The sequence below is a fragment of the Mesorhizobium sp. SARCC-RB16n genome, assembly GCF_008520305.1.
Taxonomy (GTDB): Bacteria; Pseudomonadota; Alphaproteobacteria; order Rhizobiales; family Rhizobiaceae; genus Mesorhizobium.
Genome location: NZ_ML703269.1, coordinates 225,847 through 338,791, shown reverse-complemented (window position 1 = coordinate 338,791; position 112,945 = coordinate 225,847). Strand labels below are relative to the sequence as shown.

At 62.4% G+C, this 112,945-nt stretch carries 110 protein-coding genes, 5 tRNA genes, 2 pseudogenes and 1 riboswitch (1 of these 118 cut by a window edge); of the genes and pseudogenes, 40 read left to right on the top strand and 77 right to left on the bottom strand.

All coding sequences use genetic code 11. The features are described 5' to 3' along the window. The 6 genes and pseudogenes from C7I87_RS18335 to C7I87_RS18310 all read left to right on the top strand — a co-directional run. A pseudogene (locus C7I87_RS18335) lies at nt 1–239 on the top strand (S-(hydroxymethyl)glutathione dehydrogenase); the annotation flags it as partial. A gap of 67 nt (nt 240–306) precedes the next feature. Next, the gene (gene gfa, locus C7I87_RS18330; protein WP_149905512.1) at nt 307–876 is read left to right on the top strand and encodes an S-(hydroxymethyl)glutathione synthase; all 570 of its coding nucleotides are present in this window, start codon (nt 307–309) and stop codon (nt 874–876) included. Nucleotides 877–943: 67 nt separating this feature from the next. Next, entirely contained in the window at nt 944–1,411 is a 468-nt protein-coding gene (locus C7I87_RS18325) for a YaiI/YqxD family protein (RefSeq protein WP_149905511.1), read from the top strand. 30 nt (nt 1,412–1,441) lie between these two features. Then, nucleotides 1,442–2,119, top strand: a complete 678-nt coding sequence (locus C7I87_RS18320; protein WP_149905510.1) for a DUF1345 domain-containing protein — start codon at nt 1,442–1,444, stop codon at nt 2,117–2,119. Between the two features lie 96 nt (nt 2,120–2,215). After that, a complete protein-coding gene (locus C7I87_RS18315) occupies nt 2,216–3,097 on the top strand; it encodes a cytochrome b/b6 domain-containing protein (protein WP_149905509.1) in 882 nt (293 codons plus the stop codon). Between the two features lies 1 nt (nt 3,098). Beyond that, nucleotides 3,099–3,890: a molybdopterin-binding protein gene (locus C7I87_RS18310; RefSeq protein ID WP_149905508.1), complete on the top strand. Its 792-nt coding sequence runs from the start codon at nt 3,099–3,101 to the stop codon at nt 3,888–3,890. 173 nt (nt 3,891–4,063) lie between these two features. On the opposite strand, the gene C7I87_RS18300 is transcribed toward C7I87_RS18310, so the two are convergent. Further along, the gene (locus C7I87_RS18300) at nt 4,064–5,065 is read right to left on the bottom strand and encodes a hypothetical protein (RefSeq protein WP_149905507.1); all 1,002 of its coding nucleotides are present in this window, start codon (nt 5,063–5,065) and stop codon (nt 4,064–4,066) included. A 173-nt stretch (nt 5,066–5,238) separates the two neighbouring features. Continuing rightward, a riboswitch (glycine riboswitch) is annotated at nt 5,239–5,325 on the top strand. Nucleotides 5,326–5,474: 149 nt separating this feature from the next. Here C7I87_RS18300 and gcvT point away from each other — a divergent pair. The 3 genes from gcvT to gcvP are packed head-to-tail and all read left to right on the top strand — an operon-like array spanning nt 5,475 to nt 9,775. Then, a complete protein-coding gene (gene gcvT, locus C7I87_RS18295; RefSeq protein WP_149905506.1) occupies nt 5,475–6,572 on the top strand; it encodes a glycine cleavage system aminomethyltransferase GcvT in 1,098 nt (365 codons plus the stop codon). A 5-nt stretch (nt 6,573–6,577) separates the two neighbouring features. Further along, nucleotides 6,578–6,946, top strand: coding sequence for a glycine cleavage system protein GcvH (gcvH, locus tag C7I87_RS18290; RefSeq protein ID WP_149905505.1), 369 nt, complete (start codon nt 6,578–6,580; stop codon nt 6,944–6,946). Nucleotides 6,947–6,964: 18 nt separating this feature from the next. After that, on the top strand, nt 6,965–9,775 hold the full coding sequence (gene gcvP / locus C7I87_RS18285; RefSeq protein WP_149905504.1) for an aminomethyl-transferring glycine dehydrogenase: 2,811 nt from the start codon (nt 6,965–6,967) through the stop codon (nt 9,773–9,775). Here gcvP and C7I87_RS18280 read toward each other — a convergent pair whose 3' ends face one another. The 10 genes from C7I87_RS18280 to cpaB all read right to left on the bottom strand — a co-directional run bounded on the left by C7I87_RS18280 (nt 9,776) and on the right by cpaB (nt 19,947). Further along, nucleotides 9,776–10,888, bottom strand: coding sequence for a GGDEF domain-containing protein (locus C7I87_RS18280; protein WP_246696303.1), 1,113 nt, complete (start codon nt 10,886–10,888; stop codon nt 9,776–9,778). It lies immediately after the preceding gene. Between the two features lie 231 nt (nt 10,889–11,119). Further along, nucleotides 11,120–11,593 carry a hypothetical protein gene (locus tag C7I87_RS18275; protein WP_149905502.1) on the bottom strand — a complete coding sequence of 158 codons (474 nt, stop codon included), beginning with the start codon at nt 11,591–11,593 and terminating at the stop codon, nt 11,120–11,122. Between the two features lie 153 nt (nt 11,594–11,746). Next, nucleotides 11,747–12,580: a PA3715 family protein gene (locus C7I87_RS18270; RefSeq protein WP_149905501.1), complete on the bottom strand. Its 834-nt coding sequence runs from the start codon at nt 12,578–12,580 to the stop codon at nt 11,747–11,749. 94 nt (nt 12,581–12,674) lie between these two features. Next, complete coding sequence (locus C7I87_RS18265) at nt 12,675–13,640, bottom strand: type II secretion system F family protein (RefSeq protein ID WP_149905500.1); 966 nt, start codon at nt 13,638–13,640, stop codon at nt 12,675–12,677. Nucleotide 13,641: 1 nt separating this feature from the next. After that, the gene (locus C7I87_RS18260; protein ID WP_149905499.1) at nt 13,642–14,607 is read right to left on the bottom strand and encodes a type II secretion system F family protein; all 966 of its coding nucleotides are present in this window, start codon (nt 14,605–14,607) and stop codon (nt 13,642–13,644) included. Between the two features lie 5 nt (nt 14,608–14,612). Continuing rightward, nucleotides 14,613–16,034, bottom strand: a complete 1,422-nt coding sequence (locus C7I87_RS18255) for a TadA family conjugal transfer-associated ATPase (RefSeq protein WP_149905498.1) — start codon at nt 16,032–16,034, stop codon at nt 14,613–14,615. Next, the gene (locus C7I87_RS18250) at nt 16,031–17,239 is read right to left on the bottom strand and encodes a CpaE/TadZ family protein (protein ID WP_149905497.1); all 1,209 of its coding nucleotides are present in this window, start codon (nt 17,237–17,239) and stop codon (nt 16,031–16,033) included. The genes C7I87_RS18255 and C7I87_RS18250 overlap by 4 nt, the downstream gene beginning before the upstream one ends. Nucleotides 17,240–17,271: 32 nt before the next feature. Next, a complete protein-coding gene (locus C7I87_RS18245) occupies nt 17,272–17,541 on the bottom strand; it encodes a hypothetical protein (RefSeq protein ID WP_140760588.1) in 270 nt (89 codons plus the stop codon). 4 nt (nt 17,542–17,545) lie between these two features. After that, on the bottom strand, nt 17,546–18,931 hold the full coding sequence (locus tag C7I87_RS18240; protein ID WP_246696305.1) for a type II and III secretion system protein family protein: 1,386 nt from the start codon (nt 18,929–18,931) through the stop codon (nt 17,546–17,548). A gap of 89 nt (nt 18,932–19,020) precedes the next feature. After that, the gene (gene cpaB / locus C7I87_RS18235) at nt 19,021–19,947 is read right to left on the bottom strand and encodes a Flp pilus assembly protein CpaB (RefSeq protein WP_246696302.1); all 927 of its coding nucleotides are present in this window, start codon (nt 19,945–19,947) and stop codon (nt 19,021–19,023) included. A gap of 237 nt (nt 19,948–20,184) precedes the next feature. Between cpaB and parE the strand changes: the two genes are divergently transcribed. Next, a complete protein-coding gene (parE, locus tag C7I87_RS18230) occupies nt 20,185–22,242 on the top strand; it encodes a DNA topoisomerase IV subunit B (protein ID WP_149905495.1) in 2,058 nt (685 codons plus the stop codon). A 44-nt stretch (nt 22,243–22,286) separates the two neighbouring features. Next, complete coding sequence (locus C7I87_RS18225; protein ID WP_149905494.1) at nt 22,287–24,356, top strand: FUSC family protein; 2,070 nt, start codon at nt 22,287–22,289, stop codon at nt 24,354–24,356. A gap of 100 nt (nt 24,357–24,456) precedes the next feature. On the opposite strand, the gene C7I87_RS18220 is transcribed toward C7I87_RS18225, so the two are convergent. Beyond that, nucleotides 24,457–25,581, bottom strand: a complete 1,125-nt coding sequence (locus tag C7I87_RS18220) for a DUF2336 domain-containing protein (RefSeq protein WP_149905493.1) — start codon at nt 25,579–25,581, stop codon at nt 24,457–24,459. Between the two features lie 151 nt (nt 25,582–25,732). Between C7I87_RS18220 and C7I87_RS18215 the strand changes: the two genes are divergently transcribed. Then, complete coding sequence (locus C7I87_RS18215; protein WP_149905492.1) at nt 25,733–26,185, top strand: MaoC family dehydratase; 453 nt, start codon at nt 25,733–25,735, stop codon at nt 26,183–26,185. Further along, the gene (locus tag C7I87_RS18210; protein WP_149905491.1) at nt 26,185–27,066 is read left to right on the top strand and encodes an HpcH/HpaI aldolase/citrate lyase family protein; all 882 of its coding nucleotides are present in this window, start codon (nt 26,185–26,187) and stop codon (nt 27,064–27,066) included. Before C7I87_RS18215 ends, C7I87_RS18210 begins: the two co-directional genes overlap by 1 nt. 3 nt (nt 27,067–27,069) lie before the next feature. On the opposite strand, the gene C7I87_RS18205 is transcribed toward C7I87_RS18210, so the two are convergent. Continuing rightward, complete coding sequence (locus C7I87_RS18205; RefSeq protein WP_149905490.1) at nt 27,070–27,744, bottom strand: methyltransferase family protein; 675 nt, start codon at nt 27,742–27,744, stop codon at nt 27,070–27,072. Between the two features lie 142 nt (nt 27,745–27,886). Here C7I87_RS18205 and C7I87_RS18200 point away from each other — a divergent pair, with 142 nt between their 5' ends. Continuing rightward, nucleotides 27,887–28,603, top strand: a complete 717-nt coding sequence (locus C7I87_RS18200; RefSeq protein ID WP_149905489.1) for a TetR/AcrR family transcriptional regulator — start codon at nt 27,887–27,889, stop codon at nt 28,601–28,603. A gap of 18 nt (nt 28,604–28,621) precedes the next feature. On the opposite strand, the gene C7I87_RS18195 is transcribed toward C7I87_RS18200, so the two are convergent. Further along, the gene (locus tag C7I87_RS18195; protein ID WP_149905488.1) at nt 28,622–29,230 is read right to left on the bottom strand and encodes a flavin reductase family protein; all 609 of its coding nucleotides are present in this window, start codon (nt 29,228–29,230) and stop codon (nt 28,622–28,624) included. Continuing rightward, nucleotides 29,231–29,815: a nitroreductase family protein gene (locus C7I87_RS18190; RefSeq protein ID WP_149905487.1), complete on the bottom strand. Its 585-nt coding sequence runs from the start codon at nt 29,813–29,815 to the stop codon at nt 29,231–29,233. It lies immediately after the preceding gene. A gap of 155 nt (nt 29,816–29,970) precedes the next feature. On the opposite strand from C7I87_RS18190, the gene C7I87_RS18185 reads away from it, so the two are divergent. Continuing rightward, nucleotides 29,971–30,933 carry a hypothetical protein gene (locus tag C7I87_RS18185; RefSeq protein ID WP_149905486.1) on the top strand — a complete coding sequence of 321 codons (963 nt, stop codon included), beginning with the start codon at nt 29,971–29,973 and terminating at the stop codon, nt 30,931–30,933. Nucleotides 30,934–30,936: 3 nt separating this feature from the next. Here C7I87_RS18185 and C7I87_RS18180 read toward each other — a convergent pair whose 3' ends face one another. From C7I87_RS18180 to C7I87_RS35280, 5 genes are all read right to left on the bottom strand, one after another. Continuing rightward, a complete protein-coding gene (locus C7I87_RS18180; protein ID WP_149905485.1) occupies nt 30,937–31,875 on the bottom strand; it encodes a lysophospholipid acyltransferase family protein in 939 nt (312 codons plus the stop codon). Between the two features lie 84 nt (nt 31,876–31,959). After that, nucleotides 31,960–33,936: a threonine--tRNA ligase gene (gene thrS, locus C7I87_RS18175; protein WP_149905484.1), complete on the bottom strand. Its 1,977-nt coding sequence runs from the start codon at nt 33,934–33,936 to the stop codon at nt 31,960–31,962. Nucleotides 33,937–34,080: 144 nt separating this feature from the next. Beyond that, nucleotides 34,081–34,899, bottom strand: coding sequence for a class D beta-lactamase (blaOXA, locus tag C7I87_RS18170; RefSeq protein WP_149905483.1), 819 nt, complete (start codon nt 34,897–34,899; stop codon nt 34,081–34,083). A gap of 147 nt (nt 34,900–35,046) precedes the next feature. Continuing rightward, complete coding sequence (gene yidD, locus C7I87_RS18165; RefSeq protein ID WP_149905530.1) at nt 35,047–35,415, bottom strand: membrane protein insertion efficiency factor YidD; 369 nt, start codon at nt 35,413–35,415, stop codon at nt 35,047–35,049. A gap of 71 nt (nt 35,416–35,486) precedes the next feature. Beyond that, nucleotides 35,487–35,645, bottom strand: a complete 159-nt coding sequence (locus tag C7I87_RS35280; RefSeq protein WP_188393891.1) for a hypothetical protein — start codon at nt 35,643–35,645, stop codon at nt 35,487–35,489. Nucleotides 35,646–35,737: 92 nt separating this feature from the next. On the opposite strand from C7I87_RS35280, the pseudogene C7I87_RS18160 reads away from it, so the two are divergent. Further along, a pseudogene (locus C7I87_RS18160) lies at nt 35,738–36,653 on the top strand (LysR substrate-binding domain-containing protein). Here the strand turns inward: C7I87_RS18160 and C7I87_RS18155 are convergent. After that, entirely contained in the window at nt 36,607–37,095 is a 489-nt protein-coding gene (locus C7I87_RS18155) for an iron-sulfur cluster assembly scaffold protein (RefSeq protein WP_246696301.1), read from the bottom strand. The pseudogene C7I87_RS18160 and the gene C7I87_RS18155 sit on opposite strands and share 47 nt — an antisense overlap. A gap of 239 nt (nt 37,096–37,334) precedes the next feature. Here C7I87_RS18155 and folE point away from each other — a divergent pair, with 239 nt between their 5' ends. The 4 genes from folE (at nt 37,335) to C7I87_RS18135 (ending at nt 40,179) form a co-directional block, all read left to right on the top strand. Next, nucleotides 37,335–37,970 (top strand): GTP cyclohydrolase I FolE, encoded by a 636-nt coding sequence (folE, locus tag C7I87_RS18150; RefSeq protein ID WP_149905482.1) that lies wholly within the window; start codon nt 37,335–37,337, stop codon nt 37,968–37,970. Nucleotides 37,971–38,011: 41 nt separating this feature from the next. Next, on the top strand, nt 38,012–38,473 hold the full coding sequence (hisI, locus tag C7I87_RS18145) for a phosphoribosyl-AMP cyclohydrolase (protein ID WP_149905481.1): 462 nt from the start codon (nt 38,012–38,014) through the stop codon (nt 38,471–38,473). A gap of 81 nt (nt 38,474–38,554) precedes the next feature. Then, on the top strand, nt 38,555–39,529 hold the full coding sequence (locus tag C7I87_RS18140; RefSeq protein ID WP_373424743.1) for a patatin family protein: 975 nt from the start codon (nt 38,555–38,557) through the stop codon (nt 39,527–39,529). Between the two features lie 92 nt (nt 39,530–39,621). Continuing rightward, entirely contained in the window at nt 39,622–40,179 is a 558-nt protein-coding gene (locus C7I87_RS18135; RefSeq protein ID WP_149905479.1) for a dihydrofolate reductase family protein, read from the top strand. Between the two features lie 21 nt (nt 40,180–40,200). Here the strand turns inward: C7I87_RS18135 and recJ are convergent, their stop codons facing one another. The 8 genes from recJ to C7I87_RS18095 form a co-directional block, all read right to left on the bottom strand. Further along, the gene (gene recJ / locus C7I87_RS18130; RefSeq protein ID WP_149905529.1) at nt 40,201–41,982 is read right to left on the bottom strand and encodes a single-stranded-DNA-specific exonuclease RecJ; all 1,782 of its coding nucleotides are present in this window, start codon (nt 41,980–41,982) and stop codon (nt 40,201–40,203) included. 190 nt (nt 41,983–42,172) lie between these two features. Next, nucleotides 42,173–42,397, bottom strand: coding sequence for a DUF6434 domain-containing protein (locus C7I87_RS18125; RefSeq protein WP_149905478.1), 225 nt, complete (start codon nt 42,395–42,397; stop codon nt 42,173–42,175). A 74-nt stretch (nt 42,398–42,471) separates the two neighbouring features. Continuing rightward, nucleotides 42,472–43,455 (bottom strand): class II fructose-bisphosphatase, encoded by a 984-nt coding sequence (gene glpX, locus C7I87_RS18120; protein ID WP_149905477.1) that lies wholly within the window; start codon nt 43,453–43,455, stop codon nt 42,472–42,474. Nucleotides 43,456–43,657: 202 nt separating this feature from the next. Next, nucleotides 43,658–43,825, bottom strand: coding sequence for a Thivi_2564 family membrane protein (locus C7I87_RS18115; RefSeq protein ID WP_081295122.1), 168 nt, complete (start codon nt 43,823–43,825; stop codon nt 43,658–43,660). A 70-nt stretch (nt 43,826–43,895) separates the two neighbouring features. Further along, on the bottom strand, nt 43,896–44,252 hold the full coding sequence (locus tag C7I87_RS18110) for a hypothetical protein (protein WP_149905476.1): 357 nt from the start codon (nt 44,250–44,252) through the stop codon (nt 43,896–43,898). 129 nt (nt 44,253–44,381) lie between these two features. Continuing rightward, entirely contained in the window at nt 44,382–45,695 is a 1,314-nt protein-coding gene (locus C7I87_RS18105) for a homoserine dehydrogenase (protein ID WP_149905475.1), read from the bottom strand. Nucleotides 45,696–45,732: 37 nt separating this feature from the next. After that, nucleotides 45,733–46,950 (bottom strand): LL-diaminopimelate aminotransferase, encoded by a 1,218-nt coding sequence (locus tag C7I87_RS18100; protein ID WP_149905474.1) that lies wholly within the window; start codon nt 46,948–46,950, stop codon nt 45,733–45,735. Between the two features lie 44 nt (nt 46,951–46,994). Then, nucleotides 46,995–47,399: a hypothetical protein gene (locus C7I87_RS18095; RefSeq protein ID WP_149905473.1), complete on the bottom strand. Its 405-nt coding sequence runs from the start codon at nt 47,397–47,399 to the stop codon at nt 46,995–46,997. 97 nt (nt 47,400–47,496) lie between these two features. Between C7I87_RS18095 and phaC the strand changes: the two genes are divergently transcribed. The 4 genes from phaC (at nt 47,497) to C7I87_RS18075 (ending at nt 52,355) form a co-directional block, all read left to right on the top strand. Then, a complete protein-coding gene (phaC, locus tag C7I87_RS18090; protein ID WP_149905472.1) occupies nt 47,497–49,332 on the top strand; it encodes a class I poly(R)-hydroxyalkanoic acid synthase in 1,836 nt (611 codons plus the stop codon). Nucleotides 49,333–49,547: 215 nt separating this feature from the next. Beyond that, on the top strand, nt 49,548–50,798 hold the full coding sequence (locus C7I87_RS18085; RefSeq protein WP_149905471.1) for a YcbK family protein: 1,251 nt from the start codon (nt 49,548–49,550) through the stop codon (nt 50,796–50,798). Nucleotides 50,799–51,008: 210 nt separating this feature from the next. Further along, nucleotides 51,009–51,083 (top strand) — tRNA-Glu (locus tag C7I87_RS18080). A 132-nt stretch (nt 51,084–51,215) separates the two neighbouring features. Next, nucleotides 51,216–52,355, top strand: a complete 1,140-nt coding sequence (locus tag C7I87_RS18075; RefSeq protein ID WP_149905470.1) for a hypothetical protein — start codon at nt 51,216–51,218, stop codon at nt 52,353–52,355. A gap of 97 nt (nt 52,356–52,452) precedes the next feature. Here C7I87_RS18075 and C7I87_RS18070 read toward each other — a convergent pair. From C7I87_RS18070 to C7I87_RS18035, 8 genes are all read right to left on the bottom strand, one after another. Further along, nucleotides 52,453–52,528 (bottom strand) — tRNA-Cys (locus C7I87_RS18070). A gap of 222 nt (nt 52,529–52,750) precedes the next feature. Continuing rightward, nucleotides 52,751–53,218, bottom strand: coding sequence for a TadE/TadG family type IV pilus assembly protein (locus tag C7I87_RS36485; protein WP_281409062.1), 468 nt, complete (start codon nt 53,216–53,218; stop codon nt 52,751–52,753). After that, nucleotides 53,208–53,648, bottom strand: a complete 441-nt coding sequence (locus tag C7I87_RS18060) for a TadE/TadG family type IV pilus assembly protein (RefSeq protein ID WP_149905469.1) — start codon at nt 53,646–53,648, stop codon at nt 53,208–53,210. Before C7I87_RS18060 ends, C7I87_RS36485 begins: the two co-directional genes overlap by 11 nt. A 6-nt stretch (nt 53,649–53,654) precedes the next feature. Continuing rightward, nucleotides 53,655–54,884: a pilus assembly protein TadG-related protein gene (locus C7I87_RS18055; protein WP_188393890.1), complete on the bottom strand. Its 1,230-nt coding sequence runs from the start codon at nt 54,882–54,884 to the stop codon at nt 53,655–53,657. A gap of 634 nt (nt 54,885–55,518) precedes the next feature. Beyond that, a complete protein-coding gene (locus C7I87_RS18050; protein ID WP_149905468.1) occupies nt 55,519–55,782 on the bottom strand; it encodes a DUF6074 family protein in 264 nt (87 codons plus the stop codon). 167 nt (nt 55,783–55,949) lie between these two features. Continuing rightward, nucleotides 55,950–56,246: a DUF982 domain-containing protein gene (locus C7I87_RS18045; protein ID WP_149905467.1), complete on the bottom strand. Its 297-nt coding sequence runs from the start codon at nt 56,244–56,246 to the stop codon at nt 55,950–55,952. Nucleotides 56,247–56,432: 186 nt separating this feature from the next. Next, nucleotides 56,433–56,672, bottom strand: a complete 240-nt coding sequence (locus C7I87_RS18040; protein WP_149905466.1) for a hypothetical protein — start codon at nt 56,670–56,672, stop codon at nt 56,433–56,435. A gap of 111 nt (nt 56,673–56,783) precedes the next feature. Then, the gene (locus C7I87_RS18035; RefSeq protein ID WP_149905465.1) at nt 56,784–57,185 is read right to left on the bottom strand and encodes a hypothetical protein; all 402 of its coding nucleotides are present in this window, start codon (nt 57,183–57,185) and stop codon (nt 56,784–56,786) included. Between the two features lie 221 nt (nt 57,186–57,406). On the opposite strand from C7I87_RS18035, the gene map reads away from it, so the two are divergent. Next, on the top strand, nt 57,407–58,234 hold the full coding sequence (gene map, locus C7I87_RS18030; RefSeq protein WP_149905526.1) for a type I methionyl aminopeptidase: 828 nt from the start codon (nt 57,407–57,409) through the stop codon (nt 58,232–58,234). A 63-nt stretch (nt 58,235–58,297) separates the two neighbouring features. On the opposite strand, the gene C7I87_RS18025 is transcribed toward map, so the two are convergent. Beyond that, nucleotides 58,298–58,675 (bottom strand): hypothetical protein, encoded by a 378-nt coding sequence (locus tag C7I87_RS18025; protein ID WP_149905464.1) that lies wholly within the window; start codon nt 58,673–58,675, stop codon nt 58,298–58,300. A gap of 249 nt (nt 58,676–58,924) precedes the next feature. On the opposite strand from C7I87_RS18025, the gene radC reads away from it, so the two are divergent. Further along, complete coding sequence (gene radC / locus C7I87_RS18020; protein WP_149905463.1) at nt 58,925–59,686, top strand: RadC family protein; 762 nt, start codon at nt 58,925–58,927, stop codon at nt 59,684–59,686. 148 nt (nt 59,687–59,834) lie between these two features. Here the strand turns inward: radC and C7I87_RS18015 are convergent, their stop codons facing one another. Further along, entirely contained in the window at nt 59,835–60,359 is a 525-nt protein-coding gene (locus C7I87_RS18015) for a hypothetical protein (RefSeq protein ID WP_188393889.1), read from the bottom strand. Between the two features lie 152 nt (nt 60,360–60,511). Next, the gene (tig, locus tag C7I87_RS18010) at nt 60,512–61,987 is read right to left on the bottom strand and encodes a trigger factor (RefSeq protein ID WP_149905462.1); all 1,476 of its coding nucleotides are present in this window, start codon (nt 61,985–61,987) and stop codon (nt 60,512–60,514) included. A 358-nt stretch (nt 61,988–62,345) separates the two neighbouring features. Between tig and C7I87_RS18005 the strand changes: the two genes are divergently transcribed. Then, nucleotides 62,346–62,428 (top strand) — tRNA-Leu (locus tag C7I87_RS18005). A gap of 114 nt (nt 62,429–62,542) precedes the next feature. Here the strand turns inward: C7I87_RS18005 and C7I87_RS18000 are convergent. Together C7I87_RS18000 and C7I87_RS17995 are read right to left on the bottom strand one after the other, a co-directional pair. Beyond that, nucleotides 62,543–63,127 carry a GDYXXLXY domain-containing protein gene (locus C7I87_RS18000; protein WP_149905461.1) on the bottom strand — a complete coding sequence of 195 codons (585 nt, stop codon included), beginning with the start codon at nt 63,125–63,127 and terminating at the stop codon, nt 62,543–62,545. After that, a complete protein-coding gene (locus tag C7I87_RS17995) occupies nt 63,124–64,242 on the bottom strand; it encodes a DUF2157 domain-containing protein (RefSeq protein WP_149905460.1) in 1,119 nt (372 codons plus the stop codon). The genes C7I87_RS18000 and C7I87_RS17995 overlap by 4 nt, the downstream gene beginning before the upstream one ends. Nucleotides 64,243–64,476: 234 nt before the next feature. On the opposite strand from C7I87_RS17995, the gene C7I87_RS17990 reads away from it, so the two are divergent. From C7I87_RS17990 to C7I87_RS17970, 5 genes are all read left to right on the top strand, one after another. Continuing rightward, nucleotides 64,477–64,617: a DUF1127 domain-containing protein gene (locus C7I87_RS17990; protein ID WP_013531315.1), complete on the top strand. Its 141-nt coding sequence runs from the start codon at nt 64,477–64,479 to the stop codon at nt 64,615–64,617. Nucleotides 64,618–64,666: 49 nt separating this feature from the next. Beyond that, complete coding sequence (locus C7I87_RS17985; RefSeq protein ID WP_149905459.1) at nt 64,667–64,807, top strand: DUF1127 domain-containing protein; 141 nt, start codon at nt 64,667–64,669, stop codon at nt 64,805–64,807. Nucleotides 64,808–65,367: 560 nt separating this feature from the next. Then, nucleotides 65,368–66,780 (top strand): methylenetetrahydrofolate--tRNA-(uracil(54)-C(5))-methyltransferase (FADH(2)-oxidizing) TrmFO, encoded by a 1,413-nt coding sequence (trmFO, locus tag C7I87_RS17980; RefSeq protein ID WP_149905458.1) that lies wholly within the window; start codon nt 65,368–65,370, stop codon nt 66,778–66,780. A gap of 73 nt (nt 66,781–66,853) precedes the next feature. After that, complete coding sequence (locus tag C7I87_RS17975) at nt 66,854–67,144, top strand: type II toxin-antitoxin system ParD family antitoxin (protein WP_149905457.1); 291 nt, start codon at nt 66,854–66,856, stop codon at nt 67,142–67,144. After that, nucleotides 67,095–67,460 (top strand): type II toxin-antitoxin system RelE/ParE family toxin, encoded by a 366-nt coding sequence (locus C7I87_RS17970; protein ID WP_246696300.1) that lies wholly within the window; start codon nt 67,095–67,097, stop codon nt 67,458–67,460. The genes C7I87_RS17975 and C7I87_RS17970 overlap by 50 nt, the downstream gene beginning before the upstream one ends. Before the next feature lie 5 nt (nt 67,461–67,465). Here the strand turns inward: C7I87_RS17970 and C7I87_RS17965 are convergent, their stop codons facing one another. The 6 genes from C7I87_RS17965 to yajC form a co-directional block, all read right to left on the bottom strand. Continuing rightward, a complete protein-coding gene (locus tag C7I87_RS17965; protein WP_188393888.1) occupies nt 67,466–68,416 on the bottom strand; it encodes a sterol desaturase family protein in 951 nt (316 codons plus the stop codon). Beyond that, nucleotides 68,416–68,850 carry a hypothetical protein gene (locus tag C7I87_RS17960; RefSeq protein ID WP_149905454.1) on the bottom strand — a complete coding sequence of 145 codons (435 nt, stop codon included), beginning with the start codon at nt 68,848–68,850 and terminating at the stop codon, nt 68,416–68,418. The genes C7I87_RS17965 and C7I87_RS17960 overlap by 1 nt, the downstream gene beginning before the upstream one ends. A gap of 82 nt (nt 68,851–68,932) precedes the next feature. Further along, nucleotides 68,933–69,781: a phytoene/squalene synthase family protein gene (locus tag C7I87_RS17955; RefSeq protein ID WP_188393892.1), complete on the bottom strand. Its 849-nt coding sequence runs from the start codon at nt 69,779–69,781 to the stop codon at nt 68,933–68,935. A gap of 1 nt (nt 69,782) precedes the next feature. Further along, nucleotides 69,783–70,178 carry an Mth938-like domain-containing protein gene (locus tag C7I87_RS17950; protein WP_149905453.1) on the bottom strand — a complete coding sequence of 132 codons (396 nt, stop codon included), beginning with the start codon at nt 70,176–70,178 and terminating at the stop codon, nt 69,783–69,785. 19 nt (nt 70,179–70,197) lie between these two features. After that, nucleotides 70,198–72,747 (bottom strand): protein translocase subunit SecDF, encoded by a 2,550-nt coding sequence (gene secDF / locus C7I87_RS17945; protein ID WP_149905452.1) that lies wholly within the window; start codon nt 72,745–72,747, stop codon nt 70,198–70,200. Between the two features lie 51 nt (nt 72,748–72,798). After that, complete coding sequence (gene yajC / locus C7I87_RS17940) at nt 72,799–73,140, bottom strand: preprotein translocase subunit YajC (protein ID WP_010909882.1); 342 nt, start codon at nt 73,138–73,140, stop codon at nt 72,799–72,801. Between the two features lie 288 nt (nt 73,141–73,428). Between yajC and C7I87_RS17935 the strand changes: the two genes are divergently transcribed. Then, nucleotides 73,429–74,304 (top strand): ATP-binding protein, encoded by an 876-nt coding sequence (locus C7I87_RS17935; RefSeq protein ID WP_149905451.1) that lies wholly within the window; start codon nt 73,429–73,431, stop codon nt 74,302–74,304. A gap of 40 nt (nt 74,305–74,344) precedes the next feature. On the opposite strand, the gene C7I87_RS36635 is transcribed toward C7I87_RS17935, so the two are convergent. Then, entirely contained in the window at nt 74,345–74,854 is a 510-nt protein-coding gene (locus C7I87_RS36635; protein ID WP_306440509.1) for a helix-turn-helix domain-containing protein, read from the bottom strand. After that, entirely contained in the window at nt 74,779–75,165 is a 387-nt protein-coding gene (locus C7I87_RS36630) for a hypothetical protein (protein ID WP_306440508.1), read from the bottom strand. Before C7I87_RS36630 ends, C7I87_RS36635 begins: the two co-directional genes overlap by 76 nt. A 113-nt stretch (nt 75,166–75,278) precedes the next feature. On the opposite strand from C7I87_RS36630, the gene C7I87_RS17925 reads away from it, so the two are divergent. Next, on the top strand, nt 75,279–76,169 hold the full coding sequence (locus tag C7I87_RS17925; protein WP_149905450.1) for an NAD-dependent epimerase/dehydratase family protein: 891 nt from the start codon (nt 75,279–75,281) through the stop codon (nt 76,167–76,169). 108 nt (nt 76,170–76,277) lie between these two features. Here the strand turns inward: C7I87_RS17925 and C7I87_RS17920 are convergent, their stop codons facing one another. The 13 genes from C7I87_RS17920 to C7I87_RS17860 form a co-directional block, all read right to left on the bottom strand. Beyond that, the gene (locus C7I87_RS17920; RefSeq protein WP_149905449.1) at nt 76,278–77,804 is read right to left on the bottom strand and encodes a peptidoglycan DD-metalloendopeptidase family protein; all 1,527 of its coding nucleotides are present in this window, start codon (nt 77,802–77,804) and stop codon (nt 76,278–76,280) included. Nucleotides 77,805–77,969: 165 nt separating this feature from the next. Next, a complete protein-coding gene (locus C7I87_RS17915; RefSeq protein ID WP_149905448.1) occupies nt 77,970–78,629 on the bottom strand; it encodes a protein-L-isoaspartate(D-aspartate) O-methyltransferase in 660 nt (219 codons plus the stop codon). Beyond that, nucleotides 78,626–79,384 carry a 5'/3'-nucleotidase SurE gene (surE, locus tag C7I87_RS17910; RefSeq protein ID WP_127281111.1) on the bottom strand — a complete coding sequence of 253 codons (759 nt, stop codon included), beginning with the start codon at nt 79,382–79,384 and terminating at the stop codon, nt 78,626–78,628. Before surE ends, C7I87_RS17915 begins: the two co-directional genes overlap by 4 nt. Continuing rightward, nucleotides 79,384–80,688, bottom strand: coding sequence for a serine--tRNA ligase (serS, locus tag C7I87_RS17905; RefSeq protein WP_149905447.1), 1,305 nt, complete (start codon nt 80,686–80,688; stop codon nt 79,384–79,386). Before serS ends, surE begins: the two co-directional genes overlap by 1 nt. Nucleotides 80,689–80,881: 193 nt before the next feature. Further along, nucleotides 80,882–81,757, bottom strand: coding sequence for a twin-arginine translocase subunit TatC (tatC, locus tag C7I87_RS17900; RefSeq protein WP_149905446.1), 876 nt, complete (start codon nt 81,755–81,757; stop codon nt 80,882–80,884). Beyond that, nucleotides 81,754–82,530: a Sec-independent protein translocase protein TatB gene (gene tatB / locus C7I87_RS17895; RefSeq protein WP_149905445.1), complete on the bottom strand. Its 777-nt coding sequence runs from the start codon at nt 82,528–82,530 to the stop codon at nt 81,754–81,756. The genes tatC and tatB overlap by 4 nt, the downstream gene beginning before the upstream one ends. Nucleotides 82,531–82,559: 29 nt before the next feature. Then, nucleotides 82,560–82,781 carry a twin-arginine translocase TatA/TatE family subunit gene (locus C7I87_RS17890; RefSeq protein ID WP_149905444.1) on the bottom strand — a complete coding sequence of 74 codons (222 nt, stop codon included), beginning with the start codon at nt 82,779–82,781 and terminating at the stop codon, nt 82,560–82,562. A gap of 179 nt (nt 82,782–82,960) precedes the next feature. Next, on the bottom strand, nt 82,961–83,704 hold the full coding sequence (gene scpB, locus C7I87_RS17885) for an SMC-Scp complex subunit ScpB (protein ID WP_149905443.1): 744 nt from the start codon (nt 83,702–83,704) through the stop codon (nt 82,961–82,963). Next, nucleotides 83,701–84,504 carry a segregation and condensation protein A gene (locus tag C7I87_RS17880; RefSeq protein ID WP_149905523.1) on the bottom strand — a complete coding sequence of 268 codons (804 nt, stop codon included), beginning with the start codon at nt 84,502–84,504 and terminating at the stop codon, nt 83,701–83,703. Before C7I87_RS17880 ends, scpB begins: the two co-directional genes overlap by 4 nt. A gap of 61 nt (nt 84,505–84,565) precedes the next feature. Beyond that, nucleotides 84,566–85,585 carry a beta-N-acetylhexosaminidase gene (gene nagZ, locus C7I87_RS17875; RefSeq protein WP_149905442.1) on the bottom strand — a complete coding sequence of 340 codons (1,020 nt, stop codon included), beginning with the start codon at nt 85,583–85,585 and terminating at the stop codon, nt 84,566–84,568. Between the two features lie 165 nt (nt 85,586–85,750). Continuing rightward, nucleotides 85,751–89,161, bottom strand: a complete 3,411-nt coding sequence (locus tag C7I87_RS17870) for an SPOR domain-containing protein (RefSeq protein ID WP_149905441.1) — start codon at nt 89,159–89,161, stop codon at nt 85,751–85,753. 103 nt (nt 89,162–89,264) lie between these two features. Further along, a complete protein-coding gene (gene argS / locus C7I87_RS17865) occupies nt 89,265–91,022 on the bottom strand; it encodes an arginine--tRNA ligase (protein WP_149905440.1) in 1,758 nt (585 codons plus the stop codon). Nucleotides 91,023–91,083: 61 nt separating this feature from the next. Continuing rightward, nucleotides 91,084–92,298, bottom strand: coding sequence for a deoxyguanosinetriphosphate triphosphohydrolase (locus tag C7I87_RS17860; protein ID WP_149905439.1), 1,215 nt, complete (start codon nt 92,296–92,298; stop codon nt 91,084–91,086). Between the two features lie 76 nt (nt 92,299–92,374). On the opposite strand from C7I87_RS17860, the gene erpA reads away from it, so the two are divergent. The 4 genes from erpA (at nt 92,375) to C7I87_RS17840 (ending at nt 94,308) form a co-directional block, all read left to right on the top strand. Beyond that, on the top strand, nt 92,375–92,722 hold the full coding sequence (gene erpA, locus C7I87_RS17855; protein ID WP_149905438.1) for an iron-sulfur cluster insertion protein ErpA: 348 nt from the start codon (nt 92,375–92,377) through the stop codon (nt 92,720–92,722). A 7-nt stretch (nt 92,723–92,729) separates the two neighbouring features. After that, on the top strand, nt 92,730–93,122 hold the full coding sequence (locus C7I87_RS17850; RefSeq protein WP_149905437.1) for a VOC family protein: 393 nt from the start codon (nt 92,730–92,732) through the stop codon (nt 93,120–93,122). 7 nt (nt 93,123–93,129) lie between these two features. Next, nucleotides 93,130–93,924 carry an exodeoxyribonuclease III gene (gene xth / locus C7I87_RS17845; RefSeq protein WP_149905436.1) on the top strand — a complete coding sequence of 265 codons (795 nt, stop codon included), beginning with the start codon at nt 93,130–93,132 and terminating at the stop codon, nt 93,922–93,924. A gap of 66 nt (nt 93,925–93,990) precedes the next feature. Continuing rightward, nucleotides 93,991–94,308 (top strand): hypothetical protein, encoded by a 318-nt coding sequence (locus C7I87_RS17840; RefSeq protein ID WP_188393887.1) that lies wholly within the window; start codon nt 93,991–93,993, stop codon nt 94,306–94,308. A 165-nt stretch (nt 94,309–94,473) separates the two neighbouring features. Here the strand turns inward: C7I87_RS17840 and C7I87_RS17835 are convergent, their stop codons facing one another. From C7I87_RS17835 to C7I87_RS17800, 8 genes are all read right to left on the bottom strand, one after another. Further along, nucleotides 94,474–95,322 carry a tetratricopeptide repeat protein gene (locus C7I87_RS17835; protein WP_149905434.1) on the bottom strand — a complete coding sequence of 283 codons (849 nt, stop codon included), beginning with the start codon at nt 95,320–95,322 and terminating at the stop codon, nt 94,474–94,476. Next, a complete protein-coding gene (gene ilvD / locus C7I87_RS17830) occupies nt 95,309–97,033 on the bottom strand; it encodes a dihydroxy-acid dehydratase (RefSeq protein WP_149905433.1) in 1,725 nt (574 codons plus the stop codon). Before ilvD ends, C7I87_RS17835 begins: the two co-directional genes overlap by 14 nt. A 290-nt stretch (nt 97,034–97,323) precedes the next feature. Continuing rightward, nucleotides 97,324–98,544, bottom strand: coding sequence for an OmpP1/FadL family transporter (locus tag C7I87_RS17825; RefSeq protein ID WP_149905432.1), 1,221 nt, complete (start codon nt 98,542–98,544; stop codon nt 97,324–97,326). Between the two features lie 361 nt (nt 98,545–98,905). After that, on the bottom strand, nt 98,906–101,689 hold the full coding sequence (locus C7I87_RS17820) for a valine--tRNA ligase (RefSeq protein WP_149905431.1): 2,784 nt from the start codon (nt 101,687–101,689) through the stop codon (nt 98,906–98,908). 544 nt (nt 101,690–102,233) lie between these two features. Next, nucleotides 102,234–103,064 (bottom strand): PopZ family protein, encoded by an 831-nt coding sequence (locus C7I87_RS17815; RefSeq protein WP_149905430.1) that lies wholly within the window; start codon nt 103,062–103,064, stop codon nt 102,234–102,236. A gap of 252 nt (nt 103,065–103,316) precedes the next feature. Continuing rightward, nucleotides 103,317–104,702 carry a TolC family outer membrane protein gene (locus tag C7I87_RS17810; RefSeq protein WP_149905429.1) on the bottom strand — a complete coding sequence of 462 codons (1,386 nt, stop codon included), beginning with the start codon at nt 104,700–104,702 and terminating at the stop codon, nt 103,317–103,319. Nucleotides 104,703–104,884: 182 nt separating this feature from the next. After that, on the bottom strand, nt 104,885–105,553 hold the full coding sequence (locus C7I87_RS17805; protein WP_149905428.1) for a protein-L-isoaspartate O-methyltransferase family protein: 669 nt from the start codon (nt 105,551–105,553) through the stop codon (nt 104,885–104,887). Between the two features lie 90 nt (nt 105,554–105,643). Next, nucleotides 105,644–105,717, bottom strand: a tRNA-Cys gene (locus tag C7I87_RS17800). A gap of 216 nt (nt 105,718–105,933) precedes the next feature. Here C7I87_RS17800 and C7I87_RS17795 point away from each other — a divergent pair. Further along, nucleotides 105,934–106,185: a hypothetical protein gene (locus tag C7I87_RS17795; RefSeq protein ID WP_149905427.1), complete on the top strand. Its 252-nt coding sequence runs from the start codon at nt 105,934–105,936 to the stop codon at nt 106,183–106,185. 18 nt (nt 106,186–106,203) lie between these two features. On the opposite strand, the gene C7I87_RS17790 is transcribed toward C7I87_RS17795, so the two are convergent. Continuing rightward, a complete protein-coding gene (locus C7I87_RS17790) occupies nt 106,204–106,464 on the bottom strand; it encodes a hypothetical protein (protein WP_149905426.1) in 261 nt (86 codons plus the stop codon). A gap of 220 nt (nt 106,465–106,684) precedes the next feature. Here C7I87_RS17790 and C7I87_RS17785 point away from each other — a divergent pair. Next, nucleotides 106,685–106,759: transfer RNA gene (locus tag C7I87_RS17785), tRNA-Asn, on the top strand. A gap of 353 nt (nt 106,760–107,112) precedes the next feature. Here C7I87_RS17785 and C7I87_RS17780 read toward each other — a convergent pair. The 5 genes from C7I87_RS17780 to C7I87_RS17760 all read right to left on the bottom strand — a co-directional run. Then, complete coding sequence (locus C7I87_RS17780) at nt 107,113–108,819, bottom strand: acyl-CoA dehydrogenase family protein (protein ID WP_149905425.1); 1,707 nt, start codon at nt 108,817–108,819, stop codon at nt 107,113–107,115. An 8-nt stretch (nt 108,820–108,827) separates the two neighbouring features. Further along, nucleotides 108,828–109,616 (bottom strand): crotonase/enoyl-CoA hydratase family protein, encoded by a 789-nt coding sequence (locus C7I87_RS17775; protein WP_149905424.1) that lies wholly within the window; start codon nt 109,614–109,616, stop codon nt 108,828–108,830. Continuing rightward, nucleotides 109,613–111,229 (bottom strand): AMP-binding protein, encoded by a 1,617-nt coding sequence (locus C7I87_RS17770; protein WP_149905423.1) that lies wholly within the window; start codon nt 111,227–111,229, stop codon nt 109,613–109,615. Before C7I87_RS17770 ends, C7I87_RS17775 begins: the two co-directional genes overlap by 4 nt. Then, on the bottom strand, nt 111,226–112,260 hold the full coding sequence (locus tag C7I87_RS17765; RefSeq protein ID WP_246696304.1) for a glycine cleavage T C-terminal barrel domain-containing protein: 1,035 nt from the start codon (nt 112,258–112,260) through the stop codon (nt 111,226–111,228). Before C7I87_RS17765 ends, C7I87_RS17770 begins: the two co-directional genes overlap by 4 nt. Before the next feature lie 190 nt (nt 112,261–112,450). Next, a protein-coding gene (locus tag C7I87_RS17760) for a quaternary amine ABC transporter ATP-binding protein (RefSeq protein ID WP_149905421.1) crosses the window boundary here: on the bottom strand, nt 112,451–112,945 show its end. 552 nt of this gene lie beyond the right edge of the window; the window shows 495 of its 1,047 coding nt (coding positions 553–1,047); its start codon lies beyond the right edge, outside the window — the gene reads right to left on this strand; it ends in the stop codon at nt 112,451–112,453.

Genomic DNA, 112,945 nt, shown 5'->3' with positions numbered 1-112,945 from the left:
GCGCCGGCCAGGAGATTTCGACCAGGCCGTTCCAACTGGTCACCGGACGCAGCTGGATGGGCACCGCCTTCGGCGGCGCGCGCGGCCGCACCGACGTGCCGAAGATCGTCGACTGGTACATGGACGGCAAAATTCAGATCGACCCGATGATCACCCACACGCTGAAGCTCGAGGACATCAACAAAGGATTCGACCTCATGCATGAGGGCAAGTCGATCCGGAGTGTCGTGGTTTACTAAAAGACAGCCACAAGCCGCCAGCCAACCGGCCAGCGACCCCTGTGGTGAAACATGGGAGGAGAGAAAAATGGCGGAGAAACTGCATCCGAAGATCGACAATGGCCTGCCCAGGGAAAGTGCCAGCTTTGCCGGCGGCACGCTGGTCTGCGCCTGCGCCAGCAAGCCGGTCAAGGTGAAGGTCAAGGGCCAGATCGCCCACAACCACGCCTGCGGCTGCACCAAATGCTGGAAGCCCGAAGGTGCTGTATTCTCGGTGGTGGCGGTTGCCGGCACCGGCGATGTCACCGTCACCGAGAACGGCGACAAGCTGAAGGTGGTCGACCCCTCGGCGCTGATCCAGCGTCATGCCTGCACCCAATGCGGCGTCCACATGCACGGACCGGTCGAGCGCGACCATCCGTTCAAGGGCCTGTCCTTCATCCATCCCGAACGCTTCGAGGAGGACGGCTGGTCGCCGCCGGGCTTCACCGCCTTCGTCTCCTCGATCATCGAATCCGGTGTCGACCCGAGCCGCATGGACGGCATTCGCGGCAGGCTGAAGACAATCGGCCTGGAGCCCTATGACTGCCTCAACCCCGGCCTGATGGACTACATTGCCACCTGGACGGCGAAAAAGTCCGGCGCCTTGCCGGCCTGAGCAGCCGATCAGTTGACTATCCATGGGGCCGGATGAAAACATCCGGCCCTTGATCATTGGAAGGCCCATGCCTGCACCAGCCATACTCGTCGACGCCGATGCCTGCCCTGTCAAGGCCGAGGTAGAAAAGGTCGCCGAGCGCCATGGGGTCGTCGTAACCTACGTCTCCAACGGCGGCCTGCGGCCGTCGCGCGACCCGATGATCCGCAATGTCGTGGTTTCCAAGGGCGCCGATGCCGCTGACGACTGGATCGTCGAGAACGCCAAGCCCAACGACATCGTGGTGACGGCGGACATTCCGCTTGCCGCCCGCACAGTGGCGCTCGGCGCGCATGTGCTGGGACCGACCGGGCGGCCCTTCACAACTGAAACGATCGGCATGGCGGTGGCGATGCGGGACCTCAAGCAGCATCTGCGCGAGACCGGCGAAAGCAAGGGCTACAATGCAAGCTTCGCGCCGCAGGACCGCTCGCGCTTCCTCGGCGAACTCGACCGTATCTTGCGGCGGGCGCTGAAATCCGCCACACCGCTGTAGAACCGAGCGTCATCCAAGGTCGGAACCGCCATGGCTGCCGAAATCCCAGCGCAAAACCCCGTGCAGCGCCACATGCTGTTTGCTGTATCGGCGTGTCTCGGTGCGTTTGCGCTGCTTGTGGCGTTGCTGCTGCACGCCCCCCTCGCTTATTCAATCGGCGCCAACGCATTTTTCGCAGCCTACGTCATTCTTGTCGTCAGCCAGATGCCCAAGTTGACCGGCAAATATCTCAGCAAGAATGCACGCGCCACAGATCAGCCGGTGTTGGTCATCTTCGCGGTGACGCTCGTTGTCGTCGGCGTTGCCGTTGTCTCCCTGTTCCTGCTGATCAATCGGAAGGACGGAGGTCACCCGATCGAACTCGGCTTCGCACTGCTGTCGATTCCGCTCGGCTGGTTCACCATCCATGCCATGGCGGCGCTCCATTATGCTCATGTCTACTGGATGGACGGCGACGCGGTCGACGCCGAGACCAAGAAGAAAATCCCGGTCGGCGGCCTGCTGTTCCCCGGCGACAAACGCCCCGAGGGTTGGGATTTCCTCTATTTCTCGACCGTCATCGGCATGACGGCGCAGACCGCCGACACAAACATTTCGACAACGCATATGCGTCGTGTCGTGCTTGTCCACTCGATCCTGTCGTTCTTCTTCAACACCGTCATCGTCGCCGCGGCCGTCAATCTCGCCGTTAGCCTGGGCGGCCCGTAATAAATCCGTGATCGCATGAAACATCGGTTTGGATCGCGACGTATCAGGAGGACAATGACTGCGCGGGACAAGCCGCACGCCGGGAGATCAGACAAGATGGAATCGGTTGCCAGAGCCCAACCCGAAATTGGACCGGGTGTTCCCGCTTCAAAAGAGAAAACATTGATCTACCGGCAGTCGCGCTGGACGCGGCTGACACACTGGCTCTGGGCGATCTCATTGTTTTTCATGCTGCTGTCCGGCCTGCAGATTTTCAATGCCCGGCCGCAGCTCTACATCGGCAAGCAATCCGGCTTCGGCTATAATAACACCATTTTCCAAATCGGCGCCGAAAACACCAATGCCGGTCCGCGCGGTTACACCGAAATCCTCGGGCACCGCTTCGACACGACAGGCGTCCTCGGCTGGTCAGGTCCGGCTGGTAATGAGACGGCGCGCGGTTTCCCATCCTGGGCGACCATCCCCTCCTACTATGATCTCGGCACCGCCCGCGTCATCCATTTCTTCTTTGCCTGGATATTGACGACGACCTTGCTGGTCTGGCTGGTTGCCGGCCTGATCAACGGCCATATCCGCCGTGATCTGGCGCCGCGCCTGGATGACCTCAAACGCCTGCCGCAGGACATTGCCAACCACGCCAGGCTCAGATTCCACCACACACGCGAATACAACACGCTGCAGAAAATGGCTTATGGCGGCGTGCTGTTCGTGCTCTTGCCGCTGATGATCATCACTGGTCTCGCCATGTCGCCGAGCATGGATTCGGTGCTGCCGTTTCTCAATGACCTGCTCGGCGGCCGACAGACCGCACGCACCATTCATTTCAGCGTCATGGTTCTGCTGGTCGCCTTCTTCGTCATCCACATCCTGATGATCCTTGCCGCAGGCCCGATCAACGAACTGCGCTCGATCATAACGGGCTGGTACCGCACCGATCCTCCCGTGCATGACGACAAAACGCCTGAGAGGAGTGCCTGACATGGCGAAATTTGAGATCAGCCGCCGGAAATTCCTGACCGCCGCCAGCCTGGGCGCTTCCGGCATCATGCTGTCGGGCTGCGATGCCTTCGACAGTCAGCTCAGCATCGGCAGCGGCCTGCGCAGTTTCCTCGAAAACGCCAATGGCCTGACCCACAGGGCACAACGGTTGCTCGGCGGCGGCAATTCGCTGGCGCCGGAATTCACCGAGGCAGATATCCGTCAGCCGCAACGGCCGAACGGCGTAACCGCGCCCGACGACGACACCTACAAGAATCTGCTCGCCAACAACTTCGCCGATTGGCGCCTGGAGGTGTCGGGCCTTGTGGAAAAGCCACTGTCGCTTACCCGCGAGCAGCTCATGAACATGCCGAGCCGCACTCAGATCACGCGCCACGACTGCGTCGAGGGCTGGAGCTGCATCGCCAAATGGACCGGCACGCCGTTGGCGCTGGTGCTCGACCAGGCGGTGGTCAAGCCGCAGGCACGCTATGTCATGTTCCACTGCCTCGACACGATCGACCGCAGCCTGTCGGGCGACATCAAATATTACGGCACCATCGACCTGATCGATGCCCGCCACCCCCAGACCATCCTTGCCTATGGCGTGAACGGCAAACCGCTGCCGGTTGAGAACGGCGCGCCGCTGCGCGTGCGCGTCGAGCGCCAGCTCGGCTACAAGATGCCGAAGTATCTCTCCAAGATCGAACTGGTCGACGGCTTTGCCAATATCGGCGGCGGCCGCGGCGGCTATTGGGAAGACAATGGCTACGACTGGTATGGCGGCATTTGATGCCACCCGCCCCGGATCGCGGCGTCAAGAAGATCTGGGTCTCCAGCCACGACTTCCAGGCACCAGGCCTGTATGAAAAGGCCGGCTTCGAGCGCATGGCCGAACTCGCGGGGATGGCCCGAACGCCACTCCAATATCATTCTTTGTAAAACGCTAGCGGCGGCCGGCGCGGCTTAGGCAACCTTATCGAGCAGCGGCTTCAGGGCCGGATGTATCTCCGGCGAGGCATGCTTGATTAGGGTCAGCAGTGCTCGCTCATTCTCATAAAGAGGCCGGTTCACCCCGATGTGTCCGACCAGCCATTTGGCTTCGCCGGCATCGATCGTCTCGGCGCGGCGGGCCAGCGCCTCGGCCGCCCTGTTCTTGGCTTCCCATTCGGTCTCGATGTCGTCAGGCGAGCGGTAGGCCTCGATGATGCCGGCAAGGCCACCGGAAACCATGCGGCTGAAGAAGCCGCCGATTTCCGGATCCGCATGATCAAGGAAGGTTTCCTGGCGCAGCGCCACCTCGCGGGTGGGTGCCTCGTAGCCGGCCGAGCACATGACGAAATTCGCGATCGCCTTGACGAACAGGTCGTTCCAGGACGGATCGTTGTTGGCCTGGGCTGTCCGCTCGTTGATCCTGAACAGCACCTCGGCCTCGGCGCGGGTGATGGCGATGTTGCCGTCGCCGCCATGGGCGTAGAGGATGCGGCGCAGAAGCTCGACTTCGGCCCTGGCGATCAGTCCCGGCACCAGCGCACCACCGAGCATCAGCGGTCCCTTGCCGTCGACGACCGCATGGGCGACCTGCTCAAGCGCGTAGACGCAAAGCCGGCTCGGCGAGGATTTCGCCTCTTCCAGCACATGGACCAGCAATTCGAGTTCGGTTCGGCTGTCGACCATGCCGTCGCGCGAAATCGTGCGGACCAGCCAGTCGGCATTCTCCTGCGAAATGTAGCCCGAGGGCTTTTCCTGGTGGACGATATAGTCGGTGATCGCCTCGACGAAGAACGGCGCCCAGTCCGCGCACTTTTCGCGCGCCGTCTGGTCGAGCGCGAACAAAGCCTCGGCTTCGCCCCGGGTCACCACGCCGTCGGCAAACACATCGCGGCGCAGCATCGCCACATCCTCCGAAGCAATGCGGTTCTTTGAAGTCAGCCCCGCCACCGGAGTGCTCATGATCAATTCGCCCATCTGTCGTCCCCGTCCGCCCCAACGCGTCACATCGGCCTGCTATATCAGGAGTATCTTGAAAAACCGCCAAATGGCGTGGTTAGCGAAGACTTGTCAGAACAATGTCGCTGGGAGGTGACAAGGTGTCGCCGACGGGCTATGGATGGCGCGTCGAGGACTCAGGCTTCGAGTCCTACCTGTTTGCGGGAGAGAGCAGCGAGAGCTGCCGCCGAAGGGGAAATCGCCCGAAATCTCTCAGGCAAAAGAACCGTAGACGGGAAAGACACTCTGGAAAGTCGGGGCTTGCCCCCGCGCCGAAGGTGTAAGCGCCGCTGACAGAGTTCCGGCTGCGCGAGTCTCTCAGGCTTCAGACAGAGGGGCACGGACTGGTCGCCATTCGCGACCGATTGCGTGCGACTCTGGAGACGACATGACGGGCGACGATAAACACCTTCCCCTCGAAGATATCCACGCTGCAGCCGGTGCGCGCTTCGGCGCCTTTGCCGGCTGGTCGATGCCGCTGACCTATCCGGCCGGCGTCATGAAAGAGCATCTTCACACCCGCGAACATGTGGGGCTGTTCGACATTTCGCATATGAAACTGTTCGAGGTCAGCGGGCCGGAAGCAGTTGCGCTGCTCGACCGCGCCTGCCCGCTGGACGCCGCCACGCTCGAAATCACGCAATCCAAGCTGACCTTCTTCCTCAATGAGGCAGGCGGCATCCTCGACGACCTGATCGTGACCAGGCTCGGCGATACAAGGTTCATGGTGGTTGCCAATGCCGGCAATGCCGTCGCCGACGAAAAGCATTTGCGCGCGCTGGCCGCGAATTTCGATGTCAAGGTCGAACCGCTCGACCGTGTTTTCCTGGCGATCCAGGGCCCGGAAGCCTGGGCGGCACTTTCTCGCGCCGGCCTCGAGACGGGCTCGCTGCTGTTCATGCATGGCATCGAGCCGCGAAAAAACTGGTTCATGAGCCGGTCGGGTTATACCGGCGAGGACGGTTTCGAGATCGGCCTGCCGGAGGCCGATGCGAGAGAACTCGTCGCCTCACTGCTCGGGGACGAGCGCGTACTCTGGATCGGGCTTGCCGCGCGCGACAGCCTGCGGCTGGAAGCCGGGCTCTGCCTGCATGGCCAGGACATTACGCCGGAGATCGACCCGGCCGCGGCGGCGCTGATGTGGGCAATCCCGAAAGAGATCCGTGCCTCCGGCACCTTCATCGGCGCCGACGCCTTGCGCGCCGCCGTGGAGCGGGGCCTGGCGCAAAAGCGCGTCGGCTTAAAACCGGAGGGTCGCCAGCCGGTGCGCGCCGGGGCTGCTCTGTTCGACGCCGACGGCAATCCTGCCGGCCACGTCACGTCGGGTGGCTTCGGCCCGTCCGTCGGCCATCCGGTCGCCATGGGCTATGTCGCCACCCCGCTGGCCAAGCCCGGAACACGGGTTTTCGCCGACGTGCGTGGCACGAAAATCCCCGTCGATATCAGTTCCCTGCCCTTCACCCCTCATCGCTACCGCAAAGGATAGACCCTATGGCAAAGATCTATTTCACCGCCGATCACGAATGGCTCAGCGTCGAGGGCGGCATCGCCACAGTCGGCATCACGGACTATGCGCAGGAGCAACTCGGCGACCTCGTCTTTGTGGAACTGCCGGAAACGGGAAAGAAGCTGGCCAAGGGCGATACCGCCGTCGTAGTCGAATCCGTCAAGGCGGCCTCCGACGTCTACGCGCCGGTCGACGGCGAAATCACCGAGGCCAACGGCACGCTGTCGTCCGACCCATCGCTGGTCAACTCGGCGGCAACCGGCGCCGGTTGGCTGTGGAAGATGAAGCTCGCCGACGAAAGCCAGCTCGCCAGCCTCATGGATGAGGCCGCCTACAAAGCCCATATCGCCTGATATCAGGAACTTATTGACATGACCGCTGCCCCCTACCCCTTCTCGGCCCGCCACATCGGACCCGGCCTTACCGACGTCAGAGCCATGCTTGCCGTCATCGGTGTTCCCTCGGTGGAGACGCTGATCAGCCAGGCCGTGCCGAGATCGATCCGCCTCGACCAGCCGCTGGCGCTGCCCGCGCCAGCCAGCGAAGCCGAAGCGCTTGCCGAATTGTCCGCGACCATGGCGAAGAACACGGTGCTTAAGAGCTTTATCGGTGCCGGTTACCACGGCGTCCACGTGCCGCCGGTCATCCAGCGCAATCTGTTCGAGAATCCGGCCTGGTACACCGCCTACACGCCTTACCAGGCCGAGATCAGCCAGGGCCGGCTGGAAATGCTGTTCAACTTCCAGACGCTGGTCACCGAACTGACCGGCCTGCCGGTGGCATCGGCTTCACTGCTCGACGAGGCGACAGCGGTTGCCGAAGCGGTCGGCATTGCGCTCCGCCACCATCGCGACAAGCGCACCAAGGTAGCACTTGCCGGCACGCCGCACCCGCAGACGCTGGACGTGGTGCGCACCCGCGCCGAGCCGCTCGGCATCGAGATCGACGGCGAGATGATCGACGACAACACCGCCGCCCTGCTCGTCTCCTGGCCGGACACATTTGGCGTCTATGGCGACCACAAGGCGGCGATCGAAAAAGCACGCGCCACCGGCGCCATCGTCGTCTTCATCGCCGACCCGCTTGGCCTGACCCTGACCGACGCGCCGGCGAAACTCGGCGCCGACATTGCCGTCGGCCCGATGCAGCGTTTTGGTGTGCCGATGGGCTTCGGCGGCCCACACGCCGCCTATTGCGCCGTCTCCGACAAGCTGACGCGACTGATGCCCGGCCGCCTGGTTGGTCAATCGACCGACAGCAAGGGCCGCCCCGGCTATCGCCTCGCCTTGCAGACGCGCGAGCAGCATATCCGCCGCGACAAGGCGACGTCCAACATCTGCACCGCGCAGGCGCTGCTTGCCAATATGGCCACCGCCTACGCCATCTGGCATGGCCCGGCCGGCCTGCAGGCGATCGCGGGGCGCATCCATGCGCTTGCCAATCGCCTGGCAAGCGGCCTCGATAAGGCAGGGGTATCAGTGCTCGGCTCCAGCCGTTTCGACACGGTGACCGTGGAGGCCAAGGGCAAGGCCGCCCGGATCGCGGCCGCCGCCGAAAAGACCGGCCGGCTGCTGCGTGTGCTCGACGCCGACCATGTCGGCATCAGTTTCGACGAAACCTCGACCGATGCCGATCTCGAAGCGATCGCGGCCTTGTTCGACGCCAAGGCTGCTTCTTCCACCGACAGCACGGTGCCCGGCAAGCCGCGCGGCAAGGAGTTTTTGACCCAGCCGGTCTTCCACGAGAACAAGTCGGAAACCGAGATGATGCGCTTCCTGCGCCGGCTGGCCGACAAGGACCTGGCGCTCGACCGCGCCATGATCCCGCTGGGCTCCTGCACCATGAAGCTCAACGCCGCGGCGGAAATGATGCCGGTGAGTTGGCCAAGCATCGCCAATTTGCATCCCTTCGCGCCACCAGCGCATTCGGCCGGCTACCGCGCCATGATCGGCGAGCTGGAAGGCTGGCTGTCGGAAATCACCGGCTTCGACGCCGTGACCTTGCAGCCCAATGCCGGCAGCCAGGGCGAATATGCCGGGCTGCTGGCCATCCGTGCCTATCACCGCTCGCGCGGCGAGGGTCATCGCACCGTCTGCCTGATCCCTTCCTCCGCGCATGGCACCAATCCGGCAAGTGCCGCAATGGCCGGCATGAGCGTCGTCGTCGTTCGTTGCCTGGAAGACGGCAACATCGACATGGACGATATGCGCGCCAAGGCCAACGAGCATTCCAGGAACCTCGCGGCGCTGATGTTCACATATCCGTCCACGCATGGCGTCTATGAGGAAGGCGCGCGCCACCTCTGCGCGCTCATCCATGAGCATGGCGGCCAGGTCTATTTCGACGGCGCCAACCTCAACGCCCTGGTCGGCCTCGCCCGCCCGGGCGACATCGGCGCCGACGTCTGCCACATGAACCTGCACAAGACCTTCTGCATCCCGCATGGCGGCGGCGGACCAGGCGTCGGTCCGATCGGCGTCAGGGCGCATCTGAAACCCTATCTGCCCGGCCATGTCACCGAAGGCTCGGCGCATGCCGTGGCCGCTGCCCCCTTCGGCAGCGCTTCCATCCTGCCGATCACCTGGATGTATATCCGCATGATGGGCGCTTCCGGCCTCAAGCAGGCGACCGAGACGGCGATCGTTTCGGCAAACTACGTGGCCACACGGCTCGCGCCGCACTTCCCGCTGCTTTACAAGGGCCGGAGCGATCGCGTTGCCCACGAATGCATCCTCGATACCCGCGTGCTCAAGGAGAGCGCCGGCATCAGTGTCGAGGACATCGCCAAGCGCCTGATCGACTATGGTTTCCACGCGCCGACCATGTCGTTCCCGGTCGCCGGCACGCTGATGGTCGAACCGACCGAGTCCGAGCCCAAGCGCGAGTTGGACCGCTTCTGCGAGGCCATGATCGCCATTGCTGGCGAGGCGGCGAAAGTGGCCAGGGGCGAATGGCCTCTGGCCGACAATCCGCTGGTCAACGCACCGCACACATCAGCCGAGGCGCTGGCCGGTCAATGGACCCACCCTTACTCGCGCCTGGAGGCGGCCTATCCCGCCGGCGACGCCGACACAGCGGCAAAGTACTGGCCGCCGGTTTCGCGCATCGACAATGTCGCCGGCGACCGCAACCTGGTCTGCTCGTGCCCGCCGCTGTCGGACTATCTGGGGGCGGCCGAATAGCTACGCTGAGCGCAAGGCCGGCTGGACTGGGTCGGCGTTGCCCGTCTTTTTGCGGCTGATGACGCAATTTCGCCCCGCGCGCTTGGCTGCATAGAGCGTGGCGTCGGCCCTGGCCAGCACCTCGTCGAGGGTGCTGCCGTCGGCCTCGCCGAAGCCAATCCCGCCGCTGACCGTGCTGCGCAAGGGACCGAGCGGGGTGGGCACGACTTCCGTGCCGAAAGCGACGCCGATCTTGCTGGCAAGATCATAGGCCCGTTCTTCCGTCATCCGCGACATGACGATTGCGAACTCCTCGCCGCCCAGACGAAAGGCGTCGACCCCGGTCCTGGCATATTTCCTGATGACGGCGGCGAAGCGACACAGGACCTTGTCCCCTACCGGGTGTCCATAGATGTCGTTTGTCCGCTTGAAGTGATCGAGATCAAACATGACGATCGCCATGAACGGGCCGAAGGTGCGCTCGCCATAAAGCGACGTCAGACCCCGACGATTCATCAGCCCGGTCAACGGATCGGTCATCGTCTCGGCCTTCAGCTCGATCTGCGCCTGCAAATGGTGGAGGGAGAGCGTCAACGCGCCGAGGCCGGTCATGCAGGCCACCGCCACGACTGAGTTGAGGCGTTCAGCCCAGTTGTCGGGCGCGACACCAAGCATCCACTGCCCTTTGGCCATCAGAACCACGCCGCAAAGGGCAAACGACAGCGCACAGGTGCCGCTCAGGAACGAAACCACCAGCAGGATGCGGCGATCGTGGCTGCCGTTGATCCAGAACATGGCCCCGATCGTCGATAGCAGCGCGGTAACCGTCGCGTAGGTGATCACGAAGCCGACGCCGTCAAGGCCCATGAGGGTCACGGCCGCACAGACAGCCATGGCGGCAAATGTTGGCGCAATCGCACGCCGATGGTCCGGCACACCGAGATACTGCATGGCCGAAATGCAGAGGATCAGAAAACCCAGGCTGAGCAGCGCCAGCGCGATCTGGCAAAGCAGCGGATCGGGCTCCCTGGTATAGCGCCAGAACAGGATCACATGCGCGACGAGTACGAGAATGCCGCATGCCACCGTCAGCACGAACCCGGCCCGCGGCGCGGTGACCCAAATCGCGAACATGGTGGCACTGAGACAGATGCCCGACAAAGCGGCTGCCAGCAGGAGGGAACTGAAATCCAGCATATCGGAAGGGGGCCTCTCGAGCGTCGGCGGTTGCGCTGCATTCTAGGTCAGCGGCAGCCTTCAGATACGGTTTTCAGCCGATCTTTCGACCCAAGCTGCGGTTAGGGTTTACAAAGCGTCGATGCCAGTTGTGCCGAAATCGCACCCTTGGCCGGCGCGAGGACGGCATCAGCCCTTGTTCAGCAAGGCGAGGTTGGCGTCGACGACGGTGGGATCGGCCATGCCGGCCTTCGCCTCCAGCAACAGCGCCCTGGCTTTCTTCTTGTTGCCGCGCAACAATTGGGAATAGCCCATATTATTGACGATCTGGGGTTTGCGGCCGGCGACTTTCAGAAGCTGGCCATAGGCGCGGTCGGCGAAGTCGAAGCGGCCGAGTTCGTCGTAGGAAGCGGCAAGCCCCATCCAGGCCTCCGCATTGTCGGCCTTCAGCTCGACGGCCTTGCGGAAATGCTGTTCGGCAAGACCATAGTTGGCGTCGCGAAATTGCGCCTTGCCTTCCGCCAGATCGGATGTGTCGACATCCTTGGCTGCCGGCTGGATCGCGGTGGTCTTGGTCGTGTCGACGTTGGTGTTCGTCGTGCACCCGGTGATCATCAGGACGGTTGCCATCGTGGCCACCGCCGCAAATTTTATCTGACGCATGCCCTGCCCCGTCGCCCGATTTGCCGGGTCGTTCTTCAGGGAAAGACACTACCGCACAGCGATTAAGCTTCGGTGCCGAAATGCAGCTAACTTCTAAGTTCCAAGATACCGGCCATTAACCACGGGTCGCAACGCTGCAATGTCAGCAGAACCTTATGGCTCTAGCGCCTTGAGCTTGCGCGGAACCGGATAGCGGCTGCCGTCATAGCGCAGCCGGTAGGTTCGGTTCACAGGCTTGCCCGGATGAGACTGGCACTCGCCATTCTTGTCGGGAGACGGCTCGTCGGTATCCGTCCGCTCAACCGCGATGATATCGTGATAGCCGCGATGGACCATCGGGCTTATCGTCAGGCCGACCTGAACGGAATGAAAGGATCCCGCGCAATTGGTATCACCTTCGCCACCATCATTGGCAACGACAAGGCCATCGAGCACCATGCGCAGCGCATCGCCGGCAACGGCATAGAGCCGCAGGTCGGTTTCGCTGAAGGGATTCGGCTGCGAATGATTTGCCATCTCAATACGCAGGCCAAACGCGGTGACACCGGGCGCCAGCCTATAGCGGCCGGTATCGAATTCGATCTTGCGGATAGCGATGGCGTCGTCGGTCAACAGCCCGGGCTGGACCAAGCGTTGGCGCACCTGCAGGCTGTTCCTGTCGACGACCAGAAGCTCGATATCGCCAACATGCCCGTCGTCGCTGGATTGCGCACTGTCGGTCAGCGGCACTGCGACCAGCAGCAGATCGTCATGGGCGGGCCAGATCTTGCAGACTAGGCGGAATGGCGAATCGCTGTCCGCAGGCGACAAGGCGATGCTGGTATGGGGATCGAGCGTGAATGAGGCACCGTCGGCGCTCTTTCGAGCCTTCGGATAGGCCTGCTGCACCAATGCGGCAGCATCGCCGCAATCGCCGGCCGCAGCCTGGGCGGGCGACAAGCTCGCCGCGGCAAGACCCAGCAAGAGGACGGGCAACAGTACTCGCATGGACTTCTCGTTTGTTCGCGGACTTTGCAGGTCCCGATGTATCACTTCGACGGATGCGTGCATGTCGCCCGAATCCGTTTCGACGTGGCGCGAATTAGTGGTGGCCCGTCATTTTGACGATGATGGGAATGACCGCGATCATCAGCACCACTGGCAGGATGCAGACCACGACCGGCACGGACATCTTTGCCGGCAAGGCATGAGCCTTCTCCTCGGCCAATGACATGCGCTTGTGGCGCATTTCATCGGAAAATACCCTGAGCGCGCCCGACAGGCTGGTACCGAGTTCCTTCGACTGCTGCAGGAGCGTGGCGAAGGAACGTACCTCGTCCAGGCTGAGGCGGTCGGCGAGCGCCTTCAGCGCATCATCGAGGCTGCGCCCCGCCCGAAGCTCCAGCGACACGAGCTGCAGATTCTGGCTGAGCGATGGGTAGGTCTTGGCAAGTTCTTTCGAAACGCGCTCGACACCCGCTTCCATGCTCATGCCGGCATCGGAGCAGACGATCATCAGGTCCATGAAATCGGGGAAGCCGTTGCGATATTCGCGCATCTTTTCCCGCACCTTCTGGGTCAGCACGAGGCCCGGCAGGAAATAGCCGGCAGCGCCCGACAGGATGATGAAGGTCCACCGGCTGGTCATGGTAGCGTCCGGGCTGGCCATCCACCGGTTGAGCACGAAAACTGCGAACGCCGTGCCGATCATCGCCGAGAACCGGATGAGGAAGAACATGCCGACGGCGCGCGGCTCCATATAACCGGCCTGGATGAGCTTCAAACGCAGGCGGGCGACATTTTCCGGGTCGCTCTTGGCATAGAACTCCTGCGCCCTCTTCACCGCTTTCTCGCGCACGACGCCGCTGTTCTTCTTCTGCACCGGTTCGGGCTTGGCCACCACCGGTCCGTGGTCGACCTTGAGCCGGCGCTTGACTTCGTTGCGGTCACCCTTCGCCGCCACCATCGGCCACGCGACCGCCGCGGCTCCCACGGCCAGCAACAGGACGGCCACCGGTATCAGCGAGGTCGGCGCGAGGGAGGCGAGGAATTCGATGACGCTTTGCATGTCAGAATTTGAAGTTCGACATCTTGAACATGATCAGATTGCCCAGCATCAGCCAGGTAACCGAGCCGCCGATCATGTACCAGGTTTTCGGCACGCCCCAGACGTCGCTGTAGTATCCCGGCATCATGGCCATGATGGCAGTGAACAGCAGCGCCGGCACGGCGGTCAAAATGTAGGCCGACAGGCGGCCTTCCGTCGAAATGGCGCGCACCTTGCGGCGCAGCTTGCCGCGTTCGCGGATCGTCGTCGACAACCCATCGAGGATTTCGCGCAGATTGCCGCCCGAACTGGTCTGGATCGACACGGCGGTGACGAACAGAGGCAAATCTTCCTGGCCGACCCGGTCGAACAACGAATTCAGCGCCGAGACAAGGTCGGAACCATAAGTCACTTCGTCGGCAATGACGCCGAATTCAGTGCCGATCGGATCGGGCATCTCGCGCGACACCATGGCAATGGCCACCGGGACCGGATGACCGGCCTTGAGGCCCCGCGTGATCAGTTCCAGCGCCTCCGGCAACTGCATGCCGAAACGCTTCAGCCTGCGCTTGCGCATGGTGCGCATCGCCATGACCGGCAGCAGCGGCACCAGCATGACGAACAGGATGAGCCCCATCAGCAGCGGCAATCCGTACCAGATGGCGACCAGCGTAGCGGCCATCGCCACACCGCAGGTGATCATCAGGAATTTCGAGAGCGGCATGACCATGCCCGACTGCGTGCGCAAGGCGCGGAACCGGTCGGGCGAGAATAGCGACGTTCCCGCGTCGAGACCGCGCTCCTTGCGCAGCTGGATCAGAACCTGTTCCTGGCTGATCTTGTTTTCCTGAAGTTTCATGCGCCGGTTGATGGCGGTGCGCTTGTCGCTGCGGCCGGCATAGAGCAGGTAGACCGCCTCGGCGACCATGATGCCGGTCAGTGCGGCCCCGGCATAGACGACATAGATCGCGCTGAACCCGTCGAACACCCCGGCTACTCCTGCGGCCGGCCGGGTTCGAAATAACGTCCGGGAAACTCGATGCCCATCGCGCGCAGATCTTCCAGGAAACGCGGCCGTATGCCGGTCGCCTCGTAGTAGCCAAGGATCTTGCCATCGGCCTCCATGCCGGTGCGCACGAAGCGGAAGATCTCCTGCATCTGGATGACATCGCCTTCCATGCCGGTCACCTCGGCGACGCTTGTCACCTTGCGCTTGCCGTCGGAAAGCCGGGTCAGTTGGACGATGATGTCGATGGCGCTGGCGATCTGGCTGCGGATCGACTGCACCGTCATCGGCATGCCGGTCATGCCCAGCATCTGCTCCAGGCGCGAAATGCAGTCGCGCGGCGTGTTGGCGTGGATGGTCGCCATCGAGCCTTCGTGGCCGGTGTTCATGGCCTGCAGCATGTCGAAGGCTTCCTCGCCGCGGCACTCGCCGAGGATGACCCGGTCGGGACGCATGCGCAGCGCGTTTTTGACCAGGTCGCGTTGCTTCAGTTCGCCGTGGCCCTCGATGTTGGCGGGGCGCGTCTCCATGCGCGCGACATGTGGCTGCTGCAATTGAAGCTCCGCCGCGTCCTCGATGGTGATCAGCCGCTCGTCTTCGGGAATGAAGGCCGACAGCGCGTTGAGCATCGTCGTCTTGCCGGTGCCGGTGCCGCCCGAAATGATCGTCGTCTTGCGGGCGTGGACGGCCGCCGCCAGCACTTCAGCCATGTTCTGCGTGATGGCGCCGAACTCGACCAGCCTGTGCAGGCCAAGCTTGTTCTTGGAGAACTTGCGGATTGACACCAGCGGGCCGTCGACGGCCACCGGGCGAATGGCTGCGTTGAAGCGCGAGCCGTCCAGCATGCGAGCGTCGACCATTGGCTGCGATTCGTCGACGCGGCGGCCGACGGCGGCCACGATCTTGTTGACGATCCTGAGCAGATGCGCCTCGTCCTTGAACGGGATATGGACCTGCTGCAGCTTGCCCTTCTTTTCGACGAAGCAGTTCTGGTGGCCGTTGATCAGAATATCGTTGATGTCGGGATCCTTGAGCAGCGGCTCGAGCGGACCGAGGCCGACCATCTCGTCGACGATATCGTCGACCAGCGCGTCGAGTTCGGCTGTGTTGATCGCCATCCGCTCCTGGCGGGTCTTTTCCGAGACGAAATCATGCACCTGCCGGCGCATCTCGTCCTTGGGCAAGCGCTCCAGCGCGACAAGGTTGATCTCCTCGAGCAGCATCCGGTGAATGCGCACACGGGCATCGAGCACCTTGTTGGCATTCTTTGCCGGCGCTGCTTCTGGTTTCGCCGGCAGAGCCTTCCGGCTGGTCGGGATGACAACGGCATGATGCGCGACCGGTGTCGGTTCCACCGGTCGCTGCGGGCGCGCGTCGCGATTCTGCAGGGTTGAGAAACGGCTGGTCATCCAGCTTTCCTTTTCAAGAGGCCCCTGCCGAGGCCGAACAATGACCTCGACTTGGTCCCGGTCGCGACCGCCTCTTCCGGAAGAATGATTTTCTTCAGGTCGTTGACGACATTGGCATTGGGATCGATCTCGTGCAGCGGCACACCGCGGTCGACTGCTTCGCGCACCAGCCGATAGTTGTTGGCGATGCCACCGACAAAATGCTCGCCAAGGATTTCCTGGACGTCCGCCTGCTTGATGCCGTTGTCGAACATCTTCTGCTCAAAACGGTTGACGATCACGTTCGGCTTCACTTCCTTGCCGGCGGTCTCGTAGACGGCCTGGATCAGCCGCTGCGTATGGCGCAGGCACGGCACCGTCATTTCGGCAACGATGTAGAGCTTGTTGGAACCGAGCAGCACCGTTTCCGTCCACGGAAACCAAGTGCGCGGCATGTCGATGACGACATTGTCGAAATAGGCCGAAACGAGGTCCAGCATGCGCACCACGACATCGGTCTTGAACGAACGCATTTCGGCCGGATGGGTCGGTGCCGCCAGCACGCAAAGTCCGCTGGCGTGCTTGGACAGCATCACGTCGAGCAGTTGCCGGTCGAGGCGCTCGGGCTGGTTCTCGATCTCGGTGATGTCGAAACGCGGCTCCAGATCGAGATATTCCGCGCAGGCACCTTGCTGGAAATTGAGGTCGACCACGCAGGTCGAGGCGCCGCGCGTCACCGAATGATGCAGCTGGAACGCGGTCTGCAGCGCCAGTGTCGTGGTGCCGACGCCGCCGGCGGCAGGCATGAAGGTATAGATCTGCGATTCTGTGTTTTCCTCGCGCCCAGGCCCCTGCAACGCTCGCACGACTGAACGCACGAGATCGGCCGTGGTGATCGGCTTGACCAGGAAGTCGGCGACCTTGAGCTGCACCAGGATGCGCACGGCGGCGGCGTTGAACTCCTGGGTGACGACGACCACCGGTGCCTTGCCCTCGAGCCGGCGCATGACGCGCTGCAGTGACTCGATTTCTTCCAGTTTCGCGGCGTCCATGTCGACGATAACGACCCCGAACTCGGCCTCCTGAACCTCGCCGCGCAACTCGGTGACGTTCTTCTCAACCGTCAGGAGCTGGATGATCTCGGAGGCGGCAAAGGCCGTCTTCGTGTCCTGCGCGAAAGTCCGGTCTGTGGATACGAGCAGGATCTTCTTGGTGCTGTTTGCCATTCTCGCCGCCTGTGAGGTCGATGCCGTCTGGATCAGTTGCCGGTGGTCGTTTGCGCAGCCTTGGCGCCGGCCGCCTGATCGGGTGTGACAGGTCCGGCAGTTCCGCGCTTGGCGGGCACGAGAAGCCTCGTGTTCTGGACGCCATGCTTCCACGGGTCGACCATCTGCATGACGGTGTTGGCGGCCTGCGCCTCACCGGCGGCTGTCGTCACGCCTTCGCTGCGCACATAGTCGTCGCTGGTGCAGCCGCTCGCCAAACCGGCAAGAAGCAGCGCGATGCTCGAACTCAGGACCAGACGCATGGCTTCAGTCCTTCGGCAGGTCGAGGAAATGGCCGACCTTGGTGGCGGCAGCGCCCCGCGTGGCGCTGCCGTCAGCCAGCGCCAGCGCACGGCTGGTGTCCGACGCCTTCACCTCCTCGGTGTTGTTGAGGAAATAGTCGACGTTGCTGGCGGGCCGCGTGCCGTCGGTCGGTTCAGCCATTTTCTTCGACGGATCGACCGGCTTGACCAAATAGGGTGTGACGATGATGACCAGGTCGGTCTCGCGTCGCTGATAGGATTTCGAAGAGAACAGCGACCCCAGCACCGGCATCTTGCCAAGACCCGGAATGCGAGACGTGGTGATGTCGTTCTGGGACTGCAGCAGCCCGGCGATCATGAAGCTCTGGCCGTTCTTCAGGTCGACCGAGGTCTTGGCACGGCGGACGATGAACCCCGGCACCGAAATGCTGCCGATATTGTAGGACGCCGACGCATCGATCGAGGAGACTTCCGGCGCGATGTCGAGGCTGACCAGACCGTCCTTCAGCACCGTCGGCGTAAAGTCCAGGCTGACGCCGTATTTCTTGTAACTGACGGAGATCTTGCCGTTGTCTTCGGAAACCGGGATCGGGAACTCGCCGCCGGCAAGAAAGCTCGCCGTTTCGCCGGAACGGGCAATCAGGTTCGGTTCGGCCAACCTTCGTGCAAGACCGCGCTCCTCCAGCGCCTTGATGGCGATATCAATGGAGACGCCATTGGACAGCAGCCGGCCGATAATCTCGCCGGTGCCGGCCGCCGGCACCGAGCCCGGATCGAGAGAGACATCGCGACCGCCGAAGCCGTAGGCGAAATTGGCGCTGTATTTCGCACCTAGGTCCTGCCCGGCCTGCCGGTTGATCTCGACGAAGCGGACATTGAGCTGAACCTGCTGCGACGAGGAGATGTTGACCGAATTGATCACCTCCTCATTGCCGGAGAAGCGGCTGGCGATCTTGTTGGCCTTTTCGGCGGCGACCGCGTCATCCGCCTCGCCCGAAAGCACGACGCGGCCATTGGCCGAGCCGACCTTGATCTTGGCGTCCGGCACGCTGGCGCGGATGGTGCTCGCCAATTGGTCGGTGTCGAGCGTCACTTCGATGTCGACCGTGCCGACGAGCTGCTTTTTCTCGTCGAACAGCGCAATGCCGGTCGTGCCGAGATTGTTGCCCAGCACATAGAAGGATTTGTCGGTCAGCGGATTGACGTTGGCGATCTCCGGATCGCCGATGACGATCTGGTAGAAGGCCGCGCTCGTCATGATCGTCTTGGGCTTGCCCTTGGCGACCTTGATCGACGCATTCTTGGTCGACGAGACATAGACGATGTCGTTGTCCGCCTTGGCCGCGCCGGCGAAGGCGAGCATGCCGCTCGCGGCCAGTGAAGCCGCCATCGCCAGGGCGCGCACGAAACGCAACCGATCCGTTGTTCGATATAGGGTGTGCATCACCATGATCCCGTCCGCCCGGTCCCCGCCGGTCTTTACTTCTGGTCCCGCGAAGGGACCTTGTATTCCTCGGCCTGCGTGCCGCGTGTCACGATGACCGTCTTGAATTTCGGCTTCTCTGGCTCCTTGGCGATGGCATCGAACAAGGAGCCGGCGGCGGCCTCGGCCTTGGAAGCCACAGATCCGCCGAAAGAAGAGATGGTGGTGACGCCGTTCTTGCCGTCGCCGCCTTCGCTGGCGGAGCGCAGCGACAGCGACAGCGTGCCGACCGTGCGGGCCAGCGCCACTTTCTGCGCGCCTTCGGTCGTCACCTCGAGGGTCACGGAATTGGCAACCTGAGGCGTCGTCTGGCGCTCGTCGGCGCCCTGCCCGACGCTCAGCACCTTGGCGTCTGCAACGACGATCTCCGAGGTGATGGTCGAACCGGCCGCGCCTTGCGCGTTCTTGGCGACTTCCTGGATTTCGCCGGCATCGCGGGTCAGCACGACATCGACCCGGTCGCCCGGCGTGACGAAGCCACCGACGCCGGCGATCTCGTCGGTGCGGATGGTGACCGCCCGCATTCCGGGCGTCAGCATATTGGACAGCGTTGCGCGGCCGTTCGGTCCCGACAGCTTGGTCAGCAGTACCGGCTCGTTGACCTCGATCGGCGACAGCACGACCCGGCCGCCTTCGCCGAGCAACCCATCGATGGTGGCAAAGGCGCCCTGCGGAAGGGAATCCTGCGGCCACGGGATTTCGCTGAGCTTGGCGCGGTCGAGCTCCATGCCGTAGCGCAACGGCGCATTGGCAACCACGATGGTCTTGAACTCGATTTTGGGTGCTGCCGGAGCGGCGATCGAGGCCGTCTTCTCCTGGGCATCGGCCTTGGCCTGGCTCTTGACCCAGAAATCCGCGGCAAAGATCGAGATCGCGCCGAAAACGGCGGCGATGCCGATCATCGTTATGGCCTTGCCCCTCACACCGAAACCCCTGATGCCCGCAGTTTCTTGTTATGTTGGGGTCACGCTAGTCCGCATTGTTAAAGAATCGGGAATCTTGTGCGGTTGCATTCGATCTATTTCCGCCTGCTTGGTTATCGAATGGTTTTAGGGTAAGAGGGGTTAAATCCCCGAACGTAACAGGAACCTCCGTCGCTTGGCGCTGAAAAGCGTGGCAGTATCGACGGGGTGATTCGCAGCTTGGGCTCTATGGCAGGCATGGACGACAACAACGATCTTTTCGGCAACCTGGAGAAACAGCCGCAACAGGTTCGCACGCCGGCGCGCCCGGCGGATCCGCTGGTGCAAGCGGCCGCCAAACGCCCGGCCGCAGCCAAGGATGGCAGCGAGGGCTACAGTGCCGCCGACATCGAGGTGCTCGAAGGCCTGGAGCCGGTGCGCCGCCGGCCGGGCATGTATATCGGCGGCACCGACGACAAGGCGATGCACCATCTGTTCGCCGAGGTCATCGACAATTCGATGGACGAAGCGGTTGCCGGCCACGCCACATTCATCGATGTCGAGCTTTCGGCCGACGGCTATCTCACCGTCACTGACAATGGCCGCGGCATCCCGGTCGATCCGCATCCCAAATTCAAGAAGCCGGCGCTCGAAGTGATCATGACGACGCTGCATTCGGGCGGCAAATTCGATTCCAAGGTCTATGAGACTTCCGGTGGCCTGCACGGCGTCGGGGTTTCCGTCGTCAACGCCCTGTCGGATCATCTCGAGGTCGAAGTCGCGCGCGGGCGTCAGCTCTATCGCCAACGTTTTTCACGCGGCATTCCGGTAAGCGGTTTGGAGCACCTCGGCGAGGTGCACAACCGCCGCGGCACCAGGACCCGTTTCCATCCCGACGAGCAGATCTTCGGCAAGGGCGCGGCTTTCGAACCGGCGCGGCTCTACCGCATGACGCGCTCGAAGGCCTATCTGTTCGGCGGCGTCGAGATCCGCTGGACCTGCGATCCCTCCCTGATCAAGGAAAAGGATCAGACACCGGCCAAGGCGGAATTCCATTTCCCCGGCGGCCTCAAGGATTATCTGAAAGCGTCGCTCGGCGACGAATTCCAGGTGACGCGCGAAATCTTCGCCGGCAAGAGTGACAGGCAAGGCGGCCATGGCTCGCTCGAATGGGCGGTGACCTGGTTCGGCGGCGACGGCTTCATCAATTCCTACTGCAATACAATCCCCACCGGCGAAGGCGGCACCCACGAGGCCGGCTTCCGAAACGTGCTGACGCGCGGCCTGCGCGCCTATGCCGACCTCGTCGGCAACAAACGCGCGTCGATCGTCACCTCGGAAGACGTCATGATCTCGGCCGCCGGCATGCTGTCGGTGTTCATCCGTGAGCCGGAATTCGTCGGCCAGACCAAGGACAGGCTGGCGACGATCGAAGCGATACGCATCGTCGAGACCGCGATCCGCGACCCATTCGACCATTGGCTGGCCGATAATCCGCAGGAAGCCTCGAAGCTGCTCGACTGGGTGATCGCGCGTGCCGATGAACGGGTGCGCCGCCGCCAGGAAAAAGAGGTGTCGCGCAAAAGTGCGGTGCGCAAGCTGCGCTTGCCGGGCAAGCTCGCCGACTGCACGCAGAACGCGGCGGCAGGTGCCGAACTCTTCATCGTCGAAGGCGATTCCGCCGGCGGCTCGGCCAAGCAGGCGCGCGACCGTGCCAGCCAGGCCGTCCTGCCGCTGCGCGGCAAAATCCTCAACGTCGCCAGCGCCGGCAACGACAAGCTGGCCGCCAACCAGCAGATATCGGACCTGATCCAGGCGCTTGGCTGCGGCACGCGCTCAAAATATCGCGACGAGGATTTGCGTTACGACCGCGTCATCATCATGACCGATGCCGACGTCGACGGCGCCCACATCGCTTCGCTGCTGATCACCTTCTTCTATCAAGAGATGCCGGCGCTGGTACGCGGCGGCCATCTCTATCTGGCGGTGCCGCCGCTCTATTCGATCAGGCAAGGCGGCAAGGTCGCCTATGCCCGCGACGACGCGCACAAGGACGAGCTTCTGCGCACCGAATTCACCGGGCGCGGCAAGGTCGAACTCGGCCGCTTCAAGGGCCTGGGCGAGATGATGGCCTCGCAGCTCAAGGAGACCACCATGGACCCGAGGAAGCGCACGCTGCTTAGGGTCGATGTGATCGACGCCGAGGCTGCGACCAAGGATGCGGTCGATGCGCTGATGGGTACCAAGCCTGAGGCTCGCTTCCGCTTCATCCAGGAACGCGCCGAATTCGCCGAGACGGAAGTGCTGGATATCTAGCCGCTGGCGAGTTTAGCTTGCGTTCCTGACATGGAGACCAGCATGTGACCTGGGCGCGGCTGAAAACCTATTTCGAGACGGGCCTGGCCGGGCTGACGCAACCGACGCGCTCCGACTGGATCTTCGCCCTGCGCACCGTTTCGGCTGGCATGATCGCGCTTCTCGTCGCCTATGCGCTGAAGCTCGACCATCCGCAATGGGCGATGATGACGGTGTTCATCGTCGCCCAGCCGGTTGCCGGCATGGTGCTGGCGAAAGGCTTCTACCGGCTGCTCGGCACGCTTGCAGGGGGTATCGCGGCAATCGGCATCACCACCGCGTTCGGAGCCGGCCCCTGGATTCTGGTGACGGTGCTTGCCGTCTGGATTGGCATTTGCACCTTCGTCTCGTCGCTGCTGCGCAATCCAGAAGCCTATGGCGCTGCGCTTGCCGGCTACACAGCCATGATCATCGGCCTGCCCGCTTTCGGACAACCGCATCTGGTCGTTGACCTCGCGGTCGCGCGCTGTGCCGAGATCGTGCTCGGCATCGTCTGCGCCGGCCTCACCAGCCGGCTGATCCTGCCGAGACTGGCCAGCGACGCTATCATTTCGCGGCTGAAACGCTGCATTCTCGACCTCGCCACTTATGCCGGCGGTGCGTTCTCCGGCGGCGACCGGACAACACTCATCGGTCTGCACCGAAAGCTTGTCGCCGATACGCAGACGCTCGGCGAGATGCGCGCCTATGCAAGGCTGGAGGCGCCGAGCTTCGCGCCGCGCGCGCATCCCGTGCGGCGCACCATCGGACAGCTGCTTTCGGCTCTTTCGGCCGCGCGCGCGCTCCATTCGCATAGCGCTCCGAAAAACGCGGCCCTCATCCCGGTACGCTCGGAGCTGCAGGCCCTTGTCAGCGAACTGGCAGCCAAGCCGGGAGCGCTGGACGATACCTCGCCCTGGTTGGCGCGACTCGACGCAATCTCCGCCAAGGCCCGGCAAATGCCCGATGCTTCGACCGACCAGGGTGAGGACAGGATCGGCACAATCACACGCCTCACAATAGCAGCCGATTTCGCCGAGGCGCTGAAACAGGTGCTGCGTGGCCTCGACGCCTTGCGCGCGCCGGCCACCCGCCGTCCAGGTCCCGGCGGCCAGCAGCCGGCCCTGGTGGTGCATCGCGACTATCCCGGTGCTGCGCGCAACGCCATCCGCGCGGCCGTTGCCACGCTGCTCGTCGCGGCATTCTGGCTGACGACGAAGTGGTCGGAAGCAGCCGGCACCGTCATCCTCGTTGCCGTCGTGTCGAGCCTGTTTGCCGCTCGCCCCGACCCCGTGCAGGTATCCTGGGGGTTCTTCAAGGGAACGCTGCTCGCTCTGCCCTTTGCTTTTCTCGTCGGTCAGATCGCGCTCCCCGCTCTGCCCGGCTTCGGCTGGTTCATGCTGTTCGTCGTGCCCATCATGGTGCCGGCGGCACTCGCCATGGCCAATCCGCGCTATGTCGGCGTGGCGACGGCCTTCGCCATCAATTTCCTGGCCTTCCTCAGCCCGCACCAGGCAATGACCTACGATCCCGGCCCCTTCTTCGCCGGCTCGGCATCGATCCTGGTTGGCATCCTGCTGGCGATCGGCGTCTTCATCGTCGTATTGCCAGCGGATCCATGGCTCGCGGCCGACCGCATCGTGCGGGCCATGCGCGAGGATCTGGCACGGCTTTGCCTGCACGAGCGCGTGCCGAGGCGTTCAGCCTTCGAGAGCCTCGCTTATGACCGGGTCAATCAGTTGATGCCGCTGGTGCAGAATTCCGGCAGGAAGGGCGAGGCGGTGCTGGGCGGCGGCGTCGCCTCCGTCACAGTCGGCCTGGAAATCCTGAGGCTGCGCACGGCCAGCCAAAACCATGCCATCCCGTCGGAAACCACGCTTTCAATCGCCAACTTCCTCAGGGGATTGGCGCGCGAGCTGCTTTTCCGTGCCCCTGGCGATCCACAAACAGCGACCGTCGCCGTCGCTAGGCAGTATGCTGCAGGCATTGCCCAGCGGAACGCCACCGGGGACATGCTGCAGATCGCAGCGTCCCTGCGCATTATCGCCGCGGCGATGGAGGATTTCCCGGATTTCTTCGCGAGAGATAAAACTTAATGCATGTCGCCCAAAAGTGACCTCGGTTTTGGGAGAACGACATGCATCAAAACAAAAAACCTGAAGCGCGTCCCATAACTCCGTTTCGAGGCCACGCGCTTCAGGCAGCAGCGATCGCCAGCGCATGGCCGCGTGCGTTTTCGCGCAAGGCATCAAGGTGGATCGACTTGACCAGGACGGCAAGATCGCCTTCGGCGGATTGCCCACCCAGTTCCTTGAGCATCAGCCAGCTGACTTCCTGAACGCCGGCGACGCGCTTGCCGTTGGCGACCTCACGCCAGATCTTCAGGGCGCGCAGGATGACCGCATGCGTGGCGGCAGCTAGGCCGGCACTTCGGAACAGCGCTTGCAAGGCCACATCGTGCCCGCCTGCCAGCAGCGCCCTCACCCGCGGTTCGGACTGCTGGCTGAGCGCGACCAGCGCCGAGCCGAAGAAATCGACCTTGCCGTGCGCGATGGTACGGATCAGGAAGCTCGCGGTGAGATCGCCGCGTAGCCTGAGGTGCTCGATCAACGCCGCGTGCTCTTCCTGGCGCGTGCCCTCGATCAGCGTCACCGAGGCCTTGACGCAGGCGTCCCGCATGACGCGGTCGGCACGCGCGGCTCCCATCAACGCCATGACCAGCGGCGATGTCTTCAACGTCTCGCCGAGCTTGATGAGCAGCATATGCCGGCAGTCGGCAGGCAGCCTGATATCCGATATCAGCGCCTCGCGCACCAGAGGCAGATGTCCGTGGCGTTCCGCCATGCGGCGAAAGCTGAGGGAAGCGATGTCGGCGCCGGTGTTGGCCAGAAGCACGGCGCAGGCCTCCGCCTCGCCGATCTCGGCGATGGCCGCCGACAGCGCCATCGAGACTACAGACCGGTCGGCGATCAGTTTCTGCGTTGCCTTCTGGCTCGCCGCCACGCGGTTGATCAGATCGGCGTCGGTAAGCAGCGGCGAGCGCGCCAGCACGACACCGGCGACTTCCGGCTGGTCGGCGGCAAGCACACTGATGATCTGCAGCGGCGCGTGGTGGCTCATCGAGAGCGCTTCCGCCATCGCCAGCCGCACTTTCGACGAGGCATCGTCGAGCAGCAGCGTCAGCGCCGCTTCGGCGGCGCAGCGGTCTTCGAATGGCAATTCCGAATTGACATAGGCCCGGGCCAGCGCATTGGCCGCGGCGGCGCGCTCCGACACCCTGGCCGTGTAGATCCATTTCAGGAAATGCGAAACAACAACCATGCCGTCTGCTTACGCCCCTTGCCGGAGGGTTTCCGACCCCGCTGACGACGGTAGGCAGAAATGGTTTACGAACGGTTCACCATGTTCATTAACTGGCTTGCGAGCGCTGGATGCAGCGCCTATCAACCGTCAGACAGCGCAGGAGACGGAAATGGCCGGGCTATATCTCGAAGAGTTTGTAGTCGGCCATGTCTTCCAGCACACGCTGCGCAAGACCGTCACCGAGAGCGACAACATGCTGTTTTCGGTGATGACGCTGAACCCGCAGCCGCTGCATATCGACTTTGATTTCGCCGCCAAGAGCGAATGGGGCAAGCCGCTGGTCAACTCTCTGTTCACGCTCGGCCTGATGATCGGCATCTCGGTCAACGACATCACGGTCGGCACCACTATCGCCAATCTCGGTATGAAGGAAACCGTGTTTCCACATCCGGTCTTCCACGGCGACACCATCCGCGTCGAAACATCTGTCGTCTCGGTGCGCGAGTCCAAATCGAAGCCCGACCGCGGCATCGTCGAATTCGAGCACCGCGCCTACAATCAGCATGGCGATCTGGTCGCCAAATGCACAAGGCAAGCGATGATGCTGAAGAAGGCGGCCTGATGCGCTCGCTGCTCTTCGTTCCCGGCGATTCCGAGCGGAAGCTGGAAAAGGGATTTGGCGCCGGGGCCGACGTGGTCATCGTCGATCTTGAGGACTCCGTGGCGTCGCAGAACAAGGCGCATGCGCGCGAGATCGCGGCGCGCTTCATCCTCGAACGCGGGGGGCAAACCAGCTCGGCAATCTATGTCAGGGTCAACGATCTCGCGACCGGGATGACGGACGATGATCTTGTCAAACTCGTTCCGGCAAAGCCCCACGGCATCATGCTGCCAAAATCGAACAGCGGCCAGGACGTGCAGCAGCTCGCGGCCAAGCTCAGGGTCCGCGAAGCCGAGAACGATCTGCCCGACGGTTCGATAAAAATCCTGCCCATCATCACCGAAACTCCGGCGGGCGTGCTGGCGGCGGCGACCTACGCCGGGACAAGCGCGCGGCTTGCCGGCCTGACCTGGGGCGCGGAAGACCTGTCGGCCGCGATCGGCGCGCGTGCGGCCCGCGACGAGCACGGCCGCTACACCGACGTCTTCCGTCACGCCCGCCTGACGACCATCCTCGCGGCCGGGGCCGCAGAGGTTGCCGCGATCGACACCGTGTTTCCGAACTTTCGCGACATGGCGGCCTTTGCTGTGGAGTGCGCCGAGGCCGAGCGCGATGGTTTCACCGGCAAGATGGCAATCCATCCAGATCAGGTGCCCGTCATCAACGCCGCCTTCACGCCCTCGGCCGCAGCGGTGAAACAGTCGGCCGCCATCGTGGCGGCGTTCGAGGCAGCGGGAAATCCCGGCGTCGTCGGCATCGACGGCAAGATGTTCGACCGCCCGCACCTGCGGCTGGCCGAACGGCTTCTGGCGCGAGCAAAGGCCGCCGGGGTTTCCGCCTGACCGCTACCAGACCCTCGGAATCAGGCGGTAGCGAACTTGGGCCGCATAGTCGTCGTAGCCGCGCAGACCAGCGCGAAGCGTTTTCTCTTCGATGAAGGTGCGGATGCCCAAGAGAACAACGAACACGAGCACCGACAGCAATCCCCACCAGGAACCAAGCAGGAGTGCCGTGCCGGCGAAAAAGAGGATGGCGCCGGCATACATGGGATGGCGGACGTAGCTGTAGGGGCCGGTGGTGATCACGCGCTGTCCGCGCTCGTCCTGGATTTTGACGACCGGTGCCGCGAAACTGTTCTCCAGCATGGTCAGGTAGCAGATCCAGATACTGAGTAGCACCACGGCGGCGCCAATCACCTGTACCCAGACGGGAACCGCCGACCAGCCGAAACGGAAGTCGAATCCCATGAATATCTGCCAGCCAAGGATGGCAAGTAGAAGTATGGACAGCAGAACCTTGTCGGCCGCCGTCTGATTCTTCTGGATGGGAGGGCTCAGCCGCTCATTCATCAGGCCGGGGTCACGCCGGGCCAGCGCCACGCCCAGGGTGAGACTGAGCACCACCATCACCACCAGATAGACCCACGCCCCGGGCCAGTGCAGCGTGCCGGCCGCCAGGAACAGCAACGCGCCCATGACGCCGAACCAGAGGAATGTCTGCAGGACCAATTTGGAGATCATGATCGCCTTTCCGCTGTATGCCTGTGCTGGCATTGGCTAAAATAGACCATCAGTCTATTATACCGACCAATGGTCTATGATTCAAGCTGACCCTTGGCGCCCCCACTGGACGAGGACGGTGATCGCGTGCAGAAAGTTCGTCATGCCCCGTGTCATCAAGCATCCCGAGCTCAGACGAGAAGAACTGCTGGACCATGCTCAGGTCCTGTTCCTGACGCGAGGCTACGACAAAGCGAGCCTCAACGATGTGATTGCGTCCGCCGGCATCTCGAAGGGGGCTTTTTATCACTACTTCGCTTCCAAGGAGGCCCTTCTGGAAGCACTGGCCGAGCGGTTCGCCAGACAAGCACTGGCTGGGGTCAAGGGCATACTTGGCGATCCCGGGCTCGACCCGCTCGCTCGCCTGAACGCGCTGCTCGCACAATCGCGCCAGGCCAAGATCGAGACCGCACCGGAGGCCTGGGCGCTCTTCGAGACCCTGTTCCGGCCGGAGAACCTCGTGCTCTTCCACCGCATCAACCTGGCGGCCAGCGCATCGTTTTCGCCCCTGCTGGTCAAGATCATCCGGCAAGGTGTCGAAGACGGCACCTTCAGGACCTTCGACCCGGAGGGTGTCGCCGACATCGTCATGCAGTTCGGCATGGCCACGCATGATGTCGTCGCCAAGGCGATCACCGGCGGCGGCGACGCAGACATGGAAATCGCGATCGAAGTTTTGGAGAAACGCGTCAGGCTCTACGAGATCGCCCTCGACCGTATACTCGGCCTCCCTGACGGAAGCATTCGGATCGGAGAGCCCGGCTATGTGCGCGCCGTCATGACGGCCCGGCGGCGGACGAGCGCCGGCAAGGCACAGTAACGGACCGAGTTCGGAGCCTTATTCCTTGCCCCAGCGCGGCCGGCGCATCGAAAAGACCTCATCGACGCTGGCATAGTCCATGTAGCCGAGACGAGCGACATTGCCGGCCTTGGTGATGTCGAACAGGCCGTCTTTCAGGAAAGCATCGTCGATGTGCACGCCGATCACCTCACCGACGACGACGAAGGCGCTCGTCGGCGATCCGTCCAGCGCCTTTGGACGAAACACTTCCGTCACCCGGCATTCGAGCGCCGCGGGTGCCGCCGCCACGCGCGGTGGCTTGACGAGACGCGAGGGCACCATGGCGAGATCGGCATAGACGAACTCGTTGACGCCACGCGGTGCGTCGACGGACGTGTAGTTCATCTTCTCCGCAAGGTCGCGGCTGACCAGATTCGCGACGAACTCGCCGGTTTCCTGGGCGAAGGAAGCGCTGTCCTTCTCGCCCTCGGAGGAAAACCAGACGATGAAAGGCCGGGTCGAGACGGCATTGAAGAAGGAATATGGCGCGAGATTGATCTCGCCGGCCTTGTTCAGCGTCGATATCCAGCCGATCGGGCGCGGCGCAACGATCGCCTTCGAAGGATCGTGCGGCAACCCGTGCCCCTTGGACGGTTCGTAGAACATTCAGCCCGCCCAAGGCCCGGCGTAATCGGCATAGAGCTTGGCCGGATCGGGCCGTGGCCGCTCCGGTGCCGGCCCGGCATAGGAGCCGATATGAATAAAACCGACGACGCGCTCCTGCGGCGCCAGTCCGAGAATCGCCCTGCCCTCCGGCACATCGGCATACCAGTTGCTGATCATGTTGGTGCCATAGCCCAGCGCATTGGCCGCGATCATAAGGTTCATCGCCGCCATGCCTCCGGACAGGAACATCTCCCATTGCGGGATTTTTGGGTTTTCCCTGGCAACAGACACGACACCGATCACCAGCGGCGCGCGCGAGAAACGCGCCAGTTCCTGGTTGCGACGGCCTTCCGGCAACGGCCCCTCCCGCTCTTCGGCCAGAGCCGCCAGCTTTTTGCCGATCTCGATGCGGGCCTCGCCGCGATAGAGGATGAAACGCCAGGGTTCGAGCCGTCCATGGTCGGGCACGCGTGTGGCGGCGGCAATCATCGTCGCGATATCGGCGTCGCCGGGCGCCGGCTCCCTGAGGTCGGGAATCGGTGCGGAATTTCGGGTCAGCAGGAAGTCGATGATCGGCGACGCCATGGGCGCAAGTCTCCTAAAACACTCTGTCTTGAGCTGAAGCGCACCATCGCGAATTCGGGCGGCTCGGGCAAAGGCGCGCTGGCGCCGGGGTGAAGAGTCATGGATCGGACTCTTAAGCCTTGAAATTGCCACCGCCATGGGCTTCAACGCAAGGCATGTTTGAGGGGCGACTGCGTCTTTTCCTGGTCCGGCTCTGCGCCGCGCTGTTCCTGCTGCCGGTCTCCATGGCTGTTGCGCAGGAAAAGGATGGCGTCGGCGACCTGAAACTTCCCGGAATTTCGAGCTATGCGACGCCCAAGAGCGAAACCCCGCTGGCGCTTGGCGGCGGTGGCGCCATCACCCTGTCGGCCCAGTTGACCGACAAAGGCACCGACATCACCCGAGGTCTCGTCTGGCGCGTCTTCAAGCCTGAAGCCGTCAACGGCAAATTGCCGATGGTGGCCTCCGCGCATGGCGGCAGCGCCGTCTTCCAGCTCGAACCCGGTAGCTATCTGGTCCACGCCTCCTACGGTCGCGCCGGCGCCACCAAGCGCATCACCGTCGGCAAGGACGCCAAGCGAGAAAGCCTGGTGCTCGATGCCGGCGGCTTGAAGCTCGACGCGGTCCTGTCCGGCGGCGTGCGCATTCCGCCGAAGAAACTGCGTTTTTCGATCTATGAGGGCACCGCCAAGGCCAATGGCGACCGTGCGCTGGTCATTCCCGATGTCGAACCCAACAGCGTCGTGCGGCTCAACGCCGGCATCTACCATGTCGTCTCCACCTATGGCGCGGTCAACGCCGTCATCCGATCCGACATCCGCGTCGAGGCCGGCAAGCTGACCGAAGCCACCGTCGAGCATCACGCCGCCGAGATCACGATGAAGCTGGTGCGCGAGGCGGGTGGCGAAGCGATCGCCGACACCTCCTGGTCGCTGCTCAACGAATCCGGCGATCCAATCAAGGAAACCGTCGGCGCCTTCGCCTCCATGGTGCTGGCCGAAGGCGATTACACAATCATCGCCAAAAACCGCGACCGGATCTACCAGAAGGATTTCACGGTCGTTGGCGGGCAGAATCAGGAGATCGAGGTTCTCGCCACCGAAGCGGCGGCCATGGATCCGGAAGAAGGCGCCGATTAGCCTTTAGGCGGCGAGCTTGGTTCGGGCCGGCAGGAAGGGGATGCGCCGACGTGGCAGCTCTGGCGCTAGGTCGAACACGCCGCGATACAAGCGATCGAGCAACGTTTTGCGGTCGCGCAACGGTTCCAATTCGCTCCAGCTGAGCACATTGCCGACGCGCACCTCGATCGCCTTGCCGGACAGTCGCGCGAATTCACGGATGAGCAGCGAGGTGCGCAAGGTCAGCGAGGCTTTGCCGACGAATTTGGCCACACGGCCGTCGCGCTCGGCCATGTTCATCGGGCCACTGACCAGATGGAAAAGCCTGCCGTTCTGGCCGGAGAAATGCATGGGAATGACCGAGGCCTTGGCTTCCTGGACGAGACGGGCCGGAAACATCTTCCATGGCAGGTCGCGCGCGCGGCCAAAACCCTTTGGCGCGGTGGCGACGCCACCGGCCGGAAACACCACGATGGTGACGCCCTCCTTCAGCAGCCGCACCGCCTCATGGCGCACCGCCATGTTGTTCTTCACCGCGTCCTTGGTCTCGGAAAAGTCGATTGGCAGCGAATAAGGCCCCATCTCGCGAATCCTGAGCAGATCCTTGTGGATCATCACGCGGAAAGGTCGCCCGAGTTGCTCTGCCAGTGAGAGCACGGCGATGCCGTCGCCAATGCCGAAGGGATGGTTGGCAATGATCACCAGCGGCGTGTCGGGCAATTGCACGGGCGGCCATTGATCGGGGGTTCGCACACCCACATCGATGAGGTCCAGCATGCGGCTGAACACACGCTCGCCGGTCGGCACAACCTGATGGCGCCAGAATTCATAGAGCGCGGCGAACCGGTCGCGGCCCGAAAGGCCTTCCACTGAATGAATGAACCAGCGCGCCAGAGCCGGCTGGTGCGGATTGGCATAGGAAAGCTCGGGAAATGGTCGTTCGCGCAATTTCAGCTTGAGCATAGCGTTTCGGTACAACGTCGCCGTGACAGGGATATGAAAATGGCGGTGGATCGCTCCACCGCCATTCGATCGAGAACGCTCTGATCAAGCAGCGCGCTTGCGGCGCCGATCAGGTGTGATCGCTTCGTCGGTCAGCCGTTCGATCGCTTCGGCAAGACCGAGCGATTCCTGGTCGCGCGAGCCGAGCCGGCGGATATTGACCGTCTGCTCCTCCGCCTCGCGCTTGCCACAGACGAGGATGACCGGCACCTTGGCCAGCGAGTGTTCGCGGACCTTGTAGTTGATCTTCTCGTTGCGTAGGTCGGCTTCCGCCAACAGCCCGGCGGCTTTCAGCTTCGCCACGACCTCGTTCGCATAGCTGTCGGCGTCTGAAGTGATCGTCGCCACCACCACCTGCAACGGCGCGAACCATAGCGGGAAATGGCCGGAATAGTTCTCGATCAGGATGCCGAGGAAACGCTCCATCGAACCGCAGATGGCGCGGTGCACCATGACGGGCTGCTTCTTCTCCGAATCCGAGCCGATATAGAAGGCGCCAAAACGTTCCGGCAGGTTGAAATCGACCTGCGTCGTGCCGCACTGCCATTCGCGCCCGATGGCATCCTTCAGCACATATTCGAACTTCGGCCCGTAGAAGGCGCCCTCGCCCGGATTGATCGACGTCTTGATCCGATTGCCGGAGCGCGTCCTGATCGTCTCCAGCACGCTGCCCATGATCGCCTCGGCATGATCCCAGGCCTCGTCAGTGCCGACGCGTTTGTCCGGCCGCGTCGACAGCTTGACGCTGATTTCGTCGAAACCGAAATCGGCATAGGTCGACAGGATCAGGTCGTTGATGCGCAGGCACTCCGACGCCAGCTGTTCCTCGGTGCAGAAGATATGGGCATCGTCCTGCGTGAAGCCGCGCACGCGCATCAGCCCGTGCAGCGCGCCCGACGGTTCATAGCGATGCACATTGCCGAATTCCGCAAGTTTAACGGGCAGATCGCGGTAAGACTTCAACCCATGCTTGAATATCTGCACGTGGCCCGGGCAATTCATCGGCTTTAGCGCAAAGACGCGGTCATCGTCGGTTTCATCGCCGGCGACCGTCACCTTGAACATGGCGTCGCGGTACCAGCCCCAGTGGCCCGACGTCTCCCACAGACTCTTGTCGAGCACCTGCGGGGCGTTGACCTCCTGATAGCCCTGTTCGTCGAGCCGGCGACGCATGTAGTTGACCAGGTTCTGGAACATCTTCCAGCCCTTGGCGTGCCAGAAGACGACGCCCGGCCCCTCTTCCTGGAAATGGAAAAGATCCATTTCGCGGCCAAGCTTGCGGTGGTCGCGCTTCTCGGCCTCCTCCAGCATGGTCTGGTAAGCTTCGAGCTGCGCCTGGTCGGCCCAGGCCGTGCCATAGATGCGTGTCAGCATCGGGTTGTTCGAGTCGCCGCGCCAATAGGCACCGGCCACCTTCATCAGCTTGAAGGCGTTGCCGATCTGGCCGGTCGAGGCCATGTGCGGACCACGGCAGAGGTCGAACCAGTCTCCCTGCGCATAGATCTTGAGATCCTGATCCTCGGGAATGGCGTCGATCAGTTCGAGCTTGTAGCGCTCGCCCTTGTCGGCAAAGACCTTTTTTGCCTTGTCGCGCGACCAGACCTCCTTTGTGAACGGCCTGTTGCGCGCGATGATCTCGCGCATCTTCTTCTCGATCACCGGGAAATCGTCGGGGGTGAACGGCTCGTTGCGGGCAAAGTCGTAATAGAATCCGTTCTCGATCACCGGCCCGATGGTCACCTGCGTTCCCGGCCATATCTCCTGAACGGCTTCCGCCAGCACGTGTGCGGTGTCATGGCGGATGAGTTCCAGCGCGCGCGGGTCTTCGCGGGTGATGATCTCGACCTTGCCGGATTTGCCGAGGGGATCACTGAGGTCGCGCACGGTGCCGTCGATGGCGTAGGCCACGGCCTTTTTGGCCAGCGACTTCGAAATCGATTCGGCAAGCCCGGCGCCGGTCATCGCTGCGTCGTAGTCACGCACGGAGCCATCGGGAAATGTCAGGGAAACGGAATTCAGCATGTGTATCTCCTATCCAGTCCCGCAAACGAGCGCGGGTGGTAAAATGCAGATATCAGCGGTTCGGGAGCTGCGACCTGCCAGGTGCCGGAAGCGTCCGGCGGCGGCAGTCTTTTATGGGCAGATGCCGCCGCCGTAAAGCCCGGCTCACTTAATCAGCCGCGGCAGGTCTTTCAGGAACGCGGCCCGCGTCGCCAACCCTTTCGGCATGTCGGTCCGCTTCGTATCGACGACGAGCCGGGCGAACACGATCTGGCGGCCGTCTTTCCGCGCCCAGCCGACAAACCAGCCGAGCGAGCGCTTGTCCTTGCCGCCCTCGCCGAGCTTGGTGCTGCCGGTCTTCCCCTGGACGGCCCAATCGCCGGCCTTGAAGCTGGGTATGACGGCCCATGTCATTTCATGCGCCTTGGCCGACACCGGCATCGTGCCGGCGAGCAGTTGCCGCAGGAAGGCAACCTGTTCGACCGGCGTGATCTCGAGCGAGGAGTTGACCCAGGAGCGGGTAAGCCCGTCATCCTTGCCGGGATTGCCGGAAACGTCGCTGTTGCCGTACTTGAACTTGGATACATAGCCGGCAAATTTCTCACGGCCGAGCCTGCGGGTGATCTCGCGTGAGAACCAGATGATGGAATCGCGTTCCCAGATCGTCGGATCGACGGTTTTCTGGTCGCGCTTCACCGCGTTGAACTCGGTCCTGTAGTCCCATGCCGGGGTGTGTTCATCGGTGAGGATGCCTGCGTCGTAGCCGATCAGCGAAAGCGGCACCTTGAACGTTGATGCCGGGCTGAAGCGCCGGTCGCAGGTACCGTCCTGGTAAAGCGTTTTGCCGGTTACAGCATCGGCGATCAGCGTGCACTGCACATCCCCGAGCGGCGCGGACTGCGCGCGCATCGGAAATCCCAGCAGCCAGGCGAGCAGGAACAGGACACCAGCCATGATAAAGGGAAGACGATCGACATTGCGCATTTTCTGCTCGCTCCAGAAGGGGGTTCGCGAGCGGCTTAGCGAGGTGTCTTGTCTCGATTTTGTCTCAAATGCGCAGTTGTTGTGCAGGCTTGCGTTAACCCTACCGGATCGTAAACCGGCGCGGCCGGCGCGGCGTGACCAGCCCCCTCATCCCTGCGCTTCGCCGCGCTTACGGCCGATCCGCCAGTACCGCCATGGCATGTACCAGGCGTAGCGGGGCGCCAGCACCTCCGGCACGAGATCAACGCCGTGCGTGCCGAATGGGCCGCAGCGCAGCACACGGAACAAGCCCATCCAGCCACCGGCCCAAAGGCCATGACGGGCGATCGCCTCATGCGCGTATTCCGAACAGGTCGGCAGATGCCGGCAGGAATTGCCGACAAAACCGGACAGCGTCAGCTGGTAAAGTCGCACGAGCGACGTGCCGAGCAGGCGTCCGGGCGTCTTACGCCACGGGCCGGGCCAGTTGCGGCCGCGCCTCGGCGCCGTATGCGCATGCCCGTTCTGGTCGCCCACTGCGATCTCCGCGTTTCCAAGATGATAGATGTGAGCTTCCACCGAAGAACGCAATCCCGCTCGCCCTGCCGTCACGGGCGGTAACGGCGGAATGGCTGCCGGTCGGTCGGAGGTGCCCACCGGCCAGGGTGAGCCCACTCTTCGTGGTGCCGCGCATCGCGCCTTTCGTCACGCCATTGAAACGTCGCGATCCGCATGACATCGCCGAGAATGTTCAGGAACTGGACCATGGTCGTGTCTCCTTTGACGCGACTAGACCGCCGCTGGCCTTCGCCTTCAAACGAATATAATTTCCGCTTCGGATAATCCTGGGTTATGCGAAATGAAGCGTGGACGCCTGCCCTTGACGGCATTGAGGAGCTTCGAGGCGGCTGGCCGGCATTTGAGCTTCAGCAAGGCCGCCGAGGAGCTTTTCGTCTCGCAGGCGGCGATCAGCCGGCAGATCCGCGAGCTCGAGACCTTCCTGCGCCAACCGCTTTTCGAACGACACCATCGCCGCGTCGAACTGACCGATGCGGGCCGCCGGCTGCTTGCTCAATTGGTCAGGAGTTTCGATGCAATCGATCGTCTGCTCGGCGATCTGGTCGCCACTCCGGCCCAGTCCGTGGTTCGCGTCAGCGTCGAACCGTCGCTTGCAGCCGTTTGGCTGGTGCCAAGGCTCAACCGGTTCCGGCAGTTGCGGCCCGACATCGACGTCTCCCTCGAAGTCGACCCAAGGCTGATCGAGTTCCGCGGCGACCAGCCCGAACTTGCCTTGCGTTTCAGTTCGAGCGCGACGTCATGGCTCCGGAGCGAGGCCGAGCGGCTGGCCTCGACAGTCGATTCGCCGGTTCTGTCGCCGGCACTGCTTTCATCGGGCCTGGCCCTCGAGAAGCCGGCCGACCTTGCTCGCTTCACGCTTTTGCACGAGGAAAACCGCCAGGGTTGGGCGCGGTGGTTCGAGGCGGCTGGGCGTGCCCGCCCATGCCGTGCCCGCGCGCGGCCCGATGCTTGCGGACGCCTCGCTCTCGAAGCAGGCCGCGCTGCTTGGGCACGGCGTGGCGCTAGGCGATCTCCTGCAGATTGGTGAAGAACTGGCAACCGGGGCACTGGTCAAGCCGTTCGACATCGACGTCGCGTCCGGCGCCTATTGGCTGGTGGCCAGGAGTTTGAGCGATTTGTCAGAGCCAGCCGCGGCGTTCGCCGATTGGCTCAGAAGCGAATTCGCCGAAAACAGGCGCGATTCGGGCGGGCGCTAGGCCGCTTCGTCGGCGGCTTCTTTTCGATCTGGCCGATGGCATCGACCACTGCGTCGAACGTCAGCATGGTCGACGCATGGCGCGCCTTGTAGTCACGCACCGGCTCCAGATAGCTGAGGTCGGCGAAGCGGCCCTCCGGCGGCGCGCCGTTCTCCTTCAGCATCTTCAGCATGGTCTCGCGCACCGCGCGCAATTCCTCGGCGCTGGCGCCAATGACATGTTGCGCCATGATCGAAGACGATGCCTGGCCGAGCGCGCAGGCTTTCACGTCGTGGGCGAAGTCGGTGACCACGTCGTCCTCCATCTTGAGGTCGACGGTAACGGTCGAGCCGCACAGCTTGGAATGCGCCTTCGCGGTCGCGTCGGGATGATCGAGCCGGCCGATGCGGGCGATGTTTCCGGCAAAACCGAGAATTTTCGCGTTGTAGACGTCGTTGATCATTATTTTCCAATCCGTCGCCGCCAAGCGAACAGCGATTGCCGTTGTTGCGTCTTTCAATCGCTCGGCACGACCATATATAATGCTGGCAGTCCGGTATCGACAAGGCGGCGACCGCCACTGTCCTTGCCGGGGAGTTCACGCCGCTTACGGGGCTGGAAACGGGGCGAGTTTCCGACACCGAAAGGTCGTGGTCCGTTCAACTCGTTCCTCCTCAGAGAGGGACTACGGGAGACGCCTTTATGGATGCCGTCATCAAGAAACTCATGCCCCAGTCCGCCTACATGGAAAAGCCGGTCACCGACCGCCCGAGCGAGGCTGAAGTCGAGGCCGCCGTGCGCACCTTGCTGCGCTGGACCGGCGACAATCCGGATCGCGAGGGTTTGATCGATACACCCAAGCGCGTGGCCAAGGCGTTCCGTGAAATGTTCGGCGGCTACGATATGTGCCCGGCCGAGGAGCTTGGCCGTACCTTCGAAGAGGTCGCCGGCTACGATGACCTTGTCATCGTCAAGGACATCACGTTCCACTCGCATTGCGAGCACCACATGGTGCCGATCATCGGCAAGGCGCATGTCGGCTATCTGCCCGACGGCAAGGTCGTCGGCCTGTCCAAGATCGCGCGCGTCGTCGATATCTTTGCCCATCGCCTGCAGACGCAGGAAGCCCTGACTGCCCAGATTGCTGGGGTCATTCAGGACGTGCTCAACCCGCGCGGTGTTGCCGTGATGATCGAGGCCGAGCACATGTGCATGGCGATGCGGGGTATCCGCAAGCAAGGTTCCACCACGCTGACCTCCACCTTCACCGGCGTCTTCAAGGATACGCCCGAGGAGCAGGTTCGTTTTGTCACCATGGTGCGCGGCGGCGGGGCGTAAGCCCCTTGCCGACGCGCGGTCAACAGGAAAATAGACCGGCAATGTCGGCACTGGAATTCCCGAAAGCTCCGTCAGACAAGAAGACGCTGGAGGAAGGCACGGTGTTCTCGCCGCGCTTCGATGCAGCCGGTCTCGTCACCGTCGTTGTCACCGACGCCGCCGACGGCATGCTGCTGATGGTCGCGCATATGAATGCGCAGGCGCTGGCGCTGACGCTGGAGACAGGTATCGCCCACTACTGGTCGCGCTCGCGCAACACGCTCTGGAAGAAGGGCCAAACCTCGGGCAATTTCCAGCATGTCGTCGAGATGCTCACGGATTGTGACCAGGACGCCATATGGTTGCGCGTCAAAGTGTTGGGCCACGACGCAACTTGTCACACTGGCCGACGTTCATGCTTTTATCGGACGGTGGGGCTGATTGACGGCAAGGGGACGCTTGCCGACGACGGCAGCAAGCCGCTGTTCGATGCGGAAAACACGTATCGAAAGCCATCAGCTTGAACCTTCTGCCTCACACCGACCACATAGATTCATCATTTCGATACGGCCAGTCCGTATATTAGCCTCGGGACAAGGGAGATCATGATGCTCGAATGGGCGTCATTGCGTAACAGACCAGATGTCAGGGAGGCCAACGGCCTGTCCTCGGCCGGCGGCGCATCCGAAACAAAATCTCCCAGGAAGACAGGCATATCACTCGCGCTCGGCGGCGGTTGCGCCAGAGGCTGGGCCCATATCGGCGTGCTGCGCGCGCTCGATGAGGCCGGCATCGAAGTTTCCATGATCGCCGGCACCTCGATCGGCGCCTTGGTCGGCGGCTGTTATCTCGCCGGCAAACTGGATGAGCTGGAAGAGTTCGCGCGCAGCCTCACCAGGCGGCGCATCTTCGGCCTGCTCGATCTCAACCTGCGCGGCAGCGGCCTCTTCGGCGGCATGAAACTGGATGCGCGCCTGCGCGAGCACGTGGCCGGTATCCGCTTCGACGATCTGCCCAAACCATTCGTCTGCGTCGCATCGGAAATCCGTACCGGCCACGAGATCTGGCTGTCGAGCGGCTCGCTGATCACGGCCATGCGCGCGTCCTATGCTCTACCCGGCGTGTTCGAGCCGGTCGATTGCAACGGCCGCGTGCTGGTCGATGGAGCGCTGGTCAATCCGGTGCCCGTTTCCGTCTGCCGCGCCTACGAGCAGCCGCTCGTCGTGGCGGTCAACCTCCACTACGACCTGTTCGGCCGCGCCGCAGTGATCAAACACAGTGCCGGCGAACTGCTTATCGAAAAAGATGCGCCAAGGCCCGGCCAGGTCGACGCCCAACACCAATCGCACCAGACGCGTCTGGGCATCACCGGCGTGATGGTCGAAGCCTTCAACATCATCCAGGACCGCATTTCACGGGCGAGACTTGCCGGCGATCCGCCCGACATGTCGCTGCAGCCCAAGCTCAGCCATATCGGCCTCACCGAATTCCACCGCGCCGACGAGGCGATCCAACTCGGCTATCAGGCGACGATGGCGCAGATCGGTGAACTGACGCGGCTGCAGACGGTTCTCGCCTAGATAATCTCACCAAGTTCTATTCGCTTCGGCACAAACTGATTGCAAAATGCAATTGGTTATGGTGATCTGCGCCAATCAAAGCGGAGGTGCCGATGGCCAGGATTGTCTATTCCATGCTGACGTCGTTGGACGGCTATATCGCCCGATCGGACGAGGACATCGGCTTGCCGGTGCCCGAGGCGGAGCTGCACCAGCATTTCAACGACATGATGAGACAGGCCTCCGCCGTGCTGGCCGGACGGCGCATGTACGAAACTATGCGCTTCTGGGACAGCCCTGAGCGCGAGACCGGCGCCACCGAGGTCGAGCGGGATTTTGCCCGCGCATGGCGCGAAACGCCGAAGATCGTCTTCTCGACCACGCTTCAACAAGTCGGGCTCAATGCCCGGCTGGGGAGTGGCGATGCCGAGAACACGGTAAGGTCTCTCAAGGCGCAGGCCGATGGCCTTGTCATTCTAGGCGGCGCCGATCTTGCGGCCTCTCTGGCACGAGCCGGTCTCATCGACGAATACCGGCTCTACATGCATCCTGTGGTGTTGGGTGGCGGCAAGCCATACTTCCAATCCGGCCTGTCGCTGACGCTGAAACCGGTCGGCACGCAGAGCCTAGCCCAGGGCGTGACGCTGCTGCGTTATGCACCCGCCGGGTGAATTGCGCGGTTTCTGGCGCGGCTACGCCCGCGCAGCGTCGATCATGCGAAACTGCACCGTGCGGCTGCCGTTCCAGTAATTGCCCGACAGCGAGCCGGCGACATGCACCGTCTTGCCACGGTTCTTGAACAGGAATTCGCCAAGCACCGTGTCAACGGCGCGAAAGGCGATCGCCTGGATGCGGCCGCCGCTCTCCGACTGCAAGTCGGCGCGAATATGGTTGGTGCCGACCGGCCTGATATCGACCAGCCGATGGCGCGGCAGTACGAAAACCGGCGCGACATGGCCGGCGCCGAAGGGCCCCGCCTTTTCCAGCGCATCGAGCAGGCCGAGCGTCGCGCCCTCCGCGGCAAGCGCGCCATCGATCGCCAGGCTTTCCTCATCCTGCAACCGGAAAACGTCGGCGGCCGCCCGCTCCTCGAAGAAGGCCCTGAGCTCGCCCAGCCTTGCCCGCTCCACGGTGATGCCGGCCGCCATGCCATGGCCGCCGCCCTTGACGATGAGCCCGGCATTGGCGGCTTCGCGTACCAGCCGGCCAAGATCGAAACCCGACACCGAACGGCCCGAACCGGTACCGATGCCCAGAGCGTTGAAGGCGATGGCAAAGGCCGGCCGGCGCGCATGATCCTTCAATCGTGAGGCAAGCAGGCCGACAATGCCGGGATGCCAGTTGTTGCTGGCGGTGACGACGATCGCCGGGCCGCTGCCGCCCGCGAGCTCGGCATCGGCCTCGGCGCGTGCGGCGGCGAGCATCTCCTGCTCCATCAGCTGCCGTTCCTGGTTCAACCGGTCGAGCGTCTCGGCGATGGTCAGCGCCTCGACCGGATCGTCCGTTGCAAGCAAGCGGCTGCCGAGCGCCGCATCGCCGATGCGCCCGCCCGCATTGATGCGCGGGCCGATCAGATAGGCGAGATGGAAGGTACCGATCGGCTCGCCGATGCGTGACACCCGCGCAAGGGCAGCCATCCCTTCATTCTTCTGCTGCCGCGCCACCTGCAGGCCCTTGACGACGAAAGCGCGATTGACGCCGGTGAGCGGCACCACGTCGCAGACGGTGGCAAGCGCCACGAGATCGAGCAACGAAAGCAGGTCCGGCGGCGTGGCGTCGGTCATCGCGCGCAGCACCTTCGCGGTTTGTACCAGCGCAAGGAAGACCACGCCGGCGGCACAGAGGTGGCCCTGCCCGGAAAGATCGTCGTCACGGTTTGGATTGACGATGGCAATTGCCGCCGGCAAAGCGCCGCCAACCTGATGATGGTCGAGCACCACGACGTCGGCGCCGGCCTCATTGGCCGCATCGACGGAAACAGCACTGTTGGTGCCGCAATCCACGGTAACGATCAGCGTCGCGCCGCGCGAGACGAGTTCGCGCATCGCGTCCGGATTGGGACCGTACCCTTCGAAGATGCGATCAGGGATGTAAATTTCCGAAGGTACCGAGAAATGCGTCAGGAACCGTTTGAGCAAGGCGGACGAAGCGGCACCGTCGACATCGTAGTCGCCGAAGATCGCCACCTTTTCCCTGGCCATCACCGCTGCCGCGATGCGGGCCGCAGCCTTGTCCATGTCGGTCAGCGACGCCGGATTCGGCAACAGGTCGCGGATCGTCGGGTCGAGAAATCGCTCGGTATCATCGGCGGCAACGCCGCGTCCGGCAAGAACGCGCGCGACGATGTCGGGCACGCCATGACCTTGCGCGATGGCAAGCGCGATCATGTCCTGCCGTTCGGTCAGCCGGTGCTGCCAGGAGAGACCGGTTGCCGACTGCCTGACATCGAGGAAGAGGCGCCTTTCGCCCATCATGCGCTTTGCCAACTCATGGTTGGCGGCAGGATAATGCATGTCGCCCAAAAGTGCGCAGCGGTTTTGGGATTACGGCATGCACAAACAACGCCCTAAAGCGCGTCGCGTTAACGCGACGCGCTTTAGGGTCAAAGCCGGGCAAAGCCAAGCGGCTCGCGGCAGTAGGCATCGCAGAAGAATTCAAGAAGAACTACGCTTTCCACTTTTCAGCCTGGCGCTGGATCCACTCGTCGGCTGCATCTCCCATTGTCTTTTCCCGACCGTCCTTGAGCCAGGCCATGAAGGATCGATCGAACCTGAACGTGTCGCCGCATTCGCGGGTGAGAAAGCGGCGCACGTTCTGGGTATTGCGAAAGGATTTCGTGACAGGAGTGGCACGCGAAATCGGATCCGCGTGCCAGTCGAACGCCTTCATCATTAGTCCTTGCGCGGCCAGGTTCAGATGCAGCCAGATGGCTAACAACTGCGGTGCGGCTTCGCAAGCAGGCTTTAGAACTTATCCGGATCCTGATGCCGGGCCTTGATCTCCCGCACGGTCCGCGATGAGGAGCGCAAGACGATCGTGTGCGTGGTTATATAGGTACGGCCGAACTTGACGCCCGCCAGCATGTTGCCGTCGGTGACGCCGGTGGCCGCGAACAGCACGTCGCCGCGCGCCATGTCCTCGGCCCGATAAACCCGCTTCGGATCGGCAATCCCCATTTTTGCCGCGCGTGCGATCTTCTCCGGCGTATCGAGGATCAGCCTGCCCTGCATCTGGCCGCCAGTGCAGCGCAGCGCGGCCGCGGCCAGAACGCCTTCCGGCGCGCCGCCGGTGCCGAGATAGATGTCGATGCCGGTTTCTTCCGGGTCGGTGGTGTGAATGACGCCGGCGACATCGCCGTCGCCGATCAGCCGGATCGCGGCACCCGTGGCGCGCACGGCGTCGATCAGCTTGGCGTGACGCGGCCGGTCGAGGATGCAGGCCGTGATGTCGGACACAGCGACGCCCTTCGCCCGGGCGAGGCTGGCGATGTTGTCGGCCGGCGAGGCATCGATATCGATGACGCCTTCGACGTAACCCGGACCGACCGCGATCTTGTCCATGTAGACGTCGGGCGCGAACAGCAGGCTGCCCTTCTCGGCGATCGCGATCACGGCGAGCGCGTTCGGCAGGTTCTTGGCGCAAATCGTCGTGCCTTCGAGCGGATCAAGCGCGATATCGACCGCCGGGCCTTTGCCGGTACCGACCTCCTCGCCGATATAGAGCATGGGCGCCTCGTCCCGCTCGCCCTCGCCGATCACCACCGTGCCCTGGATGGCGAGGCGGTTGAGCTCCTCGCGCATGGCATCGACGGCGACCTGATCGGCAGCCTTCTCGTCGCCGCGGCCGCGCAGCCGGGCGGCCGCGACGGCAGCCCGTTCGGTGACGCGCACCAGTTCCATGGTGAGTATCCGGTCAAGGCCGGCGACGATGTTCTGGGCCACATTCATTTCGGCAAATCCTCGTTTGACGTCGCCTCCCGCCGGAGGCGCGCTTGTTTTGTCAAACGAGCATGACAACGGCAAGACCTGCTGGGAGTTTTATCGAAAGGATAGCAATATCAATCGATTGAACCACGTTCTTGAAACAATGCCGGCCCGGTCAGAGACGAACCGGGCCGGCAGGAAACGGGCAATTACCGTCCTTCGCGGTCTAGAAAACCGCGAGGTATTTAAGCAGCGAAATAATGCCGATGATGATGACGATGATCTGCACGATCTGTCTCATCCTGGCGTCGAGCGGCAGTCGCTGCACCAGATAGAGAACGAGAATGATGACCAGAAATGTGATCAGGATACCTATCAACACGGACGAAGCCATGGTGCCCTCCTTCAAATGATTTCCTGAAATGGGAAACGAGCCGGCAACGCCGGCTCGGGTGTCGGTGCGATCAATACCAGCGGCGCGACGTGTCGTTCATCGACTGGCCGACGGCAATCCCGGCCAGAAAGCCGAGCAGGCCGATCACGCCAACCACGGCGGTCGTCGTGCCCGGATTTTCTCGCGCGACTTCCGAAACCGCCTGGGCCTGGCTGCGCAACTGCTGCGCTGTCCGCGAGGCACGGGAAGCGGCTGTATCGTAGAAATCCGATGCCTGTTCGCTGGCATCGTCGAGCATTTCCGCGCTACGAGCCGAAATGCTCTTGTTGATCTTGGTGATCTCCTTGCGCAGGTCGGCGATCTGCTTTTCCAGTGTCTTCTGGATGTCGCCGATGTCAGGGCTATCGGATTTGTTGGTATCGGCCATGAAGTGGCTCCCTTGGTTGCTGACCAAGAGAACGGCGCCGACGCCAATTCGTTCCGGGCGGTGGCGGGATGTACTCGCCGAACCGAAATGTGCCACCGCTGGCTATGCCCAACGCAACGGGACTACCTGCTACCCTGCCCGCTCGATGCGGATGACCTGTGGCTTATCGGTCAGATGGCCGTCCTTGGTGATGCCGTCAACGGCCTTGCGCACGGCGGCCTCGGTGGTCTCGTGGGTGACAAGGATCACCGTCTTCTGCGCCGCCGCCTCGCCGTTGACCGCATGCTGGACGATCGATTCCAGCGAAATATCGTTGTCGGCCATGCGCTTGGCGATTGCCGCGAAGACGCCGATGCGGTCATGCACGGTCAGCCGGATGAAGTAGCCGCCGGCATGGCTGCGCATCTGCGCCTTCTTGTAGGGTTTCAGCTCCTTCGCCGGTCGGCCGAAGACGGGACCATGCTGGAAGCCCGGCCGGCTCTTGGCGATGTCGGCCACGTCGCCGATGACCGCCGAAGCGGTGGCATTGCCGCCGGCGCCGGGGCCGGAGAGCAGCAGTTCGCCCAAAATATCGGTCTCGATTGCCACCGCATTGGTGACGCCATGCACCTGGGCGATGACGGAAGCCGTCGGCACCATGGTAGGATGCACGCGCTGCTCGATGCCGCTTTCGGTGCGCTGGGCGACGCCGAGCAGCTTGATCCGGTAGCCGAGATCGCCTGCCGCGCGGATGTCGGCCTGGGTGATGTTGGAAATGCCTTCCATGTAGATGTCGTTGGCGGCAATCCTGGTGCCGAAGGCAAGGCTGGTCAGGATCGATAGCTTGTGCGCGGTGTCATGGCCCTCGATGTCGAAGGTCGGATCGGCTTCGGCATACCCCAGCCGCTGCGCGTCCTTCAGCACGACGTCGAAGGAGACGCCCTCGGCCTCCATGCGGGTCAGGATATAGTTGCAGGTGCCGTTGAGAATGCCGAACACACGGTTGACCGAGTTGCCGGCCATCGCTTCGCGCATCGTCTTGATCACCGGGATGCCGCCTGCCACCGCGGCCTCGTAGTTGAGCAGCACGCCCTTCTTCTCGGCGATTTCGGCAAGCGCCACGCCATGCTTGGCAAGCAGCGCCTTGTTGGCGGTGACGACATGGCGGCCGGCTTCGAGCGCAGCCTTCACCGAGGCACGCGCCGGCCCCTCATCGCCACCGATCAGCTCGACGAAAACGTCGATCTCGGCGGTCTGCGCCATCTTCACCGGATCGTCGAACCAATTCGCGGCGCCAAGATCGATGCCACGGTCGCGTTTGCGGTCGCGTGCCGAAACCGCCGACACGATGATGTCGCGCCCGCATTGGCGGGTCAGCTCCGCAGCCTTGTCGCGCAACACGCGCGCCACCGATGCACCGACCGTGCCAAGTCCGGCAATTCCAACACGCAGTGCTTCAGCCATGGAAGGCGTCGCCCCTCAAATCAGATCGAATTTGTATTTATCGGTGGGCGGAAAGCGGCACCACGTTGTTGGGCTGCTTGGCGCTGGTCGACAGGAACCGCTTGATGTTGCGCGCCGCCTGGCGGATCCGGTGCTCGTTCTCGACCAGCGCCACGCGCACGAAATCGTCGCCATGCTCGCCGAAACCGACACCGGGCGCCACCGCCACGTCGGCGTGCTCAATGAGCAGCTTGGAGAATTCGAGGGATCCAAGATGCCGGAACGGCTCCGGGATTGGCGCCCAGGCGAACATCGAGGCCGCTGGTGCCGGAATGGTCCATCCGGCGCGGCCGAACGCATCGACCATCACGTCGCGGCGCTTGTGATAGATGTCGCGCACCTCGGCGATGTCGGCGCCGTCGCCATTGAGCGCGTGCGCAGCCGCCACCTGGATCGGCGTGAAGGCGCCGTAATCGAGATAGGATTTGACCCGGGTCAGCGCCGAGATCAGCCGCTCGTTGCCGACCGCGAAGCCCATGCGCCAGCCGGGCATGGAGAAGGTCTTCGACATCGAGGTGAACTCGACGCAGACGTCCATGGCGCCCGGCACCTGCAATACCGAGGGCGGCGGATTGCCGTCGAAATAGATTTCTGAATAGGCAAGGTCGGACAGGATGATGATGTCGTTCTTCTTGGCGAAGGCCACCACGTCCTTGTAGAAATCGAGCGAGGCGACCAATGCCGTCGGGTTCGACGGATAGTTGAGGATCAGCGCCAGCGGTTTCGGGATCGAATGTCGGACGCCGCGCTCGAGCGCGGGAATGAAGCCGTCATTGGGCTCGACCTGCAGCGAGCGGATGACGCCGCCCGACATGATGAAGCCGAAGGCATGGATCGGATAGGTCGGGTTGGGGCACAGGATGACATCGCCGGGCGCGGTGATCGCCTGCGCCATGTTGGCGAAGCCTTCCTTCGAGCCAAGCGTGGCCACCACTTGGGTGTCGGGGTTGAGCTTCACGCCGAAGCGGCGGGCATAGTAGTTGGCCTGGGCGCGGCGCAGGCCGGGTATGCCGCGCGATGAGGAATAGCGGTGCGTGCGCGGATCGCGCACCACCTCACACAATTTGTCTACGATGGCCTTGGGCGTCGGCAGGTCCGGATTGCCCATGCCGAGGTCGACGATGTCGGCACCGCGCGAACGGGCGCTGGCCTTGAGCCGGTTGACCTGCTCGAACACGTAAGGCGGAAGCCGGCGGACCTTGTGAAATTCTTCCATGTCAGTTCCAGACAGCAAGGGAGCGTTGGGCGCGCGCTATATACTCATTTGCAGGTAGGGTCGAGGGCGGGGTCGCATTTGCCTTCGATCTGCTTCAGCGTCTGCGGACCGTGTTTCTTGGCGAGATCGGTCAGCGCCGCCTGGTTGGCGACGGCCGCGCCGCCGCCCTTGGCGCCTTGCTTGGCGCCTTGCCCGTTCTCGTCGGCCTTCAGTTGGGCGAGCTTGGCGTTCTTCTCGGCCTCGGTGAACTGTTTCGCCGCCACCTGCGGCGGAATGTTGAGGTTCGGGAAGGTGCCCGTGTCCTTCGGACCCGCGTCGGTGGCCATCGGCACCGGACCGCCGGTATTTGTGCTCGAGCATCCGGCCACGCCCAGGAGCATGATGGCCGCGCCGATGCGGCAAAAGTGGCCGGCACCGAAAAAAACAGTCTCGCCAAACCTAATCGTCATATTGTTTCCTTGGCAGCCGGGGTAAGCGAGATTGGACCCTGTCGGATGTCCCATGTTAATATGTCAAGAAAACGCTTCCGGAGGAACCCCGCGAACCATGTCCAAAACACCCGATTCGGGCAAAGCGGAAGATGGCGGACCTTCGACGGTCGAGCAATATCTGGTGAAGGACCCGGAACGCTTCGCGCTGAACATGGCGCGGATGATCGAGCAGGCCGGCAAGGCGGCGTCCGCCTGGGCCGAACCGCGCGAAAAGGGTGAGGTGCGCGACCACGTCGCCGAGCCTGTCGTCGACATGGTCAAGACCTTCTCCAAGCTCAGCGAATACTGGCTTGCCGATCCGCAACGCGCGCTCGAAGCGCAGACGCGGCTGTTCGCCGGCTATATGACCGTTTGGGCCAACGCCATCCAGCGCGTCAGCCCCAATGCCGAAGGTCCCGACGATGCCGTCAAGCCGGAGCGCGGCGACAAGCGCTTCCAGGATCCGGAATGGGGCCGCAACGCCTTCTTCGACTTCCTCAAACAGGCCTATCTCGTCACCTCGCGCTGGGCGTCCGAACTGGTCGACCACGCCGAAGGCCTGGACGAGCATACCCGCCACAAGGCGAGCTTCTACGTCAAGCAGGTATCCAACGCTATCTCGCCGTCCAATTTCATCCTGACCAATCCCGAACTGTTCCGCGAAACCGTCGCCTCCAACGGCGAAAACCTGGTGCGCGGTATGAAGATGCTGGCCGAGGACATCGCCGCCGGCAAGGGCGACCTGAAATTGCGCCAGGCCGACTATTCGCCCTTCGAGATCGGCAGGAACATCGCCACCACGCCCGGCAAGGTGGTCGGCCGCAGCGATGTCGCCGAGATCATCCAGTACGATGCGGCGACCGAGACGGTGCTGAAGCGGCCGCTGCTGATCTGCCCGCCCTGGATCAACAAGTTCTATATCCTCGACCTCAACCCGCAGAAATCCTTCATCCGCTGGGCGATCGAGCAAGGCCACACCGTGTTCGTCATCTCTTGGATCAATCCGGATGAACGCCACGGCGCCAAGAACTGGGAAGCCTATATCAGGGAAGGCCTCCAATACGGCCTCGACACGATCGAGAAGGCCACCGGCGAGCGGGATGTCAACGCGATCGGCTATTGTGTCGGCGGCACGCTGCTGGCGGCGGCACTGGCGCTGATGGCTCGCGAAGGCGACGACCGCATCAAGTCGGTGACTTTCTTCACCACGCAGGTCGACTTCACCTATGCCGGCGACCTGAAAGTGTTCGTCGACGAGGAACAGGTCGCGGCGGTGGAAAAGTCGATGAACGAAAAGGGCTATCTCGACGGCACCAAGATGGCGACCGCTTTTAACATGCTGCGCTCCGGCGATCTGATCTGGCCCTATGTCGTCAACAACTATATGCGCGGCAAGGATCCCCTGCCCTTCGACCTGCTTTACTGGAACGCCGATTCGACCCGCATGGCGGCGGCCAACCATTCGTTCTACCTGCGCAACTGCTATCTCGAGAACAACCTCTCGCGCGGGACGATGGAACTTGCGGGCCACACGGTCTCGCTCGGCGATGTCACTATCCCAATCTACAACCTTGCCTCCAGGGAAGATCACATCGCGCCGGCGCTGTCTGTCTTCCTCGGCTCGAAATATTTCGGCGGCCCGGTCGAATACGTGATGGCGGGATCGGGCCATATCGCGGGCGTCGTCAATCCGCCCGCATCCAACAAATATCAGTACTGGACCGGCGGACCGCCGAAGGGCGACTTCGACCAGTGGATAGCCTCTGCCACCGACCATCCGGGATCCTGGTGGCCACACTGGCAAAGCTGGATAGAAGCCAAGGACAACACCCGCGTACCTGCTCGCAAACCCGGCAAGCATATGAAAACCTTGGGAGATGCTCCCGGTACCTATGTCAAGGTGCGTGTGTAACGGACTGTAATGTCTGGTGAGTTGACGGCCCCCTAAAAGCGGGCGAAATGGTGTCGTCAACCATCAAGCAGCCGCAATCCGGCATTCGCTGCAAAAAAACTTACAGGCTTGCTGATTTGACACAGGTCTCGTTTCCGGATCGGAGACAAAGGTCACCCTGACGCGGACATAGCAGTCAGCGCCACGGATGCACCGACCGGACGTCGAGGGGGAATTTGACTTTGAAATCAGCAGGATGGAGCCTCGCAAAGGGAGAACGCCGCGCCATTGTGGCAGCGCTCTGCTCCGTGCTTCTGGCCTCCTGCACATCGGCTGGCGACCCGACAATGTCGGTTGGAATGCCTGGCTACAATGCTTCCGCATCGGACATCCACGCCGCCTCCACGGGCAAGCCGCTCGCCGCCGATTCGTCGTTGCAGGTGGCGACAGAGCAGACGACCGTGATGAGCGAAAGCGACACGGCGCTCCCCGAAACAGTTGCCTACGTGCCGATGGCCAAGCCGCAAGCCGCCTTCCCGCTTACAATGCCGGCCGGTGCGGAAGCGATCGCGGGAAAGACACCGCAGTCCTTACAGCAGCCGGCGCAGACGGCGCAGCAGACCGATGCGGTCGCCCAGAAGATCGCTGCCGCCGACGCCGCAGTGACCGCCCCGAAGCCGGCTGCGGTACCGGTGATGAACAATCCGGTCTATGTGACCGCCGGCGAAATGCCGCAAGCCGAGGCGCCGAAGAAAAAGGGCTTCCTGGCCTCGATGTTTGGCGCCACCCCTGCTTCGGCAACACCCGCTCCGCTGGTCAACACACGAACGGGCGAACAGCCGACCGTACTAGCCAAGCCTGCCCCGGCCGCGGCAAAACCGATCATCACACTGGCCTCGGCTGATTCCACGCAGAAGCCACTGCAACTGGCTTCGCTCGGCGGCGACAATGCCGGGCACATCACCGGCAGTGACGCCCTGCCCGGCGTGCGCCAGACAGCCCTGTTCGAGATCAAGCGCAAGTCCGGCCTTGACGACGAAAGCGACGTCGACCTCAATGAGGACGAAGGTTCGGGCGGCAGCTATCAGGTTGCGTCCGCGGCCGGCATGGCCCGTCTGGCGCCCAACGGTCTCTTGAAGCAGAATGAGAGTGTGGACGTCGCCTGCCTGAAGCCATCCCTGGTGCGCGTGCTGAAGACGATCGAAGGCCATTACGGCCGCAAGATGGTCGTCACTTCGGGCTATCGCGACCCGGCCCGCAATCGCCGCGCCAACGGCGCCAAAAATTCGCTGCACATGTATTGTGCGGCCGCCGACATCCAGGTGCCCGGCGTCTCCAAATGGGAGCTGGCGAACTATATCAGGACCATGCCCGGCCGCGGCGGCGTCGGCACCTATTGCCACACCGAATCGGTCCATGTCGACGTCGGCCCCGAGCGCGACTGGAACTGGCGCTGCCGCCGGCGCAGCGGTGGTGACGACGGCTAGCAGCGATTTGACGGGCCGGAGCCTGTTATCAGGCCGGAGTCTCCGCATGCCATAATCCCACGGCGAAGCGATAGGCGTTTTCTACTAACCGCCAAGGCGCGCGGTCGTGATGAAGCCCCTGTTTCCAAAGGCCGGAAAAAAGTTGTCCAAGGCGGCACCTAACGGGTTGCCGGTTGCGCGCAACGTCAGTATAAGCCGCTTCGTCTGAGCGCGCCCATCGTCTAGCGGTTAGGACACCGCCCTTTCACGGCGGTAACAGGGGTTCGATTCCCCTTGGGCGTACCAGATCTTCCAGACATCGGCCTCTCTCCCGCGTTTCGTTGCGGCAGATGCACATGCCTTTCCACTAACCGCCAGCTCCTCTATCTTCTCGAGCAGACAGGCCGGTGGTTAAATGGATGCGAAGGGAGCGCTAATATGACAGTTCACCTTTCGGCGGATTTACGTGCTCCCACGCCAACGCCACCAAGATATCTCTTTGGTCCGCTCGCGGACTTTCTGATGCTCGGCGGCAGCGCATTCCTGATTTTGCCGGCGCTGTACTTCGTGCCACTGAGGTACGAAGGTCTTGTGGCTGCAACGATGCTTTTCCTGGCTTATCTGATCAACTATCCGCACTTCGCCCACTCATACCAACTCTTCTACCGCAATTTTGGGCGGAAGCTGCGCGGCGACGGATACGAAGGGAATCTCCAGATCCGCTATATCTTTGCCGGCATCGTCGTTCCCCTGCTCATGGGCGCATTTTTTGCCTATGGCTCGATAACGGCGAACGCCCGGCTGCTGGGAAACGCAACCAACGCGATGTTCTTTTTCGTGGGCTGGCACTACGTCAAGCAAGGCTACGGCATGTTGATGGTGGATGCCGTCCTGAAGCGAAGGTTCTTCACCGATCCGGACAAGAAAATCCTGCTGATCAACAGCTATGCCGTTTGGTTGTTCGCATGGCTTCAGACGAACACGGCGGTCAGCCAGGGAAAATACCTGGGGCTGGAATATTATACGTTTGCCACCCCTGCATGGCTCAATGCGATTGCGTTGTCGGCCGCGGCCGCCTCCACGGCCGCCACTGCCGTGATGCTGATCAATCGTTGGAGCAGGAATGGCGGCAGCCTGCCGTATAACGGCGTCATCGCCTACACCGCGTCGCTATATCTCTGGATTCTGATTGTAAGGACCAATCCGCTCTGGCTGCTCGTGGTGCCGGCGCTCCATTCCTTGCAGTACCTGGCGGTGGTCTGGCGTTACCAGAGCAATGTCGAGCGTGACGGGCGCGATGCCGACAGAGTTCCGCCATCCGGAATCCTGTCCGTTCTTGGTCCGGCCTACAGGGTGCGGCTTCTGGAGTTCATCAGTGCTGGCCTCCTCCTCGGCGGTCTGGCTTTCTGGCTAATTCCGACCGCGCTGACCGCCCTTATCCCCTATGACCAGGAGGTTCTGGGATCGTCGCTGTTCTTCTTCATCGTGTTGATTTTCATCAACGTGCACCACTACTTCCTGGACAATGTGATGTGGCGCCGTGGCAACCCGGAGGTGTCGAAATATCTGTTCCGATAGAGCTTTTTGCAGCCAGGCGGAATCGCTTGTGACGCGGAAATGAACCGGGGATGGGACTTACTCCCACCCGACCACTAGCCCATCTGCTTCGGAATTTTGGAGGCCTCGCCTCGGAATCGAACCGAGGCTTCCGAGATTTGCAGTCTCTAGCGTAGCCGCTCCGCCACGAGGCCATACGTGCTTTGGTAACGGGCAGAGGTTTAAAGTTTCTTGATGCCTTGGGTAAAAATTTCGGCAACGCCTGACTGTGGAAAAGATCCTGTCACATGGGGGAAAGGAGCAGCCCAGGACTCTTCTGCCAGAGATGAATTGCATGCGCGTCAATGAGGGAAATTCATGCAGCCTGACCGCGCGGCTCAAGGCCAGAGGCTTGGTGGTCTGGGCAGACTACATGTCTAACTGCCGACCAGCGGCACGGTAACCGTCGTCGCGTAATTGATCGGGAAGGCGTTGAAATAAGGGAAGTCTATGACGAAGGCATAGGTGGCGGTCAGATGCGCCATGCGAAAGCCGCCGCTCACCGGATCGATCGCGATCGTGACGTTGACATCCTGCAGGCCCAGGGCCTGCAGTTTCTGCGTCGCGATCGATTGGAGGGCAGCCTGGGACAACGTGTTCTGGAGTTGCAGCGAACGCGACGTCGTCTCAAGCGTATAGCGAACGCTGGAGACAGCGTTCATCGACCAGCCAAAGGCAAAGATTCCGAACAATAGCATGATAAGGAATGGCGCTATGAGCGCGAATTCCAATCCGGCCCCACCGGATCGATCCCGCCTGAACGCGCTTGCTCTTGAGCTATCTATCGACGCAATTCCGGAAGGAAACCCACTGGGGACCTTCCTTGGAATAGCCCTAGCGGACACGGATCACCTCCAAGTGGCCGATGGTGCTGGAGGTGGAAAAGACGCCGAAGGTAACTGGTGGCTCCCAAGTGGCGGATGCCTGGATCTGAACGTAGACCGATGGCGCCTTCGGCCCGCTGCACAAGGTGGAAGCGTCGACCACGGTCGCCCCGCACATGTAGATCCGGCTTAGAGTGACCTGGCCGTCCGCCGGCCGCTTTTCCCAGCTCGCGATTGCAACGGCCTGGGTCGCCGTATCGCTGGTCGATCCTTCCATGACCAGATTCGCGGCGGTCTTCACGCCGGCGCGCATCGACAGCGAGCTGGTCACATAGGACCAGCCGTCCAGGATGCCGAGCAGCGCCACGCACAGGAAAGGAAGCACCAATGCGAACTCGACCGCGGCAACGCCCACATCGTCGCTCAGGATCGATGCTGATGGTCGTTCCATCGGAAGTTACTCGACCAATGCTACGGACTGCGTGGCGGGAATGTCGCGCATTCCGAGGCTCGTGCAATCCTGATTGATGGTTGAGCTACCCGACCATTGGATCAGATTCGCAACGACCTGAGTGCACCCACTTTGGCCTGAGAAATTGCCGAGATAATTGACCTGCTGCTTGGGAAAATAAAGCGCGCCCGTCAGCAGCGACGTCGCTGTGCCGTTGAAGGTGCTCTGTCCGCCGGTGGCCGTTCTGTCGCCATACATCAGCACGCCCGAGTAAGTGCCGGACGTCGGCGCGCTCAGATTCACGGTGGCGTTGCCATTCATCGATACACGCGAGGCGCCGGCGAGGTAAATGGTGACGCCGTCACCGGAGACATTGGCGTTGGCATTCACTTTGAAATCGCCACCTTGGATGACATAGACTCCAGGCTGAAGCGTGACATTGCCACTGAGACTGAGTCCGTTACAGAACGTCCCCGGCCCCAGCGCCGATTTGTTGGCGTTCTGGCAGGGGTTCGAGGCCGCCGGGGCCGGCAGGCCGGCAAATGGGTCTGCGGCAGGCAGCGCCTGGGTGATCGGGGCCGCGCAAACGGTGGTGACGGGATTGCTGAGAGAGACGCCGCCTGCCGTTATCAGGCAATCGACCTGGAGCCCCGCCGATCCCTGAAGCTTGATGGCGTCCGAGGCGATCGAATTGGCCATCACCGAGCAGCCTGTGACCTTCACGTTGGTGTTGCCCGAAAACAGCACAGCCTTCGAGGCCGTCGGATCGAGCGCGAGCATGCAGGCCTTCGAAGCATTGGTGATGAGGGCTACGGCCCTCGCCTGTTCTGGAACCTGGCTCTGAGTGAAGATCTGGGTGAACATCCGATTGAGTCTTTGACTGACGATCACTTCAACCGCGTTCTTAGCCGTGTTCGGCCCGGATGTAGGCGGCGTATTGACGACGATCGTGCCGGCGCCAAGGCCATTCGTCGCGGCCGACTGGGTCGCGGCAGCGATGATCGTCGGCGTGTCCGAACCCGAGATCTGCTCCAGCGCGCCGGCATAGGCTGCGGCATCCGCCGTGGCCTGCAATCTCAGACTGTTGTAGTACCAATAGGAGGTCTCCACCCCAAAACCCGCTGCACCGACGACGATCGGCAGGGTGAGGGCAAAGATGGTGGCGACATTCGCCGCTCTGCTGCGGCGCATGCCGGCCGCCATGAGCCGAATCCGGGTGAAGCAGTTGCGGGCCATAGAATAAATTAGAAAACACGCATGTATGAACGAACCGCTAAAAAGTTCGATTCACTTTCTGCCAGGCGTCCGTTGGCTAGCCGGCCCTCGGCTTCAATAGCCAGCCTCGGTACGCGGCCCCTCTCGGCATGCCACGGACGGCAAATGACGCATTTCCGGCGTCGCCAAGCGTGCAGCCCGCGCGACCTCTTGGCTACATGTTGCTGGCAGGCCGAGCCGGAGGCGATGGGCAATGGACGGGCCTCTGCCGTGGCCTGAGCGGAATGTCAGCCAACGATGCGCGGACCGGTCGCGTGGGCAGTGGTTGGGTGTTGGCACGATGCTTCAGCAGCTTGGCTGACATTTTCGCTACGACATTTCGTGTATCCATGGGCGCTCCTCCCGAGCAGCCCCCGCCACCAATTCATTAGCAACCAAACACCTTCTCTGCATTTAACTTTGATATCTCGAAGCAGCGCAATTGCTGCCACCTTGACGACCTGAAATGCCGAGAACCGCGGCTTCGACCAGTCCGAAACAACGAGACGCGGCTGCGCTCATCATCCCTGGCTCCCACCACCTTGGTGCGCAAACAGGCGCAGTTCGCGCACCATTGGAGAAAAAACGGCGCGGACTTATCTGGGCAGGATTTACTTCAGGCGGTAAGGATCGGGACCTCTTCTACGGTCGCACCAGCCGAAAGCTCTCTTTGCACGGCCAGGAAGAACCTGCGTACTTCGTCACTGGCTGCCATTCTGTCCCGGCCCGTCCCGACAACGAGATCGAGCAGCTCCGCCGCTTTTGCCTTCCAGAAGGAGGTGGCGGTCTCGCCATGCAGATTGCCGAGCCTGGCGGCAACTTCCCTGACCAAGAACAGCTGACGATCGATCGGGAACGCACGGACTTTTTCTGAGGGCATCTTCCGAACCATGAAACTGACGCAACGAATCAACCATTGCCGTACAAGCAATGGCTAACCGCGAAGGTGGAAACGGAAGCTTAACGGCGACGGCCGATGCGTCGCTGCACGCGAATTGTCATGGGCGCTCGAAGCTGAGCTGGTTCTCCGGACATTCGACGCGGCCCTCAGGCCTGCAGTGCTCTCGCCTCGCCGCCGCGCTTGCTCAGCGCCATCATGTCGCCGGCCATCAGTCCGGTGACGCGGCAGAACGCCATGAACGCCCGGCAGGCGTCTTCGCTCTTGACCACATCCACCGTGGCGCCGAAACAGGCATTGAAGGCTTTCTGATACACCGGTCCCTGCCGGCGCGCCGGCCAATCCTGCAGAAAATCGAGCGCCTGCTCGACGCTGTAGATTTCCTCGACGGGCAAGCCTGGGCCTGGTGCGATGCGCACCGGCACCTCGAATTGCAATCTGTCCATCCGACAATCTCCCGAACCGGCATCGCCCAAGCAACGCCGCTCGTCGTCAAAAGTTGCCTCGTGCGGTTTGTGCCACGGAAATGTGTCGTCACTGCGGAAAGCGACCGCCGTTGCCGCAACTGGCTAAGTCAGGGCCTGCCGGTGGCAAGCAGCCCGGCAGACCCTTCGGCGCACTCGGCAGCGCGATTACTGGTTGGCCAGGTCGGTCTCCGCATCGAAAGCCATGCGCGTCACCGTCAGCAGAACGTAGGCCGACGGCAAGGCGAATAGGGCGCCAAGGACGAGCGCCCCGGTTCCCGACAAATGGAGTGTCTCGGCGATCACCCAATAGACAATTCCGATACAGATGAACGCCTGGACGGAAAGAAATGAAGCAGCCGAGGCCGCACATGACAGGCTTTTGAATGTCTTGATACGCTGTTGCATTGCAATGATCCGAAAATGACGCGCCGCGCCACCAATGCGCGGCTCTCGGCCGCCGCACGGGTTGCGACGCGAAACAGTTTGAATGGAGGTGAACGTGCGGCCCCGGACCGCTCAGGCTTGCGTGGACGGCGGCGCACGCGGCTGGTTGGCACTCACGCGGGGCGCGAAGGTCGCCCCATGGCCGGTACCAGATACCTCCGGCCATGTCGGCTCGAGCCGGCGGAAAACAGCCTGTGGAACCGGCAGGGCCGGATGGCCGCCGGCGAACTTGGCGAGCACTGGCCGGGCGCTGCCAACCTCCAGCGCTTGCGCCTTGTTGATGACACGCAGCAGCGCTGCGGCCTCACCCGACCGTTCCAGACCGGCGCTGGCACCGCCTTGCGCAGGATCCCAGGAGATGGGGGTATCCGGCCGGCCGAGGCACAGCATCGCCAGCAGCACCAGGCCCATGAAACATGAGCAGGCTGCCGTCAGTGGCGCTTCAAGCGACCTGACGCGCCTGGGCGCCGGCAACGGACGCGATCTCCAAAACATCAATCCGCCCTAACGCACGACGGCCACAAAGGAAAGCAACGCCATGCAAAACCGGGAAAGGATCGCCTCGGCAAGCGAATATCCGGGCGGCTGGGGCCGCATCAGGCAGTTCTTCCTTGAACCTTTCGTTCCCAAGTGCCAAATCTGGTGGCATCTTCGCGCCCGCACTCCTGCGGCGCGCCACCTTCTATACGGACAAAATGGTCACCTATCTCGACGCCGCAACGGCACCGCTCAGAAACACCGGCCAGATCCGCCTCTATGGCGAGGAAGGCTTTGCCGGCATGCGCAAGGCATGCGACCTCACCGCGCGCTGCCTTGACGAGCTGGCGCCGATGGTCGGTCCCGGTGTCACCACGGAGACGATCGACCGTTTCGTCTTCGAGTTCGGCATGGACCACGGCGCACTGCCGGCCACGCTCAACTATCGCGGTTACACGAAATCGTCCTGCACCTCGATCAACCATGTCGTCTGTCACGGCATTCCCGACAACAAGCCGCTGAAGGATGGCGATATCGTCAACATCGACGTGACCTACATCCTCGATGGCTGGCATGGCGATTCCTCGCGCATGTATCCGGTCGGCACGATCAAACGGGCGGCCGAACGCCTGCTTGAGGTCACCCACGAATGCTTGATGCGCGGCATCGCCGCCGTCAGGCCAGGTGCGCGCACTGGTGCCATCGGCGCCGCCATCCAGACTTATGCCGAAGCCGAGCGCTGCTCGGTGGTGCGCGATTTCTGCGGCCACGGCGTCGGCCAGCTCTTCCACGACGCGCCCAACATCCTGCACTACGGCAATGCCAATGAAGGCGTGGAGATGCGCCCTGGCATGATCTTCACCATCGAGCCGATGATCAATCTCGGCCGGCCGCATGTAAAGGTCCTGTCGGATGGCTGGACGGCGGTGACACGCGACCGCTCGCTGTCGGCGCAATACGAGCACACGGTCGGGGTGACCGACACCGGCTGCGAGATTTTCACGCTGTCGCCCAAAAAGCTGGACCGTCCCGGCTTGCCGGCCTAGGCGACCGGGCGGCGAGGTCTTGGCCTCTATTGCCTGGGGTCTTTTCGTTGAATAGCGGCCGGCCTACTTCCAGTGTTTGCGTGGCCGCCAATCTTCGTCCTCGTTCTGGCCTCGGAACCACCGCATTATTTCCCGGCAACTGCGCGGACGGCCATCGCTAACCCTGCCATCGGTACATGGATCGTAACGTTCGCGCGGGTAATAGTCGTGCCGTTCCCGATAACGCTCCCTGCGATCCAGCATGCGTAGGAGCTCCCGGCAGTTATGCGGCCTGCCGTCGCTGTAACGGCCGTCCGTGCAGGGATCATCATATTGGATGAAATGGATCGGTAGGTTCTGATCCGGGCGGATGCCGGCGGCATCGATCGCCGGGGCAGCCATTGCAGGACTGAAGCTCAGAAGCAGCCCGGCGGGCAGCAGGATACGAATGAGCCTGGACATCTTGGTTCTCTCTGAACGTGGCGTTATCAATGACGATACCGAGAGCTTGCGGCACTCCCATTGCCGCAACATTGCGTAGAAGTCGGAGGCTGCTCATTCCTTGCCGTGACTGGAAGCGACTCCAGCCGCTTGACGGGTTGTTGGTTGATCGACAGCGTTGAAAGACCTCGACCGCGCCCTGCCCGCCGTCCTAGTATTTCGTGGGGATCATCGATCATTGCTCGGTTGCGGGCTGGATACGGGCGGCACATGGCGACACAAGGCGACGACGACGAGCGGAGTTTCTTCTCAGAGGTACCAGTGCGGCCGGCGGCGAAAGCCAAGGCGGCAGTCGATGAAAAGCCGCATTATCTCGGCCATCGCGATCGTCTGCGCGAACGCTTTGCCTCGGCCGGTGCGGATGCCTTGCCCGACTATGAACTTCTGGAACTCCTGCTCTTCCGCCTGATCCCGCGCGCCGACACCAAGCCGGTCGCCAAGGCGTTGCTGGCCCGCTTCGGCACCTTCGCCGAAGTGCTTGGCGCCCCCGTCGGCCTGTTGCAGGAGGTCAAGGGCATCGGCCCGGCCGTAGCGCTCGAGCTGAAGGTCGTCGCGGCGACCGCCCAGCGCATGGCGCGCGGCGAGGTCCATGGCCGCGAAGTCCTGGCCTCATGGCAGCAGCTTCTGGACTATTGCCGCTCGGCCATGGCGTTCGAAGCGCGCGAGCAATTCCGCATCCTGTTCCTCGACAAGAAGAACGCGCTGATATCAGACGAAGTGCAGCAGACCGGCACGGTCGACCACACGCCTGTCTATCCCAGGGAAGTGGTCAAGCGCGCGCTCGAACTGTCGGCAACCGCGATCATCCTGGTGCACAACCACCCCTCGGGCGACCCGACGCCGTCCCGCGCCGATATCGAGATGACGAAAGAGATAATCGAAGCGGCCAAGCGGCTGGGTATCGCTGTGCACGATCACATCATCATCGGGCGAAAAGGCTATTCCAGCATGAAGGGCCTGCTGCTGATCTAGATCCCGCGAGGCAGCACCGCCGGAGCGGGTGATGCCTTGGTCGGAATTTTGAAAATCATTCAATCTTGGAAAGAACGACGCCGATATCGCGCATTGCGCGGATCAATTCTTGAGGCGGCGACAGCCCAAAAGGCTGCCACTTTCGCAATCACGGCGGATCGGTCTTGCAACTGCCGGCAATCTGGCTGACCGCCTCACCGAAGCCGGCCAGATCGAAATCGGCCTGACCGCGCCCGGACAGCAGCCCGAAGCGCCACGACAGCAGCAGGCGGTTTGCCGGAACGAGGCGCTTTACGCCATCGGCGCCATCGCGCATCAGCAGCCTGCCACGCGTGCCAACGGACCAGCTCTCGTCGAATTTGCTGTTCCTGTCGATGGTGACCGACACAGTGATTTTCCGGCTGGCGGAGACTGCGTCGTTTAATTGCAGCCATTCGGTCCAGGCCGGCTCGCCGTCCGCCCGGCAGGCAATGGTCAGCACCGGGCTGTAGCCCAGCGCGCCGCCCCCGGTGATCAACTTGTTGGTGGCATGGACTGACGCGGTGACGAGGCCGTCTTTGCCGGTGTCGAAACGCCAATTGTCCGTGCTGGCCCCGGCAGCGCCGCAGGCCAAGGCCAGGAAAAACACCGTGGCGGCAGCGCGCCTCAGTTCCACGAACACCCGCAACGACATCGCCAATTACCTCTGGTCTTCCAACCAACCAGATAGTGATCAAGGCTTCGTATCGCCACCGGTGCCCATCAGGAACGAATCCGATGTTGCAGTTTCGCAACGAAAAAGGCCGCCCGGAGGCAGCCTTTCGGAATTCGTTGGAAATGTCCGGTCTATTCGGCGTCCTTGGCCGCCTTTTTCTTCGGTGCGGCCTTCTTCTTCGGCTCTTCCGCGTCGTCCGCTTTCTTGTCGTCGGCCTTCTTCGCGGCGGCCTTCTTGGCCGGCTTCGCCTTGGTCGTGGCTTCGGCCTCCTCATCGTCGGCCATCAGCTCTTCCTTGCTGACCTTGACGTCGGTGACAGAGATCTGCTCAAGCAGGTGGTCGACAACCTTCTCCTCGAACATCGGCGCCCTGAGCGCATTCAGCGCCTCGGGGTTGCTGCGATAGAACTCGAAAGCTTCCTGCTGCTGGTTGGCCGGGAAGCGGCGAACCTGCTCGAACAGGCCGCGCTGCAGTTCCTCGTCCGATACGGTGACGCCGGCCTTCTCGCCGATCTCGGCCAGCACCAGGCCAAGGCGCACGCGGCGCTCGGCAAGACGCATGTATTCGGCGCGGGCCTCTTCCTCGGTCGTCTCTTCGTCGGCGAAGGTGCGGCCGGCGGCTTCCAGATCGCGGTTGACCTGCGCCCAGATGTTGTTGAATTCCGCCTCGACGAGCTTCGACGGCGCTTCGAACGAATAGGCAGCATCGAGCTGGTCGAGCAACTGGCGCTTGACCTTCTGGCGCGTCATCGAGCCGAACTGGTTCTCGATCTGGCCGCGCACGATGTCACGCAGGCGCTCCAGCGACTCCAGGCCAAGGTTCTTGGCGGTCTCGTCGTTGATTTCCAATTCGCCCGGCTTCGATACTTCCTTGACGGTGACGTCGAAGGTCGCTTCCTTGCCGGCCAGATGCGCCGCCTGGTAGTTTTCCGGGAAGGTCACGGTGACCTGCTTCTCGTCACCGGCCTTGGTGCCGATCAGCTGTTCCTCGAAGCCCGGAATGAACTCCTTGGAGCCCAGCACCAGCGGCTGATCGTTGCCGGCGCCGCCGGCGAAAGCCTCGCCGGCGATCTTGCCGACATAGTCGATGGTGACGCGGTCGCCTTCGGCGGCCTTGCCGGTCTTCGGCTCGTAGCTACGCGCTGATTCAGCGACGCGCTTGACCTGGTCGTCGATTTCCGAATCCGGCACGTCGAACACCTGGCGCGTCACCTTGATGTCGGAGAAATCCTTGATCTCGATCGCCGGAATGACCTCATAGTTGAGGCGAAACTCGAAGTCGGCGCCGCCGGCCAGGATCTTCTCGGCTTCCTTCTCGTCCTCGGTCATGATGACCTCGGGCTGCATGGCGGCCTTTTCGCCGCGCCCGGTGATGATGGAACGGGTCGAGTCGTTGAGGATCTCGTTGACGACCTCGGCCATGAACGACTTGCCGTAGACCTTGCGTAGGTGCTGCACCGGCACTTTGCCCGGGCGGAAGCCGTTGATGCGAACCTTGTCGCGAGCGTCCGACAGCCGCGCCATCAGCTTGGCTTCCATGTCACCTGCCGGCACGGTGATCTTGATCTCGCGCTTGAGACCGGAATTGAGTGTTTCGGTGACCTGCATCGTAAAACCTTTGTTTTCACCAATGAGGCTGCCAAACGGCTCCCTGCCGTTCACAGCCTGCCGGTAATTCTTGCCGGGAATGGCTTTTGGTACGGAACCTGGCGATTTGACCGGAAATACGGCTCAAACTCTCCCAAACTGCGTTCCAAAATGTGAATAAGTTCTTGTTTTTCCTACTTCTTATCACATCTTGTAGAAGCGGATCGTCGCGTCCCGTCACATTTGACACGCCTTTTGTCACAGGCGAGCCCAATTTTCAACAGTCTTCGCGTTTAGGCGAATAACCACATTTCGGCCTGACCTGACATCTTGTCTCTGACATTGACAGAATGATGGCTACATGGGATTGCCGGGTCATGCGGGTATGGCGGAACTGGTAGACGCACCAGATTTAGGTTCTGGCGAGAGATCGTGGGGGTTCGAGTCCCTCTACCCGCACCACCCTTCGTCTAACGAGCTTCGGGTGGCAGGCCACACGAAGCTCGTTAGACGAAGGAGTGTCCTCCGAAGCCTTGGCGACTGAGGACCGGCGCCGTTATCGTCCGTCATCCCGACTTAATAAAGCGGCTCCTCGAACAGCGTCTTGTCGCCATCCACCAGCGCCTTGATCTGAGCCGTGCCATCGGCAGCTAGCGCCAGCTTGATCCCGAACGGGCGCACCCGCATGTCGCTCTGGATCGCCATCCCTTCGCCTTCGGGCAGATAGAAGCGCTCGATGCCGTAGTCCGGCGCGATGGTCGCGCCTTCGCTGCGCAGGTCCCAGCCCGCGGCGACGTGGCCTGATATGTCTGCCTCCTCTGCGCCGGCCGGGCCTGGCGCCTTGCCGAACCAGGCTGTCGTCGGCGTCCAGTAACCGTCAGCGCCCTTCTTCAGCCTGACCGTGATCGGCGTGTCGTCGCTGGACTGCTTGTCCGGCGGAATGTTGGCGATCATTTTCACCGGTATGCGCGAGATGTTATAGCCGAGGACGATATAGTCGCCGCGCAAGAGGTCGCGTGGGTCGACCGGCTCGATCTTCAGCAGTACTTCCTTGCCGTTGCGCAGGATCGCTGCCCGCCCAGCGATGATCCAGCCCAGGAATCCGATCTGGACTAGCGCCAGCACCAGTGCCGAGATGACAAGCCTCTTTCCGGTCATCATGCCGTGGCTCCCCCGGTGGCTGGACCCTTCATGCGTTTTTCGACGCGGATGATGACGATCGCAAGCACACCGAGCAGCACCGCGGCGGCCAGGAAGAATCCGGCCGTATCGAGCATCGATTGCAAGGTCACGACATAGATGATGGCGAGTTCGAAGGCGAAGCCGAGATATGCGAGCCAGCGCAGCCCCCGGCTCTCGCGCCCTGCGAGCACGATAGCCGCGACGATGCCGGCGAGTGCGACCACCGAGGCAATGGTGAAGCCGCTGTTATAGGTGCTTTCATCGGCCAATTCGAACTGGATGATGGCCAAGCCGGTGAGAAAGCCGAGCAGCGCATGCAGGGGTAAGCGGCCGCCGAGCTGCACGATCCTGTCGGCTGGTTCCGGTGCGAAGACGGAAGCCGCGAAAAGCAGCGCCGAAACGATGACCAGCGGGATCGCCACCGACAGCGTCGCGTGGTTCATCGCCAGCAATACGAGATAGAAGAGCAGCGACAGGATGATCAGGTGCCGCGCCGGCTGGCTGCGGGTCCAGAACGAGACGGCAAACAGCACGACCGCCATGCCGACGAAGGCATGCGGAAAGTCGCTACGGCTATAATAGTCGAACCCTTTCAGGAACAGCCAGGCGTCGGCGATGCCGACTGCCGCGACGGTCAGCGGGTTGGAGCGTAACGCCACCGCCGCCAAAGCCGTGCCGGCGCCCCAGGTGACCAGCGCCGAAGCCTCGTCGCCGGACAAATGGTACATCTGGCCGATCAGCGCGATCGAGCCGCCGAAAGCCGCCGCTGCCACGATCCAGAGCGCTTCGCCGATTGCCGCATGGTCACGCGTCTTCAGCACCGCGCCGCCGACATAGCCGGCAAGGATGATGGTAAAAAGCGCGGCGACCCGCGCCAGCCGCGGGATCGCTTCCCAATTGGCGGCAACGAAGATCAGGACGGCCGCCCCAAAGAGCAGCGCTGCCATCATCGCCAGTATCGAGCCGAAGCTGAGCGATTGGCGGGCGTTGACCTCGACGTCGCGCCTCAGCACATCAGCCGTCGAGGCGTCGATCAGCCCTGCCTGCCGCCATCGCTCAATGTCGGCCCTGAGCCGTGTCGAGTACCCCGCCATGTCCTCACTCCCCACCCGGTCGTCTTTTTAGCCGACGCAGCCAAACCATTGACGCCACGGCACTTTCTGATTCTGGCTTCTTTGTGTCAGGTCCGTGAAGGCTTGTTAATGCTGCATTGCACAATTTGCATTGCTGCCATGCAGCCATAGCGCTTTTAAATCGATATGGGTCCCCCTATTTATGGTTCGTACACAAACGGAATGATCCGCAAGAAAGACGAAACGAGAACTACCATGAACCTGATCCGCAACTACCGCAACTGGCGCCGCTACCGTGACACCGTGTCCGAGCTGAGCCGCCTGAGCAACCGTGAACTGACCGACCTCGGCATCAGCCGCAGCGACATTCCTTACGTCGCTCGCAAGGCGGTCTAATTCTTCGGACCGCGAATGGTCCGAACCAGTTTAGAAGAAGAGAACGACAATGAACCTGATCCGCAACTATCGTAACTGGCGCGTTTATCGCGAGACGGTTACCGAGCTGGGTCGTCTTTCGAACCGCCAGCTGCATGATCTCGGTATCGTCCGCGACGAAATCAAGATCATCGCCCGCAGGGCTGTCTAACGGAATTTCGCTGGGTCGACCTCCTCCCCGACCCAAGCGAAGACGGTCAGCCCTTACCTCCTCCCAAGGGTTGACCACCCAAACGGCGCCCGCCGCACCTCCTCCCGCGGCGGGCGTTGTTTTCCCGGGGCAAAACGAATTTTGCCCCAGAGGTTTCGCCCCTTTTAAAAACGGCGAAAGAGATTTCGTCAAAGCCGACCTCCTCCCCGGCGATGACGAATAGGCCCAACCTTCACCTCCTCCCGAGGGTTGGCCACCCAAACGGCGCCCGCCGCACCTCCTCCCGCGGCGGGCGTTGTTTCCCCGGGGCAAAACGAAATTTGCCCCAGAGGCTTCGCCCCTCGTTAAAGTGGCGAAAAGAATTTCGTCAAAGCCGACCTCCTCCCCGGCGATGGCGAATACGGTCGGCCTTCACCTCCTCCCGAGGGTCGACCCCCAAAACGACACCCGCCGGACCTCCTCCCCCGGCGGGTGTTGTTGTTTCAAGGGGTGGCTTTCCCAACCAGCGTTTCGCGCGCGCGACAATTGCAATCGCGGCGGCAAGCGATTATTCCGGCGCCATGAGCAACAATCCAATCCATATCATCGGCGGCGGCCTTGCCGGCTCCGAAGCGGCGTGGCAGGCGGCTGAGGCCGGCGTCCCGGTCATCTTGCATGAAATGCGCCCGGTTCGCGGTACCGACGCCCACAAGACCGATGGACTGGCCGAACTCGTCTGTTCCAATTCCTTCCGCTCCGATGACGCCGAAAACAACGCCGTTGGCCTGCTACATGCCGAAATGCGGCTCGCCGGCTCACTGATCATGAGTGCTGGCGACGCCAACCAGGTGCCGGCTGGCGGCGCGCTGGCCGTCGATCGCGACGGTTTTTCCGACGCCGTGACGAAAAAGCTCGAAGCACACCCGCTGATCACCATTGAGCGCGAGGAAGTTCCCGGCCTGCCGCCGGCGGAGTGGGATCAGGCGATCATCGCCACCGGGCCACTGACCGCGCCATCGCTTGCCCAATCGATCGCCGAGGCGACCGGCGCTGATGCGCTGGCCTTCTTCGATGCGATCGCGCCGATCATCCATTTCGACACGATCGACATGAACACCTGCTGGTTCCAGTCGCGCTACGACAAGGTCGGGCCCGGCGGCACCGGCAAGGACTATATCAACTGTCCGATGGACAAGGACCAGTACCTTGCCTTCGTGCAGGCGCTGGTCGACGGCCAGAAGACCGAGTTCAAGCAGTGGGAAGGCACGCCCTATTTCGACGGCTGCCTGCCAATCGAGATCATGGCCGAACGCGGCGTCGAGACGCTGCGCTATGGACCGATGAAGCCGATGGGCCTGACCAATGCGCACAACCCGACGGTAAAGGCCTATGCGGTCGTCCAACTGCGGCAGGACAATGCGCTGGGCACGCTCTACAACATGGTCGGCTTCCAGACGAAGCTGAAGCACGCCGAGCAGGTCCGTGTCTTCCGCACCATTCCGGGCCTGGAAAACGCCGACTTCGCCCGCCTCGGCGGCCTGCACCGCAACACCTACATCAACTCCCCGACCTTGCTCGACAACTCGCTGCAGCTGAAGTCTCGCCCAGGCCTGCGCTTTGCCGGCCAGATCACCGGTTGCGAGGGCTATGTGGAAAGTGCGGCCATCGGCCTGCTCGCAGGACGCTTCGCGGCCGCCGAACGACTTGGCCATGCACCGTCCCTTCCGCCGCTCACCACGGCCTTCGGCGCGCTGCTTAACCACATTACCGGCGGCCATATCGTTTCGGATGACGAACCGGGCAAGCGTTCCTTCCAGCCGATGAACGTAAATTTCGGCCTGTTTCCACCTGTTGAAGCGCAGAAAGTCGAAGGCAAGCGTCTGCGCGGCAAGGACAAAACGATAGCGAAGCGTCATGCCATCACGTCGCGTGCGCGGGCCGACTGCCGCGAATGGCTGGGACTACCTGCACTAACGGCTGAGGCCGCAGAATAGCGGATTGCTACATCAGTTTGGATCAGGGCGTAAAATGGTATAGTATCCTACTTTGCACCGCAGGAGCCGACACGTGGAATCCGCTGAGAAACTATCCGTCACCGTCACACCCGCCATGGCGCGTATGATTCGTGAAAAAGTCGAGGATGGCTCTTTCGGCTCAGCGAGCGAGGTGATCCGGGCTGCCCTTCGCGCCTTCCGGCGCGAAGAAGAGGAACATGCCGAGCGTATGGCCTCGATCCGGGCGCGCGTGAAGGCTTCGATCGAAGATACGAGGCCAAGCCATTCAGGAGACGAGATTCGCACTCATCTGCATGGGCTTTTCGCCCAGTATTCGAGCCGTGCCGATGATTCGGCGGCTTGAGGTCGACTATCGAGAAGACGCAAGGAATGACCTCGCTGACATTTTCAAGCACATCGCCGAGGCCAGCGGCAGTCCTGAGGTCGCATTGAAATTCGTTCTTCGGATCGAAGACCGATGCCAGAGCATCGGCAACGCGCCCCGCGGTGGCCGATCCCGTGACGACATCGTGCCGGGCTTGCGAACCGTTCCATTCGAACACTCCGCCATTATCGCTTACGTCGTGGACAATGATCTCGTGCACATCGTCAACATATTCTACGGCGGTCGCGACTATGAAACGCTAGTGCGCGATGGCGGGTCGAGCGAGCCATCGTAGCAGAATTATTCGGCCGGTTCGGCACTTGCCATCGGCAGCCCCGGCATCCCCGCTTCGCTGGGATTCCGCCTGACATAAGCCGCCTTCAAACTCTCCGACGTTTCCCGCGAACCGTCATGGCTCCAGCCTGGCGGCTTGATGAGGTAGTTCAGGCGCTCACGCGGCGTCAGACCGTGCGCGAACGCATCCCTGAACATGCCGATCCATTCGTGGAACGCCACTTTCAGCGGGTTGAAGGTGCCCAGGTTCTTGACGATGCCGTAACGTGGCCGGTCCTCTTCAAGCTCTTCGACAAAGGTGCCGAACATGCGGTCCCAGATGATCAGCGTGCCGGCATAGTTGGCGTCGAGATAGCGCGGGTTGGTGGCGTGGTGGACGCGGTGGTGTGACGGCGTGTTGAAGATAAACTCGAACCAGCCCCACATCTTGCCGATCGTCTCGGTGTGGATCCAGAACTGCCAGACGAGATTGAAGCCGAAGGTGAAGGCAATCACGGCCGGATGGAAGCCGAGCAGCACCAGCGGCGCCTGCAGCACGAACATGAAAGTAAACAGGCCCGTCCAGCTCTGCCGCAGCGCCGTCGACAAATTGTAGTGCTGGCTGGAATGATGGTTGACGTGCTCCGCCCACACCCAGCGCACCCGGTGCGCAATGCGGTGATAGACATAGTAGCGCAGATCATCGAGCAGGAAGGCGGCCAAGAAGACCCAGACCGACAGGCCGAGATTGAAGACACGGAACTGCCATAGCCACAGCAGCGCCCAGTAGGAGACGACGCCAAGCAGCAGCCCGGCGACGACATTGCCCGTCCCCATCATCAGGCTGGTCAGCGTGTCGCGGGTTTCGAACGAGCCCTTGGCGCGACCTGTACGCACCAGCCATAGCTCGATCAGGATCGCTGCAACGAAAAACGGAATGGCCAGTTGGGTGACCTGCGGAAAATCGTAGCTGTCCATCACGCGGCCTCCTTGGCGGAACTCGTGTCTCGCGGCCCAAGAGCGTTCAGCAAGGCCCGCGCGTCGGCGGCATTGGCGAAGCGGAAGTGGCCGCCCTTCCAGGTGAAATCCCTCAGCCGCACCTGGATCGTGTTCGTCTCGTCAGCATTGGACACAACGACGTCCCCAGGCGTCACGACGCGGGTCAGAAAGCAGTCGCCGATACCGTGGACGATGCCCGTGCGGCCATGGCCAAGATCGAGAAAAGCGGACCGGCTGTCCGCGGTTAGTCGAACAGCAGTCGCAATCTCGTCGGGAAAATCCTCCGCGAAACGGCCTATCGCTTGATCCGCGCCGGTCAGAGTGACCATCTTGCTGCCGCCGGTGAAATGCACGGCGGCGACCGACAGAGCAATGCCAAGGACGACGATCGCGACCAATACTGGCAAACTCATGGATGGCCTCCTCCGGACCGGCGTGTCGTCTTCGGCGACAAGTTCCCGGCTGGGCGACTCCTTATCACGATTGACGTTTACGTCAAAGTGCCGGCCAGCCCTTGCCTGCACGACGTAGCAGCAACCAATGCCTGCGTAACGCCGACAGCCGCGCCACGCCGCCGAGCGGTGAGTGGCGCGAGCCTTCCATCTTGTCGAGATAAGCGCGTGACAGCGCCAGCGGCAGGAATGCCGGACGCAACGACCCCGGCAGCGCGGCAGCACCTTGCTCGAAGGCGGAAAGGTGTTCGCGCGCCAGCGCGATCATCGCGGCCACGGCGCGCGGGGCGCCAGGCCCGCCGTCGCCGGCAACAAATTCTTCCGGCGACGAACCGGCGGCCGCCAGAATATCGGCCGGGATAAAACATTGCCCGCGCCTGCGGTGCAACGGCAACAGAAGCAAAAGGCCCGTCATCGCCTGCGCGCAGCCCGCCCTGCCCGCCAGTTCGGCAAACCTTGGCGCCTCGACGGGATCGAGCACCATTGCCGCGAGCTGGATGAGCGCGGCTGCAGTCTCGCCGCAATAGCCCTCCAGATCGGTACGCGATGGCATCGGGTCGTCGTAGAGATCGAAGACACGTGCCTCGAGCATGTTCTCGAAGGCCAGTTTCGGCAGCTTGAACGCTGTAATGGTGGCGTTCAAGGCTTCGGCAACGGGATGGCCCGCGCCCGCCTCGCCGCCGGCGGCGATCACATCGCGCCACCATTGCAGCCGTACCTCGCCGGGCAACGCCTCATGGATGCGGTCGCGGATGCCGGCGATCTCGGCATTGAAAGCGTAAAGCGAAAACAGCCCATCGCGCTTCTCGGCAGGCGCATAGAGTGCTGTGAGATAGCGATCACGATCGGCGGCGCGCACCGCGTCCATGACGATTTTGGCATTCTGCGACATATCAATCGACGGCGATGAGCGCGGCAGCCACGGCGCGGTCTTCCGCCAGAAGGACATTGTAGGTCCGCACCGCGGCCCCGGTCGACATCGGGTCGGACGCTATGCCGGCCTCTTTCAGAGTGGCCCGCAGCGCCGCCGGCAACGGTCGCAAATCCCGACCCATGCCAACCAGCAGGATCTCGACCTTGTCGGCCTCGGCCAGAAGTTTTTCGAAATCCGCTGCCGTCAGCGCCAAGGGATTTTCCGGCTCCCAGCCATGGATTCCGGACGGCAGGCACAGGAGCGAGCCGCGATGCGACATGTCGGCAAAGCGGAATCCGCCATTGCCATAGGCCTCGATCGGCGCGCGGCCGGGGAAATGCGCCTCGCGGATGACGATGCCTTTGCCGGTCGCCACTCTGTCACCCCGCCGCGCGTCAGGTCGCGACCGCCTTGCCGCCGTTGACCGGCTTTTCCTCATCGGCCGAAGCCTGCGGTCGCAGCTTGAACAGGATCAGCAACGGCGCCGCGATGAAGATCGAGGAATAGGTGCCGAACACGACACCAAACAGCATCGCCAGCGTGAAGGAGCGGATCACTTCGCCGCCGAACAGCACCAGCGCCAGCAGCGCCAAGCTGGTCGTCACGGACGTCAGCGTCGTTCTCGACAACGTCTCGTTGATGGCGTTGTTCAACAGCTGCGGCAACGGCATTCGCTTGTATTTTCGCAGATCCTCGCGGACGCGGTCATAGACCACGATCGTGTCGTTCAGCGAATAACCGATGATGGTCAGGATCGCCGCCAGCGACGACTGGTTGAATTCGAGCCCGCTGATGACGAAGAAGCCGAGCGTCATGACCACATCGTGCACCGTCGCGACGATGGCGCCGACCGCGAACTGCCACTCGAAGCGGAACCAGACATAGATCAGGATGCCGGCCAGCGCGACGATCATGGCTATCGTGCCTTGCTTGGCCAGTTCGCCGGAAACCGTCGGGCCCACCACTTCGACACGGCGGAAATTATACTGGTCCTGCAGCTCGCCGCGCACCTTGTCGATCACGGTCTGCTCGGCATTTTCACCCGCGTCCTGCGTGCCGACGCGGATCAACACGTCGTTGGGTGTGCCGAACTGCTGCACCTGCACTTCGCCGATGTTCAGTTCCGTCAGCCTGCTGCGAATATCGCCGAGATTGGCATCGCCGCTCTTCGACTGCACCTCGATCAGCGAACCGCCCTTGAAGTCGATACCGTAATTGATGCCGACGCTCATGAACAACACGACGGACAGTATCGACAATGTGCTCGACAGCGCGAACGTCCACCGGCGGATACCCATGAACGGAATTTTGGTGCCAGGTGGAACGAAGGTCACCGGTGCGCGCGGCAGTTCCTTCGGACGCGCACGCCGCAGCCAGATCGAGACCAGCAGGCGGGTGAAGGTGAAGGCGGTGAAGACTGTGGTCAGGATGCCGATCGCATAGGTGATGGCAAAGCCCTTCACCGGCCCGGTACCGAGATAAAACAGCACCACTGTCGCAATGAGCGACGTAACGTTGGAATCGACGATGGTCGCCAACGCCTTCGAAAAGCCGGTGTCGATCGCCTGGATCACCGAGCGACCGGCGCGTCGCTCCTCGCGGATACGCTCGTAGATCAGCACGTTGGAATCGACCGCCATGCCGATGGTCAGCACGATACCGGCAATACCGGGCAAGGTCAGTGTCGCGCCGAGCAGCGACAGCAGCCCGACGATCATCGCCACGTGCACCGCCAGCGCGATGTTGGCGAGGAAGCCGAGGAACCCGTAGGCGACGAACATGAACGCCACGACGAGGATCGAACCGATGATGCCGGCGACCTTGCCCGCATGGATCGAATCCTGGCCGAGGCCCGGACCCACGGTCCGTTCCTCAATGACGGTCAGCGTCGCCGGCAGCGCGCCGGCTCGCAGCAGCACGGCGAGGTCGTTGGCGCTCTGGGCGGTGAAATTGCCGGAGATCTGGCCCGTGCCGCCGAGGATCGGCTCGCGGATCTGCGGCGCCGAGATCACCTGGTTGTCGAGGATGATGGCGAACAGCTTGCCGACATTCTGCGCGGTTGCCTGACCGAAGCGTGCGGCGCCCTTCGAATCGAAGCGGAACGAAACCACCGGCTCGTTGTTCTGCGAATTGTACGTCGCCTGCGCGTCGACGAGGTTTTCACCCGATACGATGACGCGATTCTCGATCAGGTAAGGAACCGGCGGATCGTCCTGCGAATAGAGCACCGAATCGCCGGCCGGCGGGCGTCCCTTGAGGGCGTCCTGCACCGGCATCGACTGATCGACCATCTGGAAGGTCAGCTTTGCGGTCTGGCCGAGGATTTCCTTCAGCCGCTGCGGATCCTGCAGGCCAGGCACCTGGACGAGGATGCGGTCGTCACCTTGCCGCTGCACGATAGGCTCGGTCGTGCCGAGTTCGTTGACGCGGCGCTGGACCACTTCGATCGACTGTTCCAGTGCGGTCGATGTGCGGTATTTGATGCCGGCGTCGGTGACGGTGAACTTGAGCAGGCCGGGCTCCGAATCGTCCAGTGACATTTCCTGGACGGAGCCGCCGCTGAACAGGCCGGCGGCGACAGGATCCGTCAAGCTCTTCAAAGCCTTCTTTGCGGCATCGAGTTGGGCTGGATCGGTGATCCGGACCTGCAAGGTCCGGCCCGTGCCGGCAAGGCCGGTATATCCGATCTTGGCATCGCGCAGCAGTGTGCGGATTTCATCACGCGCCGTCTCCAGCCGATCCTTGATCAGATCGTTCTGGTTCATCTCCAGCAGGATGTGCGAACCCCCCTGCAGGTCGAGGCCGAGCGTCATCTGCCGCTTCGGCACCCAACTGGGGAGCTGGGCCAGCGTGCTGGCGGGGAACAGGTTGGGCGCGGCGAGGATCACTGTGGCGGCCACGGCCAGCCAGATCAGGATCATCTTGAAGCGCGAGAAATAAAGCATATGGCGTCGTCCGTCAGAGCGTGTCCGCGGATCGCTCCGCCTGGAATCTGGTTATTTCTTGGCGTTCTGGTTGGCGACCGGTTCGCCCTTGACGCGCACGTCGGCGATCGTCGAGCGCAGCGCCGTCACCTTCGTGCCGCCGCCAAGATCGATCTCCAGCTCGTTGTCGTCGATCACCTTCGTCACCTTGCCGACGAAACCGCCGCCGGTGACGACCGTGTCGCCGCGACGAACCGCCGCCAGCATCTCGCCGCGCTTCTTCAGCTGCGTGCGCTGCGGGCGGATGATCAGAAAATACATGATCACGAAAATCAGGACAAACGGCAAAATGCTGATGAACATATCGGGAGAGGCGCCGCCGATGCCTTGGGCGTATGCCGGTGTCACGAACATCGAGGTACTCCTGAATTTTGAAAACAGCCGCCAAACCGTCTTGTGGAATTTGGCGGCCCCGCGAAATTTGGCCGGAATATAGTCGGTAAAGTTGTCAATGCAACTGCGCGGCCGGGCAAATCCGCTGCTTTTCCGGCCTGTTTAGCCGTGTTAGAGCAGGATCACCAAAAGCGCGAGCCGGTTTTCGGAAAAGATCACGTTCGAACAAATGGTTGCAACCGGTTTCGAAACCGCCGGAATCGAACCGGTTCCGCCAGCCACCGCAAGAACCAAAGCAAAAGACCTGACATGACCGATATCAGCATCGACGCCTTGAACCAGAAACTCGACCGCCTGATCGAGGCCGTCAGCCGCCTCGCTCCGCCGCCGGTGCCTGAAACCGACCTCAACGTGGCCGATTGCTTCGTCTGGCAGGCCGACCCCGGCTATCTGGAGCCGGTGCGCAAGGTCAATCGCGTCGACATCGGCCTGATCCGCGGCGTCGACCGCGTCCGCGACATCCTCGTCGACAACACCAAGCGCTTCGCCGCCGGCTTCGCCGCCAACAACGTCCTGTTGTGGGGCTCGCGCGGCATGGGCAAATCGTCGCTGGTCAAGGCCGTGCATGCACAAATCAACGCCAAGGCCAAATCCGGCCTGCCGCTGAAGCTGATCGAAATCCACCGCGAGGACATCGATACGCTGCCGAAGCTGATGGGCCTGCTGAAGGCGGCCCCTTTCCGCATCATCCTGTTTTGCGACGACCTGTCCTTCGATCATGACGACACGTCCTACAAATCGCTGAAGGCAGCCCTTGAAGGCGGCGTCGAGGGCCGCCCGGCCAACGTCATCTTCTACGCCACCTCGAACCGCCGCCATCTGTTGCCGCGCGACATGATCGACAATGAGCGCTCGACCGCCATCAACCCGTCCGAAGCGGTCGAGGAAAAGGTCTCGCTGTCAGACCGTTTCGGCCTGTGGCTCGGCTTCCACAAATGTTCGCAGGACGAATATCTCGATATGATCAATGGTTATGCCACCCATCATGGCCTCGACATAGACCCCGGGCAGTTGCGCGCCGAAGCTCTGGAATGGGCAACGACGCGCGGCAGCCGCTCCGGCCGCGTCGCCTGGCAGTTCACCCAGGATTTGGCCGGCCGGCTCGGCAAACCGCTGCAGGATTGACGCGTTCGCATCGCGTCGCCAGCGCGATCAAGCGCAAGGGCTATTTGGGCGGCTGATCCCGTCGCAGGCCGCGCGGGGTTTGGCCGATCTCGCGACGCATCCAGTGCGCCAGATGTGACTGGTGCGCGAAGCCCGTCATTTCAGCCACTTCGCTTGTGCTGAGATCGCCTCGCAACAGCAGAACGCGTGCGCGTTCGACGCGACGTCGCAACACGTAGCGGTGCAGGGTGACGCCCGTCGCCACCTTGAACCATGTCCGCAAATGCGAGCTGCTCGCGCCGGCAACTCGGCTTAGTCGATGGATCGAAAGCGGCTCGTGGAGAGCCGCCTCGATGTGATCCAGCACGCGCTGGAGCTGGGCATTCGACAAGCGGTTCGTGCGACCGACATCAGGTTCACCGAGGCCAAGCAGCCTCACCGCCAGTGCGGCGCCAATGCTGTCGGCAAACAAAGGGTCGCTCGGCGAGTTTGCGTTCAGTTCGCTCTCGAGCGCTCGGGCGAGATGTTCGATGCGCTGGTCACGAAGCAGGTGACGCGCGTCGAACCGCAAGGCTTGTGCCTTGCCGCCAAGCTCCGCCGCCACCTTTCCATCAGCGCTGGCTGCAACGCGATCTCTATCGTGTCGAACGAGGTTTCGGCCTCGAAGCCGCCCTCCTGGCCGGTCGGCACCAGGTCGATATCGCCGGCGCGCCTGACGAAATATCGTCCGACCCGATTGCAGTAGGTGCGCGTCGCCGCGCTGGCATGCACCATGATGCGATGGTGTGGCGCCCGGGGCAGACGGTAGACGCCGGCTTCGACATGCCGGGCGGCCATTGTTACGTCGGACGCGGCTTGGGCCGAAGCGTATTGCGAACGCATGCTCTCTCGATTCATGGCAAAACCTGTTCAAGACTTGGCAATTCCCGCGCGATTTTCAATGCCGTGGACCTGTACTCACGCCTCTCCATCAAACTTGGACGAGAGGTTATGCCATGAGTTTCTATGTTGTCGTCGGAGCCGGCCCGGTCGGTCGCGAAACCGCTCGCCTTGTTGGCGAGGAGGGACATGATGTCGTTCTCACCAGCCGGAGCGTCGGTTCGAACACATTGCAGAACGTGCGGGGCGTAAAGGCCGACGCGACCGATGCTTCGGAACTCGCGCGTATCTGCCAGGGCGCCGATGCCATCTTCATGTGTGCCATGGCCACCTATCACAGGTGGCCGACCGACTTCTTCCCCATCATCGACGGTACCGTGCGCGCGGCCGAAACGGTCGGCACGAAGCTCATCGTGCTTGGAAACCTTTATGGCTATGGGGAAAATGCCGACAGCCCGCTTCGTTCCGACTTGCCCTTGGACCCGACTTCGAAGAAAGGAACCGCAAGGACGATCATGTGGCAGCGGGCGGTCCGTGCCGATGTACCGGCGATCGAAGTGCGGTCCAGCGACTATCTCGGACATGGCGCCATCAGCTACTTCTCCCTAGTTGCGCTACCCTCCATCATCAAGGGGAAACCCACTGCCTTCATTGGAAACCTCGACGCAACCCATGCCTGGGCCTTCGCCAAGGACGTCGCCAGGACACTTGTCGCGGCTTCCCGTTACACGGGCGAATGGGGGCGAGCGTTTCACGTTCCCTCGCAATACGCCTCACCCCGCCAGCTTATCCAGAAAACCGCTGCGATGCTTCGACAAGAGGTTTCTGAAATCCGTTCCTATTCCACTGCCGAGATGGAAGCATTGGGCATGCATGAGCTCATCGAGATGAGCTATCTTTTCGAGAGCCCTTTGCTGGTCGATACTTCCGACACCGAGATACTTCTCGGCATCGAGGCCAGCAGCCTCGAGGTCATGATCGCCGACACGCTGCGCGATCATCTTTGAGCCTTGAAAACTGCCATCTGGCAAACTGAAAAAGCCCGCTCCTTGCGGGGCGGGCTGAGCCGGCGGGCCGGACTGGAGGTCAGGCGGCCCGCATCTGCGTTTTTTATTCTATTCGAGATAGGCTGAAGGATCGACCGGAGCCGAGTTCTTGCGCACTTCGAAGTGCAGCTTCGGCGAGTCCGTCGTGCCGCTCATGCCCGAGAGTGCGATTTCCTGGCCGCGCTTGACCTTCTGGCCGCGCTGCACCTCAATCGAGCTGGCATGGCCATAGACGGTGACCAGGCCATTTTCGTGACGCACCAGCACCGTGTTGCCGAATTCCTTCAGCCCGTTGCCGGCATAGATGACCACGCCATTCTCGGCCGCCTTGACCGGCGTGCCGGTTGGCACGGCGATGTCGACGCCGTCCTTGCCGGATCCGAAGCCGGAGATCACCCGGCCACGGACCGGCCAGCGCATTTTGCCGATACCAGTGGCACCCGGCGCCACCGCCTCGTCGTCCTCGGCCTGCTGGATGACTTTCGTGTCCTTCTTCGGCGGCGTGTAGGATGCCAGCGTTTCCGAAGGTGTGGCCTTTGCCGCCGGCTGTGTGGTGGCGGTGGTCACCGGATCGACCTTCACCGGCTTGGCGCTGGCGACCGTCGCCGTTCCGCCGGCCGGCACCTTCAAGGTCTGGCCGATTTTCAACATGCCATCCTTCATGCCGTTGGCCTGCTTCAGCGCAACCACACCGACGCCGGTCTTTCTGGCAATCGAGGACATCGTGTCGCCGGACTGGACCGTATAGGTACCGGCGGCGCCGGTTGCCTTGGCCACCTGCGCCGGCTTGGGTTCCTTGGGCTGGTTCGCCGCGGCCGACGCATCGATCTGAGCGGCGGACTTGCCTTCCTTCAGCTTCGGTTGCTGCGGCAGCACGGCCACCTTGTCCGGCGCGGTGGCCGGCAGATCGTGCTTGCGCTCTTTCGCCGGCTTTGCGTCGGCAACCTTCGGCTCGCCCTTGCTTGAATAGGCATAGGCCGGGATGACGATCTTCTGGCCGGTCCTCAGCCCCTTGGTCGGGCTCAGGCCGTTCACCTTCATGATGACATCGGCCGGCACCTTGTAATGCGCCGCCAGGCCGGAAAGGGTCTCGCCGTCCCTGACGACGATTTCTGTCGCGTGCGGCGTGCCGGCCTGGGCCATCTTCGGCTCGTCCGGCTGGGCATTCTTGAAAGGCTTCGCGGTCGGCGCGACAGTGCCGGTCGTCGCCCTGTCGAGATGCGGCGCCGGGCGCACCAGAGCGGGCGCCGATGCGACACGTACCGGATTGGCGGCGGGCGCGAGCGCCGGAGCCGCCTGCGCGGAAGCCGGCGGCGGCAAGGGCCGGCTCGAAACAGGTTCGAGACTGGAGCGGCTCACCGACTGCGTGTGGCTGCCGTCGAGCGGAGCGGCCGAGACATCGCCCGGATAGGGCTGCACGGCATCCTGCTTGTTGATGATGGCGCGCTGATTGTTTGTCGAGGATGTGAAGACGTCGTCGACACTGTTGAACCGCGAAGCCTGGGAACTGCACCCTGCTGCCGCGCCCGCAATCATCAGAACAGCGCAGCCCCGCGCCAGATTGCGACTATTTGCTTTCAAAACACTGAGTTGCATCGCACTAACCCGCACAAACGCTGCACCAACTGGACAGGATTAAAGCGCGTTAATGTTACTGGGCGGTTAACCCATTAGAATCCGACGAAAATTTTCTTAAAACATTTGGGGACGGTCGGCGGTACGGAAACCTAGGCCCGAAAGAGATCGGCAGCCTGCCTGAAACTAGATAACCGCTGCTAAACTGCGCAGGATCGGTTGCAGCCGCACCATGCCGATATCCTCGCGTTCGAAACGGCTGCCGACCTTGGTGAGCTTGGCCAGCACCTGCTCGCCCTCCTCCGGTCCGATCGGTGCGATGACGATGCCGCCGCTCGACAACTGGTCGAGCAGGAAGCGCGGCAGGCTGTCGAATGCCGCCCAGGCGACGATGCGGTCAAACGGCCCTTCATTGGGCAATCCGTTGGAGCCATCGGCCTGGCGCACGATGGCATTGCCGATGCCGAGCGCCTCGAAACGCTGCCGGGCTTGCTCGACCAGCGTCTTGTAGCGATCGACGGTCACGACGCGCGCGGCCAGCCGCGACATGACAGCCGATGTGTAGCCGGAACCGGTGCCGATCTCGAGCACGCGGTTTCCCGCTTCGATGGCGAGTGCGGCGATCACCGCCGCCTGCATGTCAGCCCCTTCGATCGCTTCGCCGCATTCGATCGGCAGCATGCGATCCGACCAGGCGATCGGATGGAACTGCGCCGTCAGGAAGCCGCGCCGCGGCGTCGCTTCGAAAGCCGCGATCAGCGCCTTCGGCACCATTCCCCTGCCGCGCAGGCGCAGCAGGAAAGCGGCAAATCCTTCGCGATCATCGATTGGAAAGCCTTGATTCATGCAAGCGCCTTGCTGAGCTGGTCACGGATCTCATGCGCGGTAAGGTCAAGTTGCAACGGTGTCACCGACACCAGCCGGTTGCGCAGGGCAAAGAGGTCGGTTCCCTGCTTGCCCTCGACAGGCTCGCGGCCGAAGCGCAGCCAGTAATATGGCAGGCCGCGCCCGTCGCGGCGCTCGTCGACCCACAGGCTGTGCACCAGCTTGCCCTGCGTGGTGACCACCGTGCCGGCCACCTCCTCGGGAAGGCAGTTGGGGAAATTGACATTGAGCAGCACGCCGTCCGGCAGCGGCGTCGCGACGAGCTTCTTCAGCAGCGCCGGCGCCAGCGCTTCGGTGGTCTCATAAGGGACGACACGGTCCTCGCCGACATAGCTGTAACCCTGGCTGAGCGCGATCGAGCGGATGCCGAGCAAAGCACCTTCCATGGCGCCGGCGACGGTGCCGGAATAGGTCACGTCGTCGGCGATGTTGGCGCCCGAGTTGATGCCGGACAGGATCAGGTCGGGTGCACCAGGCAGGATCTTCTTGACGCCCATGATGACGCAATCGGTCGGCGTGCCGCGCACGGCAAAATGCTTCTCGCCGATTTTGCGCAATCGCAGCGGCTCCGAGATCGACAGCGAATGCGCATAGCCCGACTGGTCCTGTTCCGGCGCCACCACCCAGACATCGTCGGACAGCGTGCGGGCGACGCGTTCGAGCGACGCCAGTCCCTCGGCATGAATGCCGTCGTCATTGGTCAGAAGAATACGCATTAGTTCGATTCGATCTTTTCCAGGCCGCCCATGTAAGGCCGCAGCACTTCAGGAATGGTTACGCTGCCATCCTCATTCTGGTAGTTTTCGATGACAGCTATGAGAGCGCGGCCGACAGCGGTGCCCGAACCGTTGAGCGTGTGGACGAAGCGGTTGCCCTTGCCGTCTCTGTCCTTGTAGCGGGCGTCCATGCGGCGCGCCTGGAAATCGCCGCAGACAGAGCAGGACGAGATTTCGCGATAGGCGTTCTGGCCGGGCAGCCAGACCTCGATGTCATAGGTCTTGCGCGCGCCAAAGCCCATGTCGCCGGTGCACAGCACCATGGTACGGAACGGCAGTTCGAGCCGCTTCAAGACTTCCTCGGCGCATTGCGTCATCCGCTCATGCTCGGCGAGCGAGGATTCCTGGTCGGTGATCGACACCAGCTCGACCTTGTAGAACTGATGCTGGCGCAGCATGCCGCGTGTATCGCGGCCCGCCGAGCCTGCCTCCGAACGGAAGCAGGGCGTCAGCGCGGTGTAGCGCAGCGGCAGCTTTTCATGCGCCGTGATCTCCTCGCGCACGAGATTGGTGAGCGGCACTTCGGCGGTAGGGATCAGGCCAAGCCTGCCCTCCCCGTGCGGCGTGAAGAACAGATCCTCCTCGAACTTCGGCAACTGGTTGGTGCCGAACAGAACGTCGTCCTTCACCATCAGCGGCGGGATGACCTCCTCATAGCCGTGTTCGGTCGTGTGCAGGTCGAGCATGAACTGGCCGATCGCGCGTTCCATCCGCGCCAGGCCGCTCTTCAGCACGGTGAAGCGCGAGCCCGACAATTTCGCGGCACGCTCGAAATCCATCATGCCGAGCGCTTCGCCGATCTCGAAATGCTCCTTCACCCAGTTCGGCCGCGTCGGCGCCTTGCCGACGATATGCCTGACGACATTGTCGTGCTCGTCCTTGCCGACCGGCACGTCGTCGAACGGCACATTGGGCAGCACCGCCAGCGCGTCGTTCAGCGCCTTGTCGAGCTCGCGCTCACGCGCCTCGCCATTCTGGATGAAGGTCTTGATCTCGCCGACTTCGGCTTTCAGTTTTTCGGCAAGGGCGGCATCGCCCGAACGCATGGCGTTGCCGATCTCCTTCGAGGCGGCGTTGCGGCGCTCCTGCTTGGTCTGCAGTTCGGTGACATGCCCGCGCCGCGCCTCATCCCGGGCGATCAGATCATCGACCGTGGACTGCGCCTCCTCGGACGACCACGAGCGCTTCACCAGCGCCTCGATAAGGGCCTTCGGGTTGTCGCGAATCCATTTGATGTCAAGCATGGTTTGAACGCTCCTCGGGTAGCATGTCGCCCAACAGTGCGCAGTGGTTTTGGGACAACGACATGCTCAAAACAAAAACTGAAACGCACCGCCTTGATGGCGATGCGTTTCAGCCAGAGGGCGTAAACCGCATCCTTGATCGATGCAAGATGAGGCCGGGCGGCGGTTGTCGTTTTCCGCCGCCGCTGGCGTCTTACGAGGCAGCTGGCGCCGGAGGCTCGTCCGGTGCCTTGTCGGCGACGGTCTCACCAGCCTCCTGCTTTTCGCGTGCCAGACGCTCGCGCTCCTGGCTTCGCTCGATCAGCCGGGACGACCAGATGGCGACCTCGTAGAGCAGGATGGTCGGGATGGCTAGGCCGATCTGGCTCATCGGATCGGGTGGGGTCAGCACGGCAGCGACGACGAAGGCGATGACGATCGCCCATTTGCGCTTCTCGGCCAGCGCCTTGGACGACAGCATGCCGACGCGTGTCATCAGGCTGGTCACCACCGGCAGCTGGAACACCAGGCCGAAGGAAAAGATCAGCGTCATGATCAGGCTGAGATATTCCGACACTTTCGGCAGCAGCGATATCTGCACCTGCTCGTCCGTGCCGGCCTGCTGCATGGCGAGGAAGAACCACATCACCATCGGCGTGAAGAAGAAATAGACCAGCGAAGCGCCCATCAGGAACAGGACGGGCGACGCGATCAGGAACGGCAGGAAGGCGTTGCGCTCGTTCTTGTAGAGGCCGGGCGCGATGAACTTGTAGATTTGCGTGGCGATCAGCGGGAACGCTATGACCATGCCGCCGAACATGGCGAGCTTGACCTGGGTGAAGAAGAATTCCTGCGGCGCGGTGTAGATCAGCTCGACCTTGTGCGGATCGAGCCCCGCCCACTTCGTCGCCCATTTGAAGGGGACGACCAGAAGGTTGAACAGCCTCTTGGCGAAGAAGAAGCAAACCAGGAAGGCAACGAAGAACCCGCCGAGCGACCAGATCAGGCGACGGCGCAACTCGATGAGATGCTCGATCAGCGGCGCGGACGATTTCTCGATCTCGTCCTTTTCCTTGTCCGAAACGCTCACTTGGCGGCTCCAGCCGTCTTCTTGGTCACCGGCTTCTTCGCCTGAGCAGGCTTCGGTTCGGCTTTCGTCCCAGCCTTGGCAGCAGTCGCCTTGCCGGCGGGCTTAGTCACAGCCGCGGTATCAGCCCTTGCCGCTGTCGTGGGCTTTGTCGACGCCTTGGGCGCGGGTGCGGCTTTTGCCGTCACCGCTGGTGAGGCTTTTGCCGTCACCGCCTTCGCGGACGCCGAGGCCTTGGACGGAGCTTTTGCAGCCGGTGCCGTCTTGGCGGTTTTCTTGGCTGTCTTCGGCGCTACGGCAGGTTCCGTGGAGGTCGCCACCACCGATTCATCGGTCATCGCCGGGAAAATCGGTGCCGGCGGCGCGACATCCGTGCCGTTGACGCCTGGCATTGTCGTTGCGCCATTCTTCAACGGCTCGGCGGCCAGCGGCGTCGAAGCGGCGGGCGTTCCCGGATCAGCGGCCGGCTTCGGCTTCATCGCCGCGTCGACACCTGCGCGCACATCGGCCGCCGCCTGTTCGAACGGATTGAGCTGCTTCCGGATCTCGGCAACCGGGCTCAGGCCCCTGAGCTCGTCGACCGACTTCTTCACGTCGTCGAGCTCGGCTTCCTTCAATGCCTCGTTGAATTGTTTCTGGAAGTCGGCCGCCATGGCGCGCAGCTTCGCCGTCGTGCGGCCGAAGGTGCGCAGCATCTTGGGCAGATCCTTCGGCCCGACGACCACGATCATGACGATCGCGATCACCAGCATTTCGGTCCAGCCGACTTCAAACATGGCAATCTGTTCCGACTAGAATTTTTGGCTCAGCTCTTGCTGGCCTTTTCCTTCACGCCCGAAACGGTTTCGTCGGCGCGGTGCTCGACGGTACGCTTGTCGTCGGCAACGTCGTCGTCGGCCATGCCCTTCTTGAAGCTCTTGATGCCCTTGGCCATGTCGCCCATCAACTCGGGGATCTTGCCGCGGCCGAACACCAGAAGCACGATGACCAGCACGATCATCCAGTGCCAAATCGAAAATGAACCCATAGCAAATCTCTCTCGAATGTTTTCCCTGGCGATGATCTATGCGTTTTCGCGTTGGGATTCAAACACAACCGCGACAGAGTTTATGAAAGGGTGTCGGATGTCACGCATTTTCAGCGACGCGGCCCGCTACCAAACGGCGCATGTAAAGGCGTAAAGCGGCTTTTGATAGGCGCTCGTGGTCAATCTTCCGTGACGCGCGGCGTCAGCAGACCGAGTTCCTCGAGATCGATGTCGGTCAACGGATCCTCGTCCTCGGTCAGCGCGTCGGGATCGGCCGGCGGCTGCGGGATGGAGAAGTTCGACGGCATGCGGCCCGATAGCAGGCCGGCGCCTTTCAGTTCCTCCATACCCGGAAGATCGCGTATCTCCTCAAGCGCGAAATGATCGAGGAAGGTTTCGGTGGTACCATAGGTGACGGGACGGCCGGGCGTTTTGCGCCGGCCGCGCATGCGGACCCATTCCGTCTCGAGCAGCGTGTCCAGCGTTCCCTTCGAGGTCTCGACGCCTCTGATGTCCTCGATCTCGGCGCGCGTCACCGGTTGGTGATAGGCAATGATCGCCAGCACCTCCAGCGCCGCCCGCGACAGCTTGCGCTGCTGCACCGTATCGCGGCTCATCAGGAACGCCAGGTCGCCGGCGGTGCGGAACGCCCAGGCGTCGCCCACCCGCACCAGATTGACGCCGCGCCGGGCGTAGATCTGCTGCAGCTCCGTCATGGCGAGGGCGACGTTGATGCCATCGGGAAGGCGTGCGGCAAGCTGCTTTTCGCTGACGGGCTCGGCGCTGGCGAACACGATCGCCTCGGCCATGCGCACGGCTTCCGCCATATGCAGGCGCTCGGCCGGATTCTGGTCGATCTCGCCCTCTTCCGGCTCATCTTCCATCTTGAAAGGGATAACCGAAGCGTTGGCGCGTTCGCTCATGATGCCACCTCGACTGCCTTGATTGCCAGTGCGCGGTGGTCGCGCAGGTAGATCGGCGCGAACACCTCGTCCTGCCGCATATCGACCTTGCGCTCGCGCACCAGTTCCAGGGTCGCCGCGAACGAACTGGCGATCGCGGTGCGCCGCTCTTGCGGACTGGTCAGATATTGAATGAGGAAGCTGTCGAGCGTCGTCCAGTCGCGCAATGAGCCGATAAGCCGGATCAGGATGTCGCGGGCGTCCTTGAGTGACCAGACGCCGCGCCTGGCGATCGTCACATTGGTGATCGCCTGCTTCTGCCGCTGTTGGGCATAGGCGGTCAAGAGATCGTAAAGCGAAGCCGAATAGGTGTTGCGCTTTTCGATGATGACCATTTCCGGCATGCCGCGCGCGAACACGTCGCGGCCGAGCCGGTTGCGGTTGACCAGACGCGCCGACGCATCGCGCATGGCTTCGAGCCGCTTCAGCCGGAATTGCAGCACCGCCGCCAGTTCCTCGCCGCTTTCGCCCTCTTCGCCCGGCTGCTTGGGGATCAGGAGCTTCGATTTGAGGAAGGCCAGCCACGCTGCCATCACCAGATAGTCGGCGGCAAGTTCGAGCCGCAGCGCCCTCGCCGTCTCGACAAAGGTCAAATATTGCTCGACCAGCGCCAGGATGGAAATGCGCGCCAGATCGACCTTCTGGGTGCGGGCAAGATGCAAGAGAAGATCGAGCGGGCCTTCGAAGCCGGCCACGTCGACGACCAGCGACGGATCGCCCGTCAGCCGCGACTCATCGTTCTCGGCCCACAGGCGGTCCATCGGTGCGGCCTTCACGGCCTTGCTTTCCAATGCTTCCGCCACTGCCTGTCACTTCCTCTTGCTAGGCCACCGCGTCGAAATAGGTGGCGAATTCGGCACGGATCTCGGTTTCTTCGGCCGCGTCGCGTTTGCTTATATAGGTCATCGCCCGCTTGGCACGCTCCAGTGACCTGCCTTCAAGCCCCGTGGTGCGCGATGCGATGCCCGCCATCTCCTCAAAAACACCGTTGCAGTGAAGGACCAGATCGCAGCCCGCCGCAAGGATCGAGGCCGCCTTTGTCGGGAAATCCCCAGAAAGTGCCTTCATCGAGGTGTCGTCGCTCATCAGCAGTCCATCGAAGCCGATCTCGCGTCGAATGATCTCGTCGATGACCTTGCCGGACGTGGTCGCCGGGTTCTTGGGATCGATCGCGCTGTAGACGACATGCGCGGTCATCGCCATCGGCAGATGGTTGAGCTCACGGAACGGAGCAAAGTCGTGCCGCTGCAGATCGCTGAGCGAGGCGTCGACGACAGGCAGTTCGAAATGCGTGTCGGCAAAGGCGCGGCCGTGTCCCGGAATATGCTTCATCACGGGCAGCACACCGCCCGACATCAGGCCCTCGACCGCGGCGCGGCCAAGTTCGATGACCGGACGCGGATCCTTGCCATAGGCGCGCGCGCCGATGACATCGCTGGCCCCTTCGATCGGAACGTCGAGCACCGGCAGGCAATCCGCTGAAATGCCGTAGCGCAGCAGGTCGAAGGCATGCAGCCGCGCCATCAGCCAGGCGGCTCGGGCGCCGGCGTCGTGATCGTCGCGCCACAGCGCCCCAAGCGCGCCGCCGGCCGGATAGTTCGGCGCCAGCGGCGGCCGCAGGCGCTGTACCCTGCCACCTTCCTGGTCGATGAACACCAGCGCGTCCGGGCGTCCGATACAGTCACGCATTTCGGCGACCAGGTCGCGGATCTGCTCGGCCTCGCCGATATTGCGGGCAAACAGGATGAACGCCCACGGGCATTCATTGCGATAGAAACTGATTTCTTCGCGGGTGAGCGATTTCCCGGCACAGCCGAGGATCATGGATTTTGATTCGGTCATTTCAGGAGTCTAGGGCTTCGCGCGGTCAAAGGGAATCATCCCTGACCGCATGCGGCGGGCTGCAAGACATGCTTCCACATGAAAAAGTCAGGCATATGAATATCGCTATATGAAAAAGCCGGCACGGCCTTGGGCCGCGCCGGCTTTGAAGGATTGGATCGACGTCTAGCGCGATACGAAGCAGTTGCCGCCAGCGGCCTTGTAGCTGGTGCACAGATTGATGGCATCGTTGCGCGACTGGGCTGGAACGCGGACGCGGTAGAACGTGCCCTTGCCAGCGATCTCGGCCTTGACGATGTTGGCCGTGCGGCCGGAAAGCACGCTGCCATAGCGGCGCTGCAGATCCTGGTAGGTCGACTGGGCACTGTCCACCGTCGGCTGCGAAGCGATCTGTATCGACCACGAACCGCTGCCGGTCGCGGTCGAGGCCGGATCGATGGAAGCGACCTGATCGGGCTTGACTTCGCCGACCACATCGACCGGCTGGTCGGACGGACGCTGCGGCGCGATCGCAACCTTGGCTGGCGTGTTGGCCGACTGCGCCTTGGCTTCAGCCTTGGCTGGCTTGGCGGCGGGTTTCAGAGCCGGGGCATCGTCGGCCTGCACGGCGGCGGGCGCCAGGGTGTCAGTTTGGTCGGTGCCAGTTTGGTCGGTGCCAGTCTGATCGGTGGCAGTCTGGCCGGCCTCGGCCTGGCCGGCAGGCGCCACATGCTGCGGCGCCGGATCGGTCGGCTCCGCCGCGGCCACCTGCGGTGCCGCCGGTGCCGGGTCCTCGCGCGCCACCAGTGAGCCGTCGGACTTGACCACCATGGTCCTCACCTTGCGCGGCGCAACGGCAACGACGTCGTTATTGGTACCCTTGTCGGCGTCCTGCAGGACCTGGGCGATGCGATCCTCCGACTTGGGCGCGGGCGCCGCATTGTCAGCCGGGGCCGCGCCAGCGGTCGAAACCTCGCCACCGCCGTTCGTACCGGCGGCATCGTTCTGGCCGGGAGAAAGATCGACGGCGCGGGCCGGGTCCTTCGCCTGCACGTCCACCGGTTCTTCGGTGTTGGTGACGAGCTTCTGCTGGACCGGCTCGGCGGGCTTCGCGCCCTTGACCACCGCGTCATAGACCTTGTTGTCCTGGTTCGGCACCACGGTGCCGCCCGGATTTGCCGGCTTGACCTTGATCGGCGAATTGTCGGCCTTGACGATCACCGGAGCTTCGCTGCCGCCCTTGCCGCCCAAAGACAGCGCGAAGGCGCCAAGGCCGCCTGCGACCGCAACGGCACCGACAATCGCGGCAATGAACAGGCCGCGCCGGCCCGACGACCTGGCGGCTTCCCGCTCGCCAAGGCCCGGAACCGACATCGCTTCGTCCAGTTCGGGATCGTAGTCGAGTTCATCGACGGTAAAATCGTCCGCCTGCGAAACCGGCTGGCTGCCAGGCAGATTGTCGAGATCGAATCCTTCGGCAGCATCGGCATAGCCCGAAGCCGCCGCACGGGCAGGCATTTCCGCCGGCCGTGCCGCATAGGTCCGCGCTTCCGGCTGATAAGCGGGTTCTTGGTATCCGGGATTGGCCCTTTCATATCCCGGATTGACAGCGTCATGTCCCGGATTGGCAGCGCCATATCCCGTATTGAACCCGACATTGTAGGATTCGTCGGCATAGGCGGCGTTGCCTGCAGGAGCAGGCGCGACCTCGACCGAATTCATTTCAGTCAAAAGGCTGGCGAACTCGGCGTCGAGATCGTCATAACCGGCTGCTGCCGGCTCATCTTCCTCGAAATGCAACTCCGGAATGTCGAGATCGTCAGCCAACGCCACGACGCGCTCCGGCACATCGACCGTCTCGACATCGGGCATCTCTTCATAGCGCGAGGACTGCGGCGCCTGCGGCGCCGACACCGGAGCCATATAGGGAGCAGCTGCAACCGGCTCGGCCGAACGGTAAGACGGCACCGCGGTCGTCGCTTCCGGTGCTGGCGTCCTGGCCGCCATCGAGGCGACAGGCTGCGCGGCAAATGCCGGCTGTTGGGGAACCGGTGTCACGCGGCTCCAAGAACGGGCCGGCTCCGACTGTGCGGAGCGATCCGCCAGCCAATCGAGCGAATCGGCCTGATCCCGCTGGGACCCTGTTTCGTTGCGCGAATCGAGGCTTTTGGCCAAGGCGGCGTCGAAGGCATCATTGTCGAGATCGACATCACCCTGTTCAGCGGTATCCGAGCCGAAATCCTGGTCCTGAAGTTCATCGAGCGACAAGTCGTCGAAGTTGACGCCGGCGGCCTGGGCGGAGCCGGAGTGATGCACATCCTCGGATGCTGGTTCATCGAGGTCCCAGTCGAGGTCACCAACGAGATCGGTGGGTTCCTCCGCGGCCTTTGCTGTCGCGGCGAGAGGCGGCTGAACGGTCGCCGCGGACGGCTGGGTCACGACGGGCTGAGCCGTGACCGGCTCCTTGGCCGACGGCAGCGTGCGCGCGGTCATGGCGCCAAGAAGCGCGTTCAACTCGTCTTCGAGGCTTCGTTCGTCGGAATTGATGGCTTGCACCGGCGGCGCAATGGTTGCCACGGGCGCTGCCGACTGCGTGGGAACCGCGGCGATTTCAGCGACGGGCTCTTCGGCAGGCTGGGCAAACGCCTCGTCCAAATTCAGGTCGAAAGCATCGTCCGAAACGGCTTCAGCGCCTGGAATCTCGTCCGTCGGCTCGACGGCATCGGCAAGCAACTCGTGCGCTTGCTTCTCGTCAAAAGCCTCTGGCTCATCCGCCTGAACGTCAAAATCCACGTCGACATCGGCCATGGCATCGTCGAAGTGGCCTACGAAATCCTCGTCGGAGATCGCCTGGGTTTCATTCGCTGTGGCCAGTACAGGTTCTGGGTATTCGACAGCAGCCGCTTGGCGTTGATCCGCAGCATGGTCACCGAGCATCAGCTCGTCTTCGAGCGAGATCGCGACCGCATCGTCGAATTCATGGTCGGAGGTCGGCTCGACGGCAACCGGCACTTCGGCAACCGGCGATTCAACGGCATACCGGGTCTCGGCAGCCTCGTCCTCGATATGGAAATCCTGGTCGAGGGAGGCGGCAAGCTCGTCCTCCATTGGCAGATCGTCGTCGAAGGGCGAAACGTCTTCGAGAGAACTGGCTGCGGCATTGTCGAAATCGGCATCGAAGGCAGGCTCGACGGACGGCACAACGTCCGGAGCGCCATGGTTCGCATGGCTGGCGGCGACGGCCTCGTCATCGGCATCCGACATGTCCAGGTGGAAATCGTCATCGAGCGACAGCGCAAGATCGTCGTCCGCCACATCGACGGCCGTCGGCTCGAATGCCGGCTCATGAGTCTCGACAACTGGAGCAGCAACGCTATCGGCAGCGTCGAATTCGCCCATCAGCTCCTTCTCGAGATCGATGTCGAAATCGTCCCCTCCGGCGGACGGATCGACGACACCGGCTTTCGGCTGGGTCGGTGCCTGCGGCTTGACCGGCTGGCGCGGGTCGAAACCCATGATCCTGGTCAGTTCCGCGAACGGATCATCGTCGGCGATGTCGTTGTTGTCGGCTACTCTCAGCTGGGGTCTGTCTGCCATTATTGTTCCCGAACTCGCACTCATTCGGACGCCTTGGACGTCGCGCAGGGTTGGCCCTTACCAGCGCAATGTGGGCAAAAGGTGACAGGTTTTTTAGTCAAACCTAACGCATTTCGGTGGGCGCAGCGGCTCCGATCAACGTCAGGCCGGACGTCAGAACATCCGAAACAGCCTGCACCAGCCCTAGTCTGGCATGCGTCAATTGTCGGTCGTTAACCTTAACAAAACGTAAGTCCGGATTATCCGTGCCACGGTTCCAGTGTCCATGGAAACTGGAAGCCAGATCATAGAGATAAAATGCCAGCCGATGCGGCTCGAGCGCAAGTGCCGCTGATTCAATCAGGCGTGGATATTCTGCAAGCTTCCTGATCAGGCCGATTTCACCTTCGTCGGTCAGCGATGTTGCCGCGGCCGCCAGCTTGTTGCGGTCGAAATTCGCCTCCCCCAACTGTTCGCTCGCCTGCCGGAACACCGAATGGCAGCGCGCCGAGGCGTACTGCACGTAAAACACCGGATTGTCCTTCGACTGCTCGGTCACCTTGGCGAAGTCGAAATCGAGCGGCGCATCGTTCTTGCGGTAGAGCATCATGAAGCGGATCGGATCGCGTCCGACTTCTTCAACCACCTCGCGCAGCGTCACGAAATCGCCGGACCGCTTCGACATGCGCACCGGCTCGCCGTCGCGAAACAGCTTGACCAGATTGCACAAAAGGACTGTGAGCTTGACGTCGTCGCCGGCAATCGCCCGCGCCAGCGCCTCCAGCCGCTTCACATAGCCGCCATGGTCGGCACCGAGAACGTAGATCAGGTCGACGAAGCCGCGATCGACCTTGTCCTTCAGGTAAGCCACATCGGCGGCGAAATAGGTGAACGATCCGTCGGACTTGACCAGCGCCCGGTCCATGTCGTCGCCGACCGCGGTCGAGCGGAACAGCGTCTGCTCGCGATCTTCCCAGTCGTCCGGCTTCTCGCCCTTGGGCGGCGGCAGCTTGCCCTTGTAGATATGGCCCTTCAGCGTCAGGTCATTGATCGCCGAGCGGATCTTCCTGGCATTGTCGGCATGGAGCGTGCGTTCGGAAAAGAACACGTCGTGATGCACGTTGAGCAGCGCAAGATCCTCGCGGATCATCGCCATCATCGCATCGATAGTCCGGTCCTTGACGACGGCCAGCGCCTCGTCATCCGGCATCTGCAGCAAGGAACGGCCAAACTCCCTGACCAGGGCCTCGCCGACGGAGACGAGATAGTCACCGGGATAAAGTCCCGGCGGAATCTCGCCGATATCCTCGTCAAGCGCTTCGCGGTAGCGCAGCATCGCGGAGCGTCCAAGCACGTCGATCTGCGAGCCGGCGTCGTTGATGACATATTCCTTGGTCACGTCGTAGCCGGCGAACGCCATCAGATTGGCGAGCGCGTCACCGACGACGGCACCCCGGCAATGGCCGACATGCATCGGCCCGGTCGGGTTGGCCGAGACATATTCGACGTTGGTTTTGCGACCGGCGCCGATCGCCGAGCGGCCATAGTTACGGCCCTCGCCCAGAAGCGCCGACAGATGCGCCTGCCAGAAACCGTCCTTGAGCCGCAGATTGACGAAACCGGGACCAGCGACCTCGGCGGCGGCGACGTCTGTGTCCACCCGCAGCGCTTCCGCCAGTTTCTCGGCCAGCGCACGCGGGTTCTGGCCGGTTGGCTTGGCCAGCACCATTGCCGCATTGGTCGCGAGATCGCCATGGCTGGCGTCGCGCGGCGGCTCGACGGCGATGCGCGACAGATCAGGCGAAACGCCATTGCTGTCTTTCAGGTCAAGCGCTTCGACGGCCTTTACGACTCGCGCGGTGAAATCGGCGAAGATGTTCATGGTGTATGCTCTGGCGGCTTTATGACGAATCCGGCCATTTGGCCGGCAAATCGAGCCCGCCCTAGCTCAAATCCGGGGTGCGGTCAAACAAACGCCTGTGTTCCTTGAGCGCGTAGGTGTCGGTCATGCCGGCCAGGAAATCGGCGACGCTACGCGCCTTGATGCGATCCTCGGCGCGGTCCAGCCCTTCGCGCCAGCCGTCCGGCATGGCGCGCGGGTCGGCAAAATAGATGTCGAACAGGTCCCTGACGATCTGCTCCGCGTCCGCACGCACCCGCATAACCTCCTCATGCCGGTAGAGATGCTTATAAAGGAAGGCCTTCAATTCCTTCTCGGCTTCTGCCATCTCGGCCGAAAAGGTCACCATCGTCTCGCCGGCCGCCCTCACCGCTTCGGCGTTCTGTGGCCCGACACGCTCCAGATTGGCGGCCGTTGACTTGATCACATCCTCGACCATGGCCGTGATCTGCCGCCGCATCAGTTCGTGGCCGGTACGCATGTCATCGAGGCTAGGATAGCGTTGGCGCACACCCTCCAGGATCGCTCCCGGCAGCGAAACGGCCTTCAGCATCTCGAGCGTCAGCAGTCCTGACCTCAGCCCATCGTCGATATCATGCGTGTTGTAGGCGATATCGTCGGCGATCGCAGCGCACTGCGCTTCGACGCCGGCGAACCGGTCGAGTTCGAGATCCTGCAATTGCGAGTAATCGCGGATCGCCTGCGGTACTGGCCCTTTCAGGCCCTTGCCGCTGCTGTCGATCAGCGGACCATTGTGCTTGACCAGGCCTTCCAGCGTCTCCCAGCTCAGATTGAGCCCATCGAATTCGGCGTAGCGCGCCTCCAGTCTCGTCACGATGCGCAGGGATTGTGCGTTGTGGTCGAAGCCGCCCCACGCCGCCATCTTTTCGTTCAGCGCGTCCTCGCCTGTGTGGCCAAAGGGCGTGTGACCGAAATCATGCACCAGCGCCACCGCTTCGGCGAGATCCTCATCGCCGCGCAGCGCCCGCGCCAGCGCACGCGCGATCTGCGCCACTTCGATCGAATGGGTCAGCCGAGTGCGATAGTGGTCGCCTTCATGGGCGATGAAGACCTGGGTCTTGTGTTTGAGCCGGCGGAAGGCCGTCGAGTGGATGATCCGGTCGCGGTCCCGCTGGAACGGCGTGCGGGTCGGACTTTCGACCTCGTCGAACAGCCGGCCGCGCGAGCGCGCAGGATCCGTGGCATAGGCCGCCCGCGGCCGATAGCCGAATCCGATGTCGCCAAGCTCATTTGTCATGGCTGATGCCGCCGCAGTTGACTTGCCCCGTCGCGCTTCATACCTATCATGTGAAACCGAAAGCAAGGTGACGCCGATGGGCGCGGATGCCAAGACCGCCATGAAAGTCGAGATGACCGAGGCCGCCGCCGAGCGGATCGCTAGGATTGTTTCGGCCGAAGCCGGTAAGACGGCGCTGCGCGTTTCCGTCGAAGGCGGCGGCTGCTCCGGCTTTTCCTACAAGTTCGATCTGGTCGATGCGCGCAACGAGGACGACGTCGCCATCGAGAAGGACGGCGCCACGGTGCTGATCGATGATCTGTCGCTGGTCTATATGGGCGGCTCGGTTATCGACTTCGTCGACGATCTGATGGGCCAGTCGTTCCAGATCAGGAACCCGAATGCGGTCGCCTCCTGCGGCTGCGGCACCAGCTTCTCCATCTAGGACCGAGATGCCCGCAACTGGCGCGGTTCGTCAGGTTGCTCTCTCCGCCGGTCGCGACCTCGACGCGACGCTGGCCTTTTGGCGTGACGTCCTCGGCATGAAGGTGCATGCGCGGTTCGATCCGCCCGGCATCGCCTTCATCATGGCCGGCGATGTCAGGCTGTTGTTCACCGACGGCATCCCGGCCGGCACCATCTATCTCGACATTTCCGGCCTCGAAGCGTTCCACGCCGAGGCAAGGGCGGCCGGCATTCCCTTCACCGCGCCGCCGGCGCTGGTCCATCGCGACACCGAGGGCCAGTTCGGCCCGGCGGGGGAAAGCGAATGGATGGCCTTTATAAAGGATCCGGCAGGCAATACGGTCGGACTCGTCGAACGCCTTCCGCCGCAGGAACAATGAGACCGTCATGAAAATCGTCACCTGGAACATCAACGGCGTGCGCGCCCGTATCGGCAACCTCACCCATTGGCTGACCGAAAGCGCGCCCGACATCGTCTGCCTGCAGGAGATCAAGACGGTCGACGAGCAGTTCCCGCGCGCCGAGATCGAGGCGCTTGGCTACAATGTCGAAACCCATGGCCAGAAGGGCTTCAACGGTGTCGCGCTGCTGTCGAAGCTGCGCTTCGACGAGGTTATCAAAGGCCTGCCGGGCGACGACGCCGACGAACAGGCGCGCTTCATCGAAGGCGTGTTCTCGACCGACAAGGGCGCGCTTCGCGTCGCCTCGCTCTATCTGCCCAACGGCAACCCGATCGATGACGAGAAGAAGTTTCCCTACAAGCTGTCCTGGATGGCGCGGCTGGAGCGCTGGGCCGAAGAGCGGCTGAGGTTGGAAGAGACACTGGTGCTGGCCGGCGACTACAACGTCATCCCCGAGCCGATCGACGCGCGGTTTCCCGAAAACTGGCTGGGCGACGCGCTGTTCCAGCCGCAGACACGGCAGGCCTTCCGCCGGCTGCTGAACCTCGGCTTCACCGAAGCGGTGCGCGCGGTCACCGATGCTCCCGACACCTACACCTTCTGGGACTATCAGGCCGGCGCCTGGCAGAAGAACAACGGCATCCGCATCGACCATCTGCTGTTGTCGCCGGAAGCCGCCAACCGATTCTCATCGGCGTCGGTCGAAAAGCATGTGCGCGCCTGGGAAAAACCGTCCGATCACGTCCCGGTGGCGATCGACCTTGCCTTACAGCCGGCTTGACCCTTCTGCCCACCGCGCCGCCCGGACCTCATATCGCCACATTCCGACGCATGATGGGAGATCATCATGGCGGCTGGGGTTCCCATGAGCATTCGATTTGCTCTTTGTCCGATCGGCTTGGCATTCGCGACGGTCGCGATCGTGCCGGCCTTCGCCGCCCCGGAATGTCTCGCCAACGGAAAATCCTATCCGGTCGGCCAGGTCGCCTGCCTGACGATTGCCGACCAGAGTTATTTGGCTCGCTGCGACATGGTGCTCAACAACACATCCTGGACCAAGGTTGGCGATAGTTGCCCGGCAAACACAATGGCGCCGCACCTGCACGTCACGCCGATCTCGACACCCGCGCCAAGCATGGTGCCGACGGAGCCAACCGAAAACTGATTTTCTTCTGGATTGCCTCGTCTTCAGACTGAGGCGAGCCTCGATAGGCCGGCGTTGTCCGTCATCGCCCTTTCGGCGTTCGTCGCCCGAAAAGCAAACCAATTGGCTTTTCGTCCGCTACACGGACCGCTCCTCAACTCCCCGTATGGCGACGGGCAGAAGAGCCTACTGATCGGTGTTGTTGCCCTTGGTCAGGATATCATCCGCCAGCGAGATCGCGGTGCGCCGGTCGGCTTCGCCGGCGGCGGCGAAGGCCTCTTCCTGCATGCCGCGGATCCAGGGCTGATCAGCCGGCGACGCACGCTCGAGCGCCGCGGTCATCATCGCCAGGCCGCGCACGATCTTGCCGCTCTGGAACAACAGGTGTCCCAACGTCGCCTGCGCGCCGGCATGGCCCTTCTCGGCGGCGAGCTGGAACCAGCGTCCGGCCTGCTTGACGCTGGCCTTCACGCCGCCCTCCCCCTTCAGGAACATCTGGCCCATCTCGAACTGGGCGTTCGGATTGCGGTAATTGGCGGCGGCGCGCATGTAGTATTCCTGTGCCGCCACCTCGTTCTCGGTGACCGGGCTGCCGGGAATGCCCTTGCGCAGATAGTCGCCCAGCGCCACCAGCGCGTCGGAGACGTAGCTTTCTTCCGGGGAGCCGGGCTCGACATCCTGGTCAACGATCTCCGAGAAGAACTTGAACGCCTCATAATCGTCGCGGGCCACGCCGTCGCCTTCGGCATACATGCGGGCAAGCTTCCAGGTGGCGCCGATCTGGCCGTTTTCGGCGGCGTATTTATAGGCCTCGGCGGCCTGTTCCTTGTGGCCGTTCTTGTAGGCGGAGAACCCGAACTGAAACACCGCCCACGGGCTCGACTGCGGCTTCACGCCGGTCTTGTCGTCGAACACCTTGTCGTCGAAGGCCATGGCCTGGCCCACGGCGCCAAAGATCGCAACCGCGACCAGTGCCGAAAGGACAGATGACCTCAACAACTCTGGTGTTGACTTCAACAACTCAGATATCCGCATAGCAGTGTGTTTCTTTCGCACCGCCCGGATGAGTGACCGCGCCATCCCTGGCAGACCCTACCGTCTGTGCGTATTTCCATATCGCGCCCGACTGATAGTCGGTCGTGCGCGCCTTCCATGTCTTCGCCCGTGCCGCCAGTTCGGCCTCGGACAGCGCCACTTCGATCGTGCCGTTCACCGCGTCGATCGAGATCACGTCGCCATCCCTGATGAGACCGATCGGGCCGCCAACCGCCGCTTCCGGGCCGACATGGCCGATGCAGAAGCCGCGCGTCGCGCCGGAGAAACGGCCGTCGGTGATCAGCGCCACCTTGCTGCCCATGCCCTGGCCGTAGAGCGCCGCCGTCGTCGACAGCATCTCGCGCATGCCAGGACCGCCGCGTGGTCCTTCATAGCGGATGACCAGAACCTCGCCTTCCCGGTAGGCGCGGTTCGTCACCGCCTCAAAACATTCCTCTTCCGAATCGAAACAGCGCGCCGGGCCGGAGAATTTCAACTCCGCCATGCCCGCGACCTTCACAATCGCGCCTTCGGGGGCAAGGTTTCCCTTCAAGCCCACGACACCGCCGGTTTGGGTAATTGGTCTGTCGGCCGGGCGGACCACATCCTGGTGTTCATTCCAGGCAACGTGCTCCATATTTTCGGCCAAAGTACGGCCAGTGACCGTCAGGCAATCGCCATGCAGATAGCCGTGGTCGAGCAGCGTCTTCATCAGCAGCGGAATGCCGCCAGCCTCGAACATGTCCTTGGCGACATATTTGCCGCCTGGCTTGAGATCGGCGATGTAAGGCGTCTTCTCGAAGATTTTCGCCACGTCGAAAAGGTCGAACTTGATTCCCGCCTCATGCGCGATCGCCGGCAGATGCAGCGCCGCATTGGTCGAGCCGCCGGTGGCCGAGACCACCGTCGCCGCATTTTCCAGCGCCTTCAGGGTGACGATGTCGCGCGGCCGGATGTTTTTGGCGATCAGCTCCATGACCTTTTCGCCCGAGGCGAAATTGAAGCGGTCGCGCATTTCGTAGGGCGCCGGTGCGCCGCAGGAATAGGGCAGCGCGAGACCGATTGCCTCCGCGACGGTAGCCATGGTGTTGGCGGTGAACTGGGCGCCGCAAGAACCGGCCGACGGACAGGCGGCCTGCTCGATTTCGAGCAGTTCGGAATCATCGATCGTGCCGACCGAGTGCTGGCCGACCGCCTCGAACACATCCTGTACGGTGATCTGGCGGCCGCGATAGCTGCCCGGCAGGATCGAGCCGCCATAGATGAAGATCGAAGGCACGTTGAGCCGCACCATGGCCATCATCATGCCGGGCAGCGACTTGTCGCAGCCGGCGAGACCGACCAGCGCATCATAGCAATGGCCACGCATGGTGAGTTCGACCGAATCGGCGATGACTTCGCGCGACACCAGCGACGACTTCATGCCCTGGTGGCCCATGGCAATGCCGTCGGTGACGGTGATGGTGCAGAATTCACGCGGCGTGCCGTTGGCGGCTGCCACGCCCTTCTTGACCACCTGCGCCTGGCGCATCAGCGAGATATTGCAGGGTGCCGCTTCGTTCCAGCAGGACGCGACGCCGACCAGCGGCTGCGCGATCTCGGCCGCCGACAGGCCCATGGCATAGAGATAGGACCGGTGCGGCGCACGCGCCGGACCGACAGTCACATGGCGGCTAGGGAGCTTAGCCTTTGAGATGACCTTGGCGTCCATTCTCTTCCTTGCCGCGGGCGGTGCGGCCTGCCCCATCGCCGAGCCTTTTGGCGCGTATCCCGAGACGAGTTCGAGGTGCGCCGGGTTTATGGCGGGAAATGGGCAATTTCCTCGGCCTGACTTTCAGCGCAGGGGTTGTTCAGAAAGTGTTGCCAAAACGTCACATTCGCACGATGCGGCCGAGGTGCGGCTTATATGCAACGCCGCTTGGATAGCAGACGTGCCGGCGTGTCAGCTCAAATGAAAAAAGGCCGGACAACGCCCGGCCTTTTACAAATTTTCTCAGGAGGTTAGAACTTGATCTTGATGCCGCCGGAAATCGCCGTGACCAGATCGTTGCCGAAGTCGTAGCTGGCATCCTCGCCGGCAATATAGCCGTTTTCACCGGCCAATTCTCCTGAGTGACCGCTGGTCAACACGCCGACCGCTCCCGCCAAACGAATTTCGACGTTCGGCGACGGCGTATAGGCCACGCCACCGCCCAGCGTCCATGTATCAGTCTGCGCACCATAACCATGCGAGGTGCCACGATCCCACGAAAGCTGGCCGGCGGCACTCCACTCATCGTTGAACTTGTGGCCGAGACCGCCTGTGACGGTCCAGCCGTCACGATACATCAGATCGAGCGAAGTCACCGCAGCCGGCGAACCGGTGAAGCATGACGAAGCGGGGAAACCCACCGGGCAGATCGGAACGCTTTGCAGCAGGCTCCAGTTAACCCACTTGACCGAGCCAAAAGCGAGCCAGCCGGGCGCGATGCCTGACTGAAGTTTCAACTCCAAGGTATCAGGCATGTACTGCGTTGAGCCGTAGATGGGGGTAACGCCCCTGCCGATACTTGTGAGATCCAGCGTTCCCTCGATATTGTCGAGCTTGACTTTCGAGTTGTACACCAGGCTTGCGCGCAACGCGATGTCAGGGATTTCGTAAGCGATGCCCGCGCGCCAGCCCCAGCCGCTGGTTTTCAGGTCGACACGACCCGTGAGTGCCGGAAAAGCATTCACCAGGCTTTCCTTGAAGCCCGAGATATCCTGGTAGAACAAGCCGCCGATAAAGCGGAGCTGGCCCTTGCCGGCATCCATTTTGTAGGAGCAGGTACCTGCGTAGTTATTGCTCTTGATATCGGTTTCGATGTTAGAGAACGCTCCGTTCCATATACCCGGCGCCGTGTGCGCGCCCCAGGGTTGCGAATAATCGACCATGCAGTCGACGCCTTGCACAACTTGGACCTTGGCACCTATGCGCGGAACCCAATAACCCTCGGCACCGTCGGCTGAGGTACCCAAGCCGAGATTGGCTCCGCCGGGACCACGCGCATTCTCGTACTTGCGATCTGGCATCACATAGGTTGCTTCAGCTTCCGTAGTGAATGGCGCCGGATCGAACAGCAGGTCGATATCGTAGCCGCCGCGCTCCAGACCGCCGGCATGTGCCGGATGGATAACCGAGCCCATCAAAGCCAGCGAAAAGCACCCTGCCCCCAGCAGTGCTTTCAAGCGCAAATTGTTCATGGATGACCTCCCCGAAATAACTAGTGGGATCAAGCTAGAACCAATTCAGGTTAACGGCGCAACAACGAATTCCGGGGGCGTACATGTACATGTTCGCCAAACGCATTTTCGTCAAAATGCGGAGGAGTCCCACAAGGCCTAAAATGGCCCGCCGAACATCCAACAAGCCGATAAAATGAAAAAAACAGGCCCAAAAGGCCCAAAAACAGCTAGTTTTGAGGGAAGTCGGCCCCATTGTTACATTATGGCAACAATGGGGCTAAAAGTTTCCGTTTACGTCAACATTAACGCAACGGAATGCCTATTTTCGAGGCAGGTGACGCGCGGGAATTCGCTCCGGCGTCCTGGGCGAATCTGCTCTTCAGCCGGCGTCACGAACCCTGGTCAACGCCACCGAAAGCTTGTCCTGCGCGTCGCGATATTCGGCGAGCTTTTCGCGCTCGGCCTCGACGATCTCGGCCGGCGCGCTGGCGACGAACCGTTCGTTGGACAGCTTCTTGTGCAGGCGCGCGATTTCCTCGGTTGCCTTGACCAGTTCCTTCTGCAGCCGTGCGGCCTCCGCGGTGAGGTCGATCAGGCTGCCAAGCGGCAGGCAGATCGTCGCCTCGTTGAGCACGATCTGCGCCGACCCCTTGGGTGCCGCATCGGCGAGCGAGATGTCGCCGACCCGCGCCAGCCGCTTGATCGCGGAGTCCTCGCGGATCAGCCGTTCGCGCGTCACGTCGTTGGCGCCGACCACGACCAGCGGCGCAACGGCCGCCGGTGGCACGTTCATCTCCGAGCGTACCGAGCGGATGCCGGAGACGAGATCGACCAGCCAGTTGATGTCGGCGGCCGCTTCAGCGTCCTCGAAATCCGGCGACGGCCATGCGGCATGGCACAGCAGCGAGTCGCGTTCCTTGCCCTCGCCCGCCGTCTGCGCCCACAGCTCCTCGGTCATGAACGGCATCATCGGATGCAGGAGCTTGTAGATCTCGTCTAGCACGAAGGCGATGCAGGCGCGGCTTTCGGCCTTGGCGGCCTCGTCCGTGCCCATGAACACCGGCTTCAGCAGTTCCAGATACCAGTCGCAGAACAGGTTCCAGACGAAGCGGTAGGCCGCTCCAGCCGCCTCGTTGAAGCGATACGAGGTGATGCCGTCCGTGACCTCGCGCGCGGCGCGTGTCAGCTCGGTCAGGATCCAGCGATTGACCGCCAGCTTGGCGTCGTTCAGCCAGAAATCGTCATTGCGCGCTACTTCGTTCATCTCGGCAAAGCGCGTCGCGTTCCACAGCTTGGTGCCGAAATTGCGGTAGCCGGCGATGCGCGCCGGGTCGAGCTTCACGTCGCGCCCCTGCGCCGCCATCACCGTCAGGGTGAAGCGCAGCGCGTCGGCGCCATATTCGTCGATGAGATCGAGCGGATCGATGACGTTGCCTTTCGACTTCGACATCTTCTGCCCGCTCTTGTCGCGCACCAGCGCGTGCACATAGACGGTGTGGAACGGCTCCTCGTCCATGAAGTGCAGGCCCATCATCATCATGCGGGCAACCCAGAAGAAGATGATGTCGAAGCCGGTCACCAGCACGTCGGTCTGGTAATAGGTCTTCAGCTCCGGCGTCTGGTCCGGCCAGCCCAGCGTCGAGAACGGCCATAGCGCCGACGAGAACCAGGTGTCGAGCACATCCTCGTCGCGGGTCAGGATCTCGCCCGGCTGAAAATTCTCGAGCTTGTCCTCGACCCAGGCCTTCCAAGGCCCTTCGAGGGCCAGATAATATTCGATGGCGGCGCTCAGCGCTTCTTCCTCTGTCTTCTCGACGAAGACGCGCCCGTCCGGCCCGTACCAGGCCGGGATCTGATGCCCCCACCACAGCTGACGTGAAATGCACCAGGGCTGGATGTTCTCCATCCAGTCGAAATAGGTTTTTTCCCAATTCTTCGGCACGAAGTTGGTACGTCCCTCGCGCACCGAGGCGATCGCCGGCTTGGCCAGCTCCGCCGCGTTGGCATACCACTGCTCTGTCAGGAACGGCTCGATCGGCACGCCGCCACGATCGCCATGCGGCACCGCGTGGCGGTGCGGCTCGACCTTGTCAAGGAAGCCGCCGGCCTCCATCAGTTCGACGATCTTCTTGCGCGCAACGAAACGGTCGAAGCCGTCGAGCCCGTCCCACACCGCCTGACGCTCCGGCGTCACCTCAAGGCCGGCGAGGAAATCCTCATTGTCCTTGAGGTTTATCTCGGCCCCGACGGTCAGGATGTTGATCGCCGGAAGCTTGTGGCGCTTGCCGACCTCGAAATCGTTGAAGTCATGCGCCGGCGTGATCTTGACGGCGCCCGAGCCCTTTTCCGGATCGGAATACTCATCGGCCACGACCGGTATCTTGCGCCCGACGATCGGCAGGATGACATTCTTGCCGACGAGATGCTGGAACCGTTCGTCGTCGGGATGCACCGCGACAGCCGTATCGCCCAGCATCGTCTCGGGGCGCGTCGTCGCCACGACGATGAAGGTCTTCGGGTTTTCCGGATCGAAGGTCGCGCCTTCGATCGGATAGCGGAAATGCCAGAGATTGCCGTTGACCTCCTGCTGCTCGACCTCGAGGTCGGAGATCGCGGTCAACAGTTTCGGGTCCCAGTTCACAAGGCGCTTGTCCTTGTAGATCAGCCCTTCCTTGTAGAGCGTGACGAACACTTCGAGCACGGCCTTGGACAGACCCTCGTCCATGGTGAAGCGTTCGCGCGACCAGTCGGCGGAAGCGCCGAGCCGCTTCAGCTGGTTGAAGATCAACCCGCCCGATTCGGCTTTCCACTCCCACACTTTCTCGATGAATTCTTCGCGGGTGAGATCGCGGCGATGGATCTGCTTTTCCATCAGCCGGCGCTCGACCACCATCTGCGTGGCGATGCCGGCATGGTCCATGCCGGGCTGCCACAGGACGTTCTTGCCACGCATGCGCTCGAAGCGAACCAGAATGTCCTGCAGCGTGTTGTTGAGCGCATGGCCCATATGCAGCGAACCGGTGACATTTGGCGGCGGGATGACGATGGTGAAGGCCTCCGCCCCCTCCTCCGCTCCGGCGCCGGCGCGAAACGCATCGGCTTCCTCCCACACCTTGGCGATCTTCGGCTCGACGGTCTTGGCGTCGTAGGTCTTTTCAAGCATGGGAAAACGGTCCGCGCTGTCGGGAATTTTGCTGGTTCGGTGTAAATCGGAAGGTCTTGGCCAAGTCAACCGCAAGGGCCGCCCGGGGGCTATCACAAGCAGATAGGCGCGATCATGGTCATTTCAACGGAATGCCATGGGGAGGCCATGCCCCGCATTCGGCGCAAAACTTCGCCCTTGGTGTCCGGTATGGCTTTCCGCACGCAGGGCAGTCTGGGCCGTACTCCGACCGGCGGACATGTAAGAGCCAGAAAGTGTGGTGAAGTGCAACTCCGGTACGCTCACGATAGCGATCGGCGGCGGGATGCTTCATTTCAGTCGATAGGCCGTGCCTGGACGCAAACCTCTTGACCTGAAAATATAGAGCTGCGGGGTCACCGACAACCTCCCGATACTCTTCGTCGGTCAGCATCGGAACCATCGCCCGCAATCGGAAGCTGTACGTCAACTCTCGGTCCATCGACCGAGGATAGCAGTCGCTTATGGCTTTGACAGGGTAATTTCTCTTGGCCCGAAGACCGGCCGAATCAGCGATCCGGCAGGCTCACTGTGCCCCGCGTGCCACGCGCTCGATCTCTTCGCGCACCAGCCTTTCGACCAGCGTCGGCAGATTGTTGTCCAGCCAATCCTGCAGCATCGGCCGCAGCATTTCTTCGGCCATGTCGTCGAATGTCTTCTTGCTGCGGCTTGCAAAGGCGTCGGACAGTTCGCCGAAGGCGGCCGCAACCTGACGGCCGGTATGTTCGGAAAGAATCGCGGGACGCACCGCCTGCGCTTCGTTTGCCGCGCGCGCCTGGGCCGTTGGAGCATCGCTTGACGAAGGCTGCTCAATCGCGGGTTCCGCCGCGGCTTGGCTCGCCGACGCCTCCGGCTCTGCAACTGGCTTGCGGATGCTCCGGTCCGGCATCGCCTTGGCTTGCTCGCCAACCGCCACGATCTCGCGACGCCAATCGGCGACGATCGCTTCACTTGTCGCAACCTCCGCTGGAGCCGCTGGCGCATCGCGGCTGACGGCAGGCATCGGCTCGGCGGCAATCCGGGCGCTGACCTCGGCCAGTGTCGTCGGCGTCCTGCCCCCAGATGGATCGGCACGCGGCGGCGCTTCCGTGCGTGCGATCGCCGGCTGTACGGCTGGCGCCTGGACTTCCGCCGTCGCGGCCGGTTTCCTGACCTCGGGGACGGCATGCAGTTCGGCGCGGAACGCATCGATGTCCGCGGCGGGAACAGCACTCGGTGCAGGCTCCAGATCCTGCTGCAACTCATCGGTCTCGCCGGGCTGCTTGCGGCCGTTGTCGCTGTCTTCGATAATCCTCCTGATGGAAGCCAGTATCTCTTCCATGGAAGGTTCGCGCTGTGCGCTGCTTGCCGTTGCCATCGTCACATCCGCCGCCCTTGTGACCCGTTGCAGGTTTCCGCTCCGGCAAAAGCCGGATTCGAATCATGGCGACAGCGTAACCGACGGATCGCCGCTCGAGAATCCCCAATCTGGGGACATGTGGGATTTCAACAGATTAGAGCGATTCCGCCAAAGCCGTGTGACGGTCCCCGTCAGCAATCAAATGGACAACGGCAGTCCGGCGTTTCCGATCGAACCGCCCAGCCCGGAACCGCCGTTCGTACGAAGGACCTAGCGGCCATCCGGCGTGCGCAGACCGATCCACTTGTCCTTGACGGCGTTGTAGTGCTCCTCGGGCCTATACTTAGTCACTTGCAGCGCCAGCCGTTCGGCTGAAAGGCGGCCGATCGCTGACAAGATAGCATAGCTCGCCACGACCACGTCGTGTTCGGAATTGGCCTGGTTGATCTTGGCCGTGATCACGGTGGCCTGCGCGTTGAGCACGTCGAGCGTCGTGCGCTGGCCGACATTGCGTTCCTCGATGACGCCATTCAGCGCCAGTTGTGCTGCTTCGATCACTTGCCTGTTGGCGGCAACGCTTTGTTGGGCGGCGGTATATTGCGACCATGCCGACGCGACGGCCTGACGCACCTGGTCGCGACTGACATCGACTTGGATACGCGCCTGACCCAGCGATTCCTTGTTCTGCCGCACGAGGGCCGAGGTCCGGCCGCCGGAATAGATCGGGATGGTCAGCGTCGCGCCGATATTGGCCGAGGTCGAATTGCCGTTGGAACCCGTCACGTCGGGAATGGACTTGCGATAATTTTCGGAAACGCCGGCTGAGGCCGACAGCTGCGGCAACAGCGCGCCCTCCGAAGATTTCACCGAGAACGCCGCAGCGTCGACCAGATGCTGGGTGGCAAGGATGGCCGGGTGTTCGGCCGAGCCGATGGCGATCGCCGCGTCGAGGCTCGACGGCAGCAACCGGCCCAATGGCGAGGCGGGCTTGAGCTTGCCAGGCTCGTCACCGACGACCTGATGATAGGTAGCAGCGCTGGCCAGCGCCTGCGCGCGGGCCGAGCTCAGCGATGCCACCGCGGACGCACGTGAGGCATCGGCCTGCGCGACATCGGTACGTGTGCCTTCGCCGACTTCGAAGCGCGAGCGCGCGGCACGTGCCTGCTCGGTCAGGAACTGCAGGTTCTGCTCGGTCAGCGCGGCGATCTGCCGGTCCCGAATCACGTCCATATAGGCGGTAGCCGCATTGAGCAGGGTGTTCTCTTCGGTGTTGCGTAAGCTTTCGACCGACGCCTTGACCTGGGATTCAGCCGCGGCCACGTTGTTTCTCGTCTGGAAGCCATCGAACAGCGACTGGTTGATCTGAATGCCGTAACTGCCGCTTGTCAGCTTCGAATTGCCGCCGCCATTTGCCTGGCGCGTGTTCGTATAGTCGATGTTGGCCGATCCCGTAACCGTCGGGCGCCAGCCCGACTTGGCGATGGCCACGCTCTCGTCGGTCACACGCACGCCGGCACGCGATGCATTCAGCGAGGAATTGTACTGATAGGCCTTTGCAAGCGCGCCGGTGATAGTTTCAGCCGACGCAGCCAGTGGGGATAGCGCGGTCGCCGAAACAATGACGGCGGTGAAAAGTGACTTACGTACTGACGGCACGGTGTATCCCTCATTCGTTTTCCATGGGAACCGCGCCGCGCCGGCTTCTCCTTCCAGAGCAGCCGGCGTGGCGTGTTTCATGTTCCCTGTCGCTCAGCCCAAAGTGCCCCCAGTCTGGGATCGGCAACGATCGTTCAAATGCAAGCGACCATGACAATGCCTTTGCTGCAAGGCCAAATCATTCAGAATTCGAAAGCATGCTCACGTTCGAAGCCGGGTAGTGGCTTAATTGCCGCATTAAATGCCCTTCTTCCGGTTACAACCCCCCCGGCCTTGAAAAAAAGCCGCGCCACGCCCGAATTGCCCTGGCCCTCGACCGCAACCAGGCGGCCGCCTTCAGCGAGTTGGTCGAGCAGCGACGCCGGCACTTTGCCGACACTGCCGCCGATGAAGATGACATCGTAAGGCGCCTTCGCCGCAAGGCCTTGCGCCAGTGCGCCCTGAACCACGGTCACATTGCCGCAGCCCAGGCTGGACAGGGTCGACGCGGCGGTTTGCGCCAATGCCGAATCGCTTTCGAGCGCCACGACGGATCTCGCTAGTCGCGACAGGATCGCCGAGGCGTAGCCGGTGCCGCAACCGACATCGAGCGCCGAATCGGCCACGCTTATCTCGGCCAGTTGCATCAGCTTGGCTAGGGGCGAAGCCTCCATCAGGTAGCGCGAGCCATCGGCGCTGTCGGCGATGCGGATGTCCTCGTCGATATAGGCGAGATCGCGCTGGCGATCGCCGACGAAAACCTCGCGCGGCACGGAAAGCATCGCGTCGAGCAGCGGCGCGCTGGTCACGTCGGTGGTGCGGACCTGACCATCGACCATCTTGACGCGAAGTTCGGAAAAATCAGCGCTCATGTCCCAACCAATCTGCTTGCCGCGTCAGAATCGCGGTTCATTTCGACCGGAACTTCAGGCTCCGGCGCTGACGCGCGGGAGCCCGGGTATTGGAGGCCTCGCCCGGAATCGAACCGGGGTGCAAGGATTTGCAGTCCTCTGCGTAACCACTCCGCCACGAGGCCTCGTTGCTCCCGGCGTTCCACCCGGTTCCAATAGGTTGCGGCGAAAATGCCGTCAAGCGGCCACGACGTATTCCGAACGGTTTCCTCTGCGCCGGCCTGGCCCCAATCGGATCGCCGTCGCGCCCCGCTCTCACATTGGCAATCCGTTAAGCATGGCGAATGATCGAGCGAAACTCCGCGCACCGGCCCGCGTTGAGAAACACGGAGGACTGCGCCATGCCCATGGCCAAACCGAAGGACGAAACGCACGAAACGGAAAGCGTGTCGCTGCTGGGGCGCGAGGAATTGGTGCGCTACGCCATCGACTGCCTGAGAATTGAAGGCAGCGGCAGACTATCGCCGCGTGACCGCGCGCGTCTGGCCTCGGCCTCCGCGGTCCTGAAGGATATCAGCCAGGATTTGAAGGCAGACGCACAACCGGAGTCGGAGGAGTCCGGCATTGGCATAGAGAGACAGCGCCAGGATTGATTCTCTCGGCAAGGCCGCTCAATCCGGCCGGCGTCGCCGTTCCCACCAGACGACCAAGCGGCGCCGATGGCGGCGGACCATGGCGAATTCGTAGGAGAGCACCAGCAGTCCGAGCGGCACCATCCAGAAGCCAAGGATCGGCAAGAACCCGAGAATGCCGCCAATGGTCAAAAGCACGCCGATCGTGATTCTGAGACCGCGCGACTGCGGCATGGTGAATTCGCGCCCGAAAACCGAGATCTTTCGTGCGGTTATCGGGTTTTCGTCCGTGGCCGTCATCGCGAACAACTGCCTGTCTGGGGCTTGATAATGTCATTTTACGAAAGCCACGACCGCCCTTTCGGTTCCGCGCCCGTCGCCAAGACGGCTAATATGAGGGTGGGCGAGGCCGATTGCGAGAAACCGCCGCGCGAAAAAGTCTCGAAAAAATGCGAAATGCTTCTTTGCAAAGCCGAAACGGGTTTGCTATAGGCTGCGCCACTTGCTGAAGAGCCTCCGTTCCCCGGTAGCTCAGTGGTAGAGCAACCGGCTGTTAACCGGTTGGTCGCTGGTTCGAATCCGGCCCGGGGAGCCAATTTCTGCGCTCAAAACGCATCACCTACCTTCTGCACATTGATTTTGCGATATAATTCGCGCCGGCAGCTTCAAGCGGTCGGCGACGCGCTCAGCCGACAACGATCGCGACCTCGGAAGCAATGGCGAAGCCAACTCCCGCTCTGCCCTCGCGCTTTTGGTGGAGGCAAACCGCCTGGTCAGACGGTCGAAGTCCGCCGCCGAAAGGTCCGGGCCGTCGACCATCGCCAGCCCATCGCCAGTCGCGACGCGCACTTGGAACCGGGAAATGGCCCCGTGGCGCATGTATCCGCGCTAGGAGCGCTTTCATCCGTCGCTGGCCATAATGCCAGTCGCGCGGCTCAGGTATACCGATTATTCAAGGCCATCCGAACCTGTCGCATCGGCGCCGGATAATGACGCCTTCGCCGCGGCAACCGCCGATACCAATTCAACGGCGATGAAAAACCTTGCGTTGATTGCAGCTTCTGTCTCAAGCGCGCCGCCTCGTGCAAGCGCCGCGGCTTCAGCCAGATGAGCACCGGCGACAACGTTGGCCAAGGCACGCTGGAATGGCACGGCAACCGCGAGTGACAATGAACCGCCGGGCGCATCGCAGAGCATTTTCGCCAAATCCACCGTGTCAGCCACAGCTTGAACGGCCGGTAAACAGCTTTCGAAGGCAGACAATGTCCTGCGACAAGATTCCAAAATCTGAGACAACGTCTCTCCGCCCCCAACGAACAATTTTCGCGTGACGAGGTCGATAGCCTGGATGCCATTCGTGCCTTCGTAGATCGGAAGAATCCGCGCATCGCGGTAGTATTGCGCGACGCCGGTCTCCTCGACGTAGCCCATGCCGCCATGAACCTGGATCGCGGTCGAGGTCACTTCCACCGCGATATCCGTCGAGTACGCCTTGGCCAAGGGCGTCAGCAATGAAGCTCGCGCATAGGCGCGGTGCCTTTCTTTTTCTGTCTGCGCGTTCACGCTCGAATCGAGCGCGGAAGCCGTCGCCATGCACAGCATGCGCGCCGCTGCGGTCCTGGTTCGCATCTCGAGCAGCATTCGCCTGACATCGGGATGGTGGATGATGGGGCTTGTATTTCCATCTCTGCCCGGGGCGCTGCCCTGGACACGTTCCCTTGCATAGGCGAAGGCCGCCTGCGTCGCCCGCTCCGCGAGCGCGACACCCTGTGTCCCGACCAGGAGCCGCGCATTGTTCATCATCGTGAACATGCAATTGAGACCACGGTTCTCCTCGCCGATGAGCCAGCCTTTTGCGCCTCCGTTGTCGCCATAAGCCATGGCGCAGGTGGGCGAGCCGTGAATGCCGAGTTTGTGCTCAAGCGAAAGACACCGCAGATCGTTGTGCGAGCCGTCAGGAAGAATCTTCGGAACCAGGAACAGGGAAATACCGCGCGTGCCCGCGGGCGCGTCTTCCAGCCGTGCAAGAACCAGATGTACGATATTCGGCGAGCAATCATGCTCGCCATAGGTGATGAATATCTTGTTGCCGGTAATACGGTAGCTGCCGTCGCCCGTCCGTTTGGCTTTGCAACGAAGATTTGAAAGATCGGAACCGGCCTGTGGCTCCGTCAGGTTCATGGTCCCGGTCCATTCACCGGACACAAGCTTGGGCAGGTAGCGGTCCTTGAGCTCCTGAGAGGCGTGTTCGGAGATGGCTTCGATGGCGCCAGCAGTCAAAAGCGGGCAAAGGGCGAAAGCCATGGAGGACGAATTCCAGAACTCGGTGCAGGCCACGGCCAGCGAGATCGGAAGCCCCTGGCCGCCATATTCGGTTGGTCCTGTAAGGCTGTTCCAGCCCGCCTCGCACCAGGCCTGGTAGGTTTCGCGCCAGCCTGGCGGCGTGGTCACCTTTCCGCCTTCGTCGAGGGTCGAGGGGGTTCGGTCGCCAACCGGATTCAAGGGGGCGATGCGCTCGGTCGCAAAACGCCCTGCTTCGGATAGGATGGCCCGGACGTCTTCGGGGGAAAGGTCCCCGCTCTGCTGCGTCGTGGCAAACCGATCGGCGATCTGCATCGCCAGAAGGATTTGGGAGATGGGCGGATTATAGGTCATCGTGAACGTCAACTCGTGCCGGGTTCGAGGCGCTTGGTCTTCTTGGAAAAGAACGCCTCCAGCCGATCCCTGATCTCCGGATTGGTCTGAACCGCCATTGCGAGCAGGCCCTCCGCAAACAGGCCGTCCGTGGTGGACATGTCGTTGATGCGGGATATGCCGGTGACGATGGCGAAATTGGTGGTCGGCGGATTACGTGCGACCTGTGCGGCCAATTCTCTGGCACGTAACAATGCTTGACCGGCCCCCACCACCTCATGGCACAGGCCAAGGTCCAGGCCACGTCGCGCATCGTAGGTGCGGGCCGACAGCATCATATCGACCATGCGCGCCGGGGTAACGATCCGGGCAACGCGCACGGTCGCCCCGCCGCCCGTGAAAATGCCGCGCTGGCCTTCCGGAAGGGCAAAGAAGGTTCCTTCTTCGGCGATGCGTACATGGGCGGCCGCTGCCAGCTCAAGCCCTCCGCCGACGACCGCTCCCTTCAGGGCGGCAATCACCGGGATTCCGCTGAACTGAATGATATCGAAAGCACGGTGCCATTTCTGGCACATGGTCATGAACTCGATTGGAGACCGGTCCTTGTCATAGTGCTCGCGAAGATCCAGCCCAGCGCAGAAGTGGTCGCCCTTTGCCGCAAGCACGAAGGATCGCGTGCCCTCCGGCGGCGCGCGAAACACGTTTTCGATTTCCAGCAGCATATCTTCGCTGATTGCGTTGCGCCGGTCCTCGCGCACCAGCGTTACGATCGTTACCGGGCCGTCCGTCTCGATGGTGATGTAGTTCGGTTTCGTCATGGTGTTGTCTTCACTTTTTCACGCAGTTTGTATTTTTCGATCTTTCCCGTTGAGGTCTTGGGCAAGCTCCCGAAGACGTAGCTCTTGGGAACCTTGAAGCCGGAAAGATGCTGGCGGCAAAATTGGTTCAACTCGTCAGCAGTGACGCTCGCCCCCGGCTTCAATTCCACGAAGGCACAGGGCGTTTCGCCCCACTTGGCATCCGGCTTGGCCACGACAGCGGCGGCGCTGACGGCGGGGTGGCGATACAAGGCGGATTCCACTTCGATCGAGGAAATGTTCTCCCCGCCGGAGATAATGATGTCCTTGTAGCGATCGCGTATTTCGAGGAATCCGTCGGGATGTTGCACGGCGACGTCGCCGCTATGAAACGCGCCGCCGGCAAAGGCGGCTTCCGTAGCGGCTTCATCCTTGTGATAGCCTTTCATGACCGTGTTGCCGCGCAACATGATCTCACCCATCGCGGTCCCGTCCTTCGGCAGACGTTTTCCCGATGCGACATCCCGGATCTCGACAGTCTCCATCATCGGGAAACGAACGCCCTGGCGTGCCTTGATCGTCGCGCGCAGCGCGACATCCATTTCGTTCCACTCTTCCTCCCAAATGGACTGAACGACGTGGCCGTAGGTTTCCGTGAGGCCGTAAACCTGCATGACGTCGAAGCCCAATGCCTCGACTTTCTCGAGGATCGTCGCCGGCGGAGGCGCCCCCGCCGTCATCACGCGCACCTTGTGAGGAAGCACGGGCCGTTCTGCTTCCGCGGCCTCGACCAGCATGCCCAGCACGATCGGCGCACCGCCGAAATGCGTGACGCCGAATGAGCCGATGGCATCATAAACGGCCTTGGCCGATATCTGCCGGCAGCAGACGATTGTCGCAGCGAGCGCGGTCATGGTCCACGCATGGCCCCAGCCATTGCAGTGGAACATGGGCACTGTGTAGAGATAGGTCGGATGACCCGACAGACCCCAGCCGGCGATGGTACCGAGCGCCATCAGGTAGGCGCCACGGTGATGGTAGAGCACCCCCTTCGGCCTGCCACTGGTACCGGACGTATAGTTGAGGCACAGGGTTTGCCACTCGTCGGTCGGGAACACCGGGTGGAAGTCGGCGGGCGCTGATCGAACCAGATCCGAATGGCGCTGGCTGCCTGGCAGGGCATCCCCTGGCCCGCCGAGATCGATGATGACGGGTCGGCCGCACTTGGTGCGCTGCAACGCCTCCTCAGCCATCGATGCGAACTGCCTGTCCAGCATCAGGACCCGGGTTTCCGCATGGTCCAGGATATAGGCCACCGTCTCGGCATCAAGGCGGATGTTGATGGTGTTAAGAACGGCGCCGGCCATTGCGACAGCAAACTGCGCCTCGAACATCTCCGCCGTATTCGGAGCAAGCACGGAAACCACGTCACCCGGTTTGACACCGATATCCATGAGGGCGGCGGCCAGAGCTTCGCAGCGTTGGCGCACCTCCTGCCAGGTGAAGCGTCGATCCTCGTCGATAAGCGCCAATCGGTCTGGATAGAGTTCGGCCGTTCGCCCCAGAAATGATAGGGGCGTCAGCGGGACATAGTTTGCGGGCCTCGGTCGTAGATAGGGTGCTTCGGTGTTCATAGGAATGGGAGTTCCACAAGCCGCGCAGCGATCGGACCGCCGGCGCGGTGAACGACGACAGTCTCGCCCGCCTTCATGCCGACGGAGATAAGGGCGTATCCGATGTTCGCCTTCATGCGAGGGGACCATGTGCAATTGGTCATCACGCCGACCATGGTGCCGGCGTGCGTGATATCCTCGCGTTTCGTGCCGAGCGGCGCAGGCGTTGCGCCGTCGAGCACGAGACCCAGTTGGTGCCGCTTCGGCCCCTCGGCCTTGATCCTGCGTAGTGCCTCAATGCCGACGACATCGTCCGGAACATCGAGGTCCACATATTTGCCCAGCCGCACTTCGAAGGGATTGGTGTCCTCGTCGGTGTCACCGCCGACGGAAACCAGCCCGCTCTCCGTGCGCTCGGCCGTCGCGGGCGCTCCCGGTCCGATCCCCCAGGGTTTGCCTGCCTCCTTGAAGATGTTCCAGAGCTTCGTGCCCTTGGTGCCATCCTTCAGGTAGATCTCAAACCCGCCCTGCTTGGACCACCCCGACCGCTGCACTGCGACGGGAATGCCTTCAATCTCGGTTTCCTTGAACCAGAAGTACTTGAGCGTGCGTACCCAATCGCCGACAACGTGGGCCACCACGTCTTCGGCCTTGGGTCCCTGAAGAGCCATCGGCGAGACGTCGGGTTCGCTGATGTCGACCTTTAGACCACGCTCCGCCGCGATGGCGCTTGCCCACAGCCACATGTCGCAGTCCGCGATTGAAAACCAGAAGAGATCGTCGGCGTGCTTTAACAGGATAGGGTCATTGATGATCGTGCCGCGATGATTACAAAGCGGCACATATTTGCCCTGGCCGACCTTGCACGTGGAGAGATCGCGCGGCGACAGGATCTGCGCAAGCCGGCCGGCGTCGTGTCCCTTGAGCTGCACTTGGCGTTCCACGCCAACATCCCATTGTGAAACCCCGTTGATGAGCCGCCAGTATTCGCCTTCCGGATCGCCGTAGGACGTCGGCATGATCATGCGGTTGTAGACGTTCGCGGCCACCATGCCCTCCGCCACCGCCGCCTCGAAAAAGGGGGACGGTCGAACACGTGCCGTCGGTGAAAATGAAAACATCGAGGTCTCCTGTTGCGTCCCGACGGGCACGGGAATTCCGATTGCCGGTTCTTGCGGTTACGCTGCCCTCGCGGCCGCGATATCTTGATAGAAATGTGCCGCCCAAAGAACGGCCGTCAGTTCAACCGATGTCATCAGCCGGAGTCACGATCGCGCGCAAAAGCAGTCGCAGGCTGATCTGGCCGACCGGCGTTCCGGCTTCGTCCATCACGGTGAGATGCTCACAGTCATGCTGCATCAGCACATTCGCGGCGGCATCGAGCGTCGTTTGCCTTGGCACGGTAGCCAATGACCGATCCTCCGGATTGAACGGCGCCATGACTGCCTCGACATGGACGACGCGGCCCCGGCTGACCTCCTTGACGAAAGCCTTGACGTAATCGTCCGCGGGTCGCAGGACGATGTCTTGGCTGGTGCCCTGTTGCACCACTTCCCCGTCGCGCAGGATGGCGATTCGGTCGCCTAGCCGAAGGGCCTCGTCGAGATCGTGGGTGATGAAGACGATGGTTTTCCTGATTTCCTTCTGGATATCGAGCAGCACCGTCTGCATGTCCGTGCGAATGAGGGGATCGAGCGCCGAAAACGCCTCGTCCATCAGCAGGATCGGAGCATCGTT

Coding starts and splice junctions, on each gene's coding strand:
- gfa (WP_149905512.1), top strand. CDS start 307: ATGGCGGAGAAACTGCATCCGAAGATCGACAATGGCCTGCCCAGGGAA.
- C7I87_RS18325 (WP_149905511.1), top strand. CDS start 944: ATGCCTGCACCAGCCATACTCGTCGACGCCGATGCCTGCCCTGTCAAG.
- C7I87_RS18320 (WP_149905510.1), top strand. CDS start 1,442: ATGGCTGCCGAAATCCCAGCGCAAAACCCCGTGCAGCGCCACATGCTG.
- C7I87_RS18315 (WP_149905509.1), top strand. CDS start 2,216: ATGGAATCGGTTGCCAGAGCCCAACCCGAAATTGGACCGGGTGTTCCC.
- C7I87_RS18310 (WP_149905508.1), top strand. CDS start 3,099: ATGGCGAAATTTGAGATCAGCCGCCGGAAATTCCTGACCGCCGCCAGC.
- C7I87_RS18300 (WP_149905507.1), bottom strand. CDS start 5,065: ATGGGCGAATTGATCATGAGCACTCCGGTGGCGGGGCTGACTTCAAAG.
- gcvT (WP_149905506.1), top strand. CDS start 5,475: ATGACGGGCGACGATAAACACCTTCCCCTCGAAGATATCCACGCTGCA.
- gcvH (WP_149905505.1), top strand. CDS start 6,578: ATGGCAAAGATCTATTTCACCGCCGATCACGAATGGCTCAGCGTCGAG.
- gcvP (WP_149905504.1), top strand. CDS start 6,965: ATGACCGCTGCCCCCTACCCCTTCTCGGCCCGCCACATCGGACCCGGC.
- C7I87_RS18280 (WP_246696303.1), bottom strand. CDS start 10,888: ATGTTCGCGATTTGGGTCACCGCGCCGCGGGCCGGGTTCGTGCTGACG.
- C7I87_RS18275 (WP_149905502.1), bottom strand. CDS start 11,593: ATGCGTCAGATAAAATTTGCGGCGGTGGCCACGATGGCAACCGTCCTG.
- C7I87_RS18270 (WP_149905501.1), bottom strand. CDS start 12,580: ATGCGAGTACTGTTGCCCGTCCTCTTGCTGGGTCTTGCCGCGGCGAGC.
- C7I87_RS18265 (WP_149905500.1), bottom strand. CDS start 13,640: ATGCAAAGCGTCATCGAATTCCTCGCCTCCCTCGCGCCGACCTCGCTG.
- C7I87_RS18255 (WP_149905498.1), bottom strand. CDS start 16,034: ATGACCAGCCGTTTCTCAACCCTGCAGAATCGCGACGCGCGCCCGCAG.
- C7I87_RS18250 (WP_149905497.1), bottom strand. CDS start 17,239: ATGGCAAACAGCACCAAGAAGATCCTGCTCGTATCCACAGACCGGACT.
- C7I87_RS18245 (WP_140760588.1), bottom strand. CDS start 17,541: ATGCGTCTGGTCCTGAGTTCGAGCATCGCGCTGCTTCTTGCCGGTTTG.
- C7I87_RS18240 (WP_246696305.1), bottom strand. CDS start 18,931: ATGGCGGCTTCACTGGCCGCGAGCGGCATGCTCGCCTTCGCCGGCGCG.
- parE (WP_149905495.1), top strand. CDS start 20,185: ATGGACGACAACAACGATCTTTTCGGCAACCTGGAGAAACAGCCGCAA.
- C7I87_RS18220 (WP_149905493.1), bottom strand. CDS start 25,581: ATGGTTGTTGTTTCGCATTTCCTGAAATGGATCTACACGGCCAGGGTG.
- C7I87_RS18215 (WP_149905492.1), top strand. CDS start 25,733: ATGGCCGGGCTATATCTCGAAGAGTTTGTAGTCGGCCATGTCTTCCAG.
- C7I87_RS18210 (WP_149905491.1), top strand. CDS start 26,185: ATGCGCTCGCTGCTCTTCGTTCCCGGCGATTCCGAGCGGAAGCTGGAA.
- C7I87_RS18205 (WP_149905490.1), bottom strand. CDS start 27,744: ATGATCTCCAAATTGGTCCTGCAGACATTCCTCTGGTTCGGCGTCATG.
- C7I87_RS18200 (WP_149905489.1), top strand. CDS start 27,887: ATGCCCCGTGTCATCAAGCATCCCGAGCTCAGACGAGAAGAACTGCTG.
- C7I87_RS18195 (WP_149905488.1), bottom strand. CDS start 29,230: ATGTTCTACGAACCGTCCAAGGGGCACGGGTTGCCGCACGATCCTTCG.
- C7I87_RS18190 (WP_149905487.1), bottom strand. CDS start 29,815: ATGGCGTCGCCGATCATCGACTTCCTGCTGACCCGAAATTCCGCACCG.
- C7I87_RS18185 (WP_149905486.1), top strand. CDS start 29,971: ATGTTTGAGGGGCGACTGCGTCTTTTCCTGGTCCGGCTCTGCGCCGCG.
- C7I87_RS18180 (WP_149905485.1), bottom strand. CDS start 31,875: ATGCTCAAGCTGAAATTGCGCGAACGACCATTTCCCGAGCTTTCCTAT.
- thrS (WP_149905484.1), bottom strand. CDS start 33,936: ATGCTGAATTCCGTTTCCCTGACATTTCCCGATGGCTCCGTGCGTGAC.
- blaOXA (WP_149905483.1), bottom strand. CDS start 34,899: ATGCGCAATGTCGATCGTCTTCCCTTTATCATGGCTGGTGTCCTGTTC.
- C7I87_RS35280 (WP_188393891.1), bottom strand. CDS start 35,645: ATGGTCCAGTTCCTGAACATTCTCGGCGATGTCATGCGGATCGCGACG.
- C7I87_RS18155 (WP_246696301.1), bottom strand. CDS start 37,095: ATGATCAACGACGTCTACAACGCGAAAATTCTCGGTTTTGCCGGAAAC.
- folE (WP_149905482.1), top strand. CDS start 37,335: ATGGATGCCGTCATCAAGAAACTCATGCCCCAGTCCGCCTACATGGAA.
- hisI (WP_149905481.1), top strand. CDS start 38,012: ATGTCGGCACTGGAATTCCCGAAAGCTCCGTCAGACAAGAAGACGCTG.
- C7I87_RS18140 (WP_373424743.1), top strand. CDS start 38,555: ATGATGCTCGAATGGGCGTCATTGCGTAACAGACCAGATGTCAGGGAG.
- C7I87_RS18135 (WP_149905479.1), top strand. CDS start 39,622: ATGGCCAGGATTGTCTATTCCATGCTGACGTCGTTGGACGGCTATATC.
- recJ (WP_149905529.1), bottom strand. CDS start 41,982: ATGATGGGCGAAAGGCGCCTCTTCCTCGATGTCAGGCAGTCGGCAACC.
- C7I87_RS18125 (WP_149905478.1), bottom strand. CDS start 42,397: ATGAAGGCGTTCGACTGGCACGCGGATCCGATTTCGCGTGCCACTCCT.
- glpX (WP_149905477.1), bottom strand. CDS start 43,455: ATGAATGTGGCCCAGAACATCGTCGCCGGCCTTGACCGGATACTCACC.
- C7I87_RS18115 (WP_081295122.1), bottom strand. CDS start 43,825: ATGGCTTCGTCCGTGTTGATAGGTATCCTGATCACATTTCTGGTCATC.
- C7I87_RS18110 (WP_149905476.1), bottom strand. CDS start 44,252: ATGGCCGATACCAACAAATCCGATAGCCCTGACATCGGCGACATCCAG.
- C7I87_RS18105 (WP_149905475.1), bottom strand. CDS start 45,695: ATGGCTGAAGCACTGCGTGTTGGAATTGCCGGACTTGGCACGGTCGGT.
- C7I87_RS18100 (WP_149905474.1), bottom strand. CDS start 46,950: ATGGAAGAATTTCACAAGGTCCGCCGGCTTCCGCCTTACGTGTTCGAG.
- C7I87_RS18095 (WP_149905473.1), bottom strand. CDS start 47,399: ATGACGATTAGGTTTGGCGAGACTGTTTTTTTCGGTGCCGGCCACTTT.
- phaC (WP_149905472.1), top strand. CDS start 47,497: ATGTCCAAAACACCCGATTCGGGCAAAGCGGAAGATGGCGGACCTTCG.
- C7I87_RS18075 (WP_149905470.1), top strand. CDS start 51,216: ATGACAGTTCACCTTTCGGCGGATTTACGTGCTCCCACGCCAACGCCA.
- C7I87_RS18060 (WP_149905469.1), bottom strand. CDS start 53,648: ATGGAACGACCATCAGCATCGATCCTGAGCGACGATGTGGGCGTTGCC.
- C7I87_RS18055 (WP_188393890.1), bottom strand. CDS start 54,884: ATGGCCCGCAACTGCTTCACCCGGATTCGGCTCATGGCGGCCGGCATG.
- C7I87_RS18050 (WP_149905468.1), bottom strand. CDS start 55,782: ATGCCCTCAGAAAAAGTCCGTGCGTTCCCGATCGATCGTCAGCTGTTC.
- C7I87_RS18045 (WP_149905467.1), bottom strand. CDS start 56,246: ATGGACAGATTGCAATTCGAGGTGCCGGTGCGCATCGCACCAGGCCCA.
- C7I87_RS18040 (WP_149905466.1), bottom strand. CDS start 56,672: ATGCAACAGCGTATCAAGACATTCAAAAGCCTGTCATGTGCGGCCTCG.
- map (WP_149905526.1), top strand. CDS start 57,407: ATGGTCACCTATCTCGACGCCGCAACGGCACCGCTCAGAAACACCGGC.
- C7I87_RS18025 (WP_149905464.1), bottom strand. CDS start 58,675: ATGTCCAGGCTCATTCGTATCCTGCTGCCCGCCGGGCTGCTTCTGAGC.
- radC (WP_149905463.1), top strand. CDS start 58,925: ATGGCGACACAAGGCGACGACGACGAGCGGAGTTTCTTCTCAGAGGTA.
- C7I87_RS18015 (WP_188393889.1), bottom strand. CDS start 60,359: ATGTCGTTGCGGGTGTTCGTGGAACTGAGGCGCGCTGCCGCCACGGTG.
- tig (WP_149905462.1), bottom strand. CDS start 61,987: ATGCAGGTCACCGAAACACTCAATTCCGGTCTCAAGCGCGAGATCAAG.
- C7I87_RS18000 (WP_149905461.1), bottom strand. CDS start 63,127: ATGATGACCGGAAAGAGGCTTGTCATCTCGGCACTGGTGCTGGCGCTA.
- C7I87_RS17995 (WP_149905460.1), bottom strand. CDS start 64,242: ATGGCGGGGTACTCGACACGGCTCAGGGCCGACATTGAGCGATGGCGG.
- C7I87_RS17990 (WP_013531315.1), top strand. CDS start 64,477: ATGAACCTGATCCGCAACTACCGCAACTGGCGCCGCTACCGTGACACC.
- C7I87_RS17985 (WP_149905459.1), top strand. CDS start 64,667: ATGAACCTGATCCGCAACTATCGTAACTGGCGCGTTTATCGCGAGACG.
- trmFO (WP_149905458.1), top strand. CDS start 65,368: ATGAGCAACAATCCAATCCATATCATCGGCGGCGGCCTTGCCGGCTCC.
- C7I87_RS17970 (WP_246696300.1), top strand. CDS start 67,095: ATGGGCTTTTCGCCCAGTATTCGAGCCGTGCCGATGATTCGGCGGCTT.
- C7I87_RS17965 (WP_188393888.1), bottom strand. CDS start 68,416: ATGGACAGCTACGATTTTCCGCAGGTCACCCAACTGGCCATTCCGTTT.
- C7I87_RS17960 (WP_149905454.1), bottom strand. CDS start 68,850: ATGAGTTTGCCAGTATTGGTCGCGATCGTCGTCCTTGGCATTGCTCTG.
- C7I87_RS17955 (WP_188393892.1), bottom strand. CDS start 69,781: ATGTCGCAGAATGCCAAAATCGTCATGGACGCGGTGCGCGCCGCCGAT.
- secDF (WP_149905452.1), bottom strand. CDS start 72,747: ATGCTTTATTTCTCGCGCTTCAAGATGATCCTGATCTGGCTGGCCGTG.
- yajC (WP_010909882.1), bottom strand. CDS start 73,140: ATGTTCGTGACACCGGCATACGCCCAAGGCATCGGCGGCGCCTCTCCC.
- C7I87_RS17935 (WP_149905451.1), top strand. CDS start 73,429: ATGACCGATATCAGCATCGACGCCTTGAACCAGAAACTCGACCGCCTG.
- C7I87_RS36630 (WP_306440508.1), bottom strand. CDS start 75,165: ATGCGTTCGCAATACGCTTCGGCCCAAGCCGCGTCCGACGTAACAATG.
- C7I87_RS17925 (WP_149905450.1), top strand. CDS start 75,279: ATGAGTTTCTATGTTGTCGTCGGAGCCGGCCCGGTCGGTCGCGAAACC.
- C7I87_RS17920 (WP_149905449.1), bottom strand. CDS start 77,804: ATGCAACTCAGTGTTTTGAAAGCAAATAGTCGCAATCTGGCGCGGGGC.
- C7I87_RS17915 (WP_149905448.1), bottom strand. CDS start 78,629: ATGAATCAAGGCTTTCCAATCGATGATCGCGAAGGATTTGCCGCTTTC.
- surE (WP_127281111.1), bottom strand. CDS start 79,384: ATGCGTATTCTTCTGACCAATGACGACGGCATTCATGCCGAGGGACTG.
- serS (WP_149905447.1), bottom strand. CDS start 80,688: ATGCTTGACATCAAATGGATTCGCGACAACCCGAAGGCCCTTATCGAG.
- tatB (WP_149905445.1), bottom strand. CDS start 82,530: ATGTTTGAAGTCGGCTGGACCGAAATGCTGGTGATCGCGATCGTCATG.
- C7I87_RS17890 (WP_149905444.1), bottom strand. CDS start 82,781: ATGGGTTCATTTTCGATTTGGCACTGGATGATCGTGCTGGTCATCGTG.
- scpB (WP_149905443.1), bottom strand. CDS start 83,704: ATGAGCGAACGCGCCAACGCTTCGGTTATCCCTTTCAAGATGGAAGAT.
- C7I87_RS17880 (WP_149905523.1), bottom strand. CDS start 84,504: ATGGACCGCCTGTGGGCCGAGAACGATGAGTCGCGGCTGACGGGCGAT.
- nagZ (WP_149905442.1), bottom strand. CDS start 85,585: ATGACCGAATCAAAATCCATGATCCTCGGCTGTGCCGGGAAATCGCTC.
- C7I87_RS17870 (WP_149905441.1), bottom strand. CDS start 89,161: ATGGCAGACAGACCCCAGCTGAGAGTAGCCGACAACAACGACATCGCC.
- argS (WP_149905440.1), bottom strand. CDS start 91,022: ATGAACATCTTCGCCGATTTCACCGCGCGAGTCGTAAAGGCCGTCGAA.
- C7I87_RS17860 (WP_149905439.1), bottom strand. CDS start 92,298: ATGACAAATGAGCTTGGCGACATCGGATTCGGCTATCGGCCGCGGGCG.
- erpA (WP_149905438.1), top strand. CDS start 92,375: ATGGGCGCGGATGCCAAGACCGCCATGAAAGTCGAGATGACCGAGGCC.
- C7I87_RS17850 (WP_149905437.1), top strand. CDS start 92,730: ATGCCCGCAACTGGCGCGGTTCGTCAGGTTGCTCTCTCCGCCGGTCGC.
- xth (WP_149905436.1), top strand. CDS start 93,130: ATGAAAATCGTCACCTGGAACATCAACGGCGTGCGCGCCCGTATCGGC.
- C7I87_RS17840 (WP_188393887.1), top strand. CDS start 93,991: ATGGCGGCTGGGGTTCCCATGAGCATTCGATTTGCTCTTTGTCCGATC.
- C7I87_RS17835 (WP_149905434.1), bottom strand. CDS start 95,322: ATGCGGATATCTGAGTTGTTGAAGTCAACACCAGAGTTGTTGAGGTCA.
- ilvD (WP_149905433.1), bottom strand. CDS start 97,033: ATGGACGCCAAGGTCATCTCAAAGGCTAAGCTCCCTAGCCGCCATGTG.
- C7I87_RS17825 (WP_149905432.1), bottom strand. CDS start 98,544: ATGAACAATTTGCGCTTGAAAGCACTGCTGGGGGCAGGGTGCTTTTCG.
- C7I87_RS17820 (WP_149905431.1), bottom strand. CDS start 101,689: ATGCTTGAAAAGACCTACGACGCCAAGACCGTCGAGCCGAAGATCGCC.
- C7I87_RS17815 (WP_149905430.1), bottom strand. CDS start 103,064: ATGGCAACGGCAAGCAGCGCACAGCGCGAACCTTCCATGGAAGAGATA.
- C7I87_RS17805 (WP_149905428.1), bottom strand. CDS start 105,553: ATGAGCGCTGATTTTTCCGAACTTCGCGTCAAGATGGTCGATGGTCAG.
- C7I87_RS17795 (WP_149905427.1), top strand. CDS start 105,934: ATGCCCATGGCCAAACCGAAGGACGAAACGCACGAAACGGAAAGCGTG.
- C7I87_RS17790 (WP_149905426.1), bottom strand. CDS start 106,464: ATGACGGCCACGGACGAAAACCCGATAACCGCACGAAAGATCTCGGTT.
- C7I87_RS17780 (WP_149905425.1), bottom strand. CDS start 108,819: ATGACCTATAATCCGCCCATCTCCCAAATCCTTCTGGCGATGCAGATC.
- C7I87_RS17775 (WP_149905424.1), bottom strand. CDS start 109,616: ATGACGAAACCGAACTACATCACCATCGAGACGGACGGCCCGGTAACG.
- C7I87_RS17770 (WP_149905423.1), bottom strand. CDS start 111,229: ATGAACACCGAAGCACCCTATCTACGACCGAGGCCCGCAAACTATGTC.
- C7I87_RS17765 (WP_246696304.1), bottom strand. CDS start 112,260: ATGGTGGCCGCGAACGTCTACAACCGCATGATCATGCCGACGTCCTAC.